86 protein-coding genes and 1 tRNA gene (1 of these 87 running past the window's edge) are annotated in these 115,343 nt (G+C 40.2%); 45 read left to right on the forward strand and 42 right to left on the reverse strand.

What is annotated here, in order from left to right; translation table 11 throughout:
• Positions 1-25: 25 nt before the first annotated feature.
• The 3 genes from B2W36_RS13540 to B2W36_RS13550 form a co-directional block, all read right to left on the reverse strand.
• A tRNA-Ala gene (locus B2W36_RS13540) sits at positions 26-99 on the reverse strand.
• A 270-nt stretch (positions 100-369) separates the two neighbouring features.
• A complete protein-coding gene (gene bla, locus B2W36_RS13545; protein ID WP_293888183.1) occupies positions 370-1,122 on the reverse strand; it encodes a BlaB/IND/MUS family subclass B1 metallo-beta-lactamase in 753 nt (250 codons plus the stop codon).
• Between the two features lie 71 nt (positions 1,123-1,193).
• Entirely contained in the window at positions 1,194-1,532 is a 339-nt protein-coding gene (locus tag B2W36_RS13550) for a cupin domain-containing protein (protein ID WP_293881278.1), read from the reverse strand.
• Between the two features lie 196 nt (positions 1,533-1,728).
• On the opposite strand from B2W36_RS13550, the gene B2W36_RS13555 reads away from it, so the two are divergent.
• A complete protein-coding gene (locus tag B2W36_RS13555) occupies positions 1,729-3,642 on the forward strand; it encodes an AAA domain-containing protein (protein ID WP_293888185.1) in 1,914 nt (637 codons plus the stop codon).
• A gap of 86 nt (positions 3,643-3,728) precedes the next feature.
• On the opposite strand, the gene B2W36_RS13560 is transcribed toward B2W36_RS13555, so the two are convergent.
• The 3 genes from B2W36_RS13560 to B2W36_RS13570 all read right to left on the reverse strand — a co-directional run bounded on the left by B2W36_RS13560 (position 3,729) and on the right by B2W36_RS13570 (position 6,749).
• Positions 3,729-5,249: an acyl-CoA dehydrogenase family protein gene (locus B2W36_RS13560; RefSeq protein ID WP_293888187.1), complete on the reverse strand. Its 1,521-nt coding sequence runs from the start codon at positions 5,247-5,249 to the stop codon at positions 3,729-3,731.
• 178 nt (positions 5,250-5,427) lie between these two features.
• Positions 5,428-6,294: a helix-turn-helix domain-containing protein gene (locus B2W36_RS13565; RefSeq protein ID WP_293881272.1), complete on the reverse strand. Its 867-nt coding sequence runs from the start codon at positions 6,292-6,294 to the stop codon at positions 5,428-5,430.
• Between the two features lie 104 nt (positions 6,295-6,398).
• A complete protein-coding gene (locus B2W36_RS13570) occupies positions 6,399-6,749 on the reverse strand; it encodes a DUF2200 domain-containing protein (protein ID WP_209575922.1) in 351 nt (116 codons plus the stop codon).
• A gap of 194 nt (positions 6,750-6,943) precedes the next feature.
• Here B2W36_RS13570 and B2W36_RS13575 point away from each other — a divergent pair, with 194 nt between their 5' ends.
• Positions 6,944-7,693 carry a ThiF family adenylyltransferase gene (locus B2W36_RS13575; RefSeq protein ID WP_293888189.1) on the forward strand — a complete coding sequence of 250 codons (750 nt, stop codon included), beginning with the start codon at positions 6,944-6,946 and terminating at the stop codon, positions 7,691-7,693.
• Positions 7,694-7,811: 118 nt separating this feature from the next.
• On the forward strand, positions 7,812-8,504 hold the full coding sequence (locus tag B2W36_RS13580; RefSeq protein ID WP_293888191.1) for a hypothetical protein: 693 nt from the start codon (positions 7,812-7,814) through the stop codon (positions 8,502-8,504).
• Between the two features lie 2 nt (positions 8,505-8,506).
• On the opposite strand, the gene B2W36_RS13585 is transcribed toward B2W36_RS13580, so the two are convergent.
• A complete protein-coding gene (locus B2W36_RS13585; protein WP_293881264.1) occupies positions 8,507-9,268 on the reverse strand; it encodes a response regulator transcription factor in 762 nt (253 codons plus the stop codon).
• A 1,102-nt stretch (positions 9,269-10,370) separates the two neighbouring features.
• On the opposite strand from B2W36_RS13585, the gene B2W36_RS13590 reads away from it, so the two are divergent.
• Complete coding sequence (locus tag B2W36_RS13590) at positions 10,371-12,620, forward strand: GH92 family glycosyl hydrolase (RefSeq protein ID WP_293888193.1); 2,250 nt, start codon at positions 10,371-10,373, stop codon at positions 12,618-12,620.
• A gap of 33 nt (positions 12,621-12,653) precedes the next feature.
• On the forward strand, positions 12,654-14,900 hold the full coding sequence (locus B2W36_RS13595) for a GH92 family glycosyl hydrolase (RefSeq protein WP_293888195.1): 2,247 nt from the start codon (positions 12,654-12,656) through the stop codon (positions 14,898-14,900).
• A 78-nt stretch (positions 14,901-14,978) separates the two neighbouring features.
• On the opposite strand, the gene B2W36_RS13600 is transcribed toward B2W36_RS13595, so the two are convergent.
• From B2W36_RS13600 to B2W36_RS13610, 3 genes are read right to left on the reverse strand one after another with little or no spacing between them, the layout of a single operon-like run.
• Complete coding sequence (locus B2W36_RS13600; RefSeq protein WP_293888197.1) at positions 14,979-15,527, reverse strand: GNAT family N-acetyltransferase; 549 nt, start codon at positions 15,525-15,527, stop codon at positions 14,979-14,981.
• Between the two features lie 26 nt (positions 15,528-15,553).
• Positions 15,554-15,784 carry a hypothetical protein gene (locus B2W36_RS13605; RefSeq protein ID WP_293881256.1) on the reverse strand — a complete coding sequence of 77 codons (231 nt, stop codon included), beginning with the start codon at positions 15,782-15,784 and terminating at the stop codon, positions 15,554-15,556.
• A gap of 7 nt (positions 15,785-15,791) precedes the next feature.
• Positions 15,792-16,040, reverse strand: coding sequence for a redox-active disulfide protein 2 (locus B2W36_RS13610; RefSeq protein WP_209575907.1), 249 nt, complete (start codon positions 16,038-16,040; stop codon positions 15,792-15,794).
• A 626-nt stretch (positions 16,041-16,666) separates the two neighbouring features.
• Here B2W36_RS13610 and B2W36_RS13615 point away from each other — a divergent pair.
• Complete coding sequence (locus B2W36_RS13615; protein ID WP_293888198.1) at positions 16,667-17,572, forward strand: hypothetical protein; 906 nt, start codon at positions 16,667-16,669, stop codon at positions 17,570-17,572.
• Between the two features lie 62 nt (positions 17,573-17,634).
• On the opposite strand, the gene B2W36_RS13620 is transcribed toward B2W36_RS13615, so the two are convergent.
• Positions 17,635-18,744: a glutaminyl-peptide cyclotransferase gene (locus tag B2W36_RS13620; RefSeq protein ID WP_293888200.1), complete on the reverse strand. Its 1,110-nt coding sequence runs from the start codon at positions 18,742-18,744 to the stop codon at positions 17,635-17,637.
• Between the two features lie 195 nt (positions 18,745-18,939).
• Here B2W36_RS13620 and B2W36_RS13625 point away from each other — a divergent pair, with 195 nt between their 5' ends.
• Positions 18,940-19,704: a DUF72 domain-containing protein gene (locus tag B2W36_RS13625; protein ID WP_293888202.1), complete on the forward strand. Its 765-nt coding sequence runs from the start codon at positions 18,940-18,942 to the stop codon at positions 19,702-19,704.
• Positions 19,705-19,717: 13 nt separating this feature from the next.
• On the opposite strand, the gene B2W36_RS13630 is transcribed toward B2W36_RS13625, so the two are convergent.
• The 6 genes from B2W36_RS13630 to B2W36_RS13655 form a co-directional block, all read right to left on the reverse strand.
• Positions 19,718-20,050 (reverse strand): hypothetical protein, encoded by a 333-nt coding sequence (locus B2W36_RS13630; RefSeq protein WP_293881176.1) that lies wholly within the window; start codon positions 20,048-20,050, stop codon positions 19,718-19,720.
• 11 nt (positions 20,051-20,061) lie between these two features.
• Positions 20,062-20,382 carry a hypothetical protein gene (locus B2W36_RS13635; RefSeq protein WP_293881174.1) on the reverse strand — a complete coding sequence of 107 codons (321 nt, stop codon included), beginning with the start codon at positions 20,380-20,382 and terminating at the stop codon, positions 20,062-20,064.
• A 30-nt stretch (positions 20,383-20,412) separates the two neighbouring features.
• Complete coding sequence (locus tag B2W36_RS13640; protein ID WP_293881172.1) at positions 20,413-20,727, reverse strand: hypothetical protein; 315 nt, start codon at positions 20,725-20,727, stop codon at positions 20,413-20,415.
• Between the two features lie 365 nt (positions 20,728-21,092).
• On the reverse strand, positions 21,093-22,172 hold the full coding sequence (locus tag B2W36_RS13645) for an SMP-30/gluconolactonase/LRE family protein (protein ID WP_293888203.1): 1,080 nt from the start codon (positions 22,170-22,172) through the stop codon (positions 21,093-21,095).
• Positions 22,173-22,504: 332 nt separating this feature from the next.
• The gene (locus B2W36_RS13650; protein WP_293881168.1) at positions 22,505-23,155 is read right to left on the reverse strand and encodes an alpha/beta hydrolase; all 651 of its coding nucleotides are present in this window, start codon (positions 23,153-23,155) and stop codon (positions 22,505-22,507) included.
• Between the two features lie 178 nt (positions 23,156-23,333).
• Positions 23,334-24,398: an NADH:flavin oxidoreductase gene (locus tag B2W36_RS13655; protein ID WP_293888205.1), complete on the reverse strand. Its 1,065-nt coding sequence runs from the start codon at positions 24,396-24,398 to the stop codon at positions 23,334-23,336.
• 111 nt (positions 24,399-24,509) lie between these two features.
• Here B2W36_RS13655 and B2W36_RS13660 point away from each other — a divergent pair, with 111 nt between their 5' ends.
• A complete protein-coding gene (locus B2W36_RS13660) occupies positions 24,510-24,857 on the forward strand; it encodes a winged helix-turn-helix transcriptional regulator (RefSeq protein WP_293881164.1) in 348 nt (115 codons plus the stop codon).
• A 497-nt stretch (positions 24,858-25,354) separates the two neighbouring features.
• On the opposite strand, the gene B2W36_RS13665 is transcribed toward B2W36_RS13660, so the two are convergent.
• Positions 25,355-25,888 carry an NADPH-dependent FMN reductase gene (locus B2W36_RS13665; protein WP_209575891.1) on the reverse strand — a complete coding sequence of 178 codons (534 nt, stop codon included), beginning with the start codon at positions 25,886-25,888 and terminating at the stop codon, positions 25,355-25,357.
• A gap of 240 nt (positions 25,889-26,128) precedes the next feature.
• Positions 26,129-26,662, reverse strand: coding sequence for a GNAT family N-acetyltransferase (locus B2W36_RS13670; protein WP_209575890.1), 534 nt, complete (start codon positions 26,660-26,662; stop codon positions 26,129-26,131).
• A gap of 327 nt (positions 26,663-26,989) precedes the next feature.
• On the opposite strand from B2W36_RS13670, the gene B2W36_RS13675 reads away from it, so the two are divergent.
• A complete protein-coding gene (locus tag B2W36_RS13675) occupies positions 26,990-27,688 on the forward strand; it encodes an RNA ligase family protein (RefSeq protein WP_293881160.1) in 699 nt (232 codons plus the stop codon).
• A complete protein-coding gene (locus B2W36_RS13680) occupies positions 27,688-28,797 on the forward strand; it encodes an AAA family ATPase (protein ID WP_293888207.1) in 1,110 nt (369 codons plus the stop codon). Before B2W36_RS13675 ends, B2W36_RS13680 begins: the two co-directional genes overlap by 1 nt.
• Before the next feature lie 61 nt (positions 28,798-28,858).
• Here the strand turns inward: B2W36_RS13680 and B2W36_RS13685 are convergent, their stop codons facing one another.
• Entirely contained in the window at positions 28,859-29,353 is a 495-nt protein-coding gene (locus tag B2W36_RS13685) for a hypothetical protein (RefSeq protein ID WP_293881156.1), read from the reverse strand.
• 287 nt (positions 29,354-29,640) lie between these two features.
• Between B2W36_RS13685 and B2W36_RS13690 the strand changes: the two genes are divergently transcribed.
• A complete protein-coding gene (locus B2W36_RS13690; RefSeq protein WP_293888209.1) occupies positions 29,641-30,216 on the forward strand; it encodes a Crp/Fnr family transcriptional regulator in 576 nt (191 codons plus the stop codon).
• Between the two features lie 31 nt (positions 30,217-30,247).
• Here B2W36_RS13690 and B2W36_RS13695 read toward each other — a convergent pair whose 3' ends face one another.
• Positions 30,248-30,733 (reverse strand): hypothetical protein, encoded by a 486-nt coding sequence (locus B2W36_RS13695; RefSeq protein ID WP_293881152.1) that lies wholly within the window; start codon positions 30,731-30,733, stop codon positions 30,248-30,250.
• Between the two features lie 672 nt (positions 30,734-31,405).
• On the opposite strand from B2W36_RS13695, the gene B2W36_RS13700 reads away from it, so the two are divergent.
• The 3 genes from B2W36_RS13700 (at position 31,406) to B2W36_RS13710 (ending at position 35,170) form a co-directional block, all read left to right on the forward strand.
• Positions 31,406-32,797: a 3-keto-disaccharide hydrolase gene (locus B2W36_RS13700; RefSeq protein WP_293881150.1), complete on the forward strand. Its 1,392-nt coding sequence runs from the start codon at positions 31,406-31,408 to the stop codon at positions 32,795-32,797.
• An 11-nt stretch (positions 32,798-32,808) separates the two neighbouring features.
• Positions 32,809-34,224, forward strand: coding sequence for a Gfo/Idh/MocA family protein (locus B2W36_RS13705; protein WP_293881148.1), 1,416 nt, complete (start codon positions 32,809-32,811; stop codon positions 34,222-34,224).
• A gap of 448 nt (positions 34,225-34,672) precedes the next feature.
• Positions 34,673-35,170: a DinB family protein gene (locus B2W36_RS13710; protein ID WP_293881146.1), complete on the forward strand. Its 498-nt coding sequence runs from the start codon at positions 34,673-34,675 to the stop codon at positions 35,168-35,170.
• Between the two features lie 29 nt (positions 35,171-35,199).
• On the opposite strand, the gene B2W36_RS13715 is transcribed toward B2W36_RS13710, so the two are convergent.
• Positions 35,200-35,568 (reverse strand): winged helix-turn-helix transcriptional regulator, encoded by a 369-nt coding sequence (locus tag B2W36_RS13715; RefSeq protein WP_293888210.1) that lies wholly within the window; start codon positions 35,566-35,568, stop codon positions 35,200-35,202.
• A 468-nt stretch (positions 35,569-36,036) separates the two neighbouring features.
• On the opposite strand from B2W36_RS13715, the gene B2W36_RS13720 reads away from it, so the two are divergent.
• The 12 genes from B2W36_RS13720 (at position 36,037) to B2W36_RS13775 (ending at position 54,372) form a co-directional block, all read left to right on the forward strand.
• Positions 36,037-36,717 (forward strand): response regulator transcription factor, encoded by a 681-nt coding sequence (locus tag B2W36_RS13720; protein ID WP_293881142.1) that lies wholly within the window; start codon positions 36,037-36,039, stop codon positions 36,715-36,717.
• A gap of 2 nt (positions 36,718-36,719) precedes the next feature.
• The gene (locus tag B2W36_RS13725; RefSeq protein WP_293888211.1) at positions 36,720-38,066 is read left to right on the forward strand and encodes a sensor histidine kinase; all 1,347 of its coding nucleotides are present in this window, start codon (positions 36,720-36,722) and stop codon (positions 38,064-38,066) included.
• Positions 38,067-38,156: 90 nt separating this feature from the next.
• Positions 38,157-39,428, forward strand: a complete 1,272-nt coding sequence (locus B2W36_RS13730) for a TolC family protein (RefSeq protein WP_293881138.1) — start codon at positions 38,157-38,159, stop codon at positions 39,426-39,428.
• Positions 39,428-40,534: an efflux RND transporter periplasmic adaptor subunit gene (locus tag B2W36_RS13735; protein WP_293888212.1), complete on the forward strand. Its 1,107-nt coding sequence runs from the start codon at positions 39,428-39,430 to the stop codon at positions 40,532-40,534. The genes B2W36_RS13730 and B2W36_RS13735 overlap by 1 nt, the downstream gene beginning before the upstream one ends.
• A gap of 1 nt (position 40,535) precedes the next feature.
• A complete protein-coding gene (locus tag B2W36_RS13740; protein WP_293881134.1) occupies positions 40,536-43,631 on the forward strand; it encodes an efflux RND transporter permease subunit in 3,096 nt (1,031 codons plus the stop codon).
• Between the two features lie 439 nt (positions 43,632-44,070).
• A complete protein-coding gene (locus tag B2W36_RS13745) occupies positions 44,071-44,970 on the forward strand; it encodes a dihydrodipicolinate synthase family protein (protein WP_293881132.1) in 900 nt (299 codons plus the stop codon).
• 168 nt (positions 44,971-45,138) lie between these two features.
• Positions 45,139-46,596: an aldehyde dehydrogenase (NADP(+)) gene (locus B2W36_RS13750; RefSeq protein ID WP_293888214.1), complete on the forward strand. Its 1,458-nt coding sequence runs from the start codon at positions 45,139-45,141 to the stop codon at positions 46,594-46,596.
• A 38-nt stretch (positions 46,597-46,634) separates the two neighbouring features.
• Positions 46,635-47,633, forward strand: a complete 999-nt coding sequence (locus B2W36_RS13755) for a 4-hydroxyproline epimerase (protein WP_209575847.1) — start codon at positions 46,635-46,637, stop codon at positions 47,631-47,633.
• 23 nt (positions 47,634-47,656) lie between these two features.
• The gene (locus B2W36_RS13760) at positions 47,657-48,919 is read left to right on the forward strand and encodes an NAD(P)/FAD-dependent oxidoreductase (protein WP_293888215.1); all 1,263 of its coding nucleotides are present in this window, start codon (positions 47,657-47,659) and stop codon (positions 48,917-48,919) included.
• A 31-nt stretch (positions 48,920-48,950) separates the two neighbouring features.
• Positions 48,951-50,723 carry a DUF885 family protein gene (locus B2W36_RS13765; RefSeq protein ID WP_293888217.1) on the forward strand — a complete coding sequence of 591 codons (1,773 nt, stop codon included), beginning with the start codon at positions 48,951-48,953 and terminating at the stop codon, positions 50,721-50,723.
• Positions 50,724-50,729: 6 nt separating this feature from the next.
• Positions 50,730-52,154 carry an APC family permease gene (locus tag B2W36_RS13770; RefSeq protein ID WP_293881122.1) on the forward strand — a complete coding sequence of 475 codons (1,425 nt, stop codon included), beginning with the start codon at positions 50,730-50,732 and terminating at the stop codon, positions 52,152-52,154.
• A complete protein-coding gene (locus B2W36_RS13775) occupies positions 52,141-54,372 on the forward strand; it encodes a S9 family peptidase (RefSeq protein ID WP_293881120.1) in 2,232 nt (743 codons plus the stop codon). The genes B2W36_RS13770 and B2W36_RS13775 overlap by 14 nt, the downstream gene beginning before the upstream one ends.
• Positions 54,373-54,502: 130 nt before the next feature.
• Here B2W36_RS13775 and B2W36_RS13780 read toward each other — a convergent pair whose 3' ends face one another.
• The 3 genes from B2W36_RS13780 to B2W36_RS13790 form a co-directional block, all read right to left on the reverse strand.
• A complete protein-coding gene (locus B2W36_RS13780) occupies positions 54,503-56,176 on the reverse strand; it encodes a M1 family metallopeptidase (RefSeq protein WP_293888219.1) in 1,674 nt (557 codons plus the stop codon).
• Positions 56,177-56,197: 21 nt separating this feature from the next.
• Positions 56,198-58,372, reverse strand: coding sequence for a S9 family peptidase (locus tag B2W36_RS13785; protein WP_293888221.1), 2,175 nt, complete (start codon positions 58,370-58,372; stop codon positions 56,198-56,200).
• Between the two features lie 80 nt (positions 58,373-58,452).
• On the reverse strand, positions 58,453-59,841 hold the full coding sequence (locus B2W36_RS13790) for an aminopeptidase P family protein (RefSeq protein WP_293888223.1): 1,389 nt from the start codon (positions 59,839-59,841) through the stop codon (positions 58,453-58,455).
• Between the two features lie 505 nt (positions 59,842-60,346).
• Here B2W36_RS13790 and B2W36_RS13795 point away from each other — a divergent pair.
• From B2W36_RS13795 to B2W36_RS13805, 3 genes are all read left to right on the forward strand, one after another.
• The gene (locus B2W36_RS13795; RefSeq protein ID WP_293888225.1) at positions 60,347-61,231 is read left to right on the forward strand and encodes an AraC family transcriptional regulator; all 885 of its coding nucleotides are present in this window, start codon (positions 60,347-60,349) and stop codon (positions 61,229-61,231) included.
• A gap of 590 nt (positions 61,232-61,821) precedes the next feature.
• Positions 61,822-65,061 (forward strand): SusC/RagA family TonB-linked outer membrane protein, encoded by a 3,240-nt coding sequence (locus B2W36_RS13800; protein WP_293888227.1) that lies wholly within the window; start codon positions 61,822-61,824, stop codon positions 65,059-65,061.
• Positions 65,062-65,105: 44 nt separating this feature from the next.
• A complete protein-coding gene (locus B2W36_RS13805) occupies positions 65,106-66,617 on the forward strand; it encodes a SusD/RagB family nutrient-binding outer membrane lipoprotein (RefSeq protein ID WP_293888229.1) in 1,512 nt (503 codons plus the stop codon).
• Positions 66,618-67,452: 835 nt separating this feature from the next.
• Here the strand turns inward: B2W36_RS13805 and fabF are convergent.
• Together fabF and B2W36_RS13815 are read right to left on the reverse strand one after the other, a co-directional pair.
• Positions 67,453-68,691 carry a beta-ketoacyl-ACP synthase II gene (fabF, locus tag B2W36_RS13810; RefSeq protein WP_209575826.1) on the reverse strand — a complete coding sequence of 413 codons (1,239 nt, stop codon included), beginning with the start codon at positions 68,689-68,691 and terminating at the stop codon, positions 67,453-67,455.
• Between the two features lie 61 nt (positions 68,692-68,752).
• Positions 68,753-69,346 carry a TetR/AcrR family transcriptional regulator gene (locus tag B2W36_RS13815; RefSeq protein WP_209575824.1) on the reverse strand — a complete coding sequence of 198 codons (594 nt, stop codon included), beginning with the start codon at positions 69,344-69,346 and terminating at the stop codon, positions 68,753-68,755.
• A gap of 929 nt (positions 69,347-70,275) precedes the next feature.
• Here B2W36_RS13815 and B2W36_RS13820 point away from each other — a divergent pair.
• On the forward strand, positions 70,276-72,210 hold the full coding sequence (locus tag B2W36_RS13820) for a sensor histidine kinase (protein ID WP_293888231.1): 1,935 nt from the start codon (positions 70,276-70,278) through the stop codon (positions 72,208-72,210).
• A gap of 12 nt (positions 72,211-72,222) precedes the next feature.
• On the forward strand, positions 72,223-72,846 hold the full coding sequence (locus B2W36_RS13825) for a response regulator (RefSeq protein WP_293888232.1): 624 nt from the start codon (positions 72,223-72,225) through the stop codon (positions 72,844-72,846).
• A gap of 13 nt (positions 72,847-72,859) precedes the next feature.
• Here the strand turns inward: B2W36_RS13825 and cydB are convergent, their stop codons facing one another.
• Together cydB and B2W36_RS13835 are read right to left on the reverse strand one after the other, a co-directional pair.
• The gene (gene cydB, locus B2W36_RS13830; RefSeq protein ID WP_293888233.1) at positions 72,860-73,936 is read right to left on the reverse strand and encodes a cytochrome d ubiquinol oxidase subunit II; all 1,077 of its coding nucleotides are present in this window, start codon (positions 73,934-73,936) and stop codon (positions 72,860-72,862) included.
• Positions 73,937-73,942: 6 nt separating this feature from the next.
• Positions 73,943-75,280 carry a cytochrome ubiquinol oxidase subunit I gene (locus tag B2W36_RS13835; protein WP_293888234.1) on the reverse strand — a complete coding sequence of 446 codons (1,338 nt, stop codon included), beginning with the start codon at positions 75,278-75,280 and terminating at the stop codon, positions 73,943-73,945.
• A gap of 227 nt (positions 75,281-75,507) precedes the next feature.
• Between B2W36_RS13835 and B2W36_RS13840 the strand changes: the two genes are divergently transcribed.
• The gene (locus B2W36_RS13840) at positions 75,508-76,494 is read left to right on the forward strand and encodes a hypothetical protein (protein ID WP_293888236.1); all 987 of its coding nucleotides are present in this window, start codon (positions 75,508-75,510) and stop codon (positions 76,492-76,494) included.
• A gap of 109 nt (positions 76,495-76,603) precedes the next feature.
• On the opposite strand, the gene bglX is transcribed toward B2W36_RS13840, so the two are convergent.
• The 10 genes from bglX to B2W36_RS13890 form a co-directional block, all read right to left on the reverse strand.
• Positions 76,604-78,880, reverse strand: coding sequence for a beta-glucosidase BglX (gene bglX / locus B2W36_RS13845; RefSeq protein WP_293888238.1), 2,277 nt, complete (start codon positions 78,878-78,880; stop codon positions 76,604-76,606).
• A 167-nt stretch (positions 78,881-79,047) separates the two neighbouring features.
• The gene (locus tag B2W36_RS13850; protein ID WP_293881095.1) at positions 79,048-80,433 is read right to left on the reverse strand and encodes a glucoamylase family protein; all 1,386 of its coding nucleotides are present in this window, start codon (positions 80,431-80,433) and stop codon (positions 79,048-79,050) included.
• Between the two features lie 77 nt (positions 80,434-80,510).
• Positions 80,511-81,941 (reverse strand): RagB/SusD family nutrient uptake outer membrane protein, encoded by a 1,431-nt coding sequence (locus B2W36_RS13855; protein ID WP_293881093.1) that lies wholly within the window; start codon positions 81,939-81,941, stop codon positions 80,511-80,513.
• 19 nt (positions 81,942-81,960) lie between these two features.
• Positions 81,961-85,062: a SusC/RagA family TonB-linked outer membrane protein gene (locus B2W36_RS13860; protein ID WP_293881091.1), complete on the reverse strand. Its 3,102-nt coding sequence runs from the start codon at positions 85,060-85,062 to the stop codon at positions 81,961-81,963.
• Positions 85,063-85,328: 266 nt separating this feature from the next.
• Entirely contained in the window at positions 85,329-88,214 is a 2,886-nt protein-coding gene (locus B2W36_RS13865) for a helix-turn-helix and ligand-binding sensor domain-containing protein (protein WP_293888240.1), read from the reverse strand.
• Positions 88,215-88,633: 419 nt separating this feature from the next.
• Positions 88,634-89,827 carry an MFS transporter gene (locus B2W36_RS13870; RefSeq protein WP_293881087.1) on the reverse strand — a complete coding sequence of 398 codons (1,194 nt, stop codon included), beginning with the start codon at positions 89,825-89,827 and terminating at the stop codon, positions 88,634-88,636.
• 267 nt (positions 89,828-90,094) lie between these two features.
• Positions 90,095-91,156 (reverse strand): dihydrodipicolinate synthase family protein, encoded by a 1,062-nt coding sequence (locus B2W36_RS13875; protein ID WP_293881085.1) that lies wholly within the window; start codon positions 91,154-91,156, stop codon positions 90,095-90,097.
• Positions 91,156-92,178, reverse strand: a complete 1,023-nt coding sequence (locus B2W36_RS13880; protein ID WP_293881083.1) for an NAD-dependent epimerase/dehydratase family protein — start codon at positions 92,176-92,178, stop codon at positions 91,156-91,158. The genes B2W36_RS13875 and B2W36_RS13880 overlap by 1 nt, the downstream gene beginning before the upstream one ends.
• A gap of 6 nt (positions 92,179-92,184) precedes the next feature.
• Positions 92,185-93,420, reverse strand: coding sequence for an Nramp family divalent metal transporter (locus B2W36_RS13885; RefSeq protein ID WP_293881081.1), 1,236 nt, complete (start codon positions 93,418-93,420; stop codon positions 92,185-92,187).
• A 5-nt stretch (positions 93,421-93,425) separates the two neighbouring features.
• Entirely contained in the window at positions 93,426-94,946 is a 1,521-nt protein-coding gene (locus B2W36_RS13890) for a PQQ-dependent sugar dehydrogenase (RefSeq protein ID WP_293881079.1), read from the reverse strand.
• Positions 94,947-95,395: 449 nt separating this feature from the next.
• Here B2W36_RS13890 and B2W36_RS13895 point away from each other — a divergent pair, with 449 nt between their 5' ends.
• From B2W36_RS13895 to B2W36_RS13920, 6 genes are all read left to right on the forward strand, one after another.
• The gene (locus tag B2W36_RS13895) at positions 95,396-98,506 is read left to right on the forward strand and encodes a SusC/RagA family TonB-linked outer membrane protein (protein ID WP_293888242.1); all 3,111 of its coding nucleotides are present in this window, start codon (positions 95,396-95,398) and stop codon (positions 98,504-98,506) included.
• Positions 98,507-98,517: 11 nt separating this feature from the next.
• Complete coding sequence (locus B2W36_RS13900; protein ID WP_293881075.1) at positions 98,518-100,350, forward strand: RagB/SusD family nutrient uptake outer membrane protein; 1,833 nt, start codon at positions 98,518-98,520, stop codon at positions 100,348-100,350.
• Positions 100,351-100,375: 25 nt separating this feature from the next.
• Entirely contained in the window at positions 100,376-100,771 is a 396-nt protein-coding gene (locus tag B2W36_RS13905; RefSeq protein WP_293881073.1) for a hypothetical protein, read from the forward strand.
• 8 nt (positions 100,772-100,779) lie between these two features.
• Positions 100,780-101,772: a DUF4466 family protein gene (locus B2W36_RS13910; RefSeq protein WP_293881071.1), complete on the forward strand. Its 993-nt coding sequence runs from the start codon at positions 100,780-100,782 to the stop codon at positions 101,770-101,772.
• A 4-nt stretch (positions 101,773-101,776) separates the two neighbouring features.
• A complete protein-coding gene (locus B2W36_RS13915) occupies positions 101,777-104,425 on the forward strand; it encodes a hypothetical protein (RefSeq protein ID WP_293881069.1) in 2,649 nt (882 codons plus the stop codon).
• Positions 104,426-104,491: 66 nt separating this feature from the next.
• Entirely contained in the window at positions 104,492-105,130 is a 639-nt protein-coding gene (locus B2W36_RS13920) for a GntR family transcriptional regulator (protein WP_209575775.1), read from the forward strand.
• A gap of 30 nt (positions 105,131-105,160) precedes the next feature.
• Here B2W36_RS13920 and B2W36_RS13925 read toward each other — a convergent pair whose 3' ends face one another.
• Positions 105,161-105,958, reverse strand: coding sequence for an SMP-30/gluconolactonase/LRE family protein (locus tag B2W36_RS13925; protein WP_293881066.1), 798 nt, complete (start codon positions 105,956-105,958; stop codon positions 105,161-105,163).
• A gap of 153 nt (positions 105,959-106,111) precedes the next feature.
• On the opposite strand from B2W36_RS13925, the gene B2W36_RS13930 reads away from it, so the two are divergent.
• The 7 genes from B2W36_RS13930 to B2W36_RS13960 are packed head-to-tail and all read left to right on the forward strand — an operon-like array spanning position 106,112 to position 114,576.
• A complete protein-coding gene (locus B2W36_RS13930) occupies positions 106,112-107,434 on the forward strand; it encodes an aspartate aminotransferase family protein (RefSeq protein WP_293881064.1) in 1,323 nt (440 codons plus the stop codon).
• Positions 107,435-107,443: 9 nt separating this feature from the next.
• On the forward strand, positions 107,444-108,622 hold the full coding sequence (dgoD, locus tag B2W36_RS13935; RefSeq protein ID WP_293881062.1) for a galactonate dehydratase: 1,179 nt from the start codon (positions 107,444-107,446) through the stop codon (positions 108,620-108,622).
• Positions 108,623-108,653: 31 nt separating this feature from the next.
• Positions 108,654-109,421, forward strand: coding sequence for an SDR family NAD(P)-dependent oxidoreductase (locus B2W36_RS13940; RefSeq protein ID WP_293881060.1), 768 nt, complete (start codon positions 108,654-108,656; stop codon positions 109,419-109,421).
• A 3-nt stretch (positions 109,422-109,424) separates the two neighbouring features.
• Entirely contained in the window at positions 109,425-110,816 is a 1,392-nt protein-coding gene (locus B2W36_RS13945) for a hypothetical protein (RefSeq protein WP_293888244.1), read from the forward strand.
• Positions 110,797-112,362, forward strand: a complete 1,566-nt coding sequence (locus B2W36_RS13950; RefSeq protein WP_293881057.1) for an SLC5 family protein — start codon at positions 110,797-110,799, stop codon at positions 112,360-112,362. The genes B2W36_RS13945 and B2W36_RS13950 overlap by 20 nt, the downstream gene beginning before the upstream one ends.
• A gap of 50 nt (positions 112,363-112,412) precedes the next feature.
• On the forward strand, positions 112,413-113,612 hold the full coding sequence (locus B2W36_RS13955; RefSeq protein WP_293881055.1) for a M20 metallopeptidase family protein: 1,200 nt from the start codon (positions 112,413-112,415) through the stop codon (positions 113,610-113,612).
• Positions 113,605-114,576: a Gfo/Idh/MocA family oxidoreductase gene (locus tag B2W36_RS13960; RefSeq protein ID WP_293881053.1), complete on the forward strand. Its 972-nt coding sequence runs from the start codon at positions 113,605-113,607 to the stop codon at positions 114,574-114,576. Before B2W36_RS13955 ends, B2W36_RS13960 begins: the two co-directional genes overlap by 8 nt.
• Positions 114,577-114,611: 35 nt before the next feature.
• Here B2W36_RS13960 and B2W36_RS13965 read toward each other — a convergent pair whose 3' ends face one another.
• Both B2W36_RS13965 and B2W36_RS13970 read right to left on the reverse strand, forming a co-directional pair.
• The gene (locus B2W36_RS13965) at positions 114,612-115,289 is read right to left on the reverse strand and encodes a YiiX family permuted papain-like enzyme (protein ID WP_293881051.1); all 678 of its coding nucleotides are present in this window, start codon (positions 115,287-115,289) and stop codon (positions 114,612-114,614) included.
• A 16-nt stretch (positions 115,290-115,305) separates the two neighbouring features.
• Positions 115,306-115,343, reverse strand: the 3' portion of a protein-coding gene (locus B2W36_RS13970) for a hypothetical protein (protein ID WP_293881049.1). 919 nt of this gene lie beyond the right edge of the window; the window shows 38 of its 957 coding nt (coding positions 920-957); the start codon falls outside the window, past its right edge — the gene reads right to left on this strand; its stop codon occupies positions 115,306-115,308.

A 115,343-nucleotide genomic window follows, 5' to 3' on the forward strand; every position in this document is an offset into this window, starting at 1 on the left:
CCCTTGTCGGACAGCTTCTTTTCTGTGGAGCATATCAGGATCGAACTGATCACCTCTTCACTGCCAGCGAAGCGCTCTAGCCAAATGAGCTAATGCCCCTGCTTCTATATGGTGTCGCTAATATAGCACTTTTTTGGATAAACATAGTCCTTTTTTTACTTTTATGCTGTTTTTTTCTACGCTGTTATCACGTTGTTTTTTTTAAAATCCAATTGTACATTAAGCGAAGATTTTAATTTGCCCCGTCGAATACTTTGCAAAGTCTCTTATTATACTGTAAACAAGTAAGTTTGCTGAAGATATCTTATTACCAATAGCCTGCTCCAATTGTCCGCAGTGAAGATCGATTACCGAAGCTCCAAAAATGTATTACCTTTTTTCTATTAGAAGCATTTCTGTTCGTTTTATTTGGCCTTTATCTCTCCAGGCATCGTGTCCGGGAATAACCATGTTAATTTGTGGGTATTTTGTCATCAGCCTTGCTAAGGATGGTTTCCATGATTTTATGTCCCCGTCTGCCGTGAATCCTAGGTCGCGGGCTTCAGCACTTTTTATAAAACAGCCGCCGTCCAGAATCTTATATTTAGGAAACCAGATAACCACATTGTCCATGGAGTGTCCGGCACCAAAAAAGTTCACTACAAAAGACTGACCACCGATTGTGTAGGTTTTATCGATGTCGACAAGATGGGCTGCTTGTGCTTTGTGATTTGCCTTTAATAGATCATTCGTCATTTTTGTTGCGTAGGTGGGAATTCCAATACGGTTGTAATAGGCAAAACCACCTGCACGATCTTCATGCCAATGTGTTGCGTAAATAGCAATAACGGGTAAATTATGTTTTTGGTTAATACTGTCCAATAAAGGTTGATATTGTGTAGAATCCCATGGAGTGTCGAAAAGGATAACACCCTTTTTTGTGATTAAGTATACAGCATTAGCTGCATATTTGTTGCCTTCAAAGGTATTAAAGGTTGTGTAAAGATATAAATTCGAATTGATTTTCTCTATTAGGAGAGGTTTATCCTGCGCATGTATAGATGGGGAAAGAAATAGAAATCCAATACTCAAACAAAAACTAACAAGGAGTACACGGATATTAGCCGAAAGAATTGAAATCATATTTTTAATGTTGTTTTATTAACGTTGGGACGAAATTATTATTGCTTCTTCAACGTTTGATTAAAATGTTTTTATGTGGATTGAATAAGATCTCCGCGGTAAGGAGTGAATGAATCGATCAGTTCTCCTTCCTCAAGACATTCGCATCCATGAACCAATTGCGAATAAATGATGCAAGAATCACCTGCGTTTAGGATGCGGTCAACCCCATTAATATGGTATCTGAATTTTCCAGCACTGACATAAGAAATTTGTGTCTGTGGATGTTGATGAAGTATACCGATGGCCCCCTTTTTAAATCGGACTTTCATCAGCATAAGCTCCTCATTGAAAACGAGTATCTTTCGCATAATTCCTTCGCCTAAGTCTGTCCATTGCTGATCGTTGTCGTGTAGGAATATTTCGTTCATCTAATTGTTGTTTTTATGAATACTTTAAGCGTAAAATGCTTTGTTTTTCAATTATAGTAAATAAATATGAATTTGTGACCTACATATAAATTGCGCGCAATGGTATTTGATGAAAGATGGAGAGAATTTGTGTTCAAATGATTCAAATAAGGGAAAAAACAGTTATTTTGCGCTGGTGCAATTTGGATATCCAAGTATGAATTATTTCGACGAACTTATCACTTTACTACGTGAAGAACAGCAATTTGACAGATTACAGCACGAGACTTTGTTATTGAAAAGTAGCTTAAATGAACGACGGATGCAAGGTGTTACCTGGTTTCCGGTTCAAATAATCGATATGGAGCTTGGAAGAGGGGATTATTTATCTGTTAGTTTAAACAGAACCAACCATTATGACATCGATCACAAATTTCGTTTCGGTATGCCAGTATCCTTATTTTCGAATCACAACCCCGAGCATGACCGAATAGATGGTATCATATCCTCAATAAATAGAGAGGGGATGCGAATCTCCTTTCGTGTAGATGAATTGCCTGAATGGAGCAGGAAAGGAAAGCTTGGTATTGATTTATTATTTGATGAGTATTCTTATCGTGAAATGTTCAATGCGTTGCAGAAAGGTCGGGAATTGAGCCAAGATACGAAGCAGGGAGGTTTCGTACGAAAGTTAATCGGAGCAGAATTGATTCCAATTAAATCCAATGAAGCGTTCTTTGCCCATCCTAACTTGAATGTGAGTCAAAATAAGGCAGTCCAGCAGATATTGGAAGCAGATACGCTAGCACTTTTGCACGGCCCGCCGGGGACAGGAAAGACAACAACATTGATACAGGCCGTGAAGGCATTATTAAAAAAACACAGCAAACAGCTGTTGGTTGTTGCAGCTAGCAACACGGCGGTTGACTTGTTGACGGAACGTTTGGACGCTGCTGGAGTTACGGTAGTAAGAATAGGCAACCCTGTAAAGGTTTCTGAGCATCTCCAGGAATTGACACTGGATGCAAAGATTGATAGTCATGCCGCAAATAAGGATATTAAAACACTTCAAAAACAAGTCCGTGCCTATACAGAGATGGCTCAAAAGTATAAACGGAATTTTGGAAAGACGGAACGAGAACAAAGAAAAGCATTGTTTAATGAAGCTTACCGGATCAGAAGGGAGGTCGATCAGATTCAAGATTTTATCACCACAGATGTTTTGAACAAAGCAGAAGTCATCACTGCGACTTTGGTCGGTGCGAATCACGAGGTTATCCGAAATCGTATTTATGAAACAGTCATTATAGATGAGGCTGCGCAGGCACTGGAACCCGCTTGCTGGATCCCGATATTAAAAGCACATCGACTTGTTCTGGCAGGTGATCACAATCAATTGCCGCCCACAGTAAAATCTCGTAAACTATCTCGTGATGGCTTGAGCCACACATTATTCGAAAAGCTAGTGGAACGTAATCCACAATTAGTTTCTTTGCTGGATATACAATATCGAATGAACGAGAAAATTATGCAATACCCTTCCATGGCTTTATATAATGGTTTATTGAGGGCCGATAGCGCAGTCGCACATTGGAGCTTAGAAGAAGATTCTGAGCCCGTGGTATTTATTGATACAGCGGGAGCAGGGTTTGAAGAAACGGAAATCGACGGCGCAATCTTCAATGTAGGGGAAGCCCATTTTCTAGCTGCTCATCTGGGCGTTCATATGGGGGCGTGGACAGCTTCCTTGATAAATGACGAGTTTTTGAGTGTTGGGGTAATTGCACCTTACCGCAAACAGGTCTCTTTACTGCATGAAGTATTTAAGGAGGATGAGAGAATGAAACCTTTCGCTGATTTCATTAAAATACAGACAATCGATAGTTTTCAGGGCCAGGAGAAAGATGTTATCTATATTAGTTTGACGCGAAGCAATGCCCAGCAGCAGATTGGTTTTTTGTCTGATGTGCGTCGGATGAATGTTGCAATGACTAGGGCGAAGAAGAAACTGGTGGTAATAGGGGACAGTGCCACAATTGGTTCACATCCTTTCTATCGCGAATTTATCGCCTATACCGAAGCGATTGGACATTACCACAGTGTTTGGGAATGGGATATTTCAGCGATATAACGCATGAAGCCACTTTTTAGAAAGTGGCTTCATGCAATTTACTTGATCTCGCTAAAAACGGTTGATTTAGTTAGCACAGCCCTTGATTAAGAAGTGAACTTCATCCAATCTGTGTTATCGTCATAGTTCAACAGGGGTTCCGCATTATTATTATTTGATAATTGGCCTACAAACATATAAATATCCATGCTAACATGCTGACGTGTTATTTCTGTCATCTTATCATTGAAACCTGCATTGTTAATCTGTAAAACATATTGAAAACAAATGACGCGGGCGATTATCTTTCCAAGGGTCACCAGTTCTCGCTGTTTTGCCTGGAGGGGGAAATCAAAATTTAAAATTGATGAGAAAAATGGTGCCGCGAATTCAGTTCCGCTATATTTTTTTAAGAAAGACAATAAATTACTTTCTTTAGTTTTACGCATAAGTTTACCTATGGCTTCGGCGACTTGTGAATAAAGCATCTCATTTGATCCTTCAAAGATTTGGAAAGGTCTGCTGTCAATGAGGCCACGGCCTGCAACATGGTCCAATCTGTAACCATTTGCGCCTGATAATTGCACACAAATTTGTGCAGCTTCATGCATTAAGTCTGTCACAAACGCTTTCACACTATTGGCATCTACACCATGAGCGGAAAGGTCGTTATTGATGGAACTGATCGATACGCTATATGAACACATTGCCGAACACAATGTAAAGGCCGCCTGTATGCGCGACAACTGAAACTTAACTGAGTCTAATTCATTTAAGCTAATACCCGCGACGCGACGTTCTGAGCAATGCTTCATGGCTTCATCCAACATGCGTTTTATAAAGCCCATACCCATGCCTGGGAATTGCAGTCTGCTGCGGTGAAGCGTATCTAGCATCAATTTAATCCCTGTGCTCTCAGGATTTAGTTTGTGATTCGTAGGAACATTGATGTCGATGTCATTAACACCGTAGGGGATTGCGTATAGGCCAAGGCTATTGTATTTTTTTGTGACCACTATCTTCTGTTCTTCCGAAGCATTCTCCGTTACAAAAAAATCTATATCCCTTACCAGTTCTCCATTTTCATTTTTCTTACGTGCAGTCACGAGCCAAAAATCTGCCGCACCAGTAAGACCCTGCCAGTGTTTTTCACCCTTTATAAAATACTTATCATCCTTTTGTTGATAAGATGTTCGCATATTGAGGGCGTCACTGCCGTAAGCTTGTTCGGTAATCATTAGTCCTCCCATGGCTTGATTTTCCAAAAATTGATGGAATACCTTCTCCTGAAGTAATGTGTCGCCATATTTAGCGAAAGGCTCCAAAAATAAAGCAATGTTAATACCGAAGATCAGAGATAGCGACAATGACTCATAAGAAGCGGCAGCAAGCACACCCAGACATTCTTTTACATGAAGGCCTCGACCACCGTGATGTTCGGGGATAGCAACCGATAAGGGTTGCATTTTCATGATTTCAGCCAAAAACTCAGGCGGTAGCCCGCGCGTTAGACTGATCGAGTTGTAATCATATTCTTTATGGAATAAGCTTGATAGCCTCGTTTTGAAATCCGCAATAAACAAATCGAAATCTTGGGTTATATTGTTGTGTTCTGAAACCTTAAGCATCTTTAAAATATAAAATCAAATGATGGACCAATGTCGATCGAAACAAAAAGAAGAAATAGTATCTACTGAACTAAACTTCTCTTTTGCTGCAATCACTCACACAAAATTAACTGCAATCAATTTGATTCGCTTGTGTACTTGCGTATAAAAGATAGGACAAATCGTGCATATTGAAAATCTAAGTCGCTCTGTTTCGATAAGAAGTAGGAGAAACACCAACAATTTTTTTGAAAAGGCGTGAGAAATAAGAAGGATCAGAAAAATCCAATTCATAACAGATATCCGCAATGCTTTTGGTGGATTCAAATAATAAAAATTGACTGTGCATAATCAGCACTTCAAGAATGAGTTCTTTGGAAGATTTTTTGAAAACCGAAAATACACAGCGATTAAGGTAGTTTGTAGATACTGCGAGTTTGTCCGCATAAAATGCGATACTTTTTTGCTTTTTGAAATTTTTGTGTACAAGTTGTTTGAACATCATTGCAATTTCCTGCCTCCGATTGAGCGCTTGATTAGAGGAAGAAAGTTTGATGATTTTTAGAATTGCCGATTTTAATAAATTTTCAAACAATTCTTTATAAGGTAATTCTGAAAGCAGTTCGTCATACAGCAGTCTAAAAAGTTCCTGTAGATCGATACTATCTTGTACTGTTAAATTAAGTAATGGTGAAATATTAAAGATATTCAAAATCTCCTGTTCCCTGAAAATGGAAGTCATCGCATTGTCGTTAATCAAAACGCAATGTCCTTTCGCAGATTTATCAACAGACTTTATAGTTGAGATATTGCCGTAATTGCTAATAAGAATTGCGGGAGCCTGTACAACATATTCTTTGGCGCCGATCTGATGTTTAAAATATCCTTCGGTAATATGAACAAGGAGGTTGTAACCCAAGAAAATAGGTGGCGTTGGAAATTTAATATAAGGTGCAATTTCACTTAGCTGAAATATCTTGATCGGTGATTGTTGATAGCGGAGATGCTCCAGACTACCAGTCATAAAACGATCTACAAATTCACCTGCATTTATCTGTTTTTCCATGATCAATTTATATAAAATTTAGCGCACCACGGTTTTGAAATATTACTCATTGCTTCATTTAGAAGTGGTGTCTAAATAATATTCCAAAGGTAGTGGGATAAAAATTATTTTCTTAAAATTTTTTCCATGGGTTTACCTTTAGCTAATTCATCAATTAATTTATCGAGATAACGAACTTTTTGAACCAACGGGTCTTCAATCTCTTCAATCCGATAGCCACAGATGACACCCTTAATCTTCGATAAATTCGGGTTTAAACATGGCGCATGTTCAAAGAAGTGTTCAAAGTCAGTTTTATCCGCAATTAGCCGCTTTATCGATACAGGATTATAACCGGTTAACCAAAATATAATTTCGTCGACCTCCTCTTTGGTGCGTCCTTTTCTTTCAGCCTTTTGTATATAAAGCGGATATACGCCGGCAAATGTCATGCGATATATTCTTGTATTATCCATTTTTTATAAGTTGATATTATTAAAGGTATTCATTTAACTTTTCATTTTCAGTGATTTATATTTAAAAATAACGACAAACTCCACGAATTTGGAACGAAGTTTTTATTAAAGAAATTGCTAAGCAATTTCTTTAATAAAATATTATAAATTATAATTCTATCTTTATGTGATACAAAATTATTGAATTATTAGCTATGGATTTGAGGTATATTCGGAATAACATACACATTAAAGAAGAGGATCAACAACGTATCAAAAATTTTCATGTATTAATCGGGGGGTGTGGAATAGGAAGTTATATCGCAGAATGCTTATTACGCATGGGTTTCGAAAATTTAACAATTGCTGATGGAGATGTTGTGGAATTGACAAACTTAAACCGTCAAAATTACACAAATAAGGATATTGGTGTGAAGAAAGTAATAGCCTTACGGGATCGTTTGTATGCAATTAATCCAAAAGCCAATATAACCGTGTTTCCTGAATTTATTAATCAGGACAACTTGCATGAAATCGATCTCAATTTCAAGGTTGCCATTAATGCGCTGGATTTTTCTTCTGATATCCCTTTTGTTTTTGACCAATATATGGCCAAAAGAAATATACCAGTAGTACATCCATATAATTTAGGTTGGGCAGGATTTTTAACTGTTCTTCCGCCTGAAGGCCTTAATCTGCAGTCGTTGGAAAAAGCACATCAGACTTTTGAATTAAATGTCGGTAAATTTATTGTGGATAGCTTAAAAGCAAAAGATATTGAGACGAAATGGTTTGAGGAGTTTTTGGCAGAATATGGTAAAATAGCATTGACTTCTCCTCCGCCACAGCTATCAATAGGTTTATACCTGGTGGCTGGGATGGTCAGTCAAGTAGTGTTTAATTTGGCAACCACAAAACCAATTAAATTCTTCCCGGATTCCTATTATTTATCAATAATGAGGTAAACTTAATATAATTGAAAAAAACATTCGTTCAATAAAACGCGTGTTTAGTAAATTTGCTGCTGTGGGAATTTAAACGAAAAGTATTTATTTTTATAATCGCATATCGAATAACATCTTCATGAACTGGACGCCTGAAAATTATTACTTCACCAAGCTTAATAAGAACGAACTTTCTGAACTTATACATTTTTATCTAGTAACGACCAAGGAGCATTATAAACTAGCTAGTTACTCTGAAGAGGATTATATGTCTGACTTTGAGTCACTAATAGCAGAGGATTACACGTTTTTTGATTGTTCTATTTACTATGTTCTTCGAAGTAAGCTTGATCACAGTATTCAGGCATCTATTAGAATTACATTTTGGGATAAGGAAACAAGTTTGCCAATTCAAAAATTATTTTTTATCACTACGGAAAGTTTGTTAATCCCAAATGTAACTAATTTTTGGCATATCGGACGTTTTGTTATTTCTGGAAAGATAATAGGTAATAGGATCAATATTCTAAAAAAAATGCTTTTTGATGCCTTTTATGCCCCATATAAGCTTGGTAACGGGTTAGTCATAGCCGAATGCGATCGCAAAGTAGTCAATACACTTCGGAAATTGGAAATCGAATCTTATCAGCTTGCAGACCCAATTATTTATTTGTACTCTGAGACGCTACCAATCTATATTAAATCGGAATGGCTGGAAGCTTTTGTAGAAAAGAATAAGTATTCCCAGTTTAGCAAAGAAAATAATATGGATATCCAAAAATTTGTTGAAATGTCTGACCAGATGCTTTTATATCAAAAAAAAAACAAGTAAAATCAAAAAAGCGATAATTCAATAGCTAATGCTGTAGCTTCTGTTATACTTTTCACTTTTAATTTTGAAAATATCTGTTTTTTATGGAATTTCACTGTATCAATTGATACATATAGCCGATTGGCTATTTGATCCATCGTAAGACCTTGGGCCGAAAAGAGAAGAATATCTTTTTCGCGGGGTTTTAATTTAATACGAGCAGTTTCCACCCAAAGGTCTTTATCCAAATCATACTCAAACTGTCGTCCATCTTCATCAGATTTAAATCGAATATTTCCCGAATTTGCGTGGGAAGAAATCGAAACGAGGCAAAGTGCGATCCAAGGATTGGAAAACTTATCCAAAAGTAAAGGCTTTAGTTTATGGTTGACTAAAAGAGGTTTATTACCGGGTTGTTTTAAATGGAAATCGTAAGATATCGAGAATTTAAGGCGGTCTTCGGCATCTAAATTTCCGAAAAAATCGAAACCGATATCATTAATCTTTTTTAATAAATGTAAATCGCTCTCAGGTACATTATTAACATAGTGATAATAGCCTCGCTGCATTACTTCCGTAGGGGTGCTTCCACATAGAAAGATAGGATTATCAGAAACAAATAAAAAGCTTTTCTTTGAATAATCAATTAAATATATACTTTGATAGGTTAATCTGCTTAGGGATTTTGCAAAATTAATAAAGGCTTCGACGATCTCATAATCATCTTTGCTAAAGTCGTCTTTTACTTGTATCGGCTTGAAAAAATCTTCAATCTTAATTTTCATAGTATAAAGTGGAAAGATGATCCGTAATCGCTTTTGAATAGCACGTAATTCGATGTTGTTATGGCGTGTAAATTACAAAAATAACGGCGTAATCTAAATTGAAACGCTGGAAATAGGCCTTTTTATATTCCTATCCTTATTTTTTTAATCATCGTCAAAGTAATATCCAAACCTGTTCAAAACATTAAATCGTTATCCAGCAATGAAACAAGTTTCTACACAAAAGGGTAGAATATCGTTTATTATGATAATACAAAAAAAATACTATTATCTTTAATAGTTTTAAAGCAAATAATTGTATAAATATAACTTATTGGATTCGAATAGCCAATAGTAATTTTCGTTATTCCCGAGTCTTTCACAGATTTTAATAATAAACTTTGTTTTTTTGATTCCTACACCTATCTCGATTTTTAGATTATCTTTTGAAATTTAGCAATACCATAAGCAAATGATTATTAGGCATCTGATAGGTTGAGTTGGTTCATTGTAAAATACATGCCGAAGGAAGAGGAAAATTGATTGATGATATAAGAAGTCCACTTTTAAAATATTTATATAACTGCAAGGAATGAAATAAAAATTCTTTAACGTGTTTTTAAGTTGGAGCTTCTTCATTTTAAAAAGGAGGAGCTTACCTTAGAAAAAGGAGTTATACCCAATTAACAGTTGGCATTATTTCAATAAGCAAATACCTTTCAATGGCGAGTGCAGATTGACTTAATTGTGTGGAGGCTGATAGCGGTATAACCCCCGATTTGTTAAAGTTTAGTTAAACCATGGCAGCCAGATAACAAACAATTATGTATGGCGTTATAATAGTAGTTTCATAATTTAGGTTAATAATTGGTTAGTTAGTAAAAATCTGAAGTTCCCCGCTTCAGGTTTTTTATTGTTATTGACGGGAATGAATAGCTTTGCTTGATGTTTTTATTTTAATCATGCTAAAACCTATTAACAAACGTAAAATCATCGATATAACGGTCATTAAGATTTGTAAATCTTTCTGATTATCTGTAGTATTGTAGGTACACGCTAAAATGCGCGGCCTATGGTGTTTGCTTCAACGAAAGCGATTTGCAAAGCCGCCTATAAAGATTATATGATCAAATTTATTCATTTTTTATTTTTAGGATTATTCCTATGGCAGTATGTTTCTGCCCAAAAACTTCCTGTACACTATGTAAACCCGTTTATAGGTACCAGCAATTATGGAACTACTAATCCGGGAGCTCAGGTGCCCAACGGTTTGATGAATGTTTCCCCTTTTAATGTAATGGGATCATCCCTTAACACATTTGATAAGGATGCAAGATGGTGGTCTACTCCCTATGAACATAGTAATAGTTATTTTACAGGTTTTTCACATGTCAATTTAAGTGGAGTAGGGTGCCCAGATATGGGAAGTTTGTTGTTAATGCCAACCTCAGGAAAACTGGAGGTTGATTATCATCAATATGGGAGTACCTATACGGAGGAGGTTGCCCATCCAGGCTATTACAGCAACGTATTGAAGAAATATGGCATTAAAACGGAAGTTTCAGCAACAACCCGTGTAGGTGTTTCTAAATTTACTTTTCCAAAAGGACAGGCAAATATCCTGCTTAATTTGGGCGAAGGTTTAACAAATGAAACGGGAGCAACGGTTCGTTATGTGAGTGATACTGAAATAGAAGGGTCTAAGTTGTTGGGTTCTTTTTGTTATAGTAATAATCAGGCTGTTTACCCAATTTTCTTTGTCATGCGTGTCAATAAAAAGCCCGCGAAAAGAGGTTACTGGAAATTTCAGCGTGCGGGAGAAAAATGGGAAAATGACTGGAATAAGGATGCTGGAAAATATAAAATTTTCACAGACTATACAGATCAGCTTTCTGGAGATGATCTTGGTGCATTTTTTAGCTTTGATGTGCAAGAGAATGAAAGTTTAGAAGTTCAGCTTGCCGTGTCGTTTGTGAGTGTCGATAATGCCCGTAAAAATCTGGAAGCTGAGCAGGCTGATTTCGAATTTGAGAAAACGCATCAACAGGCTTCTTTGCAATGGAATAATGCCTTGTCGAAGATACAGGTAGAGGGAGGAACGGAAGATCAGAAAACAGTATTCTATACAGCACTATATCATGCCATGATTCATCCTAATGTTTTACAGGATGTGAATGGCGAGTATCCCGCCATGGAAAGCAGGAAGACTCTGGTAGCAGATCATAATCGTTATACGGTGTTTTCACTATGGGATACCTATAGAAATGTACAGCCGCTTATGTCGTTGGTTTATCCGGATAAGCAGGTTGGTATGATACGTTCCATGATCGATATGTATAACGAAAACGGCTGGATGCCCAAATGGGAATTGTATAGCCGAGAAAGCTATACGATGGATGGCGATCCCGCAGTTCCTGTGATCGTTGATGCCTGGATGAAAGGTATTCGGGATTTTGATATTAATACAGCTTACGAGGCATTTTTGAAATCTGCCACTACAACTGACTCAACAAATAAAATTAGGCCTGACAATGCGGATTATGTGAAGTATGGGTATGTTCCGTTGCGCGATTCATTTGATAATTCCGTATCTCATGCGATAGAATATTATGTTGCTGATTGGAATTTAGCGCAGTTGGCCGGATCATTGGGGAAAACCAAAGATGCTCAGCTTTTTGCTAAGCGAGCACAAGGATATAAACATTATTATTCTTCGGAGTATGGGACTTTCAGACCTATTCTTCCTAACGGCGAGTTTTTAAGTCCATTTAGCCCATTGATGGGCGCCAATTTTGAACCTAATCATGGTTTCCATGAAGGTAATGCTTGGAACTATAGTTTTGCAATCCCGTTTGATATTCCTGGTTTGGTGAAATTGATGGGCGGAAAGCAAAAATTTGTAGATCGGCTTAAGGCAACGTTCGATAAGGGATATTTTGACGTGACAAACGAACCGGATATGCTGTATCCACACGTGTTCTCAGAAATTAAAGGCGAAGAATGGCGCACCCAAAAGTTAGTTAAAGAAATACTTGAAAAACATTTTACCAATAGCCCCGGTGGTATACCTGGTAATGATGACACCGGTACGATGTCTACATGGGCACTCATGAACATGATCGGGATTTATCCTTTCTGCCCGGGTAGACCAGATTACACCGTTGTAACCCCTGTGTTTGATAAGGTAACTATTCAGCTCGATAAGAAATTCTATCCACATGCCGATAAAGTAACCATAAGACGCCAAAAACTGGGTAGTGGTGAATATATCAAAAAAATAGTTATCGACGGAAAACCATTCAATGGATTTAAAATCAGTCACCAAACTTTAGTCAATAGCAAGGATATTCTAATAGTTACTGGAAATAGATAGATAAGCCAACTAAATTGAAAACTGATTTACACAATGAAATATATTAATTATGCGGTTTGCGCAAGCCTTTTGTCTTTAATTGGTTGTGCTTCACTAAAAAGTTCTGATAAAAGTTTTTATGCAACGGATGTAAACCCTTTTATCGGAACGGACTTTACCGGAAATACGTATCCAGGTGCACAATTGCCCTTTGGGATGGTACAGCTAAGTCCAGATAACGGGCTGCCTGGCTGGGACCGTATTTCCGGATACTTTTATCCCGACAGTACAATTTCTGGCTTTAGCCATACACATTTAAGCGGTACGGGGGCGGGTGACTTATACGATATATCTTTCATGCCGGTAACATTGCCCTACCACGAAGCGGAAGCTCCTCTTGGTATACATTCTAAGTTTTCCCATAAAGACGAAAAAGCACATGCAGGATATTATCAGGTGAAACTACTTGATTATGATATCAATGTAGAGCTGACGGCAACAGCACGTTGTGGCATTCAGCGCTATACTTTTCCAAAGGCAGAATCTGCCGTATTTTTAGATTTAAAGAAAGCAATGAACTGGGATGCGACTACAGATTCACGCATCGAAGTGGTAGATTCTGTGACTATTCGGGGCTATCGTTTTTCTGAAGGTTGGGCCAGAGGACAACGTGTTTATTTTGAAACTCGTTTTTCCAAGCCTTTTAGAGCTGTTCATATTGACAGTACGGAAATATTATCACGAGCCGATTCAACAGCCAAGAAAGCAATGCGAATTGGTACAGCATATAAAGCCCGATTTGATTTTAAAACTGCCGATGGAGAACAGGTAACGCTCAGCACAGCACTTTCGGGTGTAAGCATGGAAGGTGCGTCCAAAAATTTGAAAGCAGAAGTTCCAAAAGATGATTTTGACTATTATTTGAAAGAGGCAGAGCAAAATTGGAACAAGGAATTGGGCAGGGTAGCCATCGAAACCAAAAACAGAGAAGAGCAGATCAAATTCTATACAGCGTTATATCATTCCATGCTTGCACCGACGATTTTTAGTGATGTTGATGGTGGTTATATGGGGGCTGACCGAAAAATACATCAGGCTGAAGGATGGACCAACTACAGCACGTTTTCTCTTTGGGACACCTATAGAGCTTCCCATCCCTTATTTACTTATATTGATCCTAATCGTGTAAACGATATGATTAAGTCGTTTATCGCTTTTTATGAACAAAATGGCCGACTGCCAGTATGGAATATTTATGGAAGTGAAACTGATATGATGATCGGGAATCATGCAATTCCTGTAATTGTAGATGCATATTTAAAAGGAATCGGTGATTTTGACGTTTCAAAAGCATTAGAAGCCTGCGTTGCGACAGCAAATATCGACAATTATAGAGGCATAGGACTGTATAAAAAATTGGGCTATGTACCTTATGATGTCAAGGATGAGTATAATGCTGAAAACTGGTCACTATCAAGGACACTTGAATATGCATATGATGATCACTGTATCGCCATGATGGCAGATAAGATGGGAAAGAAAGAGATTGCAGGAACATTTTTGGCTAGAGCGCAGAACTACAAAAATGTGTATAATCCGTCGACTTCATTTATGCAACCCCGGGATAGTAGAGGTAAATTTATTACCCCATTTGATCCCGAGGACTATAGTGCACACATCTGTGAGAGTAATGCTTGGCAATATTTCTGGTCTGTCCAACATGATATCCCTGGATTGATTAAACTTGTTGGTGGGACCCAACGTTTCGCCCAGAAGTTGGATAGTATGTTCACATTTCATCCTTCGGATACCAGTAAACTTCCAATTTTTAGCACAGGAATGATTGGTCAATATGCGCATGGTAATGAACCAAGCCACCATGCGCTCTATTTATTTAATGCCGTTGGACAGCCTTGGAAAACACAGCAATATGCTGCAGAGGTTATGAATAAACTTTATTTAAATACACCTGCTGGATTGAGTGGAAATGATGATTGTGGGCAGATGTCAGCTTGGTATGTATTCAGCTCATTGGGTTTTTATCCGGTAGATCCTATCAGTGGAAAATATGAAATCGGCACGCCTCTGTTTGAAAAAGCCGAATTGAAGCTTTCCAATGGAAAGAAATTTACTGTGAAAGCTAATCAGGTGGGCAAATCCAATATTTATATTCAAGCGGTTACCCTTAACGGTAAACCGCTTGAAACAAGTTATATTACACACGAACAGATTATGTCTGGTGCTACATTAGTGTTTGAAATGGGCGAGAGACCGGGACCGGTGTGGTACAAAAATAAGTAGCACTATTCCTATTTACGTAGATCTTTTTAAGAGCAGCCTTCAAATGAATAGTTAATGAATTTGGAGGCTGTTTGTTTGCTAGGCCGGATTATTCAGGCTTTTGTAAAAGTAGGTTGTACTACATGGCAAACCATTGGGAAGAAGTGCGTAATTGGGAATATCACCGACAATAGTCCAGCCATATTTTTGGTACATAAAATATGCAGGGCTATCCGTTACCGTGTCGAGTACCATGAGTGTCTTATTTAGAGCAATGGCTATCTTTTCAATTCGCTGAAGCAATTTCTGTGCAATGCCCATTCTCCGAAAGTCAGAATGAACTAACAATTTTGCAACGTCTGCACGATGTGCTTGATTAGAAGGAAGATCCGTTTGCAATTGAACCGTTCCTGTGATCTGATTTGTCACGTTATTTTTGGCAACAATTAATACAGTTTTATGCTGTTTGACCTTATCCAGCACTTCGGTCCAAAATCTGTTTGCCTGTTCAACCGTCAAGTCATCCATAAAACCGACAGAGGCGCCTCCTTGAACAATGTTAAAAGTTAGGTTGGTAAGTTCGTTGATTAAGATGTCACTAGATTCTTTGATTTCCTCAATGACAAAATCTGTATTGGAAGTAAGCATGGAGCTGCATGTTTGATTGTAAATCTTTATTCACTACGAGTAAATGCAAAATAGATGACATATAACCATCCGAGTATTCCGTGAATTAAAGCTAAAAGTATTGATCTATTACGGTCCCAAGAAGTGACGACGGCAATGACTGATCCAAGGCCTATTCCCGATTGCGTAATAGTCTGTGTCGTTGATTTACTTATCTCCTGACCAAATAATGTACCCGAAGCGAATATAAACAGGATAAATAACGTAAGCTGTTTCATTATTATTTTAGTGAGCTTCTCTTATTTTGAGCTCTTCATTGATTTCTTTTACTCTTTTGAAATTGAGAATTGCAATTGGGGATAAAGCAAAGGGAATGGCCATTAGTGCACTAAATCCTTTTGCGATTGATGTATATATTCCCATACCCAATAAGATAAAGAGCATAATGGTTAGCATCCAAGTGACTACAAGTGTAGTTTTTCTATTGTTATGCAACTCTTCGATAGTCATTCCGTTTAAAGGTCTATTATTCATAATTTCTTCGGTTTATACCTCTAATTTCTGTAATTCTTTTTAAGAAACAAAGTGTTTTATGTTAAATGTCGTGTAAATATTGATAGATTCAACGCTTTTTATGAAAATGTTAAAGAAATTTTGGGAGTTTGGTCATTTTAAAGCGAAACGATGGGGCTGTTTTATTTCAAAGTTGCATAAAATAAGATATCGCCATCTGATTCGTAAGGATTATTTAATCGGCTGCGAATCTTAAAATAGACATGGCGAATATAAAGTGCCAAGGAAGTAAAATTTTAAAAATATGTTATTTGCAGAATAAGATTGATACGCTAAATTGTTATTCAGTAAAGCAGCCGGTCATGGTGGATGGCGATCGTGATGTCAATAAATAGCCAATAATTGAATGCGGCACGCGCTTTGACAATGATATTTTGGGCATAAGAATCGGTGCAGATGAGTTGGTAAGCAGCAAAAGCGGTAAAAAGGTAGCTATGGTTTTTACGAGGTTCAGATCGTCGATGAAATGGTGATTATCGATTAAATACGGGAGGAGAAGTCTGCTCAAAGATCAATTGTCTCTCTTGAATCCATTTGGATAGAGATTTGACAGGAAAATAGTGTAAAATATTTAACTTAATGTTGCGATGATAAAACAAAGAAATATGTGGTATTTGCTCATCATTTTATCAATGATGGCATCATCCTGTAAGAGTAAAATAACGGGACAGCAGTCATTGATAAAACCGTCGCCAACACCACACTCACTTGCGGATACAACGAGATCGGATGAAGTGAATCCCGATTGGTATCGTGAATATTTTCGTCAGGTTGTAATGATAGACAATGGTTTTGTGACCCAAAAAAAGGGGAGTTATTTAATAGATCTTCCTTTGCAGATCCTTCCAGATTCTACCTATATTTTCTTTTTGAACGCTAGAATTCCAGTGGAGTTATTTAAAAGAGCAAATGAATTTTATCCCGATCTTCAACAATTTGTGTTGATTGTACCAGATTGGGCATTTTATGATCAGATCGCTGAACAGGCGTCAAAACAAGGTATGTGTATAGAACCGACGACGACCAATTTTTATTATTTGATAAATAGACAGGACGGTGTGGTTAGGGTTGATAGTATTCGTCGTTCAGGTGACGACAATCCGGGCTTTGATTTCTTTAAACCCGTATCTCCTAAAAATATGCTGACAGTTTATAGGAAGGAAAGTTATGGATCCGTCTGTTGTCCACGTGATCCGAAATGGGATAGTGCTGATGAAGATGAATCTTTCTTACGTGATTTTGAAAAACGGAATTACCTGAACGTTACAAGGGGGAGATATGTACAAATGGAAGGAAAAGAAGGTGAAAAGAGTATCTACTACACGTTGCCTGAATTATCCTCTGTACAGCGATTGGATTTCTTAGCTAATAAATATGCACAATGGACTGGTGCTAAAGATAACCACGAAACACCTATTTTATCTCAGCTATTCGCCCCACAAATTGTTCCAATGGTAACGGAAGGATTTAATAAAATGAAGGAGTTGCCCTAACGCGAGAAGTCATAGGTCAGATGATTCGATAATACCATATTTTTTCCTCATTTGGGATAAAGCTATTCGATCAGCTTAATCTCAAACATTTTATCCCAATTTTTGCCAGTCACAAAGAAGGTGTTCGATTTTCGATTGTAGGCGATACCATTAAGTACATCCAAATCGACATGTTGCGTTACATTTTCACGTAATTTGGAAAGATCCACCAATGCCTCCACAGTACCTGTTATAGGGTCGATCCGTCCAATGACATCTTCCATAAAGAAATTTGCATAGATTTTTCCCTTTACCCATTCCATTTCATTGATTTGATCGATCATAGCTGTGTTCGTCGCGGCACGAATATAGTCCAATTTTGAGAAGTCATGTGGATGGAGTGTATAAATGTAATCCGAACCATTGGACATGTATAGGTTTTTACCGTCAGAAGTCAATCCCCAACCTTCCATTGGCTGAAAGTAAGGTAGTGTACTAATAACGGCTAAGGTGTTTATATCGTATACATAGGCTATATTATTCTTATAGGTCAATTGATACAATTTGCCATTTAGGACAGTGGCGCCTTCGCCAAAAATTGAATCATCCAATTCAATTTTCTTGATGGGTGCACCAGTTTTAGGATTTGTAATGCGAATGCTCGATTTACCTTTATTTCCACTTGGGCCAATACCATTTCCCGTGCTTTCGATCAGGTTATCACCATAAAACTCTAAGCCTTGAGTATAAGCTTTAATATCATGTGGATAAATATTTACAATGCTATACTGGAGCAAGCGAGGAGGAGTAGAAGCGAATAAATCTATACTTACTGTATTTTCTTCTTGTTTTCCATCACTAAACACGACTGCTTTAACAATCTGTTTGCCAAATTTTTCATGTTTTAATGCATATTTGAAAGACTCATTGCCACTTACTTGTCCAATTTGTTTATTATTGATGTAATAGACCACAGTGTCTAATTTCTGCTTCTTCTCATGGTTTATTTTTAAAACCAGATCTTCTCCCAGTGCATAGTGCTGTTTGATACTGTCAAAGGTAAATGTTGGACTTTCCTCGGGCTGTCCAGATTGGGAATTTGAAGTGGTATTGGTGCTATTCTGGTTATTTTCATTACAGCTGCTCAAAACGGCCATAATCATGAAACTAATTAGATAAGATTTTTTCTTCATTGAGATGGTATGCTTGATTTATCATCCTGTAAGCAGGAAAAAGAGATGCCTGAAAAGAGCGGCTGTTAAATATCCCGTTACCCAAACTTAAGTAAATTGTTTTTTATATGCAATTCAATTACTTTTTATGTAAAAACGTGAATCTTTTTTGACGGAAAAATGAACCATTGTATACAGTTCAATTGTTATAACGATATGGAACACTCTTATTTTTCTGGAACAAGTGGTATTCTTTTGCCTTATAAAAATAGAAGTTTTTATCCCGAGCATTTAGAGGGGAAGAGCCGACTTGCCGTATATAGCTTATTATTTAATTCTTTGGAGGTGAACAGTTCTTTCTATAAAATTCCCCGTGAAGAAACTGTCCGAAGATGGTCCGAAGAAACAGCCGACAGCTTTCGATTTACTTTTAAGCTTTGGAAAGGAATTACGCATCAAAAGGAACTCGGGTTTGATCCACAAGATGTAGTAAGATTTCTCTCCGTTATTGATGCCGTCAGTCAAAAGAAAGGATGTCTGCTTATACAACTACCGCCATCATGTAAATTTACTTCCATTGGAAAGCTTACTGAACTATTGGACTGCATCAGTCAGGATAAGAGAAGTGAGGCCTGGCAGGTATGCGTAGAATTTAGAAATGACTCTTGGTATAGGGAAGAAACTCTGATTCTTTTAAAATCATATGGAATGCATTTGGTGATCCATGATAAGGATACTCTTGGAATGCGTCTTCAATATACCGACACAAAGATTATCTATATGCGCTTCCATGGGCCAGATGGTGATTATAGGGGAAGCTATTCGGACAGTGTATTGAAGGAATATAGTACCTATATAAATGGTTGGATTGCAGAGGAAAAAGAGGTATATACTTATTTTAATAATACCATTGGAGCAGCAATTGAAAACCTGAATACATTAGCTAAATATATCACAGTAGGCAAAGCATTTTCGATTTAAAGCTATCGTCACTTTAAAAGATTTGATTACGTATATATTCCGTTCCCATATAACCATCCCAGCCTTCATGCCCACGCATAATTCGCTGGTAAACTGCTGCTAATGCCTGAACTTTCGTCAATAATGGGATACCCCTCCGTATGCAGTCATGATCGAAGAAAGTTCCAGTGTTATCGTACCATTGAAGCCAGCCAAGTAATTCTTGTCTAGTCATCAACTTTAATTTATCAAAGAGCATTTTATCCTTCAATCCTAAAAGCTGATAACGCCAATCATTTCGATTCGATTCCATTGCTATAATTTTTGGCAGCTGGAGATCGATGATGTGTTTGATAAAAGATTCCATTATTCCAAATTTTAGTTGTTGAACATAAGTTGTGCATGCGTGCTTGAAAGGGCACTATATTTTCTTTTCATGTGGATGCGTAAGATTTCTTTGTATATATATTCGATAGCCTTGCTTTTAGAGATTTGCTGTACTCCATTTTCAATGCATTTGCGATCTGTATAGTTTCCTTTAGGATTATTCCACTGTAGCCAATCAAGCAACATTTCTTTTTCAAGTTTTTCAAGCCTTTGCTGTAAGCCGGCTAATTCACTTTCTCTAAGTTGTTCGCGCCAGTCGGACCAAACGGAATTAGATATTGTTACTCTTTTCTCTTTAAATTTGTTTTCCATGTATTTTTTTAATCTGATTTATAAAATCTGTTAGATGACTAACTTGCTGATAATAGCGTTGCCTAGTTTATTTTGCATGAATAGCTTAATCTGTTTTAGTAATTCCGGGCTTACTTCGGGGATTCTTTCTAGGTCCCGTATAAACCACTTCTGAATAACTGGAGAGTGTTTAGAACTTGGGTCATATTTAACAACCTCAGCTCTGGATGATTTCCCTTCAGGATCGTAGTATGACCACAGTACGATGAAAATCGTATTTGGGTCTTCATCGGGGTAGGGGGTATGAAAGCGAACGATGTCACCAACGTGTAAATCCTTATTGTCATATGTTGCAATCTGTTCCATAAAAGGCGCGTCTAAAACTGATAACCAAATATACTAATAATGTTAGTGTTTAAAAATTTTTACTAAAAATTTTATATTTTTGATAGACACGCGTTGGTGCTGATGGAATGAACGTATCCTTTAAGCTGTTTTTAGCTCCATTTTATTCGTATTGTGATCTGCTGGTTGAATTTTGGGGACTTAGATTTTGCCTATTCTCGCGTTTTGATGATCAATAATGTTGGGGCGTGATGCGTTCAACTTCATGGGGGGAAGAGTTCGTATGAATATGGATAGTTGCAACGCATGCACCGTTATATTTAACGGTGCATGGTATATCACTTCTGTAAACAGCAGTATCCTATAATGTGTTGTATTTAATCGTTTTATTTGTTGTTAGACTCACTATTTGAGTTAGGTAGTTTTACTTTAAAGATATAATAAGGCAATTCAACCTTGTCGATTCCCTTGTTCCATTGTGGATCCTTAAAAAGTTGTGGGCAAGAGAAATAAAGATATCCATCTTCGCCGATCCCCATAGAATCAGGCCATAATATGCGTGGGTCTTGAACTAGGGTATGCAGTTTTCCATTAGGACTTAAATATTTTATACTATAATCGATGGATGAAGTTAGGTAAATATTTCCGTTTATATCTGACAGTAATCCATGTGTGATACCTACTTCTCCTTTGTCTTCAACTTTCGCCTCCAAATCTTGTTTCGTTAACGTAGAATCGGCCAAAAATTCTGTCGCGATACAGTATAAATGAGTTTGATTGATCGGCTTGAAGTATAAATATCTAAAGTCGTGACTTAAGGCGATGCCATTCACATTGGAAGAAAAAGGTTTTTCGTTCAGATTACGCATATCATTACCTTCGTATCTTAAAATCACTTCGGGATCAGCGAGCGTAAAATGGCTTCCAGCTAAAGCCTTCCTGCTATTTCCAGTTTTGAGGTCCAAAACAATAATGGCCGCCTGACCGGGGTCGGAGAGGTAAGCTAAATTTTTCTCCCTATCAATGCGCATATCATTTAGACCCGATTTGGTTTTATCAAGGTCGTCGAAACTATAAATACGTTCAATTTGATCTTTCTTTGTGTCGATTTTCAATAATTTGAACTGTCCTTCGGTTGGTTTTTCATCATTACCAAAAATTGATCCAGCAGATGATGGCTTAGAATCTAATACCCAGAGATTGTCATCGGCATCGACAAAGATATCCTGTACATTAACAAAGTGGGAATTCTCAATTCCTTTTTTATTCCATTCAGCATCAGGATAAGGGGTCGGTTTTCCATTGATGATTTCGGTCAGTGCATACTTGAAATGTTTAGTTTGTTTCGGGAAAGAAACAAATAGCCGGTTGCTGGATGTAACGCTTACACCAATGGGACGGTATGGTCCCAAATCCACTGCAATCTCTAGTTGTGGTTGTTTTGAATTATTAAGTTGAGCCTTCATGTTTAGAAAAAAGATGTGAAATAATAGAAAACTAAAAAGAAGCCTTTTTCGCATGTTCTTGTGTTAAGTTAAACAGTTTTATTCCCTCAGCGTTACAAAACGGTATGTTATAAACTTCATAGCCGGCAGATGCATTAATAAAATAACTGTCTTTCTGCAATTATTGTTTTAATAAAAAGAAGCTTTAAACAGTTTTATAGTTGTATGGTCTTAATTTTAATAATTTTTCTTTATAGCTATCCTTATAGCGAATAAATGGTTCCGATTTGGAATCCCTTGGATTTTATATACCAAAAATCTCAGGTAAGGTGATTTTAGTAAATGCCCAGCAATTAGATCAGTATTTCTCTTAAAAGCTTTTCAACTTCGCCAGCGTGTGTGACCGTCATAAAATGACCAGCGCCTTTAATCACAAAACTGGGCTTTAGACTTTTGATCGGGATAATACGGTCTTTGTCTCCATGTATATGGACTAAATTACTTGGAATAAATCTGTTTTTCCATCGGAGAATCTCATGTATTGCCCAGGCCATAAAGAGTGGATCCGTATCGAATAAAATCTGCTTTAATAGCAGAGAATCTTCTTTACTTCGGATACAAAAAAAATAGTCCGACAGAAAATTGTGCCATTTTAGGAAGCTATTGGGTACCAACCGATTGATGTGCAGCCAGCTTGCTAATCTGTAACTCAATGGGAACTCATGACTTCCTTTAGCCGAAGCAAGGAGAATAACTTTTTTGACAGCGATGATTTTGGCAATTTCAATCGCCAACATTCCACCAAAAGAAAGCCCGATAAGAATGGGCTGTTTTACCGTGATTTTTGCAGATAACCTTTTTGCATAAGTGGCCAGAGGCTCTTCGGCTATTGGTGTAATCCAATCCAGATATTCGATGTCAAGCGAACCAAAGTTTATTTTGTTAAATACCCTCTTGTCTACACCTAATCCACTAATGATATATATTTTGGTATCTGTTATCATTTTTTAGTATTGGTTACATGCATTGAATGAAGTTTCTAGATACATTTAAGGAGCCAAGTTGCTGAAACTGTCGCGATAAATGAATAGGGGCAAAGTAATGATTAAAAATCAATTTTTCACCCCTATCATTTATAATGTAATAACGCAATTTTTGTGAAGTGGTTATTAGAGATTCCTGTTAAGACAGGCTAGCTAAACTTTTAGCTTCAAAAGTAGAAAGTTCATTGTATTTTTCGGCTTGAACTTTCTTTACCCAATTTGGATCTTGCAGGAGAGCCCTTCCCACGGCGACAAGGTCAAAGTCGCCACGTTCATACCGACGGACCAATTCGTCCAGCGAAGCAGGAGAAGATTTGAATTCGGAGTTTGTAAATACTTCGCCAAAGTCCTTATCAAGGCCTACAGATCCAACCGTGATCGTGGGTTGTCCTGAGATCTTTTTAAGCCAGCCGGCGAAATTTAAATCACTATCTTCAAACTCCGCTTCCCAATAGCGGCGTTGACTTCCATGAAAAATGTCAACACCAGCATCCGTTAATGGTGAAATCCAATCTTCCATCGCAGCAGGCGTCGGTGCGATTTTGGCAGTATAGTCCTGTTGTTTCCATTGCGATAATCTCAGGATAATCACAAATTCCGACCCTACGGCTTTTCGCATCGCTTTAACGACTTCAACTGCAAATTTAGACCGCTCCTTAATGGTTTTGCCGCCAAATTCGTCAGTTCGATGGTTCGTTCCCTCCCAAAAAAACTGATCAATCAAATAACCATGGGCGGCATGAATTTCAAAAGCATCAAAACCGAGCTCTTTTGCAGACTTGGCGGCGTCCGCGTATGCTTGTATTGTTGATTCAATATCAGCCAATGTCATTGTATCCGGACCCTCAAATGCTGAAGGTGGCGTCCACTGCATTGGGGTATAACCGACATGCCATAGTTGAGGCGCTATTTTGCCACCTTTGTTATGTACAGCTTCGACGATGTTCTTCCAGCCAGTAAGTGCTTGTTCACCATAAAAGTTGGGAATGTCCTTTAAATTCTTTGAAGAAGGTCTTTCGATTACTGTACCTTCCGTTAAGATTAGTCCAACATCACCAGCAGCACGTCGCTCATAATAACCAGCTACGGCACTATCGGGAATTCCGTCCAACGAAAATGCTCTCGTCATTGGTGCCATGACAAAGCGGTTTTTCAATTTTAAATTTTTATATTCAAATGGATTAAAAAGTGTTTGTATGCTCATTTTTCTTGTTTTAAATTATAAATCTTTACAAAGATATTCTAAATAGTGTATATTTGTAACTATTATTAGTATAAACTAGTTACCTTTGTGTAACTATTCTCAAAATATCAAATGAAAAGGACTGAATTTAAAAGTTGTTCCTGTGCAATGCAGCGCTCGATGGCAATTTTAGGCACAAGGTGGAAGCCTGTCATTATTTATACACTGCGGGACCGCAAAGCCCGATTTGGTCAGCTCGATGCACTTATAGAAAATATTTCACGCAAGGTTTTGACCAGCTCATTAAAAGAATTGGAGGAGGATGGTGTTATTCTTAGAGAAGAATATAAGGAACTGCCACCACGTGTCGAGTATTCTTTGACCGAAAAAGGTAAAGCCTTAATCCCCATTATGTGCCAGTTGGCACAATGGAACGAAATCTTTTATAAGGAGGATCAGGTACCAGAATTGATCGCGTAAAAAGTAAATCTCATATTACCGTTTCTGTACCGATTTTGTGTTAATCCTTGCCTGATGGATAGCATAGCATTGCCCCTATGTGACGGTGTATTCTTTCCTGGTGTCTTGATATTTGATCTTTCTTTGGGATTGCTGGCGTATTGGTTCGCTATTACTTTGCTATTCGTCTGCTGTTTCTCTGCTATTTGTCTGCTGTTTCTCTGCTATTTGTTTGCTGTTTCTCTGCTATTTGTCTGCTGTTTCTCTGCTATTTGTTTGCTGTTTCTCTGCTACTTGTTTGCTGTTTCTCTGCTATTTGTTTGCTATTCCTTTGGTAAAAAGACAACAAAATGGTAATAAAATAGTAAGTAGAAAGTCAATAATCAGCAAAGAAAGGCCAAGCCAGTATGCAACTTGGCCTATAGAGCATCTTTATAAAGCTTTACCCAGCAAATTCAATGCATTGAAGGAATGAATTGCAAAGCTTAGAAAAGTAACAGTGGATTACGAAAGTACGATTAGGCAGAAATCTGCTTTTTAAATCCAGCAATTCTTTCCTTTAGCGTATCACTGTGTTCTGGACTGATTACGCCATTATTCTGATCAAAATTTTCGTAAAATTTGGGAAGCGAAAATGTTTCTTTAATGATTGCTCCAAACTGCGGAAAGAACTTTTGGGCTTCCGCCATGACATTCCCACCGCCATATCCCCCTGGCGAGGTAGTCATAAGAAGCATGGGTTTATCTTGGAAAACTTTCACATTGATCCTAGATGCCCAGTCGAACACATTTTTAAATGCAACGCTATAGGAACGGTTATTCTCAGCAAGCGAGCAAATAATAACATCACAAGCAGCTATATTGTCTAGGAAAAGCTGTGCTTCCCGCGGAAACCCATCTTTTTCGAGATCGACGGAAAAAACTGGCATGTCATAGTCATTCAGATCGATCAAATTAATCTCGTGTTCATCAAAACTTTTAAGTACAAATTTGACCAGCTGTTTGTTGATCGAAGTGGAAGAATTACTCCCAGCGAATGCGAATATTTTCATATTTTATTCTTTATAATTCTCAGTTCTTTAAATGTAGCCATTTCCTAAATATAGTATATGTTTAAGTTTAGCATACTGCTTTTGGTAAGTTAATCAGCAAATTTTCCATATTATACCGAATATAGTCATGGAATACCTTGAAATTAATACAGAAAGAATAAGGGTACTGCCACATAAAATATGAGTATAGTAAATGTATAATCAGAGCTAAACTTGATTTTTTATTCACGAATACCTCTTTTATTTTTCCGTATTGAAAATAGAGTATAATGGAATATCATAATATTTTCCATCTTTTTTTAGATGCTGTTTCAATAGTGCTTCTTTTTCCATGCCTATTTTTTCCATGACCTTTCCCGAAGCTGGGTTATGTGGAAAGTAGGTCGCAAAAATCTTGTTAAAATGCAGTTCTCTAAATCCAAAGTCAATGATGGCTTTTGCTGCTTCAGTAACATAACCTTTGTTCCAATAAGGAATAGCAATCCAGTATCCCAGCTCAGCCTTATCCGAGCCTTCATCGTGTAATCCGATCGCCCCAATCAGTTTTTTATCTTTATTTCGAATAGCAAAAGTAAAACCTTTACGATTGATATATGCTTCTTCTGCTAATTTAAGCCAATATTCAGCATCTTCTTTTCGGTATGGGTAAGGAATATTTGATGTAAAGTCCGAATATACTTTATCTTTAAGATAGTCAACAATCTGTGGAATATCAGAAGTAGTAATTGCATTGAGAATAAGTCGTTCTGTTTCTAGTTGTGGGAAATCTTTCATTTCGATAAGTCCTCAATTCGGTTTAAACGATATTTCGAGTTATTTAGTTGTTGGCAAATGTAATGATTTTATTAATTTCAAACTAATAACATTACGCTTTGGTGTCCATATCCGCTTTCATTTTCTAGGATCGATAGCATTGATTATGTTTTTAAAATAAATTTTATAATTTTGCAGCTGTAGATCATTCATGTTATCAATTTTTAAAACGTAAAGCCATGTAATGCATTGTCGATATTTAGGAGGAAAAGTAATCAACGGATTTATCTGATTTGATTACCCTATTCCTACGTCTTCAATTTTTTAGTATGGACTTAAATTTTAAAAATGAATTCAACAAAATATGGTCGTACCTACCATTTCCCTTTTTCTCCGGGGACAAGCAGCGACGATCGTTTTAATCAGCATTATTGGACGGATATACAATCCTTCCATCAACTGTTATATACAGAAAAGTTAGATGGTGAAAACAACTGTCTTTCACAAAGGGGGGTATTTGCACGGTCTCATGCGGCCCCGACTACCTCGCCATGGACGGCCCAGCTAAGGGAACATTGGGCCAGATTAAAAAATGATCTGGATGATTTGGAGTTTTTTGGTGAAAATCTTTATGCTATACATTCAATCGAATATCGGAAACTAGAGCACTATTACTATGTTTTCGCTGCTCGAATTAAAGATCAATGGCTTTCGTGGGAAGAAGTTACTTTTTACGCTAGTTTATTTGATTTGCCCATGGTACCTGTTTTAAAATTCGAAAATGTAAAGGATATGACAGAACAGCAGCTTCAACGTTCAGTCGAAAACTTGTCCACACAGCCCTCGGTGTTTGGATCTGTTGATGCTAAAACTGGACATATATGTACGATGGAAGGGGTGGTGTGTAGGAATGTCGACGCATATAGTGTTGGCGAATTTCAGCACAACGTTTTTAAATATGTAAGAAAGGGACATGTGCAGACTGATGAACATTGGACAAAGTCATGGCGTAGGACAAAAATGATTTGGGAAAGGAGAGATTATTAATGGAATGGAAAATAGCAGTAGATAAGGACTGGGCGACGTTAGAGAATAAATTCTCTTGGGTAATGGATATGGAAAAGGTACAGCAGGATCCTTGGCATCATGCAGAAGGAAATGTAGCAATTCATACACAAATGGTTCTTCAGCAGCTTGAAGAGCTCCCTGAATACCAAAAGCTGGACGGGCAAAAGCAGGAGTTGATCTGGGCTTCTGCCTTGTTGCATGATGTCGAAAAAAGATCCACCACCATTCTCGGGTCAGATGGACGTATCAGTTCGCCAAATCACGCTAAAAAAGGCGCGAAGACCGCGCGCGAGATTTTGTTTCGTGATGTGGAGACTCCTTTCGCCATAAGGGAGCAAATTGTGTCCTTGGTACGCTACCATGGTTTGCCATTATGGCTTATGGAGAAAGCTGATCCCCTGAAGAGCGCCCTGGAGGCTTCGCTCACTGTAAATATGAGTCAGCTCAAGCTGTTGGCTGAAGCAGATGCCAAAGGTAGATATTGTCTCGATCTGGATGCACTGCTCTATGCGTTGGATATGTTTGAACTGTATAGCAAGGAGATTGGCTGCTGGAATGAGGCTCGTCCCTTTTTAACAGACAATGCTCGATTTACCTATTTTAATGGAAAAGACAGCTACGTCGATTATGTTCCTTTCGATACATTTAAATCTACGGTTATCGTGCTTTCAGGGCTGCCCGGAATGGGTAAAGATTATCATATTCAAAAAATGAATGCAGATATACCCGTTATTAGCCTGGATGATATCAGACGCAAATATCGCATTGATCCCACTGATAAAAGGAGAAATGGATGGGTCATACAAGAAGCGAAAGAACAGGCAAAAAAATATTTGCGCTGTGGACAGGATTTTATCTGGAATGCCACGAATATAACTTCCCAGATGCGTCAGCAGCTGATCGATCTTTTTGTTGGCTACCAAGCCTATGTTAAATTACTGTATGTCGAAAAGCCCTATCAGGTATGGCGCACACAGAATAGAGATCGAGAATATCCATTACCTGACGCAGTGTTAGATAAAATGCTCCGTAGTTTGGACGTTCCTCAGTTGACAGAAGCTCATGAAGTTCAGTATATCACAACATAAATAGCATCTTAACAAAGGGTATTTTGAAATTATCCTTTGTTAAGATATGAACGATTCCTATTTACTGTGTCAATTTTTGATTTAATAGTGGAATAAGCTCCTCTTCCCTGATATTGATCACATCCATGTCGATCCATAGACGAGCTGGCTTTGTGGAAAGGTTACGGTCGATAAAGCTTAAGAGATGTATGAGACGGTTTGTTTTTTGTTTTCGTAGCAATGAAGAGTCTTTTAATTTTATAAATATAGAAGACGTTCGGTATAAACCGGTAACAAAGCAATCGATGTCCGTCCACGGAATTGGCTGGGGCTTTAATGCGCTGTTGTTTACGAGCATGTCCTGATCTATCGTGAGTGCTGCTATCCCTTTTTGATAGCGACTCATTTGCTGTATTCTGAGGTAAAATACGCTTGCTGCTGCTAGCGCCCACACCGTCGACGCCAGTTTTACAATAAGATCTTTATGTAACCAAGCATAAAGCGCAACGACTGTCGCGAAAAAACAAAGCACCATGCTTATGATAATTTTACCTTTGTTAAAATGAATTTTGATCATTAATTTTTCTTTTTATAAACATATAAACTCTGTTAAAAATAGGCGAAGATTATCTGCTGCAAAACGGCTCTTTCTGTTTATTGCTCATTTTAGACTTGCTTTTCATAAAGATAAGCAGTAAAAACGGTCTAATCTATTCGCATTTATTATTCGCAGCTGTTGAATGATTATCCGTAATATATCAATTTATTTTGTGAGTCCTTTTAAATTGAATGTTATTGAAATAGATTTGAACATTTTTTTTAGTAAAATGAATAGTAGTTTTGATTGTACAATAAATTGTCAAAATGTTAGAAAATCTCAAAGGACATTTAAAGAAATTTATCGATGTAGATCCGATCCAATTAGAGGAAATACTGGGATATTTGAGAACAAAAACGGTCGCAAGAAAAGAAAATATACTGGAAGAGGGACAGGTTTGTAAATATCATTTTTTTGTATTGAACGGTATGCTTCGAAAATTCTTTGTTAATGAAAAAAGTGTCGAACAAACGACGGAATTTGCGATACAAAACTGGTGGATCACAGACAATATGGCTTTTGAACAGCGGGCAGTCACTACATTTTACATTCAAGCAGTAGAAAAATCAGAATTGGCATATATCAGTCAGGAAGATCAGGAAAAATTGGTGGCGGCATTTCCTACAATGGAGCGTTATTTCCGCTTTGTTTACCAAAGGGCGTATGCCGCGGCGCAGATGCGGATTAAATATCTATTCTCTTTATCCAAAGAGCAGTTCTATTTGGATATGCTTCAAAAGTACCCTCATTTTGTACAACGTGTTCCGCAATATCTGATTGCATCATTTCTTGGGTTTACGCCTGAATATTTAAGTGAAATCCGAAAGAGAATAATCCGCTGAATGCGCCGTTAAAATTAGCTACAACTAAAGACTAGTAACATTGGTCAGAATCAGCAACACGGAAGGGATTAATTCGAAATTGAAGGTTGTGCTCTTTTGCATAGTCATAGACTAATTTTTCGAATTTTTCCATAGCACTTTCTTCCGAAGCAGCAAAACAGTGCAGGTTTAGTTCAAGCGGTTTTTCTGAGGTTGCTGGATCTATGCGTAGTTGTTCAACTTCAGAGAGAACAACCGCAAAAGAAGTTTTACAAATCTCTACCTCTAGCTGCGAAGCTACTAATTGAGATGAAATGCTATAATACGAATTTTTATTTTGGATTTCTTCTTGAAAAGGATCTAAATATGTCGTAATAATAGATCGATAACCATATTTAGCATTACCAAAAAACTGATCAATATATTCCTGCGCTTTTTCATATGTTGAGAAGACACCTTCGAGATTGGTGAACAAATCTGGATCTTCCCTTACTTCTTTTGAAACTACTGTATATACCTTAATGAGGTTGGTTGTCATATTTCGTATGCTACTTTTTGTACATTAAGTAAGTTTTTCTGCAAAAAAACTAATTTAGAATTTTATCCATGATCGATTATAAGATAAAATCATCGTTTTAAAATAAAAAATTTCCTCTACTAATTTGTAGCCTGTTTTAGATCAGGTGCTTGTGCTTTAAAGTTGTATATAATTTTCGTATTATCCAAATATTTTGCCAATTGTTTTCGTTTACACATCTTAAAGATCATCATATCACCAAATACGCCTTTCAGCATACGAAATCGATATCGGATGCAGCTTGCTGATTAGCTTCACTTTTGCATGTTGACACAAGAGGAACACGCCAATGTTTAGGTAAACTTGTCATCGGCTCTTCAAAAGGGCAGTCTAAAAGCACTATTTAAGAAGCTTTTTTACACTCGATCTTTTAACCTAAAAATATAGCCTAAACAATTTTACTTTTGAATGGAACATGCTTTCTTTGGTGCAGATTCAAACGTTTTCGTAAATAAATCATACCATTTGATTCATTTCACTTATATTAATTAATATATTGTTTTGCCAATTCAATTCAATTGAAATGAATAGCCCATACCTAAATTAGGATGTATGTGGCTTAAACTTGTTATGATTTACAAACCAATGATGAATAAATAAACCGGGTCTATAGACTCTAGATTAAATTATAAAATGAGAAGAAATACACTATTTAAATCTGTTTTAGTGGCAGCTATGGTCAGCAATGTTGTATTGACCCATGCCCAGACAGATAAGAGTAATGAAAAAGGTTGGACAAACCTTTTTGATGGAAAGACGCTAAATGGATGGAAGACTGTTGGAGGAAAAGCCCCCTATTCTATTGAGGGAGATGCTATTGTCGGCCGAATGACAAAAGGCACCCCCAATTCTTTTTTAATTACTGAAAAGGAATACGGTGATTTCATATTGGAGCTGGATATTAAACTCGAAGGAAATGAAACTAATTCAGGTATCCAAACTAGGAGCCATCTCGATCCAAAAGCCAATGATGGACGAGGGCGTGTATATGGAAGACAAGTAGAGATTGATCCATCCGAGCGCGCGTGGACGGGTGGAATATATGATGAAGCACGTCGTGGATGGATTTATCCTTTGGATTTAAATGAAAATGCCAAAAGAGCATATAAAGCAGAAGAATTTAATCATATCCGAATTGAGGCCATCGGCGATGAGTTGCGTACTTGGGTCAATGATATTCCAGTGTCTTACGTTGTTGATACTATTGATAGAATAGGGTTTATCGGACTACAGGTGCATAGTATTCCGGCGCAATTGGATGGAAAGAAAGTTTATTTTAAGAATGTAAAAATAAAGACAACTGATCTTAAACCGAAAGGTTTTCCTAAAGATGTATATATCGTCAATCTCAAGCCCAATGAAGTGGCCGATGCTGAAAAGAAAAAGGGTGTTAAACTCTTATTTGACGGTAAAACCAATAAAGGCTGGCGAAGCATACATAGCGATAAATTTCCAGAACGGGGGTGGGAAGTCAAGGACGGACAAATGACTGTACTAAAATCTGACGGCGGAGAATCAACTAATGGTGGAGATATTGTCACAAAAGATAAATATGCTGTGTTTGATCTTTCATTTGAATTTAAGCTTAGTCCAGGTGCAAATAGTGGTGTTAAATATTTTGTCACCTTGAAAGAAAAATCAAAAGGATCGGCTATTGGTTTAGAATACCAAGTGCTTGATGATGCTTTGCACCCTGATGCAAAGTTGGGTAGGGACGGAAACCGTACGTTGGCATCCCTATATGACCTCATCACATCCAACCGTGATGAGCGTGCACGCAGACCGATCGGTGAATGGAATAGGGGTAGAGTTGTTGTTACAGCAGATAATAAAGTTGAACATTATTTGAATGGCATTAAAATGCTGTCTTATGAACGGGGCTCCAAAGCGTTTAAAGATTTGGTTCAAATCAGCAAGTATAAAGACTGGGAGAACTTTGGCGAAGCTAAGGAAGGCTTTATTCTTTTGCAGGACCATGGTGATCGGGTCTCCTTTCGCAGTATAAAAATCAATACACCCAATTAAGACTACTCTTTATGAATCATTATTTATCGCGCAGAAGCTTTGTTAAACAGTCCGTTATTGCTGCAGGAGCTGTTATGTTGTCCAACAGTGTCTTAGGAAAGGTCAATCTGGCCAAACCCAATGAACGTGTTAATCTAGCCTGCGTAGGATTAGGCAATAGGGCAGCGGAAATCATTAAAGAACTCTATAAGACTGGACTCTGTAATATCGTAGCCTTATGTGATGTGGATCTTGGCGCTAAACATACACAGGAGATATTGGGTATGTTTCCCGACGCACCTCAATTTAAGGATTTTAGGGTGATGTTTGACAAAATGGGAAATCAGATCGATGCTGTGAGCATAGGAACCCCTGATTTCTCTCATTTTGCAATAACGATGCTTGCATTGGATTTGGGCAAACATGTTTATGTGGAAAAACCAATGGCAAGAACATTTCTTGAGGTTGAACTTATGACAGAAAAAGCTCGGAAAAATCCGAAACTTGCTACCCAAATGGGAAACCAAGGGCATTCTGAAGCAAATTATTTTCAGTTTAAAGCTTGGAAAGATGCGGGTATTATTAAAGATGTTACACGCATAGATGCGCACATGAATATGCCGCGCAGATGGCATGGCTGGGACGTGAATATGAAGGGCTTTCCTGCCGCGGAGATGATACCCGAAACGCTAGACTGGGATCTTTGGCAGATGCAGACTATTGGTCACAATTATAATAAAGATTTTGTCAATGGACAATGGCGTTGTTGGTACGATTTCGGAATGGGCGCTTTGGGCGATTGGGGGGCTCATATATTGGATACAGCACATGAATTTTTAGATTTGGGACTCCCAACCGAAGTCTCAGCGGTAAAGCTAGAGGGGTATAATTCGTATTTTTTTCCGATGTCTTCCACCTTAAAATTTCATTTTCCAAAAAGAAAAAAAATGCCTGCAGTAGATATTAATTGGTATGACGGCTTGGATAATTTGCCACCTATACCCGAAGGCTATGGGGTATCCGGACTGGATCCTAATATTCCTCCACCAAGTACAGGAAAATTAGAGCCCGCTAAATTAAATCCCGGAAAAATTATCTATAGCAAGGATTTGATATTTAAAGGTGGCTCCCACGCCAGTACGCTGCAGATTATTCCAGAAGCGAAGGGGAAAGAAATGGCGGCTCGTTTACCGGAAGTGCCAATATCACCATCCAACCACTTTGCTAATTTCTTAAAGGGGTGTAAAGGTGAAGAGAAGACGCGGTCGGCTTTTGAAATTGCAGGTCCTTTGAGCCAAGTGTTTTGTTTAGGTGTCATTGCCCAGCGATTAAACAGTAAATTGGTACTGAATACTCAGACAAAAGAAATTGTCAATGATAAATTTGCCAATGCTCTTCTAGCCGGACCTCCACCGGCTAGAGGCTGGGAACAGTATTATAAGATGTAAAGAATCGAAGACTAAACATAGAAATGAAGGGCAATGTAAAACGTTGCCCTTTTACGTTAATAAAAGCGCTGTTCTTATCCTTATGATTCGCCTGCCATCAATACATATTAATGAGTGGAAGATAGTAATAAATACGAAATCTAGATGTAGAGAGAAAAATTAGGTCTATTTTGATGAACCGATACTTTACTTCAGCCCCAAAAAAAAGGTTTTCAAACGGGGAGAATGAAAACCTTAAATAACCAATTATAAACCTAAATTATGATGGTACAAATGTAAGTGTATTTTCTACACTATGCAAATTTATTTTAAAATAATTTGATGTTCTTTATACAAATTAAAAGAAGTCATTATTTTTACGTTATCAAAGCTTGTTTTTACTTACAAATTTTCACGAGGTGGACATGGCAGTACATTAATAGTTGAAAATAACATATTAGATATTTATATGGAAAATTTAGAAGTGTGGATGCGCGGACCCATTGCTGGAATTCCCGATCTGCTGCAGCCTGTTGCACATACACTTTCGCAAGTCGCAGAGGATGTATCCACCTATACTGATCAGCTGTCTGCACAACAGCTCTGGACAAAGCCCTGTGGGAATGCCAGCATAGGTTTTCACCTACAGCATATCAGTGGGGTAATCGACCGAATGTTTACTTACGCTGAAAGCAAGCCCCTTTCGGATGAGCAATTGAATTATCTCCACAGAGAAGGTATAGAAGATGTCGATGCAAGTCTTGCATCTCTTATCGAAAACTTACATCAACAGATCAACAGATCTTTGCAAAAGTTAGCTTTAATCGATCCGAATATATTGACCGAGCAACGTTTTTTGGGAAGAAAACGCATCCCCACCACATTGATTGGCCTGTTGTTTCATGCTGCAGAACATGCGCAGCGTCACGTGGGCCAATTGCTGGTAACGGCACGTTGCCTCCAATAAAAATGAAACTACGTGAAGTTAGATAAAGCCTATTTATTAAATTCTGGAGCTTGTTTTAATTTTTCCCCCCATTTCCCCAGTTCCTCGATGATCGGTCTGAGCGGATAACCAAGCTTGGTCAGTTCATACATAACGCGTGCAGGTACCTCCGCATATACGTGACGCTTTACAACTCTATGCTCTTCCAGTTTCCGCAGCTGTAGGGTCAGCATGCGTTCGGTAATACTGGGTAAACATTTTCTGATCTCCGTATAGCGCAAACTTCCATTGATGAGATAGCAACATATTGCTAAAGCCCACTGACCGCCAATCACATTGGCCGCAAATACTTCAGGACAGTCATTTTCAAGTCTCTTTTTATTCGAAAAATTAGTAGAACACGCTTTAATTCTAGTCATACGCACATTTTTTATAGTACCTAACATTGGGTTGCCTATAAACCAAAATAGTAATTATGTTGCTATTTTTAAATCACAATCATGTCGTTTATTAAAACTGCTGTATGGGAGCAATATTAATTTATAAGTAATCTGGCAGGCTATTCAACAGCCATCGGTGACAAGAAACTCAACCTGAGGCGCAATCTTTTCTATATCCGGTAGTCCGCCCAATGCTGCTCTGTGCTAGGCAATTGATGCGGCGTTAATTATTTGGTTAAGGATAATCAATTTAGGTGATGCGAAGTATTTTATATCAGAATCGATTAATGTTGATTGGATGTATCCCTAAAAATCAGTGGACAGGATTGAAGAAGTGGGGGCGCCTATGGATTATCGGACGATTAAATTGTAAATTTGTATACTTGTAAGATTCTAAGAGGAATTCATGATTTTTATAATCCCACATAAAAATAAACAGCGTATACTATGCAGATACTTTTAGTAGAAGACGATCGCCGCATTAGCAGCTTCGTCGTTAAAGGCTTAGAAGAAATGGGAAACCAGGTGATCCTCGTTGAATCTGCGGAAGCGGCACGCGAATGGATCAATGTAGATTCATTGGATATTATTGTACTTGATATTATGTTGCCTGGTATAGATGGCATACAGTTTACAAAGACAATCAGGTATCGAAAAAATCATATTCCGATATTGATTTTAAGTGCTTTAGGAGAGATTGAAGATAAAGTCGAGGCCTTAGAAAGTGGGGCTGACGATTATCTTGTCAAGCCCTTTTCTTTTAAGGAATTGGTAAGCCGTATTAAAGCGCTAGTACGCAGGGACAACTATAAAAATGTACAAAATGATAGTAGTATAGAGATTCGCGATTTAAAGGTCGATCTTGAACGCTACGAAGTCTTCAAGAATGGTAAAAATGTCGATCTATCTCCTAAAGAATTCAAGCTATTGAAGTATCTGATCGAAAATCGCAATAAAACTCTTTCGCGAACAGCAATATTACAAGCTGTTTGGGGCATTGATTTTGATAATAATACCAATGTAGTCGATGTGTATGTTTCTTATCTAAGAGGTAAGGTCGACACTGGTCATGTGGCTTCCATTATCAAAACAGTGAAAGGTGTGGGGTACATGCTTACAACGGACTGATTATGAATTTAAAGATTCGGCTTACACTCTTTTCAACGTTGGTATTCACCATTATTTTCGCACTTGCAACAGTAGTCATTTACTGGATGTTTTACAATTCGTCTGAACGACATCTAATAAGCTCGCTGGAAAAAAATGCAAAGATTGCCGGTATTTATTACCTTGAAGCGGATGAACAGAGTCCATTAAAGCATTTGGAATCTAAAAATCAATATGAAAGTTTGGTCAAACGTGCTATGGTAGCAGTCTACAATGCCGCAGGAAAAGTAAGTTACGGCGGTATGCGTTTCGATAGTCTAATTAATAAGGATTTATTACGCCAGCTGAAAACAGACAAAACAATCTATTTAAAAACAGAAGATAGCTTTTATTTTGGTTTGTATTATCCCGATAATCAAGGCGATTTCTTTGTGTTTGTAAAAGAATCAAGTGCTGACTTTGATCATCAATTGAATCGTTTGCTCATGACACTTGTCCTTGTATTTCTTGTCGCATTGATCAGTATTGCCTTGTTGTCAGTTTGGCTAAGTAAGTATGCCTATCTGCCCATTCGTAAAGTAATCCAGGAAATTCAGCACAAGGATTTAAGTACCATCCAAGAGCCCTTGACAAGTATAAATACCAAGGATGAACTGCAAGATCTTATTGAAAGTTATAATGCTCTTCTGCGGCGGATTAGCGAAAACATGATTATTAGAAAGAACTTTGTTAGTTATGTTTCACACGAATTTCGAACGCCTCTGGCAGGTATACTCGGGTCAATGGAGGTTTTCGGCACAAAAGTGAGAAGCGAAGAAGAATATCGTGAATTAGCTGAAACTATTACCGACCATGTGAAATTTCTGAATCAGCTAATTGGTAATTTTCTTTTACTCACAGATGATCAGGCCGTGAAACGTTCCCAAGAACTTTTTAGGATCGATGAGGTGGTTTGGGATCTTGTACCTAAGCTTTCGCGATCGTTTACTGCTCCTCTGAAGATTGATATACAGGTCGATGAACCGCAACATTTTAATTTTTGGGGAAATAAGATGCTTGTCACACTTTCTATCTCTAATTTAATAGAAAATGCACTTAAATATGCAAATAGGCAAGAAGTACTTGTCCGAATGACAAATTCAAATGGTAGATTGTCTTTGCAGATTATAGACCACGGCATTGGCATTCCAGCAGCCGAACTGGAGTCTGTGAAGCAGACTTTTTATCGTGGCTCGAATGTAGGCAACGTCAAGGGCAGTGGTATAGGTCTTTCTTTTGCCCAAATTGTATTTAAGGATCAAGGGGTTGACTTTGAAATCCATTCAACCGATTTGGGTACAACGGTATCGCTACTATTCCCTAAATTCTAACCGTTTTCTAATCTCTTCTAATCAAACTTTAATTTACCCTAAAGTTACCTGTAATCCTCGCCAGTTAGTTTTGTAGAAATTCAAAATTAGGTGAGAAAACTACAGATTACATTATTGCTACTACTTGGCCTGAATAGTAAGCTATTTTCACAGGAAGCCGGCGAAAACCGTTTACAAAAATCAGAGATAGAACAAATTTTCCTGGCCCATAACCTGAACTTAATGGCTCAACGTTTTCATATGCAACAAGCCGAGGCAGCTGTGCTTCAGCAAAAGTTGTGGCCCAATCCAACGATCTCAATCTCTGAGGTCAATCTTTGGAAAAACTCCTCCAGCGAATCGCTTCCAGCGCTGATCGGTAATTACGGTAAATACCAGCAGGTGTCGGTCGAATTGGAACAGACTATCGAAATGGCTGGTAAACGAAAGAAAAGGGTTCATCTGCAACTGCTGGAAAAAGAGAATGCGCAGCTTCAATTCCAAGAATTGCTGCGGAACCTGAAATATGATCTTCGGAGTCAGTGTCTCGAATTACAGATCTTGCAGGAAAAAGAAAAGTTATACGGTAATCAGGTCAATATCTTTCAGACATTGGCTCAATCCTATCAAAATCAATGGAGAGAAGGCAATGTAAGTGAGATGGACTACCTTAGGATTCAAAGCGAATCTATCGCGTTTGGGAACAAATTAAATGAAATCCAACAGGAGAAAATTGAAAAAATGAATGCGGTTGCGCGCTATCTCGGGAACGAAGGAGCCGCACTCACGATATCAGATACGATCGACATGCCACATTTCCTGCAGGGAAGAAAACAGGAGTGGAAAATGATGGCCCTCAACAATCGCAGCGACTATAAAATCGTCCGAAACGAATTGAAAAAAAGTGATGCTCAGCTGAAAATAGAAAAGGCAGAACGTATACCGGACTTGAAGGTATCAATCAATTATGACCGCGGTGGAAATATTATGCGTGATTTCGTAGGGCTGGGGGTGACCATGGATCTTCCTTTATTTAATCGAAATCAGGGCAATATCAAAATCGCTAAACTGGAACTTGAGAAAAATAAAGTGGAGATCGAGCAATTTCGTATCGACATCGAACGCGAAATTGATTTCCTTTCGGCGCGCTTGACCAATCTCGAAGTGAGTTTGAAAACGATGAATACAGGCTTTGATCATAATCTTGATGTAGCGCTGGAGCGCTATGTCCGAAATTTTCAAGAGCGGAGATTGACCATTGTTGAATTTATAGACTTTATCAATAATTATATGGAAAATAAGGAATCGATATTGGAACGTAGGGTCAAATACCTACAGTATAGAGAAGAATTGATGTATTTAATCGGAAAGGATATTGTCTAATGAAAAGAAACTTATTAATGCCATTGACCTTGATGTCCATCTGTGTAATTTGGGGATGTCAATCGACGAAAAACGAAGAGCAGGCTAACCTGTCAACCAAAGGTTTCTGCCTTAGTGCTGATTTCAAAAACCAAATCAAAATTGATGCTATAAAGAAGAGGGCGGTATCTGAACAGATTGCTTTGAATGGTGTGATCCAATATGATCAGGATGAACTTGCAGCGCTGAAGAGTCCGATACCCGGTATCGTGCAGTCTGTCTCGTTCAAAATGGGTGACTACGTGGAGAAAGGACAGATTCTTGTGTCGCTTAAAGGCACATCAGTCAATGATTTGGGAAAGGAGCTACGTGAGCTCGAAAATAGTAAGCGCTTGACGGAGCGTAAATTGGAAAGTCTGCACAGCTTGCTGAAAGATGGTATGGCTTCTCAACGCGAGCTGGAAGAGATGGACAGTGAACTGAAAGCCATACAGATCGGAATTCGCAATGTAAAGGCCAATATGAATCTGCTCAATGGATCATTAGAAAACGGTATGTTTTATATCCGTGCACCTAAAGCTGGTTATATTGTGGATAAAAAGGTGAGCCCCGGTATGACAGTTGGCGATGATACGGAGTTACTGTCGGTTAGTAAACTGAATGAAGTATGGGTTTCGGTCAATATTTATGCAAATAACCTGCCTTTTGTAAAAAATGGTGCTCCCGTCAAGATCACAACATTAGCTTATAAAGGAGAATCTTTTGAAGGTTATATTGATCAAGTAGCGAATTTTTTTGATCCCGATGAACGTGTTGTTAAAGCGCGTATAAAATTGTTAAACAAAGACTTGAGATTAAAGCCCGGCATGAGTGTAGATGTGTTGGTAGAAAAAGCCGTGTCTGGACAGGAAGAGCACATGTTGGCAATACCCAAAGATGCAATTATTCTTCACAACAATCAGAATTTTGTAGTTCTCTATAAGAATGATTGTGATTTAGCTGTAAAGCCAGTAGACATTGTTGCTGAGAATGAAACCTATGCTTTCGTCAAAACAGGAATGGCTGAGGGGGATCAGGTGATGACTGAAAATGAGCTGATTGTATTTGATGAATTGATAAATAAATAGGATGAAGAAAGTTGTACAAAATATTGTTTCATTCTCATTGAAACACTCCTTGGTCGTCCTTTTTTTTACGATGGCATTGTTATTCGGCGGTATATATGCCTATTTGCATACACCGATTGAAGCCTTTCCCGATGTTACCAATACAAGGGTTAGGATTATCACGCAATGGCCGGGACGCAGTGCTGAGGAAATAGAAAAGTTCGTCACACTGCCAGTCACCAAAGAAATGAATACGATTCCAAAGAAAACGGATGTTCGCTCGATATCATTATTTGGTTTATCTGTTGTAACGATTCAATTTGAAGATGGTGTAGCAGACTTTTACGCACAGCAATATGCAGGTAATAAAATGCGCTCTATTGAATTACCAGAAGGTGCTGAAAGTTCCATTGAACCACCCTCTGGCGCAACAGGAGAAATTTTTCGCTATGTGGTGAAGAGTAATCTTCCGATTAAAGAGGTTTCTGCCATTCAGGATTGGGTGATTGAACGGGAACTCGTTGGTGTGCCTGGGGTGGCAGACGTCGTTAGTTTTGGGGGCGAGGAAAAGATTTACGAAATAAAAATCAATCCAACAGAATTGGCCAATTATAACCTTTCGCCGTTGGATGTATATGAGGCCGTTTCGCGGTCGAATATCAACGTGGGCGGAGATGTTATCCAAAAGGGTAATCAGGCCTATGTGGTACGAGGTGTAGGGTTGTTGGATAAAATCGATGATATAGGCAATATATTGATCAAAGTGGTGGGCAATACACCGATACTCGTCAAGCATGTCGCCGAAGTAGAATTAGGGGCCAAGCCTCGGCTCGGGCAGGTAGGTCTCAATCAAGAAGATGATCTTGTCCAGGGAATTGTCATTATGCTTAGGGGAGAAAATCCATCTGCAGTCGTGACAAAGTTAAAAGAAAAAATAGCTGAACTGAATGAACGTATTTTACCCGAAAATGTCAAGATTGAACCCGTCATAGATCGTACGAAATTGGTGAACAATACAGTGCATACAGTCTCTAAAAATCTGATAGAGGGAGTTCTGCTCGTTTCGATTATCGTCTTTATCTTTTTAAACAACTGGAAGACAACCTTTATTGTCGCATCTGTTATTCCATTAGCTTTCCTATTCGCAATCATCTTATTGAAGATTCAAGGATTGCCGGCCAATTTGATCTCTATGGGAGCCCTAGACTTTGGACTGTTACTCGAAGGTACGCTGGTCATTGTAGAAACTGTTTTTGTCTCTTTGGAAAAGGAGGCACATCGGCTTGGGACAGCCCGTTTTAATAAGATATCCAAGTTAGGAATTATCAAAAAAAGTGCAGGTTCAGTAGCCGGATATATCTTTTTTGCCCTGTTGATTTTAATCGTCGCGTTGACTCCGATCTTCTCTTTTCAAAAGGTGGAAGGAAAGATGTTCTCACCATTGGCTTTTACACTCGGTTATGCTTTGCTGGGTTCATTGATCCTGAGTTTGACCTATGTGCCCGCCATGTGTAAATACTTGCTGAAAAAAAATATCAAAGAGGATGAAAATAAGATCACTAAAGTTAGTCGGAATGCCATTTTTAAAGGTTTTAAGAAGGCTTTTGATCATCCAAAATGGACGTTATCTATTTTTGTCTGTGTGTTGTTAGTTTGTATTGTTCGATTTAGTCACTATGGTTCAGAGTTTCTTCCTAAACTGAATGAGGGGGCAATTTATGTTCGTGCAACTCTACCCAACAGTGTCAATCTGGAAGAATCGGTTAAGTTGACCAAAACGATGAAGACAAAATTGATGAAGCAGTTTGATGAGATCGATTTTATTATGACGCAGACAGGTCGTCCCAATGATGGAACAGACCCAACAGGTTTTTTTAATATAGAATTCAATATTGAATTGAAACCTCAGGGTGAATGGAAACGTAAACTGTCAAAAGAGAAATTGATCGGTCAGATGCGGGACAGCCTACAGACATTTCCTGGAATCAACTTTGGTTTTAGCCAGCCCATCCAAGATAATGTAGAGGAGTATGTAGCAGGAGTAAAAAGTCCACTAGTGATCAAAATTTTTGGTGAAAACTTACAAGATTTAGAAAATAAAGCTAATAGATTTGCAGAGTCACTTAAAAAGGTGGATGGCATCACAGATGTCAATGTTTTTAAAAATATAGGCCTTCCTGAATTGCGTATCCAATTGCATGATTCAAAGATGGCTAAATATGGTGTTTCAACCAAAGATGTACAGTCCGTTATCGAAATGACTATTGGTGGGCAATCTGTTACGCATTTCTACGAAAATGAGCGGATTTTTGATGTTCGCCTGCGCTTCCAAAAATCATATCGTGATAATCCAGAAAAGATCGGAAATATCATCATACCGACGATGAATGATCAGAAAGTGCCACTACGCGAGATCGCAACAATAGATTATCATACCGGTCCGGCTTTTATTTATAGAGAAGGTAATTCCCGGTATATTGGCGTTGGTTTTAACATTGAAGGACGGGATTTGGGAAGCACTATTGCCGACGCAAAAAAACAGATAGATCAGGATATTCAGTTGCCTAAATCCTATAAAGTGGTATGGGCTGGCGAATTTGAAAGCAAAGAACGGGCAACCAAACAGTTGATGAACGTCGTTCCTATTTCTTTGATTTTAATATTATTACTACTTTATGCCAATTTCGGCAATGTAAAAGATACACTGATTTCTTCGCTGACCCTCGCCTTTGCATTTATTGGCGGATTTATCTCCTTGTGGGTCACCGGAACAACTTTTGGAATTTCGGCAGGTATTGGATTTATTATTCTTTTTGGTGTAGCCACGATTGACGGTATTGTTTTAATTGGGGTTATGAAAGAAAATCTGGTACATAAGATGAGTTTGAAACCTGCTATCTATGAAGCTGTAAAGAGCCGCATAAGGCCCATTTTAATGATCGCTTTAATGGGTGCAATGGGATTATTACCAGCCGCGCTTTCCAATGGAATGGGATCCGAAATTCAAAAGCCGCTAGCTATCATGATTGTGGGTGGATTGATTATGTGTATGATACTGTCCTTTTCAATATTACCCATAGTTTTTTATTATGCATATAGAAAGGAAAGCAACATTTAGTTAACCATTTTTAAGTATTTATAATACGATGCAAAGGTTGCCTGTTTGACAGTGCAGCCTTTGTTGGTTGTAGTCCCTATCGGTGTAATTTCTATTTAAGGAATACTCAAAACGTCAGATAATGACATTTTAAAAGCCGACGCGCCCCCTATGTATTGGAACGTATTTTTTTATAGCCCATTTTTTGTAAATATTATTATAAATGTTGAACTTACATTTACGTTGTTAAAACCGAACTTCATCTTAAAAAATAAATAATACATCGCGTACTGAAAAAAGTTCCAAGTCTGCATTTAAAGTTAAAAAGCCATTCTTCAGGTTTGTCATGAATGATTTTGCTGGAAAAGGTCAATATTAGGTCAGTGTTGATTAATTCATAAGAAGACTGTGTATCTTATTTCAGATAGATTTGTGATAAAGAAATAATAAAATATACGCTATGGCACAATTTAAATGGGAAGGAATTTACCCTGCAATGTTATCTCCATTTGATGAAAATGGAAATTTGGATTTTGATATGTTTGGTAAAAACATTGAAGCACAATTGGATGGAGGTGTTCACGGTCTAATTATCGCTGGATCGTTGGGAGAGGCAAGTGTTTTAAGTACGGAAGAAAAATATGATTTATTGACATATGCGTTGAAACTTGTCGATGGGCGCGTCCCGGTGTTGCTTAATATTGCAGAAAATACGACGGCTGCTGCAATTAAAGTTGCTCAGACCAGTGAAGAATTGGGGGCAGATGGTTTGATGTTATTGCCACCGATGCGCTATAGAGCTGATGACCGAGAAGCTGTGACATATTTTCGTACTGTAGCACAAAGTACCAAACTGCCAATCTTAATCTATAATAATCCCGTTGACTATAGTACCTACGTATCTCTCGACATGTTTGAGGAACTATTATTAGAACCAAATATTCAGGCAGTGAAGGAATCGACACGCGATTTAACCAATATTACGCGTTTAAAAAATCGTTTCGGTGATCGCTTGAAGATTATGGCTGGCGTTGATACGTTGGGACTTGAGTCTTTGATGTTGGGAGCTGATGGCTTAGTGGCTGGATTGGTAGACGCGTTTCCTAAAGAAACGGTTGCTATGTACGATTTAGTGAAGGCGGGTGAGTACAACAAAGCCGTAGAAATATACCGTTGGTTTATGCCTTTATTAGAATTGGATATTCACCCTAAATTGGTCCAATATATTAAATTAGCTGCAACAGCCGAAGGAATTTCAACACCCTATACACGCGCCCCTCGATTACCATTGATTGGTGAGGAAGAACAACGGGTGAAAAAAATTATTGCAGATTCAATAGCAACCAGACCACAACTATAGGGACGTTTCTGAACTTTCTGAAAGAAGGTTCAGAAAATTTCCTTTTTAGGGTCTGTTAATAATAGGCGGAAAGAACCTTCTTATTTATATTCAAGCCACAAGGGATGAAAATATAGGGAAGGTTTTTATTGATTTTTGAAGATACTACTTACAATAAAAACAAAAGGAATGGATAGAACGCAAAATGACATTGATTACGTCGTAAAACAGGCAGATGCTGGATTTCAGTTTCTTCAGAAAACTGATGTCACTGAAAGAGCGGAATTAATGTATGCTATTGCCGCTGAAATTGAGGGACTGGGCGAAATATTGATTGAAACAGCTCATCTGGAAACGGCACTTCCTTTGGGAAGACTGCAAGGGGAAAAGGCGAGAACCGTCAATCAGTGGCGTCGGTATGCCGATGCCGTCCGCACAGGTTTATACAGTGAAGCGCGGATAGATCGGGATCCAAATGGCCAATTTGATTTAAGGAAATATAACAAAGGACTCGGTCCAGTTGTCGTCTTTGGCGCTAGTAATTTCCCTTTCGCCTTTTCGACTGCTGGCGGAGATACAGCAAGTGCCATTGGTGCAGGCTGTTCGGTTATCGTAAAGGCTCACCCTGCTCATCGCAAAACCTCTCAACTAATGGCCGACGCTATCGATCGGGCGATTTCAATGTATGGTGCTCCAAAAGGTGTTTTTAGTCATGTGGTGTCGGATTCTTTCGACGCCGGACAGCAATTGGTGCGCCATAGCTGTGTGAAGGCGGTCGCATTTACAGGCTCATTTCATGGCGGGAAAGCCTTGTTTGATCTCGGACAGTCAAGGCCCGATCCTATTCCGGTATTTGCTGAAATGGGAAGCGTAAATCCGGTCTTTCTTTTACCTGATTACCTTACTAACAATCTTGAAGCTTTTGCAAAGCAGTATATTTCCTCACTACTTTTAGGTGTTGGTCAATTTTGTACCAATCCAGGTGTTTTGGTCAGTGTCGGAAGCGAACAGCTGGATCGACTTAAAGCGGAGCTGAAGAAAGAACTTCAAGCTGCCAATACTGGCAAAATGCTGCACGCAGGCATATTGGATACCTACAACCGTTTAAAAGAGGAAATGGTTCAATACGATGGTGTTCGTATATTAGAAGAAGGACAGGATAATGCAGCGCAAGATTTTGCTCAGGCACTACTTGTGGAAACCGAGGCAAGCCAAGTTTTAGCTAATCCTAAGTTATTGGAAGAGGTTTTTGGACCTTTTGGACTAATTATATCTTGTGCGGATCTCAACGAAATGAAACAGGTAATGGAGCAGCTCGAAGGGCAGATAACCATCACTTTCGCAGCTTCGGCGCATGATATTCGCGACTGTCAGAATCTTTTTGCCTTGGCACAGGATAGATGCGGAAGGCTTTTGTTTCAGGGTATGCCAACAGGCGTAGAAGTTCAATATGCCATGCAGCATGGTGGCCCTTTTCCGGCAACCACAGATGCGCGTTTTACTTCTGTGGGACCCGATGCGGTAAAGCGTTTTCTGCGACCTTTGAGCTTTCAAAATTGGCCAAACGAATTTTTACCCAAAGAATTGCAGGATGGAAATCCATTACAAATTGATCGTTTGGTCAATCAACAATGGACTAAAGCATAATTTAAACAAATGACCATATCAACAACAAAGAATCAGAAATGAAGAAAACTTTTTTTTGTATTGATTCGCATACCTGTGGTTGTCCCGTGCGATTGGTCGCCGGGGGAGCCCCGTTATTAGCGGGAAATTCCATGATGGAGCGCAGATTACATTTTATACGTGACTACGATTGGATCCGTATGGGATTGATGTTTGAACCACGCGGACACGACATGATGAGCGGAAGTATGCTCTATCCACCATTCGATCCTCAAAACGACATTGGTGTTCTTTACATTGAGACGAGTGGCTGCCTTCCCATGTGTGGACATGGAACGATAGGTACCGTTACGATTGCCATTGAGGAAGGACTCGTTCAACCTAAGGTTCCCGGAAAATTGAGGTTGGAAACTCCGGCTGGACTTGTACATATTGACTATGTGCAGGAAGGACCCAAAGTAAAAAGTGTCAAGCTTACAAATGTAAAATCATTTTTATATGCTGAAGGCCTAACGGTCGATTGCCCGGATCTGGGTGCAATTAGCGTTGATGTGGCCTACGGTGGGAATTTCTACGGTATTATCGATCCGCAGGCTAATTTTGATGATATTAGCTCCTATTCGGCGAGCCAATTGATCCATTATGGTAAGATAATCCGCCAGTTGCTAAACGAAAAATATTCCTTCGTACATCCCGAAGATGCCAATATCCATGGGTTGACACACATCCAATGGACCGGCAATCCAAAGCTTTCCAATTCATCCGGACGTAATGCCGTATTGGTTGGAGATAATGCCCTGGATCGCTCTCCATGTGGAACAGGTACTTCTGCGCGTATGGCACAATGGTATGCAAAGGGAAAACTCAAAAAAGGAACCGAATTTATACATGAAAGCTATATAGGTTCGCAATTCACCGGTAAAATCGAAGCTGAGACAACCGTGGATGGTCGGCCGGCTATTGTACCCTCCATAGAAGGCTGGGCGCGGATAACAGGGTATAATACCATTTTTTTAGATGATGAAGATCCTTATTTTGGAGGTTTTCAGGTGATTTAGTAATTTAATAAGACAATAGCAACGTGAAAGAAAACAATAGAGGTACAGTTGTCGTAATTGGCGCTGGAATTGCCGGACTTGCTTCGGCCTATTACCTTGTGAGAGACGGGTGGGAAGTGAAAATACTGGAAAAAAACACTTTGGATAATAACTGTTCTTACGGTAATGCTGGTATGATCGTTCCGAGTCACTTTACTCCCTTGGCAGCCCCAGGTATAGTAGCACAAGGGATAAAGTGGATGTTCAATAGCAAAAGCCCTTTCTATGTACGGCCTTCGCTAAACCCTCGGTTGGTCAATTGGGGACTAAAGTTTCTAAAACATGCCAATCGCGCCCATGTAGACCAACATGCATCTGCTATTCGCGATCTGAACTTATATAGCAGCAGGCTGTACAATGAATTGGCTGTGGAAGATGGCTTTGATTTTGAACTGAAGCAGAACGGTATACTGATGATGTATAAATCAAAGGAAATGCAGCATGAAGAGATTGAGCTGGCCCATCGTGCGCAGGATCTCGGACTGGATGTCGATATTCTGGAAGGGAATGCTGTTCAAGAACTGGAACCCAATCTGAAACTGGATGTATTAGGCGCCATACTTTATCGATGTGATGGAAAACTATATCCTTCCAAGTTAATGCAGCAATTGATTCACTACCTGAAAGCCGCTGGCGTAGCTTTTTTTGAAAAAACTGAAGTCCATAAGTTTGTTACGTCCGGAAATAAGATTAAAGAGGCAATCAGTGATAAGGGAAGTTTTCAAGCAGATGCTTTTGTATTGACCGGTGGTGCTTATTTGCCGCAGCTGACCTCAAAGTTGCACATAAATACACCGCTTATGCCTGGAAAAGGATACTCATTTATGTATCAGCCCGAGAAAGAGAACACATTGAATCATGCGGCATTATTACTGGAGGCTCGTGTTGCTGTAACGCCTATGAATGGCCAGATCAGATTCAGTGGTACGATGGAGTTGGGGCCTGCAAATGATCGGATTTATGAAAACCGTGTCCGCGGAATTGTAGAATCTATTCCTAAATATTATCCCGAATTGAAGGTAGATTACCCAAGCGAAAAAATATGGTATGGTTACAGACCATGCTCGCCTGATGGATTGCCCTATCTGGGCAGATTGAAAAAATTTGATAATGTCCTAATTGCGGGCGGGGGTGGAATGATGGGGTTGAGCTTGGGACCTGCCTATGGGAAAGTTGTTGCAGATTTATTGGCAGGAAAGAAAATCGAGCCTGAAATCGCTGGTTTTAGGCCTGATCGTTTTGACTGATAAAATTAGGATATAAACCAACACCCAAATTATGAATCGTTCTTTTTCTTTTAAAGCTCCCAAAACATTGTTTTATGGGCTGCTCTTTCTATTCCCCATCTCCATGCATGCACAGAAGATGAAATTATACGACCATACAACCCCTATAGAACCTTTTATTGTGCAATACAAGCATGATGTCGAGGCGATAAATTATTTTTATGGCCCTATGCCCAAAGGCTGGGGCAATCAACAGGCTGCCGCTTCGCCCGAACAGTTGGCACGTCTCCAACGTTTGGATAACGAATATTTGAACAAACTGGACAAGTTTCCCTATGAAGAACTCGAGACATCGGGACAGGTAGATTTTATCTTACTCAAGCGCAAACTAAAAAGTGATCTCCTTTCATTGGAAGAAGATGAGTCGAATTACAAGCGGTTAGCCATGTATTTACCTTTTGCACAGCGAATATTTACACTTGAAAAGGAACGTCGTAGGGGGAAGCGTCTCGCGGGAGAAGATGTCGCGAAAGAACTGACGCTCGTTGTGGGAGAAATAGATCAATCAATCGCTGCATTGCAGGGAAAAACCAAAATTCCTGATGCCGATGTGAACTTTCTAACCGCCTTATTAAATTCGTTGGATTTAAGGATCACGAGCACCTTCGATTTTTACAATGGTTACGACCCCGAATTTACGTGGTGGGTACCCGCCATCTTTCAACAGGTGAAAAACAAGTTGTCAGACTACAAGGAAAAATTAGGTGCAAAAAGCGACCGGAAAGTGTTTGATGATGGTAGCCAGATTGCGGGTGTGCCAATTGGCGAAAAGGATATAAACCGAAGGCTCAAAGCTGAAATGATCAGTTATACCGCTACTGACCTTTTAAAATTGGCTGATCAAGAGTTTAAATGGTGTGAAGCGGAGTTATTGAAAGCAAGCCGTGAAATGGGCTTTGGGGATGACTGGCGGGCAGCGCAGGAAAAGGTTAAAAACTCCTATGTACCCATTGGGGAACAGCCCGAGCTCATTATGAAATTGTATAATGATGCACAGCAATTTATCGAACAAAATAAACTCATGGATATTCCCGAGCTGGCAGACGAGACCTGGGGTATGATCATGATGACACCTGAACGGCAGCGGGTCAACCCCTTTTTTACAGGCGGGCGGGAAATTAGCATATCCTATCCGACAAATACCATGGATCAGCAGGCAAAATTGATGAGCATGCGCGGCAATAATCCTTATTTTTCCCGCGGTACAGTTCAGCATGAGTTAATTCCCGGTCATCATCTGCAATATTTTATGAATCGACGGTACAAACCTTATCGCGAAGAGGCATTTAACACGCCGTTCTGGACGGAGGGATGGACATTGTACTGGGAGTTGCTGCTGTATAGCAAGGGGTTTGCAAAAACGCCAGAGGAGCGAATCGGAATGTTATTTTGGCGCATGCACCGTTGCGCACGAATAACCTTTAGTATCAAATTTCATTTAGGGGAGTGGACGCCGCAACAATGCATCGATTATCTGGTAAACCGCGTGGGATTTGAGTCGGCTAATGCGCACGGTGAAGTGAAGAGATCCTTTGAAGGCTCTTATGATCCGCTGTATCAGTTGGCCTATCTCGTAGGTGGCTTGCAGTTGATGCGCATCAAAGAGGAGGTAGTAGATCAAGGGAAAATGTCATATGCTGCATTCCATGACCGCGTGATCAAAGAAAATTATCTGCCGATGGAAATGTTGAGAGCGATTATCAAGGGGGAGAAGTTAAAGCCCGATCACGAGACAAACTGGAAGTTTTACCATTTTAATAACTAGGTTTTTATGAGTGAGTCTAAACAAACTTTTCAAAAGTCGCTCGGGTTACTGGATGCCACTATGCTGGTCGTTGGGAGTATGATCGGTTCGGGGATTTTTATTGTATCAGCCGATATTGCACGTAACACAGGTTCCGCGGGCTGGATGATGGTGGTATGGTTGATATGCGGTTTTATGACATTGACTGCAGCCTTGAGTTATGGCGAATTAAGTGCGATGTTTCCAAAGGCAGGAGGGCAGTACATCTATCTTCGGGAGGCCTATGGACCCGTATTGAGCTTTGTATTTGGATGGACCTTTTTTGCAGTTATACAAACCGCGACTATAGCCGCTGTGGGGGTTGCTTTTGCAAAATTTACAGCCTATCTCTTCCCTTTTATGGATGAAGATGTTTATTTGCTTGAATGGTCTGATTATCGGGTATCAGCAGCGCAGCTATTGGCGATTGCCATCATCGTTGTGCTGACCTATATTAATTCAAGGGGCGTGAATAGCGGAAAGCGTGTACAAACCTCCATCACATTAATCAAGATCGGGAGTCTGTTGCTCTTACTGCTCTTTGGCTTCCTCGCATTGAAACATGAAGTTTGGTCTTGGAACTGGGACAATATATCACTTTGGTCGATGCGCCGCTTAAATACGGATGGAACGTACACATCTTATGATGGATTTTCAGCAATGGGGGCTTTTTCTGCGGCTATGGTCGGTGCCCTTTTCAGTAGCGATTCGTGGCACTCTTCTTCCGCAGTAGCTGGTGAAATTAAGAATCCACAGCGTAATATTGGTTTGAGTTTAGCATTAGGTACTTTACTCGTTACCGTAATTTATCTCCTGACTAATCTGATGTACACCGGCATATTGCCCTTAGAAGAAATGGTCAATGCGCCAAAAGATCGTGTAGCCATGAGTGTAGCCCAAGAGGTTTTTGGTCCTTTTGGGATTACTATTATAGCCATAATGATCATGATTAGCACCTTTGGCTGTAATAATGGAATTATTCTGGCAGGAGCGAGGGTGTATTATTCGATGGCGAAAGATGGTTTGTTTTTTAAAAGGGCGGGTAAGCTCAATGCGCATGCGGTACCTGCATGGGCCCTCTGGATACAATGTCTTGCTGCATCAATATGGTGTTTAAGTGGTAAATATGGTGATCTATTGGATATGATTACCTGTGTGGTCGTTATATTTTATGTGCTTGCGATTGCGGGCATTATTCGTCTCCGCATTACACGGCCAGATTTGAACAGGCCTTATAAAGCATTTGGCTATCCTTTTCTTCCCATACTTTATATTCTGATGGGACTCGCTTTTATCGGCCTAATGGTGATTTTCAAGCCAAATTATACCTGGCCGGGTATTATAATCGCATTATTGGGTATTCCTATCTATTATTTAATCAATCCTAAACGAAGAAAGCATGAAATTTCTTAGTACAGCGGTTTTGTTGTTGTCTGCACAGTTTCTGTTTGGTCAAGGAACTTTGGCAGACTATACACGTGCACAAAACTTAAAAAAACAATTGACCAACAAAATTGACAATCTGCCGGGCCAGTTTTATTGGAGTGAAAAGGGTGACCTGTTTTGGTATGATCGAAATACGGTGCAGGGGAAAGAGTATATGCTGGTCAATCCCCAGGCAAAAACAAAAGAACAGCTGTTTGATCTGACGAAGGTATTTTCGTTAGTGGAAGAAAAACTAGGACGAAAAGTCGAAAGCCGTTTTATTTCCAATGAACAGATAAAACTGATGGATCAGGATCAAGTGTCGCTCGATATTGCGGGCTATTTATGGATCTGGAACCGTCGTTCTTCGCAATTGAGCCAAGGGGCGGCAAGTGGAAGTAGAGATCGAAATACGCGGTATTGGGGTCAGCGTGAACAGGGAAATGCCTACAGGGAAGTCGAATCTCCAGACAAAGTGCATGTCGCATTTATTCGCAATAACAATGTATTCCTGGCAAAAAAGGGAAGTGTAAACGAGGCGCGACAAATTACGTTTGATGGCAATCCGGCAAATTATTATAGCAATGATATTCAATGGGCGCCAGATAGCCGTAAGCTCGCTACAGTAAAAACTCAAAAAATAGAGATCAGACAACTGACGCTAATCGAATCATCCCCTAAAGATCAGCTGCAGCCCAAAATTCAGACACGCGATTACGTTAAGCCCGGAGATGAGCTGGCACAGAAACTACCCATCTTATATGATCTTGAAAAAGACCGGCTGTCCGTGTTTGATGCCGCGCTCATACCGAATCAATTTTCCCTTTCGGATCTAGCTTGGCGCGATGATAGCAGAGCATTTACCTTTGAGTATAACAAACGGGGGCATCAAGTTTATGGCCTTATGCAGATGGATGCGAACAGCGGTACATCCAGTTATTTGATCCGTGAACAGAATAAGACATTTATTGATTATAGCGGCAAGAAATTTAGAGAAGATATATCCGACGGCAAGGAAATCGTATGGGCCTCTGAGCGGGACGGATGGAACCACTTGTATCTGTATGATGGAATTACCGGAAAAGTAAAGAACCAGATAACCAAAGGAAATTGGGTTGTTCGGAAAGTTGTGCATGTTGACGCTGATAAACGAACAGTTATTTTTGAAGGCAGCGGTATGAATGCCGGAGAGGATCCTTATTTGATCCACTACTATACCATCGGTTTGGATGGCAAGGGCTTAAAACTGCTGACCGAAGAAAATGCGAATCATCAAGCTTTTTTCAATAAAGACTATTCGCAATTTATCGATACATATTCCCGGGTTGATCAGCCGCCAATTTCAGTATTGCGCGACAAAGATGGTCATCTTATCATGGAACTGGAGAAAACAAACAGTAGTTTGCTAGAAACTGTTGGATGGCGTGCACCGGAGGTTTTTAAAGCCAAGGGGCGTGATGGCGCAACAGATATCTGGGGGATTATTATTCGACCGACGAATTTTGATCCCGCTAAAAGCTATCCTGTCATCGAATACATTTATGCGGGACCGCATAGTTCTTTTGTGCCCAAATCATTCTACAGCAACCCGAGTGGGATGTACGAACTCGCTGAATTGGGCTTTATTGTGGTACAGATCGACGGGATGGGTACGTCAAACCGTTCAAAAGCATTCCATGATGTCTGTTGGAAAAATCTGAAAGATGCGGGCTTTGCGGATCGAATTGCCTGGATGCAGGCTGCTTCAAAGCAATATAAATACATGGATATCGGTCGAGTAGGAATCTATGGGACATCTGCGGGTGGACAAAGTTCAACCGGTGCGTTGTTATTCCATCCCGAATTTTATAAAGTTGGCGTTTCTTCCTGCGGTTGTCATGATAACCGAATGGATAAAATATGGTGGAACGAGCAATGGATGGGTTGGCCAGTAGGTCCTGAATATGCGGCGAGCTCCAATATTGAAAATGCAGCTAAGCTGGAAGGAAATCTTTTATTGATTGTTGGGGAGCTGGACGATAATGTGGATCCCTCTTCCACCTTCCAATTAGTTGATGCCTTAATCAAAGCGCGTAAGAATCATGATTTTATCATGGTGCCTGGAATGGGGCATTCTTCTGGAGGAGATTATGGTGAACGAAAAAGAAGAGACTATTTTGTAAAGCACCTTCTTGGCGTAGATCCGCCCGCCTGGAATCAGTATTGATTCTTTCGATGTGACACAGCGCAGTCAATTTGTCTTTAACAAATTAATACGTTGAATGAGACAGCCCCCAGGAAGCACTAAACTTCTGGGGGCTGTTTAATTTGCGATGTTTTTAACGTTGTCGCCGTCTCTATTCCACCAATAGTCCGACATAATAATTGAACGTATCAACATCGATATTCTCTTTGGTCAATCCCTTTATTGTAATTGGTCTAAAATGCTGGTCCAATTGGATAAGTTCCCTTTTTTGACCTTTTAGTCCAATATGTATCGGCATATGAAAGCCTTTGACTTCACTGATCCAGCGGCCCAAGACTCTCCCTGAAGGATCTTGTTTGATTTCCAGTGTAGGAATGGCGGTATGCTGTACATACTGTTCAAATACTTTTAACAGGTCTAATCCAGACTGCTGGCTTACATAGTTGACAATATCATGATAATCGACTTGCTGATGATAAAACTTACTGTTTAATCCCCGTAGGATATTCCGCCACTTTTCATCATTGTCAATCATCGTACGGATCATGTTGAGCATGACGCCACCTTTGGGATACATATCCCCAGAACCTTCTTTATTGACATGGTAGGGACCCTGGATAGGGTTATCATTTTGGATTCCACTTCGGATACCATGGGCATAAGCCTGACTGGCTTCTTTGCCATAGAAATAGTCGATAAATAAGCCTTCGGAATAATTGGTGAAGCTTTCATGGATCCACATATCGGCCAAGTCGGCTGACGTAATATTGTTTCCGAACCATTCGTGCCCAGATTCGTGGACGACAATAAAATCCCATTTATGTCCCCATCCGGTTTCCGAAGCATCCCTGCCACGATAGCCATTTTGATAATGGTTTCCGTAGGCGATGGCACTTTGGTGTTCCATTCCTGTGTGATAGGTTTCAACAAGTTTATAACCATCTTCATAGAATGGATATGGGCCAAACCAATGTTCAAAAGCTTCTAAAGTCTGGTTGGCATTTTTTTGAAGATGGGCTTTTTTTTCTGCGGTATCGTTTTCGCGCAAAATATAGTAGTCTATATCCAATGGCCCTTTTTCCCCTTTATATTTTTCCTTAAAATGCACGTAGTCGCCGATGTTGATGGCGACATTGTAGTTGTTGATTGGATTGGCAACTTTCCAGTGGTATTTGGTGTAACCATCCTTCATCTTTTCAACCTTAACCAAACGTCCATTGGATACATTCATCACCTCTTTTGGGACAGCGATGGAAATCAGCATACTATCCACTTCATCGGATTGATGGTCTTTATTTGGCCACCAAACGCTCGCACCCATACCCTGGCAGGCTGTGGCCACCCAGGGTTTGCCGTTACTATCTTTCTTCCAGTCAAAGCCGCCGTCCCAGGGAGCTTTAACCGCTTCTGTAGGATTGCCTTCGTAATAAACCGTAAATTCTTCCTGCGCTCCTTTCTTGATAGCCGTTGGAAATTCGACAAAGACAGCATTATGTTCTCGAGTAAAGGAAAGTTTCTTTCCTTTGTAAACGACTTTGTCTACTTTAAGATTTGCAAAAAGATCAAATTGCAGGCGATTAAAATCAGTCTTGGCCTTGAAACGGAAAAGATTTGAACCCGAAATAAATTTATTGTCTATGTCTACCTTCACATCCAAATGATAATATTGGATATCGTAGCAGGTTCGCAGCGGTGACAGATATCCGCGCAGTGAATCAGCCCTGGTAAATTCATTTTTTTCTTTCATCAGCTGCGCTGCTGATTGTTGTATACCTGCGGTCAGTAGACTGCAGGTTCCCAATGCATATAATAGTATTTTTTTCATTGTAAATAATGGCTATTCGATCTATCTTCCTCCCGGAGGACAATGTAACCTGAGATAGTTTGTAAATAATGTTCTTAAATGCTCATGTGTACCCTGTCCCTCACTAATCGAATGGCTACGGTTGGGGTAGGACATCAACTGGAACTGCACGTTATTTTTAACCAATTCATTGATGAGGACTTCAGCATTTTGATAATGCACATTGTCATCCCCGGTTCCATGGATATAGAGTAAATTACCTTTGATATTTTTTGCATATTTCAGTGGAGAACCGTTTTCAAAGTCGGCAAGATTTTCTTGGGGAAGACCCATGTAGCGTTCTTGGTATACATTGTCGTAAAGTAACTGATTCGCTACTGCTGCAATGGCGATACCTGTTTTATAGATTTGAGGATATTGTCCCAGTAGGTTAAGTGTGCTTGATCCGCCACCGCTCCATCCCCAAACTGCAGTACGAGAGCTGTCTACAAAAGACCATTTCAGTATTTCTTGAGCTGCTAGGGCCTGGTCGCGGATGTTGAGCTGACCGATGTTCCGATAGATGCTTTTCCGCCACAAGCTGCCTTTAGGAGCAGGAGTTCCACGATTATCCAAAGAAATGTAAATGTAGCCGTCCTGTGCCATATTCCCTTTATATAGACTGTTGTAACCCGCACTAAAGTTGTCTATTACCGTCTGTGATGCAGGTTCGCCATAGACCATAAATACGACTGGATATTTTTTGTTGGGGTCGAAATCCAAGGGTTTTACCATCCATCCGTCCAATTCGACACCGTCGGTTGTTTTTACCTTAAAAAACTCAGCAATACCATCATTGGCCTTCTTCTCGCGTTTAAATTCAAAATCTACAAGCGTTTTATGTGTAGGTAATTCGATAACGGCATTGTGTTTTAATGTTGCCCGGTTACTAAAGCTGAAGATTGCTAGCTTACCGTCTTTTGAAATATCATAATCGCAGGTTCCTTCGTATGACGCCGGTGTTAGTCTCTTAGGAACGCCGCCTTTCGTAGATACACTATACAGATATTTTTGCGTTGCATTATTTGGAGAAGCGGTAAAATAAATAGTTTCATTTTTCGTGTCGAAAAAGTCGATATTGATCAGATCATAATCTGCTTTCATAACCAGTTTCTCATTGCCTGCGAGATCAATCTGGTAAATTTTGCGCCAGCCGTCCTTTTCAGACACCCAGATGAAGGCCTTTCCGCCTTGAACCCAGTCCCATCCAGAAGGATCGTTGTTGTTCCATCGTGATTTGATATCAATCCACGAGTCACTTTGCTCCTGATGTATGTTTTGCGCTTTATTGTCGGAGAGGGCGACAGTATAGATCTTGCTCTCATTTTGTTTTCTATTGAGCTGCTCTACGATGACCTGTTTGCTATCAAGACACCATTCCATGCGGGGAATATAGTGTTGGATGGGATCTCCCGGAATATTCAGCATCGTACTTTTTCCCGTGGCGATTTCATAGGTCCATATCGAACAGGCACTCGGTGGCTGTCCAACTTTAGGATACTCCACAGGGATGGTATAGGAATAGAGGCTATCCGTATTGTTGATCATCAAAAAATTACGGATGTTGCGGGCATCAAGCTTCCAATAAGCAATAGAAGTACCGTCCGGAGACCAGCGGAAACCATCTTTGCAGCCAAATTCTTCCTCGTATACCCAGTCGAAAGTACCGTTGATTAGACGGTCTGTTCCATCTTTCGTAACGGCAACGATGCGGCCATTCGCAAGATCTTCCACGTAAACATTATGATCGGCTTTATTGACGTAAGCTACTTTATCTGCTTGCGGGTTAAACTTCGCAAACATCAGTTGCGAAGCCGGGAATTGTTTGCCTAGCTGCTGTAACTGACTGGACTTTTTATTATAGACCCAATAATCACCTCTTGTATTCTCGCGCCAGACTCTCTTGCTATTGGTATACAGTAAAATAAGCTCCTTGTTTTTGGAAATCGAAAAATTCTCAACCTTTAGTGCTGTTGTTGTCCCTTTTGGAATAAGCGATTGCTGTGAAAGAAAGATGGATCTCATCCCATTTTTAGGGTTGACCATTTCTATTCCCTTATCAGAAAATTCATAATACTGATCACCTTGATCTGTCCATAGTCGTTGCGCAAAAATGGAGGCTGGAACCTGAAAAATCAGTATTACAATAATAAAGATCGACTGTTTAATGCTGTTCATTTGTTTATCTATTTGAGCGTTGGCCCTAAAGTGATCAAAGTTCACTTTTCGGGTTTATTGCTATGTTCGTTATCTGTTTTTTAATTAATTGGGTTGTCTTTAAGCTGATATATTTCGTGTATTTCACGTTCAAGATATTTCCCTAAACGGCGATATCCATCTTTTTCAATAAGATAATTGTCTTCGATACGAACCCCTCCGAAATTGAGGTGCTTTTTTAAGAAATCATAATTAATAAAGTCCTTGTGTAAATTTTGCTGTTCCCAAAGCTGCGTTAATTCAGGGATAATATAGATTCCAGGCTCAACAGTTAGTACATTGCCAGCTTCTAGTTCCTTCCCTAGTCGGAGTGATTTGATACCGAAAGTCTTGGTATCTTTTGGCTCAGCTTCGGTATAGCCTACATATTGTTCACCAAGATCTTCCATATCATGGACATCAAGACCGAGCATGTGCCCGAGTCCACATTGAAAGAAAAGTGCATGCGCGTGATTCATGACCGCATCTTGCGCGTTACCTTTCATAAATCCTGTTTGTATTAGTCCGTCTACAAGCGCTTCACAGGCTTTTAAATGTATTTCTTTAAAACGTATTCCGGATGTCAGCAGCTGTTCAGCAGATTTAAAAGCATGTAGAACAATCTGATAAATTTCTTCTTGCAACGCTGTAAATCGTTTTCCTACGGGAAATGTTCTGGTTAGATCAGAAGCATATCCCATAGCGGTTTCCACGCCCGAATCATTAAGGAGAATATCACCTTCACAAAGTTGGTGAAATTGCATATGGTTATGCAGGATTTCACCCCGTTTTGTAACTATCGGAGGATAGGAGAATGGGGTTCCCTGATCTTGCGCAAAATGTTGCATAGCATTGCTGATCTGATATTCATAACAACCAGGTTTTGTCATTCGCATAGCTATGCGATGCATATCAACAGCGATATCTACCGCCTTTTCTAGTTCCGCGATCTCCTCTTCCGATTTGACGCTTCGTTGAGCAACCACGGCTTTAATTAAAGCGACCGAGGGTTCTAACTGACTTACAGAACGGCCAGTTATTTGTTGAAGTAATAATTTGTTGTGCGATTGATAAGGCGGAAGGTAGTGAATTTCTGCTTGCGTTTTCTTGTTAAGATAGTCGAAGAGTTGATTGAAAGGAAGTACCGCACTTATACCCGAAAGTTCTGCCTTTTCCGCTAAAGTTTGCTGCTGACCCATCCACACAATATCGTCGATCGTCATTTCGTCACCAAATAGTATAGTCTCATTTTTTTCAATATCCAATACAGCAGCCAAACCTGGACTTTTTATTCCTATGTAATATAAAAAGCTGCTGTCTTGACGAAATGGATAGGTGTTGTGCTCAAAATTAATCGGGTTTTCAATGTTGCCTAACAAAAGAATTTTGCCAGAACTGAGCGATGATAAAAGCTTATTTCGGCGATGAAGATATATTTCTTTTTTGAACATAAATTTTGGAAATTTTAGAATGTAATGCTTTTTATTTTGTTAAAGCCATAGATTTTTTGTTATATTTTGTTTTGCAATTGGCTTGCCCCTTAGATGTACATTGTCTAACACGAATATCGTAAAATTTAAGCGCTTCAAAACGATTTATTTAAGAGGTTTATCTTTGATAGTGCAATTTTTGCTGTTGTTACAAACGAATAAGATTCATTTTTATACACTATGAAGAATCGAAAACGAAATTTAATAAAGTTCTATCTTTCTGTTGAATTATAATTATCACAATTTATCAAAGTCTAATTGTATTTTAACCCATTTTTTTAATATTAAAGCGTTTTTAATACCAATTATACCTTTCCTTAGAAGAATTGTTAAAGGATTATTAAATATTGTCGGATTCTAAACATATTTTAGTATTGTAATTTTATGAACAAACTAAATAGATTGTTGTTGCTTTGGAGTTGTTATATTTATGTTAACTAAACAGTAACATAAACTAAACATACCTATGAAAACGCTCCAATTTAATGTTCCTACCATGCGAGGCCAGAGCCTTACTATTCAAGAAGATGTTTTGGAAAATTTCTACCCCCATTTTCATCGACATCAAGAAGCTCAATTAATGTGGATAAAAAAAGGCAAAGGAGTTTTGATTGTTGAAGATACCTTACACCCCTTTAAGGAAAATGATATTTTCTTTTTGGGGGCAAACCAACCGCATGTGTTTAAATCGGCCTCTCAGGACGGTTTTTCAAATGAATCTCGCTCTGTTTCCATTTTTTTCGATCCAAACGGAAAGCTTAAATCTCTGTTTTCCCTGGACGAATTTGAATCGCTGAATCAATTTATCTATAGTAACTCCAGAGGATTTAAAGTTCCCGAGACTTATTTTGACCAGATATCACAAAGGGTTTGTCAGTTGAAATCTGCGGATCAGATGGACAAGTTGATGCATTTTTTTTATCTATTGAGAACGCTAGCAAATATTTCTAGGGGCGCCGATGCGCTTTGTAACGAGCGCGTGGAAGTAGGCTTGGAAACAATACATGGATCAAATCGTATTAATTTTATCTGCAACTATATCAGGGAACACTATAGAGACGAACTGACGTTGGAAGAAGTTGCTGATCACGCCAATCTTACGCCACAAGCTTTTTGTCGCTATTTTAAAAAGCATTGCGGGGTTACTTTTGTGACTTATCTTAATCGCATAAGAGTCAAAGAAGTATGTAATCAGTTAAACGAAGACCACTTGGACAGTGTTTCTTTTATTGCCTACAACTGTGGCTTCAATAGCATTACCAACTTTAATCGCGTATTTAAACAAATCGTCGGCTGCAATCCAAAAGAGTATGTGCAGCAGTACAAACAAACGCTCTATTCTGTGATCTAATGCTAATCGGGAATACAGTATGAAGGATACTTTAAGCCATTAAATATTCTTTTATTGGCTCGCTGTGATTATATAGCTATTAAAATTCAGCGGTAATAAAATCTCGTTAAATTGTAATGTTAAAATTCTTTTTAATGAGATTTTTGCTTTTATATTTATCTGTCTTTTTCCCTAAAGAAACGGATATAGCTTACCAAATCCGATAGTAGAACCTATTCTTCATCCCTATTTTTTTTGAGGAAAAAAAATCATCTTTTTTTTTCATTATCAAAAAAAACACATCAATCATTTTTTTTATTGGTTTTTTTGAAAAATAAGGTGTTAAATAGATGTTATGTCGATGCGTTGATTGATTTTTTGCTTTTTTGGTAGTTTTTTTTAATCAAAAAAGGGTATTTAGTGTGTTTTGACGTATTTTTCTTGAGGAATATAGGTGGTGTGAAGTTTTTCTGCTGCTATTATGTTGTTTATTTAACACTTTAGGTTAAAAATCGGGTATTAATGATCAAAATTCGGTTATCAATGCAAGCTAAGTACCCCTAACTTAGTTGTTATAAAAACACTAAAAACTAACATCTGAAACTAAACTTATGAACAGAAAAAGCATTGCTATGCTAGCCGCTACCGTTTTGGTAAGCTCGGCGGTATATGCGCAAACAGTTTTAAAAGGGAAGGTGGTCGACCAAGACGGAAAGCCTATACCCGGAGTTACACTGACACTGAGGGATGGAACAGCGACACAAACAGGGCAAAACGGCGAGTTTACGATCAACTACAAGCAGGCAGGGACTTTAAGCGTTTCGGCTATCGGTTATGGTCGTAAGGAAGTGAACTTAACCAATCAGAGTACAATTCAGATTACATTACGATCTGATGAACGGAGCTTGGATGAGGTGATCGTGACAGCGATGGGAATTAGCAGAGATAAAAAATCGCTAGGATACGCAATTCAAGAAGTAAAAGCCAAAGACTTGACCGACGCTGGGCAATTGAGTGTAACGAGTTCTTTATCGGGAAAAGTTGCGGGGGTGCAAGTCAATCAATTTGGGGGAGCAGTAGGGGCATCTGCGCGGATTTCGTTGAGAGGAAACTCTTCTCTGCAGGCAGATCAACAGCCGTTGATTGTTGTGGATGGAGTTCCTATTAGCAATAATACACAACGTTCGGGAGACAATACCTATGGAGGAGTTGATTATGGATCTGGTTTAAATGATATCAACCCGGAGGATATTGAAGATATTCGCATTTTAAAAGGTGGTTCAGCTGCATTATATGGTATGCGTGCAGGAAGAGGAGTTATTGAAATCACGACAAAATCTGGTAAAAAGGCAAAAAACGGAGTGAGTTTGGCCTACGACGGAAACTTTACCGTGGATCAAGTTGCGACCTTGCCAAAATTCCAAAACTTATATGGCCAGGGATCACGAGGAGACGAGTATCATTATAATCTGAATGGAAAAGGATTGACTTATCAGCAGTATGCGGAACAAAAATCTTTTAATTATGTCGATGGTACGGGTGAATCAGATGAAGGTGTAAATGATGGTTTTGATGAATCGTGGGGACCTCGTTTGGATATAGGCTTGAATCTGCGGCAATTTGATAGCCCTGTGGTAAATGGGGTTAGACAAGCGACTCCTTGGATTTCACATAAAGACAATGTGCGAGATTTTTTTCAATTGGGACATTCGCAAAATCATAATCTCTCATTAATATCAAAAGGGGATAAGTCTTCTACTAGAGCGGCATTATCCTATAGAAATCAAACTGGAACTGTACCTAACACGGATCAGACTAAGTACTCCATGCAACTCAATAATTTTTATCAATTATCAGATAAAATATCCTATGATGTGATGGCTAACTATTCGAGGACACAAAGTGATAATTTGATTATGCAAGGGTATGACGGCGCCAATCCGATCAATGGTTTTATTTGGTTTGGTCGACAGGTAAATATGCAAAGTTTAAAAGACAATTGGGATCAGAAGGATGCCGCTGGTAATTATGACTTTTACAACTGGAATTCATCTTATCACGTGAATCCGTATTTCACAATGAACAAGACAACAAATTCATTGAATAAAAATCGCGTTTTTGGAAAGTCGTCCTTATATTACCAACCCTATACGTTCTTAAAATTTGAGGGACGCGTAGGGTTGGATTATTACAATTCGAAGATGTTTCAATCAAATTATTTCAATTATGATAATCCAAACGGAAGTTTTCGAGATCTTAAAACAAATAATACAGAGTTGAATTTAGATTTTATTGCTACGTTTAATAAACAACTCGGTGATTTCAATTTACTTGCAAGCGCGGGTGCAAATTATAGAGATGCACAGAATGAAAACAGTACTGTGGGTGCAGACGCCTTAACTGTGCCAGGGATTTATACGATTTCTAATCGGGTAGGAGATGCGGTCAACTTAATGGACCATAGTCATATTCGATCGAATTCTATTTATGGTTTGGCTTCAATAGGCTGGAAAGATCAGATATACGTAGATGTGACGGCAAGAAATGATTGGTCGTCTACGATAACTAAGTCTTTTTTCTATCCATCTTTCAACCTAAGTTGGCTTCCTACAACGACTTTTGAAGGTCTGAAAGGAGATATACTTTCCTTTTGGAAGTTGCGCTTCAACTTAGCTGAAATTGGCAATGCAACCTCAGCGTACAGAAATAAACGATATTATTACGCGCAAAACAGCTCATTTAATGGGGTTGCTCAAATCTATAAGGGTATGACTTATCCAAATCCTGATTTAGAGCCAGAAAGTATACGTACTTGGGAAGTCGGTACCGAAATTGGCTTATTTAAGGACCGTTTACACGCTGACTTTACTTATTATCACAAAAATGCAAAAAAACAAATCCTACCGGTGACAACCTCTAATGTTGTCGGATTTAGTAGTATGGTTTTGAATGCAGGGAATATTGAAAGTAAGGGGGTGGAAATCCAGTTACGTGGTGATATCTTAAAAAGTGAGACAGGAGTAAATTGGACGGCATCGTTCAATTTTGCAAAAGATAAAAATAAGATATTAGAATTGTACCCTCAATTAAATTTGGATACCTACCAAATTGGTTGGACATGGGGAATTGCCAATATGGCTAAGGTGGGTGAATCGTGGGGAGCATTAGTTGGCCCTGGGTATAATCGTGTCGAGGATGGTCCAATGAAAGGTGCTATTAAAGTTACCGAAGAAGGATTTGTAGATAACACAAAATCTACTCAGGTTATTGGACATGTTACGCCCAACTATTTGATGAGTTTAAGAAATGAATTTAAATATAAGGATTTTACAGTTGGTTTCATGTTAGACTTTAGAAAGGGTGGGGATATTTGGTCACAAACGATGAATCATGCTTATGCTTCGGGAATTGCAGCTATCACTGCTGAGAATGGCGTTCGTGAGCGTACTATTATTGCAGGGAAAGATGTTATGAAAAACGAACGATTCGTTATGCCCGACGGGAAAGGAGGTTGGGTAGAAAATACTATTGCTGTAAATACACAAGATTGGTATGAATCAGGAGGAATAGCGGAAATGTATGTATTTGACGGGTCTTTCTTGAAATTGCGTGAAGGATATATTACTTATACAATCCCGCAGCATGTTTATGGTAAGATTAAGGGGATCAAACGTGCGAATGTGTCATTGATAGGATCCAATCTAGCATTATTATGGGTGGATAAATCAAATACAATGCGGATTGATCCAGAAACTAGCGGTGTATCAAGTGATAGTAGAGGTGTTGGTTTTGAGCAAGCATCAGTGCCAAGTTCGCGCAGTATAGGATTAAAACTAGGTATTACTTTTTAATTAGACTTCAAGAGTTTTTTATATTCTCAACAAATACAATGAGTATGAATAAGATTATTAGGAAAACAGGATTAGCTGCTTCGGCGTTATCTCTCCTGTTAATTTCGGGATGTACGAAGAATTTCGAAGAAATAAATACAAACCCGGACGCACTGCCATACAGCCCGCCCACAAATACTTTGGTTAATGTACTCCGCAATACCGGAGAACAGTTTGGTGGGGATGTTGATGGTTATGGTACCTTCGCAGGCTATATTGTTAAGATTCAATATATGGACTTTATGTCAGGATTGGTGCCTACAAATAACACTTATGGCAATCGTTGGTATGCGTGTTATTATAATAATACGCAGCTAAAAGATATGCTTGAGTATACCGAAACGACTGCCGCAGGCTATAAAAATGTTCGCCTTATTGCACGAATCTGGCAAAATTATATGTGGTCCTATTTAACAGATGGATGGAGAAATGTACCATTCACAGAGGCTTTTCAAGGTACTGAAGCTCAAGGCGGTGTTTTAAGAGCAAAATATGATAAGCAGGAGGATATTTATCCAGCAATATTAAAAAGTTTAAAAGAGATTGCTGATGAAATGGCGGAAGGCTATGGAGACGATGCACTGGGAAAAGCTGATGCAATCTATTATATGGGCGACGATCAAGAATCTTTGTCAGCAGAGATGCTGAAGTGGCGGAAGTTTTGTAATTCCTTGAGACTCCGTTTAGCGTTACGCATTTCTGGGGTTGCATCGGATTTAGCAAAATCAACTATAGAAGAAATTGCAGGGAATAAAGGGAAATATCCAGTCTTGGAGGACAATAGTGAAAATTGTGCTTTGACTTATCCTGGAGCTCCACCATATTATGAACCATGGTATAATTCCGGGATGATAGGGAATAGAAGAAATAATTGGGCGCTTTCTGATATTTTTATAGATCATTTAATCGATACTAAGGATCCTCGTATTGCTACGGTTGCTTTAAAAGCAAATGACGGAGAATATCGCGGCTATCCTAATGGAGCAAAGCAAGGTCCTTCGAGCCTAACATCGGTTTCTTGGATAGGTGATCGCTATATAACCAATGCAGCTGGTGCAACACCATTTTTTAAATCTTGTGAAACTTACTATATTTTGGCTGAGGCAGCAATGCTAGGGTATAATGTGGGGATATCTGCACAGACAGCCTATGAAAAAGCAGTAAATCTATCCATGGAAGATAATGGTATTTCTACGGAAGCTACAAATGCATATTTAGAGGGGGCGGGGCGATGGAATAATACAAAAGAACGTATTTGGTGGGATATGTGGGTAGCGCTGTTTAAGGAAAATTTTGAAGCATGGAGTTTATACCGCAGAACTGGAGTTCCTACAACAAATTATCCTTCGTTGAATTCTATTTTTGGGAAGAAGCACAATGATCAACCATGGCGATTACCGTACCCCAATAACGAATATTTATACAACAAAGCGAATACTGATGCCGCGGCGGCCCAAGTAATTGACAATGTCTGGGGTGAACAGATGTGGTGGGATAAACGGACAGGAAAATTTTAATTTCATATGTTTATTATTACCTAGCGAGGCAACTTCGGTTGTCTCGCTATTTTTTTTCATAAATTTTTATCCTGTCTTAAAGAATTAATCATTGCTTCTATAGATTTTTTTAAGTCGAATGCATCTACAAATCCAAGTGATTGTAATTTTAGACTAACTGTATTTCTACCATCCGGTTGTCTGGGAATATGTTGGAGAATCCCCTTTGTAGATTCTAGTCCGATAAGGTCGTGCAATTTCATATTTCCATTTGCATTTTCTGTCTTGTATAAACAGTTTTATTTGAACGCTTCAATTAAATTTCCCTTTGATTTGGAGCGGCAACACATTGGGACCAAAAGGTGACCAAATTGTACCTTTTGACACTACTTGTTCAGTGCTCGTTCAGTGCTTGCTCAGTGATTCGTCAGTCAGGACTGAATAATCAGTGACCGATAACTGTCTAAATATTGATTGAAAATTGTGATTAGCTATAATTTGGTAATGCTTTTGTATTTATTTTTGCAGCTAGCTTAAATTATGATCAGCAAGTGATTGCGTCAACGATTAAAAAGGCAGTATTCATTATCAAACCAAGTATGCGATCCCGCCTGCTGTTCTCATAGCCTGTGAGAAAGCGATAACAAGCTCATCTAAATAATGGTGGGATTGATTGAGGGGAGTATAGTGTCCGCAAAAAGTAGATCTACAAATAGCATTGGACAAAAAAATAGGCATAAAAAAAGGTTTTCAAACGGGGAGAATGAAAACCTTAAATAACCAATTATAAACCTAAATTATGATAGTACAAAGATAGTGTGTTTAATACACTTTGTCAAGAATTATTTCAAAAAAATTAAATCTTTTTGAAAACTATACTCGAATTGTGTCCTCCAAACCCAAATGCATTGCTCATTGCTGCAGTCACGGTTTTTTCCAGTGGCTGATTGATCACAATATTTACCCCTTCCGGAATCTCCGGATCTATATTTTCGATGTTTATCGTTGCGGGGATAACATTGTTGTTGATAGATTTTACGGCAATGATTGCTTCGATAGCCCCCGCCGCACCAAGTAAATGTCCTGTCATTGACTTGGTAGAACTGACCCATAAATTGTTGGAGTTGCCAAAAGCGCGTTGCATCGCTTTTAGTTCAGCGATATCTCCAACCGGAGTTGAAGTAGCGTGGAGATTTAAATAGTCGAGCTCGCTGATGTTAATTTTGGCTTCCTCCAACGCTAGAGACATGGCTTTTGCAGCAGCTATTCCTTCGGGGTGGGGAGAAGTCATATGGTAAGCGTCCGCAGTCATTGAAGCTCCTACAAGTTCTGCATAAATTTTTGCGCCTCTTTGCTTTGCATGTTCGTACTCTTCGAGGATAAGCGCACCGGCACCTTCTCCCATGACAAAGCCGTCGCGATCGCGGTCAAATGGTCTGCTTGCAGTCTGTGGGCTATCATGCCGGCTCGACATGGCCTTCATGGCAGAAAAGCCTCCAACGGAAGCGGGTGTGATGGGAGCCTCGGAGCCGCCACTGATAAAAACTTTTGCTTTCCCTAATCGAATGTAATTGAAGGCATCCATAAAAGCAGTATTGGATGTTGCGCACGCCGATACTGTTGTGTAGTTGATTCCTTTTAAACCATATTTCATCGATATCATTCCAGAAGCCATATTCACGATGAGGCGCGGAACGAAAAATGGACTGAATCGCGGTTTGTAATCTCCCGTTACGTAACCTTCTACCTCTTTTTCGAAAGTTTCCATTCCACCCTGACCAACACCCCAAATGACACCGATGTCAAAGGGATCCATGCTTTCAGGTACTAGTCCCGAATCTTCTAGTGCTTGAGCTGCACTGTATAACGCATATTGCGTGAAAAGATCACTCCTTTTGATTTCATTTCTATCTAAGTATTTTTCGGGCTGAAATTGCTTAATTTCACTTGCAATCTGTGTTCGAAATAGGGATGCATCAAAACGGCTAATCGCTGCTGTGCGGTTTTCACCGCGCAAAATGTTATTCCAGAATGTATCAATGTTTTCTCCCAGCGGATTTATGGTTCCCATGCCGGTAACTACAACTCTTTTCATCTCTTTTTATTTTAATATTTTTGTAATAATATACCGATTGGTATTTGAATTTTTAAAAAAACTAACTTTTGATTTCCCGGTTGACCATTTCTCTCATTTTTTCTAAGACAATCGCTAAATCTTTTCCTCTTCCGGTAATTTTTGAAAGCAAAATTCCGCCCTCGATCATCGCCATAAACGTAATGGCGTAATCCTCAGCAGAAACATCTTGCTTAAATTCTCCATTTTTTATTCCTTCCTCCAGAATCAAGATTAAACGCTGGCGCCAAAGGTCAAATGAACGCTTCACTTTTGGCGTTAAAAAAGGCAGTGAATCATCTGCTTCAACAGCAGCGTTCATCATTGGACATCCGCCAGAGGCTGCGATAGCTTTAAAATTCTCTTTGTAGAAATCAAAAAAAGACAAAAGCTTCTTTAACGCTGTTTTTTGCTGAATAATCTGCTGATGAACCGCATCGGAAATGTTTTTGCTCTGATAAGTATAAACATGTATGGCCAGATCGTCTTTGTCCTTAAAATTACCATAAATACTTCCTTTTGTTAAGCCTGTCGCTGTTGTGATATCTGATAGGGAAGTCGCAAAGTAACCTTTTTTATTAAAGATGGGCGCAGTTTTCTCAATAATAAATTGCCGTGTGTGTTCTGCTTTCGACATGATGAATTCTATTCTTTGCGTGCAAATATAGAAAATACTTATCGGTATATTACTAGTTTCTTAGCATTAATTCGATAGGGTAGCCTTATTTCTTTTCCATAATGCGATACGTACAACGTGGAGCGTTGTCTATTATATATTCCGTTCTGCTGATGACATAGGCCGGACCGACCAGTTGTTGAAAATTCTTCAGCCTGTTAGCTGCTATAACCTTGAGTTTTTTTCAATTGAGTCGATATCCCTTACTGCCTCGGCATATTTTTGATATATCTTAGACTCCTGGTCACTAAAAAGTAGATTTAACGCATTCCCGCCAAGCACATGTTAAATCGATTGTAACAATTGTACCGCAATTTCAGCGTGACTATCTCGAAATCTTAGCATACCTTGTGAAGACAGGATGTAGTTTTAAAACGTAAAGTATGATGAAATCGGCGCTTTTTGAGTCCGATAATCCAAATGTGCTGTCTTCGGCGTACCAACCAGTGTAAGCTAGATTGGCTGATCGATATTGCGACAAAAAAGAGCAGCTAATATCTTTTAAAAACGCCTCTCGGGCTATCTGGAGGCGTTTTTTTTAGTTGAAATATTTTGGCCTGTTTTTAAATAGACTAGCCTATTCTTGTGTTGGCAATTAATTTCAAAAAAGTAGAAGAATGTCTTTAACAATTCATTGTGGAGATATATCTTTGTTTTTTTGCGATCCGCCATTTGATTATGCGGTTTTCCGGCATGTATTTTCTGCTGTCGACATTGATGAAGTCTAATAGCATGCTAATAGAAGTAGATTGAAGTCTTGAACCACCATAAGATATTCAGTATTACATATTATATAACCATTGGCTGAAAAGGCCCGATTTAGTTTAGTTGTTTAAATGATATAATATATTGGATTAATGATGTTTCAGTTGAAAGAGTTAATGAAGATAATGGCCTTTTTTATAGTATACTTTACTATACATGCTGCAGCTGGACAGAGTTTCCTACCATTGGATGAGAATAAATATCGAGTTGACGCGGAGAAGTTATTGCTATCGAGGTCCAATGATAGTGTGAAGGCAATGCAACATTTTTATTTGGCAGATTACTATCGATTTAGAGATACGGCGAAATTTTGGAATCATATGCGTGCGGGTGAGCGGTTGGCTAGGCCATTCAGGACCTTACAGGCCATGGGCGCATTATATAAAAGCTATTATTATGGGCAATTCCTGGATAGTAAAAACGCGAGCATTGAAGTCCAGAAATGTATCGACCTGCTTGGCAATACGCAAAAGCCTTTCCAACAAGGGCTATTGGCTAGAGCATGGTACAATCTGGGCTTGATTCGATTTCCTAAAAAGGGATTTGCTGACTTTTTGGATATTCTTAATGGGAAGTGCTTACCGTACGCTAAAGCGCACGATCCTATTATGGAAGGTAGTATAAATACGATGATCGGTATGACTTTTATGTCGTCCAATCAGCTTGCAAAAGCGGATGAATACCATCAGTTGGCGATTAAGCAGCTTGAGCAGCAACCTCCGAGTGCCGCACTTTTAGTAACTTACCTCAACGCAGTAAGCAATTATTGCTATCAGGTAAAATCCAAAGAAGCAAAAATCTTATTGGACAAAGCCAAGCAGCTATTGGACGAGTATCCAAATTCTTCTCAGCTGCCCAATTACTATTACAACGAGGCTCTTTACTTTACGACAAAGCAGCAAACGGATGAGGCGTTAAGGTTATTGGATATCGGTTTGGATTGGTCGGTCAAGATGAACAATTGGAAATTATTCCAGATGATGCGGTTCAGAAAGTTTAATGTGTATCTCCTGCAGAAAAAGTATGCCGATGCCAAACTGCAGCTGGAGGAAATTGTAAAAAATGGCCTATTGACCCGAGATCTTTATAATAGCAAAATAGTATATAGTCAACTGGCAGCCGTAAATGAGCTGATGGGTAATTATCAGGATGCACTGAAGATGTCCAATACCGCAAATAAGCTATCCGATAGCATTCTGCAGGTCCAACTGCTGGAAAAAATGAATGAGATGGAGACCAAGTATAAGACCGTTGAAAAGGAAAAGGAGATTCTGAATCTGCGTGCAGAAAAGGACCGGAACCAATTTCGAGTTTTTCTAGTTTTGGGTATTGCTATTTTGCTTTTCTTCATTGTGCTATTTACTGCTTTTTTTTACAGAAAGCAGCGGAAGCTCAATACACAGATACGGCTCAACCACGACATAGTATTGGAAAAATTGGAAAAGGAAAAGCAGTTGCAAATTTCGGAATCTATGCTCAAGGGGGAGCAGCAGGAGCGGCAGCGCATTGCTCAGGATCTGCACGACAGCATAGGCGGTATGTTGACAGGGTTAAAATTTAAGATTGCGGGCGACGTAGCGAAGAGTACAATCTTGACGGACGAAATACCGCAGAAGCTGAATGATATTTTGGGCGAAGTAAGGCGGATCTCACATAATCTAATGCCTGCATCTTTACGTCAGTTTGGGTTGATAGCAGCATTGGAGCAATTATGTCTGGCAATGAAAAATAGTCATGTTTCCATTCAGTTTGAGAATTACGAACCTGAATTGAATGTCGATTTTCAAAAAGGATTGGCCCTCTATCAAATTGTTCAAGAAGCGATTTCAAATGCACTAAAGTATGCAAATGCAGATACGATTATTGTTCAGGTAAGTAAATCGGAAGAAATATTACATATACTTGTGGAGGATAATGGTAAAGGCTTTGATTCCTCCGTATTAAATTATGGATTGGGATTAAATAATATGGTCAATAGGATTAAATGGATCAACGGATCAATTGACATTCACAGCAAGCTTGGATCCGGAACCCAAATCGAAATTGCTATAACTGTTTAAATTGGCTGAGTCATGAAGATAATTGCGGTGTTAGATGATCATCCCTTACTGTTGGAAGGAGTTGTTTCTTTTCTCAATAATCAGGACGGGTATCGGGTATATCCATTTTTGGAAGAGGTGGCCATGATTGAATTTTTGGATACAACGAGAGTTGACTTGGTTCTGATGGATATGCAGCTTTCCAACATTAGCGGCGTAGATGTATGTAGGCAGGTCAGGAAGCAATTCCCTTTGGTTCCTATAGTCGCCTTGAGCAATTTAGCCGATGGCAATCTTATTTTTCAGTTTATGCGTGCCGGCGGAAATGGCTATATTTTAAAGGATGTGTCCAACGAGGAATTTTTAGGTTGCGTACAACTGGGGATAGATGGCAAAGAATCAATTTGTGATCGTGCAAAAGAGCTATACACGGGCGCAGTTGCCACAATGAAAAGCCTTCCTAGGCTGACACAACGTGAAAAGGAGATTTTGATTTTGATTTCAAATGGACTGACAACGAATCAGATCGCAGAAAAGTTATTTTTAAGCCCAGTTACTGTAGAAACGCATCGGCGTAATCTACTGACTAAATTCAAAGTCAAAAATATGATTAAACTTGTACAGTTTGCAATGAAGCATAAGTTATTGGACCTTTAATCGAGGGCGCATCTTAGTGTTCGCCGTAACCTACATTATCTAGCTTACCTTTGAATACTCTAAATTGGATGATGAAATAGGCTATTACTAAAATGGCAGCAACTATAAACCAGCCTAAACCTACAGAAAGACCATATTCGTGTGCAGCAGTATTTTGAATCGTCAAGGACGGATTTACGTCATTCGTTGATGGTAATAATATGGGAAACATGGAAGCCACGGTTGTGGCAAAGCTCCCGAGTATAAAGAGGGATGAAAACAAGAAGCCCATACCGTCTTTCTTAAAGCTCCTGATCCAGAATAGTCCGAGCAATCCAGCTGCTGCAATTAGGGGAAATAACCATAGCCAATAATGATTTTGAAAATTGCTTAAAGAGATGGGTTTTACGTAATGCCATACATAGGCTGATAGCATAACGAGAATAAGCAAGACAATGTTGAGTTTAAAAACAATACGTTTTAATCTATCGTTTAAGGTGCTGGAGGTTTTGAGGATAATCCAGCCTGCTCCATGAATCGTCAATGTAACGACAGCGACTAAACCCAATATAACGGTAAACCAGTCAATAATGCCTTGATGCTGGGCTAAGGGGTCAAAGGTCGGGTTCCAAAGTGCAAGGAAAAAATAATGTGCCTCCTGTGTTGATACACCATTTTCGACCATACCAAGATTGACTCCACGAACGACGTTTCCCAGGGCCGCGCCAAAGAAAAGCGCAAGCAATAAACTTGCTAGTCCAAAGGCTTTGTCCCACAAAGCTTCCCAAAGGCGATGGTGTATCTGACCTCTCAACTCGAGGCTTATTGCCCTAAAAATAAGTAGCCATAACACAAGCATTAGCGGTAGGTAAAATCCACTGAAAGAGGAAGCGTAAAGCGTAGGGAAAGCAAAAAACAAGACACCTCCGGAAGCAATAAGCCACACTTCATTGGCATCCCAAAATGGTCCAATGGAATTCGTTACAGCTTTTTTCTCCTGTTCCGTCTTAGCGAAAAATAGATGGACAATTCCTGCTCCAAAATCGTACCCATCGAGTACAATATAGATTCCCAACATAAAAGTTAATACGATAAACCAAAATATTTCCATAGCTAATTAGGTTAATGCAGGGTAAGTTTCGGGACCTTTTTTAATGATTTTGAGGACTAACATCAGAAATAGTAAACCCAAAAGAATGTACAGACCAACGAATCCCAGAAAGGTGAATAAGGTGTTTCCAGAAGAGACTGTAGGGGATACACCGTCTACCATTCGCATGAGATTATACACAAGCCAAGGTTGTCTTCCAAGCTCGGCCGTGTACCAGCCTGCCGTATTGGCGATATAGGGAAAAGGGATCATAAACATGATAATCCATAATAACCATTTTGTTTGGTATAATCTGTTTCTCCAAAGCAGTAGCACTGCGAGCACCATGACTCCAATGAATATGGTACCAAGACCTACCATGATGTGATAACTATAATAAAGTCCAGGCACGTTCGTTGGGTGTAACGATTGGTCGAATTCATTTAATCCCTTAATTTCTGCATCCCAGCGTTGATAGGTAAGAAAACTGAGGACATTCGGTACGGCTATTTTATTATCCAATTTTTTATTTTCCATGTCCGGTTGACCGATCAGAACAATCTCTGATCCGCCTTTTTCTGTTTTGAAAATTCCTTCCATCCCAGCAAAGGCAGCGGGTTGGTATTTTACCACATTTTTTGCAGCCAAATCTCCGGTAGGAAAGGCAAGCATCACCGAAGAGATCGCACCAAAGATGACCCCGCTTTTAACGAATATCTTACCAAATTTGCTATGCCTGTCACTGAGCAGATAAAATGCGCCAATAGAAGCAACAAAAAAGGAACTTGTAACCAAAGATGCGGCTTGATTGTGAAGATAGGAGGGCCAGAGCCATGGATTACTGAATAATGCGCTAAAATTATTCAGTATAAATTTGCCGTTTTCAAGAATCTCATAGCCCACCGGATGTTGCATCCAAGAATGTGTGGCTATAATCAGGAAGCCACTGGCCCAGGATCCAATAAAGACCATTAGTCCTGATAGAAAATGGAGCTTATGGCCGAGCAACTTTTCTCCAAAAAGGAACATTCCTAGAAACGAAGATTCTAGGAAAAAGGAGAACATGCCCTCCATAGCTAGGGTCTGCCCAATAATCCCACCGGTAAGTTCCGAAAACTTCGCCCAGTTTGTGCCAAACTGAAACTCCATGGGGATGCCCGTGACAACGCCCATGGTAAAATTAAGGGCGAAGATTTTCATCCAAAATTTTGAAGCGTGGTTGTAATCTTCGTTTTGAGTCTGCAGAAATTTCCATTTAAAGTACACGATCATCAGCGATAAACCCATGGTCAATTGGGGGAAAAGATAATGAAATGTAATAGTAAATGCGAACTGAAGCCGATTGTAGAGAATCATATCTTCCATGGATCCGAAGTTTTGGTTAAAAGACAGCTAAATATAGCCATTTTATTTCCCGATTTAGCTTGGAGCCAATTTATTTTTTGCTAAAAATTGTTCATTTTTATCATTTTCTGAGTTAATTGTAAAATAGTAGAACGATAATCCCTCATGACTCACCATAATCCCTTATTTATCTTATCTTCGTCCGATTTAATGATGGACTAGAAAGGGAGAGAAGAACATAAAGGGAAATGAAGAAAATAATCATTTTGATGGGTGTTTTATTAATACCTGTACTTTTAATTGTCGTAAATAATATCGGTCGCGGAAGAACTGCTAAAGATAATATTGTATTTAGGAGCAAATTATCGGATTACAATCTGTTCAAAGGTAAATTGGCTGATCTTGTGCCAAACGACCAAGGGATTTCCTATGAATTAGCATCTGCCTTATTCACAGACTATGCTGATAAAAAGCGTGCAATCTTTCTTCCCAAAGGGGAAAAAATGAGTGCATCGGACGATGGACTACCCGAATTCCCCAATGGTACTATCATAGCTAAAACTTTTTTCTATTCGGCAGCAAATGTGGTAAAAGGGGCTAAATTACAGCTGCTTGAGACTAGGCTTATTATCAATAAAGATGGGCAATGGAATGCGGCTACCTATCAATGGAATGCAGCTCAAGATGAAGCTTTTCTACTCATGGACAGCGCTTCCGTTCATGTTTCGTTTCTAGACAGCAAAGGTGTCGAAAGACAGACGAATTATATCATTCCTTCGCGGGAGGATTGTATCGCATGCCACCGTCAAGGAAATCATATGCTTCCAATAGGTCCCAAAATAAGAAATATGAACCGTATTGTCCATGTCAATAAAGAACCTCTCCAGCAATTGTTATATTTGAGGGATAGGGGTATGCTTGATTTAAAATCGTTGAGTGATTTTAGCGCCCTGCCAAGTTATGATGATGTGACCCGGTCGACACCTGTGCGAGCACGTGCTTATTTGGATCTTAATTGCGCCCATTGTCATAATCCTAAAGGTACCGCTTATATGACTATGCTGGATCTCCGTTACGAAAGCCCCTTGAATGAAACTGGAATTTTGTTGAAACAGGCCAAGATGATTGGAAGAATGTCAACATTAGGAGAGATGCATATGCCCCAAAAGGGAACCACAATCTTGCATGATGACGGAATATCGTTGATCAAAACCTATTTGAAATCTTTAAAATAAAAGGTCTTTTAAAGATGAAGTTGTTAGCATCGACTGACGATCGCCACAGAAAAACAAAGCGGCACTTATTGATTTAAGTGCCGCTTTGTTTTTTTATAGAAAAATAGTTTTAAAGCAATTCAAATTCTTTTTCTTTGACATCGCGACTGTTGGGGCCAATGTACACTTTGAAATTTCCTGGCTCTGCGATATAATTCAGGCTGTTGTCAAAAAATTTCAAATCATCCACGTTAATTTTAAAGTTTACCGTTTTTTGTTCTCCTTTTTTAAGGAATATTTTCTGAAACCCTTTTAGTTCTTTTACGGGACGCGTAACTGATGCGACTACGTCTTGTATATAGAGCTGTATAGTTTCCTCAGCATCATAGTTTCCAGTATTACTGATGTCTATACTCGCTTGTAGCGTACCTTTTTCGTCGATTTTGGTACGGTCGAGACGAATGTCACTATAGGTAAAGGTCGTATAACTTAAACCATATCCAAAAGGGTAAAGTGGCGAATTACTTACATCGAGGTAATTGGATTTAAATTTTTCAAAATCACCTGAGTTTCCGTAAGGTCTACCGGTATTCTTGTGCGCGTAATAAATCGGAATCTGACCAACATTACGTGGGAAAGTTGCCGTAATTTTTCCCGATGGTACAACATCTCCAAATAAGACATCAGCCACTGCTTTTCCAGTTTCTGTCCCACCAAACCAAACATTTAATATCGCGGGCACGTGAGCATCTTCCCATGTGAGCGTCAGTGGTCGACCCGTAAATAGCACAAGAACAACTGGCTTTCCGGTAGCCAACAATGCTTTTAAAAGATTCTGTTGATTTTTTGGAATATCCAGTTCAGATCGACTGGAGCTTTCTCCAGACATTTCCGACGATTCGCCGAGCGCAGCGACGACGACATCGGACTGCTGGGCAACTTTCACGGCTTCTGCAATGATCTCTTCTTCTTTTCGGGGATCACGTGCGATTGTACGTCCAAACATAGTTGCATGTTTTTGGTAATTCGGATCCTCCAACAGATTACTGCCTAGGTGTGTCAGGATATTTACTTTGTTACCCAATACAGCTTTCATGCCCTCAACCAACGAGGCCGTTTTGTCTAGTTCAGCACTGACACTCCAGGTTCCTGGCATATTTGCTCCTGAATTGGCTAAAGGGCCAATAACAGCGACTGTGCCCGTTTTTTTCAATGGAAGCGCTTGGTTTTCATTTTTCAATAAAACAAAAGATTTTGCTGCAATTTCTCTTGCTTTCGCATGATTGGCTTCAGATCCAATCACTGTTTTCGCCCGTTTTTCATCACAATAGCGATATGGATCATCAAATAAGCCTAATTTGTACTTGGCTTCCAAAACAAAACGGCAAGCCCTGTCAATATCTGCGATTTTGACTTTTCCAGCGTCCAAAGATTTCTTTAGCGTCGTAAGAAACCCTTCACCGACCATATCCATATCAACACCCGCATTGAGACTTAAAGCAGACACCTGCTGGAGGTCACCTAGACCGTGTGCCGTTAATTCATTTACCGCTGTATAATCGGTTACGACCAATCCTTTAAAGCCCCATTGTTTGCGTAAAACATCAGTCATTAACCATTTGTTTGCTGAAGCAGGGACACCATTAATATCGTTAAAAGACGTCATAATACTTCCAGCTCCGGCGTCTATTGCTGCTTTGTAAGGAGGTAAATATTCATTGTACATCCGGTGAAGGCTCATATCCGTGCTATTATAATCACGACCGCCTTCGGCTGAACCGTATAGGGCAAAATGTTTGACGCAGGCCATCATGGTGTTGTATGCCGCGAGATTATCACCTTGGAAACCATGGACGATAGCCTCAGCAACCCTTGAGCTAAGATAGGTATCTTCACCTGCACCTTCAGAAATACGACCCCATCGTGGATCGCGAGAAATATCGACCATTGGCGAAAATGCCCAATTGATTCCATCCGCAGTAGCTTCCTCTGCCGCAATACGTGCAGATTGCTGAATTAAATTCATATCCCAAGTAGCGGCAAGTCCCAAAGGAATAGGGAATACGGTACGGTACCCATGAATGACATCCATACCAAAGATAATGGGTATTTTTAAACGGGACTGTTTAATGGCTATCTCCTGTGTTTTGCGGATCTTAGCGGGGGTACTCATGCTGAAAATACCACCGATTTGACCATTTCTAATTTTTGATTCCACATCAGTGGAGACAGTCGTTCCTGTAGTCGCCTCACCACCTGTTACTAGATTAAGTTGTCCAATCTTTTCTTCGACAGTCATCTTAGCCATCAGCTGATCAATGAACTTGTCCATTTTCTGATTGCTTTGAGCCGAACTTGTATGCCAAGCTAGAAATGCAAGAAGGAAAGCACCTACTACTTTTTTCATCTTATTATCTTTTGTTTATGTGCGCATGAATCTTCTACTCTGCGCTACTTAATATTTAGGGTAGATGTTCAATTTTAATTGTTGAACTTTTTGATACTATGCAATGTTATTTTCGTGGTAGGAACCATTTTCAACGTGTGATGGATCGAAAATGATTCCACAGACCACTATTTTAAATAGGGACTTGTAAAACCAAGTTTTTTTAGTCCCTGTTGAATTTCCGGGGCTTGCATAAAAAGATCCCAGATTTTACCAGTTCTATAGTTTTCGATCATCACTATAATAGGTCCCTGATCAATCGCCAGATACCGTTGTGGATACCAATTTGCTGTTTCGCTATACGCGTCGTAATAGCCATATTTACCCCAAATTTTGTCGCCAAGTTGTTTGTCGAGGTATTGTGCAAATTGAATGCTTTCGTGCGGTGTATAGGGAATGGATGATAATGCCGCTGTTGGCGCGATCACGCCAGGATCGTTGTCTGGGTGATGGGCATCATAACCGTTGATGGAATAACTGGCTGTCCAGCCCCATCCTTTAGAGGAACCATAACCCGTGTAGCCTTTTGGGTTTAGATCAGCATAGGCCAAATTTATTTTGGCATGGTTGCTTGTTGCTTCCCAGTAATCTGCATATTGATCTTTTAATCCCTTGGGGCTTAATCCTAAATAAGAATAATGCTCCCAGAAAAGTGGCCCCACTTCGCCTTCTTTGGCATTATGCTTAAGGACGAGTGGAATGTCATATTTTTTAGCTGCTGTTTTAATCGCACCTGATCTTGCCCAGCCCTCATGGTATACCGATGGAGCAATAGGATAAGTAGGCGAGGAGGCTGCTAAGATATAGGTGATCAGACATTCATCATACCCTCTTACCGGGTGATTTTGTTGAAAGTTAAATTTGGGGCTCCAATGCCAATACATGACATTTTGCCCATTTGTATAATGATTCCAATTGATTTCTTTCCATAGCTTGTCAGCCTTTTGGGCAACCTTTTGAGCAGAATCATCTTTATCCTTTAGGTACTCCCGAATGGCAATCAGACCCTGTGCTAAGAATGCGGTTTCAACAATATCGCCGCCATTATCTTTTTCACTGAATGGTTTAGCTGTGCCTAGTTCGCCATCATACCAGTGAGCCCATGCACCTTTGAACCGTTCGATTTTTCCTAAGTAATCCATGATGTGATCCAATTTTTGGACACCTTGTTCTTTGCTGATAAACCCGCGTTCCATGGCGACAATCATCCCCATAAGACCGAACCCACTACCACCTATGGTGACGACGTTACGGTCATTTTGAGGGTAGACACCATCCATATGGATGCGTTCCCTGGCGAGGCCAGAAGTAGGCTCCGCACCTTCCCAAAAATATTGAAATGTGTGTTGCTGAATATTGGTCAATAGCGAATCTTCATTGACGCGGCCTGCATTTGTTGAATCAATTTTTGAGGGATTGTCTGGACTGCTATTGATAGCATTTTGGCACGAACTGCTGAGAATAAGCGCCAAAGCTATACCGGTGAATACGGGATATGCTATTCGTTTTCTCATGGATATGTTGTTTAATTCTTGAAAAAATGTTCAAACGGCCAAAGGCCGTTTGAACGGAGTTACTTTTACTTATATGATTACCAACCGGTATTCTGCGACATTTCTGGAGTTTGGATACGTTGATCTTCCGGAATAGGGAAAAGCATCATTTTCTCCTGGAACGCTTTTCCATTGGCTGCCATGGCTGCTTTAGCCTGTTTTGTACGAATGAGATCAAACCAGCGGTCGTGCTCAAATGCCAATTCAAGGCGTCTTTCTTTCCAGATCAATTGACGGAGCTGTGCCTGGTCTGTTGTTGTTACATTAGGCAGTTTCACACGAGTACGAACAGTGTTTAACGCTGTGAGTGCCTCACTGTTATTTCCTAGTTCATTCGCAGCCTCAGCAAGGATAAGGTAAATTTCGCCCAGACGAAGGTAACGTACATTTTTATCACCATCAGCTGCACCTCCGTTTGCAGAAGAATACGCTTTTTCATTGTACATCGGATTCTCTACACCATTGTCAATCAGACGACCGTCGTAAAGAGTTTCACCCCTGAAAATAATCGTTGCATCGCGACGGATATTATCTTTTTCGGCATTGAAGGCATCCAATAGGTTTTGGCTTGGAATATTAAAACCCCAGCCTAAATTGACGGCTCCACCACGAGGCGCCTGTACCTGACTATATTGTTGGATGCCGTGAGCAATGGAAGTACCACGGGCTTGCCATTCAAAGAGTGATTCCGGACCATTTTCTCCCGCTAATCGCCAAATCGTTGCATAATCCGGCTCAAGGCTGTATCCACCTGATGTAATGACAGTCTTAGCCATATCAGCCGCTTGTTGCCATTTGCTTTGGTACAAATATACCTTCGATAGCAATCCTTGTGCAGCCCCTTTGGTCGCTCTGCCTAAATCTTTTGCTGCATAAGCAGATTTGATAGGTAGGTTGTCAATAGCAAATTGTAGATCTGCTTCAATATAGGCATACACTTCAGCTGCAGGTTCTCTCTTTATATAATCTCGTTCTTGGATAGGCACATCACCCCAACCCCGTACAAGATAAAAGTAATTCAAAGCACGAAGAAAACGGGCTTCAGCAATTAATCTATTTTTATAGGTTTCATCAGTTAAACCGTAATTTTCAGTATATTCTATGGCTCTTGTCGCGCGACCAATAGATTTATACCAACGCGCCCACATGGAAAGAAAGGATCCAGTTGTTGAGGTATAGGTTAGATTGTCTAAACTTAGTTTATCGCCGCCAGCATCGGTTTCAGAGCTGCCTTTATCTGCATTATCAGAAATCATTTCTGTAATGCCTATATACGAAAATGAGTAATCCCAGTCGGTAAACATGCCGTAGATTCCATTGACATATTGCTCTGGTGTATAAATTTCTTCACTATCCTCAGCTTCAACCAGTTCCTTTGAGGGTACATCCAGGAAATTATTGTCTTTGCAGCTCTGTAATGCAATTCCTGCAGTGAACATGAGCGCTATATAGAGTTTGTTAATTTTCATTGTTTTCAAAACTAATTGATTAAAATTGCATGTTAAGTCCAAATAAGAAATTACGGGTAGTTGGATAAGCTGAAAGCTCGATACCAGACGTAAGGTTTGGACTGCCATCGCCTGCCAGTTCAGGAGAGAAACCACTGTAATTTGTAAATATAAATGGATTTTGTGCCGTCACATAGAGTCTCAGCTTAGATTTTGAACTATAAAGTTTGTTGAAGGTGTAGCCAAGAGTGATATTATTGATTCGGAAGTAAGCTCCTGATTCAAGAAAATAGTTAGAGGCCCAGTATGCTCTTTCAGCACCAGGATGTTCATTGGTTGAACCTGCGCCAGTCCAGCGATTTTCAAAAGTCGACAGGGCAATATTCTCCCCAGCATTGGAGCGTACACTATTTAAACCGTTGTAAACCTTATTGCCGGCAACACCATAACCCGAAACATTGAAATCGATCATTTTATAATTCACACCTATATTAATGCCGTATGTGGAGGTTGGTAGGAATGAGCCAAAGAATTTTTTATCACGAGAGTCAATTACACCATCACCATTTTGGTCTTTGTATTTCAGGTAGCCCGGCTTCGCAACTCCAAAAGATGGTGTGCTAGCGACATCTGCGGCGTCTTGATACACACCATTTGTCTCAAACATCCACCACGCATAGATGGGTTGTCCAACACGTAGCCGTTTGGTGATTTCGCCATTATTTAAGCTACCTCCTGTAGCACCGTCAAAAGTATAGACTACCTCAGTAACCTTGTTTTTATTATAAGCATAATTCACGCCTACAGTATAGCTAAAATCGGGACTTATATTTTTGTTCCAATTCAATGCCACTTCCAGACCTTGATTCAGCACTTTGGCACCATGCGCATAATAATTTTTCTCATCTGGAGCAGAGTAAAGTGGCGTTACATCAAGAATGGTGTTGGTATTAAACTTATGGTAATAGTCAACCGATCCTGAAAGCTGATTGTTTAAGAATGCAAAATCTAATCCAGCACCAGTTTCCCTGGTTACTTCCCAGGTCAGATCTACGGCAGGAGTACCTTTTGCACTTCCGTACACCATATTTTGTTCAGGGCCGAGTACATAATTGTAGTTTGCGCTTTCCGGACTTGATAAGATCGTGGAAACATTTAATGGAATATCTTGATTTCCTAATTTACCCCAATTTCCGCGCACTTTTAGTAAATTGATCCAAGTAGCGTCTTTCATGAAGCTTTCATTGGTGACGGTCCAGCCCAATCCAACAGAAGGGAAAGTACCCCAGTATTTTCCTGTATTACGAAATACACTTGATCCGTCACGGCGCAAAGTAGCTGTTAAGTAGTATTTACTATCGTAATTGTATTGTAGTCGACCAAAATAGGATGCTAATGCCCTTGGTGTGTAATTGGTTTGTAAGGAGACTATACCGTAATCATTAGTACCTTTGGCTAAGTTAATATTCCAATATTGCTCTTGTTCCGGTACATTGTAGCCTGTTTGGCTGCTCATACTGTTGATATCGTATTTTTCACGCGACATACCAACGACGGCTTCGATATTGTGCTTGTCAAAACTTTTGTTGAATGTCAGGAAGTTTTCGAATGACCAGCGAAATTGCTCAAGATTCTCGTATTTTAAGCTGTTGTCGACATACTCAACGGCCTTGGGATTATCGGCTTTTAATTGGTTGAATCTAGCTTCATCCAACAATGTGTTGGCATTTAACCATTGATCTTTTACGTTATTAAAAATCCGTTGTTTTGAGTAGAATTTATTCCCGCCGATACGCGAGTTGATTTTTAAATAATCGGTTATTTTGAATTCGCCTTCCATACTTCCTTGTAGACGGAATGTATTTGTTCTTTCATTTTGGCGGAGAACTTCATAAACTGGATTACCAATAGAGTTTAAATTTCCAATAGGTTCCCCGTTGGCTGCGTCAATGCCAGCCACTCCCGTTTTTGTATTTACGCGACCAAGACCATAGCGGCCATTGTCAAACATGACTGGAGCAAGCGGCGATTGACGATAAGCGGTAGTAAAAGCACTATATGGTTTTGGTGTTGCGTTAGTTAAAGTAAGATTTAAATTTTGACTGAATTTTAGACGATTGTTTAAAAATTTATAAACATTGTTGTTGCGTACTGTATTTCTCACAAATTTAGAACCATCAAGAATACCATTTTCGGTATAATTGTTTGCAGACACAAAATAGTCCACTTTTTCTGTTCCTCCAGAAAGATTGACAGCATTATTAAAGACAGAACCTGTGCGTAACAACTCATCATACCAATCTGTATTATATTTTTGTTTCTCGGCTAAGAGGTAAGATGCATTAGTCGAGGTAAGGTATTCATTGGCAAATATTCTAAACTGATCAGCATTGGCCATTTTTACGCGATTGAGAACGTTCTTAATGCCTGCAAAGCTTTCGTAATTAATACTTGTCGTTCCAGTTTTACCTTTCTTTGTTGTTACAATGATGACACCATTTGCAGCCCGAAGACCGTAAATTGAAGCCGAAGACGCATCTTTCAAAACATCCATGGATTCGATATCGGATGGATTGATATTATTGATGTCCGTCTGTGCGATACCGTCAACAATATAGAGTGGATTTCTGCCTCCAAGCGCTGTACCCAGACCTCTGATGATGACGTTCGGTGACGATCCCGGAGCTTCGTTGGCAATGATATTGATACCGGCAGCTTTGCCCTGTATAGATTGCATGGCTGACATGGCCGGTTGCTTGGTGATATCGGACGATTTCAATGAACTGATCGATCCGGTTAGATCGGCTTTCTTTTGCGTACCGTAACCGATAACCACAACCTCTTCCAATGCTTGATTCTCATTTTCTAAAAATACATTCAGCTGTGTTTGGTTGCCGATGTATACAGTTTGTTTGCGATAACCGAGAAAATTAAAGACTAGAGAATCGGTAGGAGCGGCGTTAATCTGAAATTTCCCCGTTGCGTCGGTTTTCGTAGATACAGCTTTCCCTTTAATACTAATGGTTACGCCAGGCATGGATATCATGCTTGAGCCATCTTTGACCACTCCTTGTATAGAAGTTTGTCCATAGGCAACAGAGACGACCATGGAAGTCAAAAATAATGCGGATAGATTCCTCATATCGTAAATTTTTGGTGTTTGTTTAAAATACAGTTGGTTATTTCCCTGAGGCAAATATGTTGATGTAGTACAACATTCCCAAAATTTAACATTTTCACATCACTACTACACGAAAATTTCCCCTGCTCAATCGTGTTTTATGTGTATGTTATTATTTTGATAATCAATTTTTTAAATTGTTTTTTTTGATGAAATAACACACTCTTTAGTGTGTTTTATACACTAAAGAGTGTGTGTGGTAATGATGTAGTGTTTGAAAGGGGAATTTAACGTTCTAACAGAAATTCAGATAGGTTCTTGTCTGTTGGAAGTCCTAGTTTTTTGCGTAATCTATAGCGTCTGATCTCGACGCCGCGCGTACTAATGTTGAGCAACGAAGCGATTTCCTTACTCGACATATTGAGCCGTAAATAGGCGCATAGCTTAAGGTCATTGGGGACTAGATCAGGAAACTCCTGCTTCAATTTTTTAAAGAAGTTTTCATGCGATTCATTAAAACTTCTTTCAAATATATGCCAGTCACGGTCGTCATTATGCGCATCGTCTATGAGCTTATTGATTTTTTTCAGCTCATCCGAACTCAGTTTGTTCCCATCCGCATCTTTAAGCTGTTTAAGTTCGTCGTGCAAGTTGTTCAACATCTCATTTTTGTAGACGATATTGAGTGCTGCATTCGCCAATTCTTTGTTTTTTAATTGAAGCTGGTCTTCCAATTGTTGGTTTTTCAGTTTGATCCAGTCTTTTTCCTTTTTTTCAGCTTCGCGTTCCAAAGCAATCTTTTTTTCTTCGAGCCATTTTCGCCGTATTTGGAACTGACGCCTACGCTCACGTTGAACATTAAAGATATAAGCAAAATATAGAAGTATTAAAACAGCAAGTGTGTACAAAGCCTTTGCCCACCAGGATAGATACCAGGGATGCTGAATTGTGAAGGAGTATGATTGGATTTCAGAAACCATCCCCATATTATTTTTTGCCCTTATTTTAATTTGGAATTTTCCATAGGGCAGATTTGTGAAATCCTGGTAGGCAGTCTCACTCCATTCGGACCAATTGTCTGAGTATCCCTCCAGATAATATTGATATTGAAGCGGTGAAGATGAGTAATAGGGGCTCGAAAAGCTAATTCTAAGGTTATTGTCTGAAGACGATAATTTAAATGTTGAATCTGGAAAGATAGCTTGTCCGGTGGTCAAGTTGATGAGCTGTGCTATTTGCGGAAGTGGCAACCTATGTTTTTGTGATTTGTCTGTATGTCGATAGATCGCAAACCCATCATCTAGCCCGATGAGGTAGTATTGATTTTCAATAGGAAGGATGTTTTCATAGTTATTCATCATACGGTCCTGTAGTGGACTTAATAGGTTGGAGTCAATGTGTAATTTACCCTTGCTATCAAAATCTACTTTGGCAATTTTAGTCTTCTGAATAAACCAATAACTGTTTGTGTTGATCGGTATGATCTTATTCGAGTTTTTATAGGTACCTAGTGCGGCGTTCAATTCATTCGCATAACTGAATCTCTTTACAATATTGTCGAATTGAAGGAATCCGCTGTCAGTGGCGAATACAAGATTATTTTCTAACGTATACACCCCTTTAAATTGTCTCTTCGAGGCAATACTGTCCTGTTTGGAGGAGAATAATATATTTGCCTGTTGAAAACTCGGGTCAAATCCGATAAGTTGTAGTTGTCCCCAGTCTCCAATCCAAAAGGAATGAGTATCCTTTTGGGCTAAAAATCGAACGGGCTCCTTAATACCCTCAAATTGCTGCACAAATTGTAATTGCATACCATCGAAGGTAAATTTTGAAAGACCGGTATAATTTCCTTGCAGGATATTTCTCGTGCCAAATATAGGTTTGAAAATCCACCCCCCGGTGATCTGTGAAATCTTTTCTAGACGGCCGTTAAGTAGCTTAAATGTTCCATCGTTGTGGCCACAGATGAGTTCATCACCGAATAGTGCTAACGTCCAAACCTGGCCATTTGAATTTGGGACCTGAGTGAAGTTTAATGCATTGTAATTGTTCAATCCCTTCCATTCACTGGAAAATAATCCTTTATTGGTACCCAGGTAGATTTTTCCCTGATAGATAATAGATGTATAGACCGTGCCAATTTTTCCAATAAAATCTGTATAAAATGAAATAGGGGAGTTGATTTCAATACGATCGATACCATTATCCAGTCCTACCCAGATATTCTTTTGGTTGTCTTTGACGATACTGAGCACCGTATTGTTTTGCAGCCCATTGTTTTTATTGATGTGTTGAATGACTTGGCCATCCTTGTTGATAATGATAACGCCGTTCTGGATGGTGCCAAAGGCGTATTGTCCATCATAGAGGTATATGCCATTATTTACCTGTGATTGGCTCAATAGCTGATTTGCAGGAACCGACCAAGGTTCGATAGTTCCGTCGGCTTTCATCAGATAAAGGCCGTTTCGTGCGGTGGCGATGAGCGAAGTATTTGTGTCGAAAGGCAATAGGGCAAGGACGTTTTTATCTTTTAAGACGTCTTTGCCTTTGATTGGAATCAATTTACCCTGTCTAAATTCATGCAGACCACTTGGTAGTTGTTCGAAAAACAACTTTTCATTAAGCTGATGTGGGAATAAAAAAGGCTCTCCTTTTGCCGTTAACTGCCTTATCGTATTGTTTTCCCAAATATAGGATTTGGAAAAGGTATGGAAAAATACGCGCTGGTCTTCCACAATGATTTTCCAGATTTCTTCGTTTGGAAAATAGGTCTTGTCGCGTACCAGCCTCGAAAGACTATGATAAGTCAAGTTTCCAAAAGGCTTAGCAGTCCAATAACCAAATTCTCCTCTGCCACCGGTATAAATTTTACCATCTTTACCTATCGAAACACTTCGGACGGTGGAATGGTTTGGTAGCGGAAAGATACGCCAGTACTGTCCGTCAAATTGTAATAGACCTTCAGTATTTGCACTATAGATACGGCCATCTTTGTCTACTGCCAACGACCAGTTTTGATTTCCAGCCTTGTATTGGTCTTTTTTGAATTGTTTAACAAAAGGTGTACCTGTAGGTATGATGGTCTGGCAATAGCTGCAGTTTGGAAAAATAAATAAAATGGTGCAAAACCAAAAGATATAGACGTTCCTATATTTTTTTATTGTCATCGACTCCCTCACTTAAAATTGATTTGGGGTACAATATATCGATTTTATTGGAGAATTGGTAATCTCCGAGCTCATATAGCACTTGAAAATCTCCTTAAGACATCCCTCTTGTGCTGGGGAAAAAAATCATTTGGTTGATCCTACGTATTTCTTTTGATATTTCGATTTTTAATAGCTGGGGTACGGCACAAAAGACCAGAATAAGTGCTACCGGGGATATTAAAAAATTAGGAGAAAAAAAAGGTTTTCAAACGGGGAGAATGAAAACCTTCAATAACCAATTATAAACCTAAATTATGATGATACAAATATAGTTGTTTTTGATACTAAGTTAAAAACAATTCATCTTGTATGTGTATTTTTGTGGTCAAACGACTACAGGGGGTCTGTGTTTTCTGTGTGTAAGACTCATTCAACAACTAGCTGCTCTTGACGAGCTTATTTATCACATATAAGGTGATCAAACCCAATATGGAAAATACGCCATATCCTAATCCAATCTGAAACTGAGTAGCAGGGTTTACTAGACTCACGGTGAGATAGCTGAGTGAAGATGTGAGCAGGTAGGTTATTCCGCCTACTAGTCCTCCGGCAATACCAGCCGACAATGGAAATCTTCCCAAACAGTAGCTGAAATAATTGTTAAAAACGAATCCGGCAGTACAATGTACTGCAAATGCAAAGAACGTAAGCGTGTATAAATTCGCTTTATAAAGTGAAACGATCAGCATGCCTATGATGAGCAATATTTGAATAAAGTTGGCAATTCTCAGTTTGGGTATCAATGCCTTTTTGATCAATGCTTTTCCAATAAATCCACCACACATCCAGGCTAAACCCATAATAAGGGAGATGTAGCCAGTGGTAATCGCGCTATATCCCAGTTGATGCTCAATAAAGAAGGGGCCACTGAGATTGTAGAACATGACCAGGCCATAGGATATGCCGCACATGAATATGCCGAAGGTAAAATCGATGCTTTTTAGCATCATTTTAAACTCGCTAATCAAATAATCGATGTGAAGGGGCTTTTTCTGTCTGATTGTTTCCCTGGAAAAGATCAGTTCAAGTACAAAGAGCACAGCACTATATGCAGCCAGAACAATAAAGTTGGAACGCCAGCCAAATTGTGTTTGGAGGTGACCACCGATAAAGGGAGCCACAATCGGTCCGATCGACCAGACGATGGTCATGATACTCAGGTAGTGCTTACGCTGTTCACCGTCGTAGACATCTACAAAATAGGCTCTTTTGGAGATGACAACAAATGCCGATAAAATTCCCTGTAAAATCCGCATTAGGTAGATAACCCAGATATCCTGCGTGTGTGCCGTGACCCAAAAACTGATAATAAAAAGAAAAAGTGAAATGAGGTTAATGCGATACCTTCCCCAGGCATCCACCAATGCTCCTGTGAAGAACTGAGCGATACCATAACTAATTAGAAAAAGCGAAAGCGTCAATTGAATTTTGCTTTCATTTAAGCCAAGTTCCTGCGCCATTTGTGGCATTGAAGGAAGATAAATATCTGTGGCAAGCCCGGTAATCGGAACAAGTGCAAATGCAAGTATTGTCGGTATAAATGACTGTTGTGAGGTAGTGTTTTTTTCCATCCTTTAAAAATTTTTATTTGTTTTCCGTCGCTACGGACGTTCACGCTGCCTTAAATAGCGGGCATGTCACGGAAGGGTGGAGATTAATGCTATTTTCAAAAATTTCATGACGCAAAGTTATAAAAAGCAAACCTTTCGTTCTGTCCACTATTTTCCTTGCTTGGTCATTGATTCGTCAAATAAGAATAGGGGGTAAAAGAAAAGTCCCATTGCTCTGGCAGTCGTGACGGGCCAGGGACAATGAGACCTTTTGAAAAGATTGACCTATTAGAATCTCGATTTCAGAAATTCTTTGACAAATTCATCATCGTTTAAGTCTGGGTAATCGCTATATACGCGATCAATTTCTTCCTGCTGTCCGATGGATAGATTTTCTTCCGGATTTAGGCACCAGATACCTTTCATCAGCCCTTGTCTGCAGAGTACCGCATGTAATCCCGGTATACATCCATGGAAAGCATTCGCTGGATCGAAGAAGGCAGCATTGCTATCTGTTACAGCAATGCCTTTGCTCAGTAGCTGACTTGCGGTGCAGTTATTGGGCTGTTGCTTATATGCTTTTATTTCTTGTAGGAGTTCCACGGCTTTTGCTGTCCAAACGGCCCAGTGGCCTAATAGCCCTCCTTTAAATCCTATGGAAATGTTTTCTCCAGCTACGGGAAAGGTATAGGTTGTCATAAGGTCGTTCACGATATTATCATCATTGCCGGTATACATGGCGATCTGCTCTCTTCGGCTTGAGTTGGCTACAGCCCGCATGACGTCCAAGGTCTGGTAACGGTTGAATGAGGCACACTTGATTGCGACCACGTTTTCGATTTCGGCAAACTGCCGCCAAAAGGAATAAGAGAAAATGCGGCCCCCAACAGCAGGTTGAAGGTAAAAGCCAAAGACAGGGATAACAGCTGCAACTGCTCTGACACGATCTAATATCGCCTGTTCTGTCCAGGTCTGTAAACCACCCATACTCAAAAGTCCAATATCATAGCCGTATTTGACGGCAATGGTGGCTTCCTGAATGGCTTGTTGTGTGGTACCACAGATGCCCGCGATTTTGATAAATGGCCTATTAAGTTGTGCTTTTTCGACTTCTTCGCTAGCCCATTTTAATACCGTTTCAAAGAGATTGACCTCAGGATCGCGGATTTCAAACTGGGTCGAATGGACAGCGACAGCGATTCCGCCTGCTCCGCTGGCGATGTAATATTGGGTCAGGAGACGTTGATGTACCTCGTCGATAGTGCGATCCTCATTTAGGGCTAGGGGATGTGCAGGAATGACTGTTCCTTCCCAAAGTAGCTGTTGTAATGTGTGGTCTAAAGTATTCATTAGAATTTTCCTTTTCGTTCTTGAAAATGCGTGTCCTTGTTCCAAAGTTCACCGCCATGGCTTAGCCATTGAGCAGTAATGTCTATTGCTTCCCGAATCGTTGTCTTAGGATAGCCAAATAGACGGTGACATTCTGAAGCGTTGTTTAGTAATGCTGTGCCAGCAGGCGCATTAATAAATATCGGCCTTGTATTAAAATGTTCTGCAAAACGCTCGGCTATCCATCGGATAGAGAGGATTTCTGGCCCTGTGACATTCAATATTTTGGCTGGCGACTGGCAGTGCAGCAACGATCGCAAAGCAATTTCATTGGCATCTCCCTGCCAGATAACATTGACATTTTCTGTCGTCAAATCTATGGGAAGCTGGCCTTTGACTGATTTAGCGATTTCTACCAATACACCATAGCGAAAATCTACCGCATAATTTAATCGATAAATTAGGGTAGGTGTACTATTTTTCTTTGAAAAGTACTCAAATATGCGCTCGCGGCCTAAGCAGGATTGTGCATACTCGCCAATCGGCTGGGGGGATGTTTCCTCGGAAACACCCGCATTGCTTATCGGTACAAATGGCAGTACGTTTCCCGAAGAAAAGGCGACGATATTGGATCCTTTAAAATGAGAAGCCACCATTCCGGGAAGGTACGTATTCATTGCCCAGGTAAAATCTTCATTTCCGGTGGTGCCGAATTTATGTCCAGCAAGGTAGATGACATTTGGAACTTGTGGTATTTTTTTGAGTTCCTCTTCATTAAGTAGGTCGCAGGCAATGGTCTCTATGCCTAGATCCTCCAGCTCCTGTTGAAGTTGTTTGGTGGAAAAACGCGAAACCCCGATGACCTTCTTGTCAATCCCGGCTGCCTGGATAGCCCGTATAGCCAATTTGGCCATGCTCGGACCCATTTTTCCGCCAATTCCTAAAAAAAGAATGTCACCTTCTATCTTTTTGATGTCTTCAATGAGGTCTACTGATGGCGCAAGTATTTGCTGCTCCAATTCTGCTAAACTGTTATGATCCATGGCTGATTATTTAATTAAATTATAGAAATTACTAAAGGCAAGAAAAACAAGTAGGATAAGTCCAAGGATAGCCCATAATTTTGTTAAAGGTGTATTTGTCAGGGCACCCATGATTTCTTTGTCATTGGCGACTAGAAATAGGATCAATCCAATAAAAGGGACTAGGAAAATCGTAATGCTTTGGGCAAAAACAATGAGCTCAAGCGGTAGGTTCCCAAAAATAAGTGCAATTGCAGATCCAAAAATCATGACCAGCGAAATAAAGAATTTCACTTTGGGGTGATTAAGATCGTTTCCATAGCCGAAAGTATCTCCCAATAAGGAGCCGCCCAGCACCGCATTGCCGATCAATGAGGAGAATGAAGCGCCGAAAAGACCGATAAAAAAGAGGTGTGAAGCGTAGGTTCCCAAAAGAGGTTCCAATGCACGGCCCATTTCAGCAGCTGAGCTTAATTTAATTCCCTGGGGATGAAGAGTATTGGCTGCGCACACCATTACGGCTGCACTCATGATTCCAAGGATAATAATCCCGATTCTACTTCCTATAATTTGCCGCTTCAAAGTCTCGTGGGTCGGCGATAACTTTCTTCTTGATTGCACCAGATAGCTTTGATAAAATGCACCGACGATGGAAAAACAGGACGCTGTAAAAGCAATAATTAATCCTACAGAAGCGGGCGGGATACTCGGTAAAAATCCGAAGAAAAAGTCATGCGATGGCGTTTTGATCATAATAGCTGTGGAAAGAAAAGCAAATAACATGAGTATGATAAGCGCTAGCATGAGCTTTTCCAATAGCGCATAGAAGGACTTAAAGAATAATAATAGAATGCCGATCACGTTAAAAACGATGATCCATATCTTAGGATTACTACCCGTGGCTTCTGAAACAGCGATGGAGACACCTGTAGCATTCCCGGATTGAAAGCATGTCGACACGACGAAGATTCCCAGACCGATGATAATGGAAGTTGTTTTTCCAAATTTGTTGCGAATGATGGCGAGTAACGACTCGTCGCGAGCAATGCCGATACGTGCAGCCATATTGGTAAATACCATCATAAAGAAAATAGCGACAACGACAACCCATAATAGGGAAAAACCGTAATCTGCGCCCATTTTGGATGTGATGGTCATTTTACTGGGGCCGAAAACCAGGGCAGCGGTAATAACGCCTGGCCCTAGAATTGAAAGCCAATTTTTAAGTATAGAAGAAGGCTTGGGCTCGTGTTGGTGTTCCATAGAATTTATCGTAATGAGGTTAAATGCTGTTGGTTGATTGTACTGGCAGAATTTCCAAAATGTGTGCGGATATAATTGGTGATTTCAACGATGTCTTCATCTTTCAGAAAGGAAAAAGAGGGCATCGTACTCTCGTATTTTGCTCCACCGATATGCTTGTCTTTCAGTCCATGTAAGATAACTTGCAATAAATCCTTTGGATTGCCGTTGACAAGAGGCGAATTGGCCAATGGTGGAAATGTATTGTTGAGTCCTTTTCCGTCTGCTTTGTGACAGGAAGCACAATACGCTTCATATAGTGTTTGTCCAGTTTTGGCCGGATTGTTCATTGCTTTGGGGGTAGTGGGTTTAATAATTGGAGCCGAGGCCTTATCCGTGATGCGGAGGCGATAGATCACATCATCATCGGGTTTTGGAAATCCCTTTTGGGGATTCCAGTCGCGGTTGCTGGAACAGAAGTAAATATCTCCATTGGGTAAAGTCAATACCGAGCGGAGACGACCAAGCTGATCTTTGAATAAAACCTTCTCATCGACGATCTGCTGGCCATTGGCGGATAATTTTAGGATGCGTAAAGATTGATTTTTTAAGGTCGCAAGCAATAAACTATGCTTCCATTCGGGGATAACACCGGATCCATAATAGGCCAGTCCTGATGGTGCAACGACGGGAGTCCAGGATTTAATGGGTTCCTGCCTTGGCGAGCGTTTTGCAATCGCCTTTTCCTTATCGGTATCAATCATGCCTTCGATCTGTGGCCAGCCATAGTTTTTAAGCGGTCGTATCAGGTTGATTTCATCCTCAATAGCATCGCCATGCTCAGATGTGTAGATCAGGCCTTTGGCGTCGTGCGTAAGCCCCTGCATGTTCCGAAACCCCCATGCATATACATAACTATTTGCAATCGGGTTATCTTTTGGGATGCTTCCATCAAGATTGAGGCGCAAGATTTTGCCGTTCAAAGTGCTGCTGTCCTGGGCGAAGGTATCACTTGCGGCATCTCCTGTGGCCCAATAGACTTTTTTGTCGGTTGAGACAATCACTCTAGAACCGTTGTGTCCGGTATTCCCCGGTATTTGCAACAGCAATTTTGGATGTGCGAGCTTGCCTTCTGGGCTGTATTCGTATCGATATAAATTGGAAAAAATGGAGCTATCTTTCTTGCTGGTATAAGAAAGGTAAAGGTAGGCTTGCTGACCTTCCGGTTGATACAGTGCCATTCCTAATAGTCCCAAAGTGCGCTGATGATACACGTCAGCTAGGCTGTCTATTAAAGTAACTGCTTTCGTCTTTATATCCAGCTTTCGTATACTTCCACTGATTTCGGAAAACAAGATGGCATCGTTGACTTTGTCGTATTGCAAGTCCCAAGGGACATGGAGCTTTGTAGCTTCTTTCGATAGCGACAGTACACTATGTTCAAGCTGGATGCTGTTTATTGCCGCGCTTTCTGTCTCCGTTTTTGCAACACAGGAAGAAAGCAGGGGCATTAGCAATGCAAGCCAGATATATGTTTGTTTTTTCATATAGGATTTGCGGTTACTCCTTTGATTTATTTGGTTAGTCAAATGTAGTTTAATAAAAATAAATATACAAAAAATAAGTTAAATTGTATACAAAATTATTTTATCAAATAGATTTTTGTGCCACTAAGGATTGAATTCTCTATTGAAAGCTATAGTTCGATAGGCTAAACATGCTGCTACATTCATTACGATTTGTAAAAAAATAAAAAAAATATTGAATTGTATACAAAAAATATATATTATTGTATTCACTATGATAAAGTAAGAAAAGCGATATAAATCGTATTCGAATTAAAAATTGCTTTTTCTTAAAAAACACCAATAAACTAAAGAGCTTATAAATCATTTATTTAACCACTTTAACCTGAGTATTCATGATACTAAAGCAGATTAAAATCCGGGATGTAATAAACAGGAGTTGCCTATTAATAGGGCTGCCTTTTATTTCAATGGCGACCTTTGCAAATACGCCTTCTTCCCTTAATAATGGAAAGATTCCGATCTTGAATGTTTTGAACCCGTCGACGGGTTTAGCTAAATTTCAGCAACAGCTCGTTGGGCAGGTGCTGGATGCCAAAGGGCAAGCCTTGTCTGGCGTAGAGGTGCGTAACCTTAGAAATTCGACCGTCAGCGTTACGGATCAGGAGGGGCGTTTTAAGTTAACTGGTGCCATTTCGGATCAGATTCAATTTCGGTTAATTGGTTTTAGTACAAAAGTGGTATCAGGAAAAGAAGTACAGGCTGTAGTGCTTGAAGCAAGTGAAAGCGCGCTGGATGAAGTGGTTGTGGTCGGTTATGGCAAGCAGAAAAAAGGCAACTTGACCGGAGCAGTAGCTAGTGTCAATTTTGATCAGTCGACTTCAAGTCGGGGGCTTTCAAATGCTTCTCAAGCATTGCAAGGTGTTATTCCTGGCTTAGCAGTGAGTCAAAATTCTGGAATGGCCGGAAATAACGCGGCAGATCTTTTGATCAGGGGCTTAGGGACTGTCAATAGTGCTGGACCTCTGATCGTGGTGGATGGTATGCCTGACGTGAATATGAACCGTGTGAACGTCAATGATATTGAAAGTGTCACCGTTTTGAAAGATGCTTCTTCGGCAGCGGTGTATGGTTCCAGGGCAGCTAATGGAGTTGTCTTGATTACGACAAAATCTGGTAAAAGAAACAGTAAAACGGCTATCTCTTTTAGTGCTAACAGGTCGCTTGTCAAACCCACTCGCTCTTTTGATTTTGTGAATAATTACGCAAAAGCGATGACGGCTACGCAAAGAGCCCAAGCTTATAATACAGCTGCATCTGCATTCAATTTTAAAAATGGGACGATCGACGAGTGGTTGGCTTTAAGTATGATCGATCCAAGATTGTATCCGAGTACCGATTGGTGGGATGTCATTCTCCGCAATGGTCAAAGTGGTAATTATAACGTTTCTATCAACGGGGGTACTGAAAATAATAATTACTATTTATCAGTCGGTATGCTTGACGAGAAAGGGATACAGATTAATAATGATTTTAAACGTTACAATGCTGCATTTAACTTTGAAACCAAGGTGACGAATACGATTGGCGCTGGAGTCAGGTTTTCGGGCAACTGGTCTGACTACCGGTATAATTACGAGGACGGTATGACTGCAAACTCGACCAGTGGAATGGATTTGTTTACTTCCCCTGCAGGCATATTGCCTTACGATCCTGTTACAGGGTACTATGGAGGTGCGATGTCTTACAACGAAAGTCCACAGGCCAACAATATTTATGCGGATTACATGACACGCAACCAAAACCATATGAATCAAAAACAGGCTTTGGTGAATGGATATTTAAACTGGAAACCATTTAAAGGGTTTGAGGCCAAAATAGATTATGCCCTAAATTATGATACCCGTTTTCAATGGAAGGCAGATATGCCGACAAAATTATATAATATCCGGACGGGATTGTCTATCCGGGATCTTGTTCCAACAAATGATGGTATTTATAATACCGACAGAAACAACTACAAAACACAGCTGAACTTCAAGCTGAGTTACGACCATAAGTTTGGTGCCAATCATGATTTTTCTGCTCTGGCCGTGTATTCGGAAGAATATTGGAATAATCGTGTGCTGGCGGGGAGCCGGTTGGATCGCTTACACCCGAGTTTGCATGAAATCGATGGTGCTTCCGAAGATGTGCAAAATGTTTCTGGATCATCCTCCGCAGAAGGTCTCCGTTCTTATATTGGCCGATTGAATTATACGGCTTTTGGAAAATACATGTTTGAAGGGAACTTTAGGGTAGACGGTTCTTCCCGGTTCTTGCCGGGCGATCAATATGGGTTCTTTCCTTCTGCCGCAGTGGGTTGGCGAATTTCGGATGAGGTATTCATGAGGTCACTCAAAGATAAAATCAAAATGAGTTCGGCCAAATTCAGAGCTTCTTATGGTTCTTTGGGTAATAATAGTGGTGTAGGCTTGTATGAGCAAAAGCAATCTTTGGTCTCCAGTCCTTATTATTTGATCGACAACAGTACAGGTACCGGTTCCGTGGTAAAAGGTCTGATCAATAAGAAACTGATCAACTATGACCTGACCTGGGAAAAGACGCGTGTGTTTAACTTGGGTCTGGATCTTGGCTTCTTTAACAATAAGCTAACCGCTGAGTTGGATTACTACGAAAGAAAAACGATTGGTATGAATCGCCCTTCGGACGTATCGATGCATCTGACAGGTTTATTTACCGCTCCCCGAAGGAATATTGGCGATATGATGAATAAAGGGCTCGAGGCAAATGTGACCTGGAATGACCGAAAAGGGGATGTTGGGTATATGCTGAACTTTAATGTGGGCTATAATAAAAACAAGTTGCTTTCCTGGAACGAACAATTGCAAAGAGGTTCGGTATTTATTGATATGCCTTATAACTTTATTTATGCCTTTGAGTCGCTGGGTATCGCACAATCTTGGCAAGATATTTATAATGCTGTTCCTCAGGGCGCTTCTCCCGGGGATATCTTGTTGAAAGATGTAAATGGTGATGGTAAATTGGATGCGAATGATCGTGTGGCGTATCCAGCGTATCAGTTGGGTAGACCCAAGGTTAATTACGGGTTTAGAGGTTCGGTAGATTACAAAGGCTTTGATTTCTCCTTTCTGCTTCAAGCTGCTACTGGAAGAAAAGAATTTTGGATGAATAAAGCGAATTCGAACTTTTTAGGCACGGCAAATCAGGCCATTACTGAAGACCAGTGGAATAATATGTGGAGCTTAGATAACCGCGATGCCGACTATCCTAAGTTGCTTCCAAGTACGCTGGGGTCAACAAGCCCTAATGGATATTTGAGTACATTTTGGTTGCAAAACATGTCTTATTTAAGGGTGAAAAATCTGCAGCTTGGTTATACTTTTAAGAAAGAATTACTGACGAAGCTTGGTATTCAAAAGTTGCGTGTGTTTGGTTCGGTAGATAATTTAGCGGTATTGACCAGTTTCAAAGGGCTGGATCCGGAAAAAAGTACCTATACCAATGATGCCTATCCAATGACGAAGAGTTTTGTGGTTGGACTGAATGTAGACTTATAATATTTAAACTTATGAAATCGATATATAACATACTGTTTATTTCTTCTTTGCTGCTGCTTGGTTTATCCGCCTGTCGCAAAGATTTGTTAAATCAGAATCCGACAACAACACCAAGTTCCGAAACTTTCTGGGTGAATGAGAATGATGCACTTGCTGCATTAATGGCAAATTATTCCATCTTCAGACCTTGTTTTGATCGCGATTACCATTTTGATGGACATGGAGATTTTCTGAAGATGTACAATACGGGTGCGGCGCCAATCTCAATGACCGTCAATAGTCCCATGAACTATGGTTCTGGAGCTTCTGCAATGTATAGGGCATTATATGGCTCTGTATTCAGTTCTAATTTTGTCATCGAAAATACCAATGCGCGTTTGTTGCCGTTTGCAAAAACAGATGCGGTAAAGCAAACATTGGAAACTATCGTAGCGGAAGCTAGATTGCTGCGCGCCATCGCATATTTTAGGCTGGTTTCCCTTTGGGGTGATGTGCCTTATTTTTATAAGTCGGCACCCGCTCCTGCCGAGGCTGATACGGTACGGAGAATGCCTATTGCACAATTGAAAGATTCCATTATGGCTGATTTGAACTATGCGGTGGACAAATTACCCAATAAAGGGGCTGCTATTGGTAGGGCGGGAAAACCTGCAGCCTTGGCGTTTCGTGGTAAGTTTCAATTGTACTGGGGCTCGTGGAAGAAAAATGGATGGCCCGAATTGGATGGATTTGTCCAGTCTGCTGCGGATGCCAAGGCGGCATATGCTGCCGCTGCTGCGGATTTTAAGCGCGTGATCAATGACTTTGGGATCAAAATGTTTAGAAATGGTGATCCGGGTCAATGGGGTGAATTGGGTAAAGCAGATGTGCTGCCGAATTATTATTATATGTTTATTCCGTCAACAGGTAACTTGAGTCAGGATGAAGAGATGGTCATGGTGCTGACGCATGGTGGTGTCGGAACAAAACAGAGTGAGGAGTATCAGCGGGTATGGACTGGACCGCTGGTGTCTTTGGGGCAGAATCAGGCTATTCCGCGTTATGAACTGGCCGACCGGTATCAATCGACCGTTACCGGAGATTTCTTACCTAAAATGGTGCAGATGGATCCAGTGAAAAATCCAGCCGCACGTACGACGGTAAATTCTGCTGTAAACCCCGAATCGTACCGTAATCGCGATTATCGCATGAAAGCAACTTTGTTGTGGGATTACGAATTGATTATGAGCATGAGCCCTACAGAATTGACCGGCTATATTCCATTTATCTACAAGACTTGGGGGGCAGCAGTGACCGTAAACGGTGTTTCTTATAAATCTTCGTTCACCGATAATACCACCAATCTTTCGGGACTGCAATCGCGTAAATTTGTGCGCAATTATGGCGGTGTGGCGCGTAGCGATGGAAATTACAATTGGCCTTTAATGCGTATCGCTGATGTATACCTGATGTATGCAGAAGCAACCAATGAGGTGGGTGGTCCACAGTCAGATGCAATCGAGCTAGTCAATAAGGTGAGGCGTCGTGGTAATCTGCCGGCACTGGCTGGCGCTAAAACTGCTTCTCGGGACGCCTTCTTTGATGCTATTGAGCAGGAAAGAATTGTTGAGTTGTTTGGTGAAGGTCAACGTCCTTTTGATCTGAGGAGATGGCGTAAACTGGAAACGGCATTTGGTAAACCTTATGGGGATGGGAAATGGTTTCAGGATAGCTTTGGTAATAATTGGGAGCGCTTTTTCTTCAATGAGTCTGAATTGACGTATCAAAGATGTTATATCTATCAAATTCCAGAAACAGAACGTTCAAGAAATCCGAATTTAACACAAAATATGCCTTGGAAATAATATGGTAACACTTGACTGTAATAAAATGAAATATACGTTATTTTTAATCGGAATGCTATTTGTTAGCTTGTCCGGTTGTAAGGAAGATTATCCAATCGATGAGGATGGTTTATTGATCACAAATAGGTCGGAATGTTATGTCAGTAGTTTTGAGCTTTTGGGGGCTGATTTTCAGACAGTACGTACGAAGGCTGCTGTAGTTGATACCCTCGCGCAGACCATCAACGTAGAGGTGCTATTTGGCACAGATTTGAAAAATTTATACCCACAGTTTTCATTGGTCACTGATGCGGTACTTGATCCTAAGATTTTAGGAAAGGAAGATTTTTCCAATTTGGGTACGCCGCGCGAATGGACTGTCGTGTCGGGAAACAGAAAGGTGCGCAAGACTTATAAGGTTTATTTGACAGTACAAAAATAAGGAAGCAGATGAAAACAAATTATTTAAAAATAGGGCTGTTATCTCTCGGATTTGGATTCTTGTTGTTCGTTTCTTGTAAAGAAGAAGCTTATGAAGTTCCAAAAGCAAAAGATGGCTTACAAAACGATATCATTAAACGTTCTCTAGGACCCAATGTGGCTGGTTCTACACTAGATTTTGCTTATGCTGCGGCGATATTGCCGGATCAGGGAAACCTGACCTCTATTTCGGTCGAGGCCAGTATTGTGGGGGATGAAGGTACAATGCTTGAAAATAAATCATATGCTACAAGTAGTACAGGGGCTGATGTCGGTGTTGTCGTTGGTGATCCGGCAACCGTAAATGGAAATAGCATGGAGGTAAAGTTTACAAAAGATACCTCAGCTTCAACCTTGCGCTATAGTTATAAAATACCGGCAGCGGCAAAGGGCAAAGCCGTTACCTTTACCTTCAGGGCAAAGGCCAGTAATGGACAGGAGATCACATTGAAAACGGAAGCTTATGCGATCCGTAATATGGATATGGCTTTGGACTTGACGGGGAAGGATGGTGCGGCTTGCTTTTTTTCTGTTGCCGACTTGAAATGGTATACTGCGGCAGAAGCGGCAGCAAACCCGGATAAAATTGATTTTGTTTATTTGTACCGGGCATTGCCGACAGTGACCTATGCACATTCCTTGGTCGCGCCCACGGCGGATACCGGCTATTTTCCGAGTTTCACTTTGCCGGCAGGATTAACCAATAAAACGAAGATTGTGAAGGCTTGGACCGTGCGCGACCAGCAGCTGGCAAGATTGCAATATAGTGTATTTGTTGATGATATGGATCTGGAAGATAAATCTTTTGCAGATGCCCCGGATTTTGCCATTAATCTCAAAGCTGAAGCAGGAATATGGGTGCAGACAGCCGATGGTAAATACAACGCTTATGTATTTGTGAATAGCGTAAATAATACCACCAAAGAAATGAAGATAAGTGTAAAAAGATTGCAAGTAAAATAAGGATATGGGTGTGAGGATATGGCTAAAAGTCAAGTTAGGCATGTTGGGGGTCGCTTTTATGGCGATCCTCGGTAGCGCCTACGGGCAACAGGCAAAGGTCACTTCGGTAAAAGGTAAGGCGCAGGATCTGCAGGTACAGGTAGATATCCCGGCTGCAGGTGTCTATAGCTTAACTTCGGAAGGTGAAGTGACTGATTTGAATAAAATAAAAGCCGCCGATAAAACGGGTATGGTGACACTGTATGCTACGATTGAGGTTCGTGCTTCGCGACCGACCAAGCGTATCGTATTTGATAGTTTTAGGGGTGCGAAGCAGGATCTCGGTAAATTCTATTTTGAGAAAGGTAAGCAAACGGTCAATATGCTGTTGCCTGCCGATTTTAAGGTTAAAGCTGTTTCGATCCATGCATTTGTACCACCAGTTGTGCCTCTTGCGGCAGAAAATTATAAACCCCGTATTGTTCCGCCTGCAGGACATCCCCGATTATGGGTGAATAATGAATCTTTGCTGCTCGTTAAAGGTAGGCTTAAAGAGGCTGATCATCTGGAGGCGTGGGAAAAAGTGAAAGCGCTTGCGCTGCAGCCTGTTCAGTTTACTTTCGATCCGGATAAAGAAACGTTTTACGACGAAAAGCTCGAGCGCGCTATCGAAGCTAAAGCATTTTATTACCTGATGTCTGACGACCAAAAAATAGGGAAGGAGGCGGTGGTACTGGCAGATCAGTACTTAGAAATGTTGGAGTTTGGGAACGTATCCTATGGAGATATAACGCGTGAGTTAGGGCGTGCTATTTATACCGGAGCGTTGGTTTATGACTGGTGTTACGCTTTGTTGGATATGCGCACCAAAACAGGCTTACATAAAAATATGATGCGTCTGGCGCAGGATATGGAAATTGGCTGGCCACCGTTTTATGGTATCGAAAGTATTATTAATGGACATGGGAACGAGGCGCAGATATCGCGCGATTTGCTTGCAATGAGTATTGCTTTGTATGACGAAGATCCCGTACCTTATAAATATACTTCCTATTCCATTTTGGAAGAATTGGTTCCGATGCGCAAGTTTGAGTATCAGTCGCCGCGTCATAATCAAGGGGTTGATTACGGCGGATATCGTTTTGGCTGGGAAATGCATGGTGCCTGGTTGTTTGACCGCATGCTGGGCTATCCAGTTTTCGATGATAATATCAAAAATATGCCGTACTATTGGCTCTACATGCGGACGCCGGATGGTAAAATGTTGCGTGACGGAGATATGTTCAACGTAAAGTACAACAGCAGTGATGACTTCTATTGGAAAAATCCCCAAACCATGCTTCTTTGTTATGCTTATTCAGGTGATCCGGTAATCAAGGCTGAGTTTATCAAGCAGGGCAGTTTGCCAGATAATCCAATCTTGTTTCTCTTGTTGGACGATCCTAAATTGAAACCAGATTTTGGACGTGATAAAATGCCGTTGACCAAAGATTTTGGACCTATTTTAGGGTCTATGGTTGCCCGCACAGGATGGAGTGAAGATAAAGAAAGTTCTAATGTTGTTGCAGAGATTAAGGGGGGTGGTTATCATTTCGGCAATCATCAGCATGCAGATGCTGGGGCTTTACAGATTTACCACCATGGAATTCAGGTCGGCGATCTGGGTTTGTATCTTTCGTATGGCTCTCCCTATGATTTTAACTTTAATAAACGGTCGGTCTCGCACAGTATGATGCTGGTGCGTGATCCTGCCGAGCCCCTTTTGTTCCGAACAAAAACCAATGATGGTGGAACGCGCTTCAGTCAGCGTTTTCCGAGGACGGTTGATGAAGTTATCCATGATTCGTGGTATCATACCGGTGAAATTAGGGCTTCAGCTTTCGGTCCGGATCCCATTCAGCCGAACTACAGCTATTTTAATGTAGATCTAACCGCAGCATACACGGCTAAAGTAAAAGCTTATGCTAAAAGTTTCTTATTTCTGAATTTAAAGAGAAAGGATGTGCCGGCTATCATTGTGCTATTGGACGAGCTGGAAACGAACGATCGAAAATTTGAGCCCTATTGGCAGATTAATACCCTGGAAAAGCCAGTGAAGACGGAACAAGGATTTGTGCTGAGCAGTACGTTTAAAAATGTAGCTGGTTCAACTTATGTGGATCTGCTGAAACCGAAGCTAGCGGACAGTGAGGTTAATATGTATTCAGGCGATTCGACAGCTTTTGTTTTTGGTGATCTTTATCACGTGAAATCTCCTTGGCCAGAGGCACGGGGAACGCGGATTATGGTTTCTCCTAAACAGCAAAATAATCAGTTTAGTTATGCTTCGGTTTTTCAGATGACGGAAAGCGGCTCTTCAAAATTACCATTGCACTACGACGAAAAATCGAATTATTACATCATCAAAGTAGCTGATCGTTTGCTTGTTATTGCAAAACCAAACCGATATCTTGATGAGCCTATTGAGCTTGTGGTGCCGGGAGATCAGTCTTATGAAGTTGTTGTGGTTGGGTTGAAAGATGGTTTCTGGAATATGAAAAGTTCATTAAAAAATAGTAGCTTTAATATAAATGTTCTTAAGGGAAATCATACAACCAGTTGGAAATCTAAAGCCGAAACTATTTATTTATCTCCGGGTAGGCGGTATGATGCCCAAGAAGGAAGGATTAATTAAAGAATATATTGTTTAAATTTTTTTAATGATTTTGTATTCTTATTTTTGTGCCAAATTGTATACAATATGAAAGAGGATTCGCTTGCCTATAAGGTTTATTTAGAAGTGCGTAAGAAAATTTTGTCTAGTCAACTGGTTGGGGGGGCAAGATTGGTGGAGAGCGCTTGGGCAGATAAGCTTAATGTAAGCAGAGTTGCTGTTCGCGAGGCATTTATGCGTTTAGCTGGAGAAAGTCTGGTTGAATTTGGTGAAAAAGGTGGTTGTTTTGTGAAGAAAATGACGGTCGAAGATGTAAAGGATATTCGTGAACTTCGAGAACTTCTCGAAATAGGGGCCTTGAAGATTTTGTTTTCAAAGAAAAATAAACAACTTATCGAAGATTTGGAATTGATATGCAATGATTTTTCTGAAATGGTTAGCAAAGGGTATTATGGTGGTGCGTGTGAAGCGGATGTACGCTTTCATGAGCGGATTATTGAGGGGACCTGTAATTCAAGATTAATTTCCATTTACAAGAACAGTAATATCCCTTTATTTCATATGAAACTTGGAGCTATTATGGGCCAAATGGAGGATTATTTGGATACGGAAAAAGAGCATCGTGCGATTGTGGATGCGCTGAAAGCTGATGATTGGAATAAGGCTTACACTACGCTGGTGCATCATTTGGATCGAGGTGAGCAGGAAGCTTTGGAATTAGTTTAGTATTTTTGGTTTTTATAGCGGGTCTATTGGTTACAATAGACCCTTTTTTGTACAGTCCCACTGTAATAATTGCCCATTTTGGGCTTCGGTAACAATTAGTCCTTGAATGCCTTGTCGATCCAAGGCACAATTCGTTGGATTCATTCCAGGAGTAAAAATTTCCTTTGTAGTCTTGCTGTTGATATCCATCGAGAGGATGTGCTGTGATCCATAGATTGCCGCAAAAAGATGGTTATCATGACTTAAAGCTATCCCGTCTGGGCCGATGCTCCCGCCTGTTTCTAGGAATTTTTCACTATGTTCTACCTGACATGATATAGGATTCCAGCGCATTCGCCATATCCATTTGGTACCTGTTTCGGCCACGAAGAGCGAACAGTGATCTGCTGCGAAGGCCAATCCGTTTGGATAGAATAAATCGGTTTGGATTTTAGCAAGCAAGCCATGTGTATTCAGGCAACAGAGGTATCCTGTGCCATCCGCTAAGTCATCTCCTGGGCAGGTAAACAATAGGTTGCCAAGTCGGTCAAAACATAAATCGTTGGGCATCTTTAAGGGTTTTCCTTTAATTTCTGTAGTGATGGTCGTGCATTTTTTGTGAATGGGATCATAGTAGCGTATGCTATTTTGTTGTGAATCGCAAAACCAGATATTTCCTTTTTTGTCTATCGCAATCCCATTGGGATGGCCGCCAACGGCTATTCTGCTATGCCGATTGTTTTTATAGTAAACCAAGTTTCCTGCTTCTTTCTCGACAAGCCATATGTTGCCCTTATGATCGAAAGCCGGGCCCTCCGGAAATTGAAGTCCGTCTAAAAGAATATTCATTTTTAAAAATTTTAAAATTTATTTTAAATGTATACAAAAATATCGTAATTTGGTATACATAAAGTAATGCGAATTTAAATACAAATTGCTGCGTCATACGCAGCCGTAATGATCCAATTATAACAATAATAAATAGCAAAATTTTTAATAAGCATGCAAGAAAATGAAAAATCATCCGCTATACTGCGGGAGAATGCAAGATGGATACCTGGTGGAGTGGTGTCCTTAAACAGGAAGTCAGATCCTAATATCTGCTTCGTAAAAGGAGAGGGCAGCCAAGTCGAAGATATTGACGGCAATAGGTACATTGATTATCAGGCCGGATTTGCAGCATCTTTTTTGGGGCATAATGATCCCGATGTCAATGCTGCAGTGTTGCAGACATTGCAGGAGCAGCAAGTGTTGATGGGAGCAGGGCCAACCTTATTAGAAGGTGAATTTGCAGAGCTTTTTTGTCAGTCTGTTCCTTCCGTGGAGAGTGTTCAGATCACGACGACAGGATCGGAAGCAACTTACCATGCCATCCGTATTGCCCGGGCTGTAACAGGGCGTGATCACGTGATTGTGATGCAGGGCGGGTATAATGGTTGGCATAATGATGTGTCGTGTAATGTGATCAGCCAACGTGCAGATGTGGGGTCGTACCAAAGCCCTGGGGAATATCCTTTCGATTCATTAAGTGCCGGTGTTCCCAAAAACCACAGCGATTTAGTCCATATTGTGAACTATAATGATTTAGAAAGCGTGCTGTATGTGGTTCAAAAATATGATGTTGCTTGTATTTTATTGGAACCGATTTTACAGAATATTGGAATTGTAAAGCCACAGGAAGGTTATTTGGAGGGTTTGCGTAAAATGGCCGACGAGCAGGGATTTCTATTGATCTTTGATGAAGTGAAAACCGGATTTCGACACGCACTGGGCGGATACCAGTCGATCTGCGGTATTCAACCAGATCTTTCAACATTCGGAAAGGCGGTTGCAAACGGCTATCCATTGGGTGTTATTGCAGGAAAGAAAAAATATATGGATTACTTTGTGGATCCCGACAAATCCAAAAGAGTTATGATTGCCGGTACTTTTAATGCTTTTCCATTAACTACTGCGGCGGCAATTGCGACATTGAAAAAATTGGGTAGCTCCAAACATGGCGTTTATGCCCATGTCGAAGCATTAGGTGCGCGTTTGGAGCAAGGATATAAGGAAATATTTCCTAAATTAGGCATACCATTTTATGTCGCACGACAAGGATCTGCCTTCTGTACATATTTTATGGATCATGCGCCTGTGAATTTTCATGATATTTTGGATAACCACAACTTTGAATTGGATACCCAATATCGTAAGAAGCTCATTAAAGAGGGAATTTTCAATTTTCCAGCGCCAATTAAACAAGGAAGTATCTCCTTTGCACATACTGAGGAGGATATTGACAGGACTTTGGAAGCAACTGAACGCGTGATAAAAAGTTTGTAAACCCTAACTATGAAAATAACCGCTATTGAAACCTTTGTGTGCCATGCGCGCATGCGAAATTGGATTTTTGTCAAAATCATCACCGACCAGCCTGGTCTTTGGGGCTGGGGCGAAGCCACATTAGAATGGCACACGCAGAGTGTGGTCGGTGCAATCAAAGATATTTCTCAATTGTTGATCGGGGAGGATCCTCGTCGTATCGAGTATCTATGGCAGATGATGTATAGACAACACTTCTGGCATGGAAACGGGATCGTTCGAGGTACGGCCATCAGTGGTATTGATATCGCCTTATGGGATATTCTGGGCAAAATACACAATGTTCCTTGTCATGAGCTGTGGGGCGGCCGAGTACGTGATTATATTCGTTTGTATTGTCATTTAGGAGGTGGTCGCATGGAGGATTTTTATGAGACGGCTCCAGATGATGCGAAGAGATTTGGTGATCTTGCGCTGAAAGCCGTTGATGAAGGTTTTACAGCTTTTAAATCGATGGCTGTTCCTGAAACCATGTCTTTAGAAGGTCTTCGCCCAATTAAATATGCAGAGGCTTGTGTAAAGGCCATGCGTGATGCGGTGGGCGACGATATTGACATCATGGTAGATTGTCACGCGCGGCCTAGTCCACGTATGGGGATGCAGTTTGCTAAAGCGCTGGAGCCTTATGGGCTGTATTTTTTTGAAGAACCCTGCTGGCCAGAGACCATGGAAGATATTGCCTTAATCCAGCGTGCTGTTACCACACCTATTGCTTCGGGCGAACGATTGATTGGTGTACATGCATTCCGGGATATGCTCGAGAGGCGCGCGGTGAGTGTGATTCAACCCGATATCACTCATTGCGGCGGTCTTTCTGAAGCGCGTAAGATCGGGGCTTTGGCTGATGCCTATCGTGTGTCAATGGCACCACATAATCCACAGGGCCCTGTGAGTACAGCAGCCTCTATCGAGCTGGGTTTTGCAACACCTTCCTATATTATTTGTGAGAGCGTGCATAAGGACGTCGAATGGCGGCAGGATGTAGTTACCGAAGGGTTTAAGGTTCAGGAGAAAGGGCGTATTGTGCTTCCGAATACACGACCTGGATTGGGTATTGAAATCAATGAAGAAGAAGTGAAGAGACATCCTTTTCAGCAGGAGATATTGCAGCGAACATTTTACAAGGATGGTAGCGTAGGGGATTGGTAGTCTTAATATTGGTACTCTTAAAATAGCGTAGATGGAGGAATTTAAGAATAAAGTTGTGTTGATCAGCGGGGGGCTCGGTGATATCGGAAGAGCAATGGCTGAGGCATTTTTAGCGCAGCAGGCCATCGTCTGTATCTCAGATCGGTTTGAACCCCATATCGCTAACGAGCGATGGCCGCTATTAGGAAGATCCCAAACTGGCATCTTTTACGATCAGGTTGATGTGGCTGATGCAGCACAGGTGGACGCCTGGGTTGCACGCATACATCGCGAGTTTGGGGCGATATCCGTTGGGATTGCCAATGCTGCCTGTGTTACGATCAAAGATTTTAGGACATTGACAAGCCACGAATGGCGGAATGAAATGGCCGTTAATCTTGATGGTGCATTTTTTATGGCCAATGCCTGTGCAAAATCATTTATAGCGGGTGGTACTGCGGGTTCAATTGTATTTCTCGGTAGCTGGGCAGCACATGCAGTCCATCAGAATTTACCGGCTTACAGTGTTTCGAAGGCAGGGATAAGGATGCTCTGTCAGGCCTTGGCACTTGAGTATGCCAAAGATGGGATTCGCATCAATGAAATTGCGCCAGGCTATGTCAATGCAGGATTGAGTAAAATTGTATGGTCGACAAATAGTGAACTTCAGGAAAAAGCAAAAGCGATCGTGCCCCTCGGTGAGATCATCGAAGCTGATGAGATCGCTAAACAGGTCCTTTGGATTTGTTCAGACAACTGTAAGCATATGACTGGTACTTCTATTGTGATGGATGGCGGTCTTTCCTTGATTAGACCTTAGGCTATGAAACAAAAAGATAGCTTTAAAGATACAACAGGAAGGTTGGCCGCAAGGTTCGGACTTAGTCAGGCTGATATTACGCCGCCGATCGGTATTTATTCCCGTAATTGGGGTGCTGCTGCCTTTGATCAGGCGACAGCTATCCACCAGCCGCTGATGATGCATTGTTTGTATATCGCATCCTTTGATCAACCGCCTGCAATTATAGTAACTGCAGACCTGGGCTGGTGGAAAAATGCAGCCGATGAGAAAGCTTTGCGCTTTGCGCTACTTGAGCATTTTGATCTCGATGAATCGCAGCTGATTTTTGCACTATCACATACACATGCAGGCCCAAGTATCTGTTCGAGCGATGCCGGGCAGCCTGGCGGACAACTGATTGTGCCTTACCTGAAATTTCTTACACAACAGGCGATATCTTGTATTGAAACGGCACGCAGTACGCTGTTTAAAGGAAGTTTGATCTGGAATTATGGCGTTTGTGATTTGGCAAGCGACCGTGATTTGAAGGTGGATGCACAGTATCTGATTGGTTACAATCCATTGAAAACAGCCGATACAACGCTGTTGGTCGGGCGATTACATGACAGTGCCGAAAATTTAAAGGCGGTTATTTGCAATTATGCATGCCATCCCACAAGTTTTGCTCATGAGAATGACTTGATCTCACCCGATTTCGTAGGCGAAATGCGAAATACGGTGGAAAGCGTGCTTGCTGTACCTTGTCTTTTTTTGCAGGGCGCATCGGGAGATCTGGCTCCACGGAGACAGTATGTAAAGGATCCGACAATAGTAGAAGCCAATGGAAAACAGTTGGGATATGCCGTGCTTGCGACACTGGCCCAAGAACAGCATAGTCATAAAAACTGGGGGTTTAGAGAGGCATTGATTTCAGGAGCTCCATTAGCCTGCTGGGAATTTCAGGAACAGCCTGTTTCAACCGATTTTAGACAAACGGTAGTATCGGTCAAAGTACCTTACAAAAATCTGCCTAGTCCCGAAGCCATTTTAAAGGAATATGAAAGCTGTACCGATCGTGTGCTCAAAGACCGCCTTTGGCGAAAATATAATACATGTAAATCTATTGGGAACAAAAAGGAAGCAATTATTCCCGTATGGATATGGAAAATGGGAGATGCGGTATTAGTAGCCCAGGCCAATGAAGCCTATTCCTGTTACCAAATGGAGGTTAGGGCTCAGTTTCCAGATCACACAATTGTTTTTATCAACATTGCCAATGGATATGTAGGGTATCTCGCACCAAGGGAGCTTTATGATAAGGATATCTATGCCGTGTGGCAAAGCCCTTATGCCAGTGGAAGTCTTGAAATACTTATTGAACAAACGAACTTAGGAATTCAAACATTATTGACCGATGAAACTCGATTGGATTGACATCATTATTTTTGCCGTATACATTATCGGTATAGTGGTACTGGGATTATATGCTTCTCGAAAAAACTCCGTTTCAAAACGTGATTATTTTCTCGCGGGCGATAAGCTGCCCTGGTGGATGATTGGCGGAAGTATCATTGCTGCAAATATCAGCAGCCATCATCTGGTAGGAGCCATGGGCGCTGCTTATAGTCGTGGTTTCGTAGCGATTACCTTGGAGTGGGGAGCCATTCTAATCGGTTTTAATGCATTGCTTTGGATATTTCTGCCATTTTATATCCGAAATGGCTTTTATACGATTCCCGAATACCTCGAAAAAAGATATGGCAATGCTACCCGCGTGCTTTATGCTATTCTGATCTTGTTTACCTATGTATTCGTGGAGATTGGTGCTGTTCTTTATTTGGGTGGCCTTTCGTTACATGCTTTGTTCGGTATTCCTATCCTATACAGTATTTTTGGCATGGCAATTCTAACGGGCTTGTATACGGTGTTAGGGGGGCTGAAGGCGGTAATATGGACAGAAATGGTGCAGCTTGTCATTCTGGTGCTGGGGGGGATAGTTTTGACTTTTGCAACCATCGATGCAGCGGGAGGATTTCAGTCTGTTATCGATTCAACCAAAGATTGGAAAATGTTCTATCCCGCAACTGATCCTGATTTTCCCTGGACCATGTATCTTGGCGGGTTGTTATGTATTAGTGTGTTTTATTGTGCCACAAATCAATTTATTGTGCAGCGCGTATTGGCTGCAAAGAATGAATGGCATGGACGCATGGGGGTAATCTTTGGCGATTACCTTAAATTTTTGGTTCCGCTGATTATTACCATTCCAGCATTGGTTGCTCCTAAATTCTTACCGCATCTCGATCAGCCCGATTTGCTGTTCGCGACCTTGGTAGAAACATTATTGCCCAAAGGTCTGGTAGGGTTGGTTATGGCCGGATTAATCTCGGCAATTATGTCTCATATTTCGGGTGCGATCAATTCCTGTACGACGATTCTGACAGTTGATATCTATGGCCAGTACATTAATAAAAATGCAACGGACTATGAAGCCATCCGTTTTGGGAAGCGCGCCGGAGTAGCGATTATCGTTCTCGGAATCATGAGTGCAGTTGTTCTAATCAGTTATTCGGATAAACCAGTTTTTCTTTATCTAATGAACCTATATGGTCTCTTCACACCAGGTATTGCAACTATGTTTTTGATGGGTGTATTTTGGAAAAGAACAACATCGCAAGGAGCATTGACGGCTGGTTTATTGACCATTCCGCTGTCTTTACTTTTGGAATATGCATTGCCTGAAATGCCATTTTTCAATCGAACTGGTATTGTATTCTGGACATGTATGATCGCTTGTGCAGTAGTCAGTCTAATGACACCTGCGGTTGCAGAAACGAGGTTGACAAATCTTGTGCTCACAGGCGAAACTTTTCAGGTTCCCGATCAGGATAAAGCCGCTTATCGAGGATTTCGAAATCCAACGCTGTGGTGGATAATCATTACGGTGCTTGTACTCTATTTTTATGTACGTTATTTTTAACTTAACTTGTTGCAAGATTTACTTATTAAACGCTTCAAATAAAGGAAAACATGCTGAAAGAACTGCACGAAAAAATTAAAAATATTTTTCCAAAAGTTGTTGCTATACGCCGCCACATCCATCTAAATCCCGAATTGTCCTTCCAGGAGTTCGAGACAAGTGCTTATATTCAGCAAAAACTAGTAGAGTTGAATATGCCATTTAAGGTTGTAGCCAATACCGGTGTAGTTGCTGTGCTGACGGGTGAAAAAGCAATGAGCAATGATATTATTGTGCTGCGGGCTGATATCGATGCATTACCAATCCATGAACAAAACAAGGTGAGTTATAAGTCCCGAAATGAAGGTGTGATGCACGCTTGTGGCCATGACTTTCATACGGCCAATCTTTTGGGCGCAGCGTCAATATTGAATGCGTATAAAGCCGAATTTTCCGGAAAGATCGTTTTCCTGTTTCAGCCTGCGGAGGAAAAGATACCCGGTGGGGCTATCCAAGTTTTGGAATCTGGAATTTTGGAATCTTTTGGTGGTACCATCAAAGCTGTACTAGGGTTACATGTAAGTCCTCGTGTTGCATTGGGGAAGGTCGGTTTGCGTTCCGGCCGGTTTATGGCTTCAAGTGACGAGTTTTATTTTACCATAAAGGGGCGCGGTGGTCATGCTGCAGAGCCGCATAGGGCTATTGATCCGATTATGATCGGTGCACAGTTGCTCACGACCTTGCAGCAGATTGTTAGCCGAAAAGCCAATCCCGATGTACCTTCTGTATTAACCTTCGGACGTTTTATTGGTGATGGGGCAGCTAATGTTATTCCAGAAGAAGTGAAATTAGCTGGAACATTCCGTACAATGGATGAGGTATGGCGCAGGGAGGCACTAGCAACGGTGGCTGAAATAGCAGCCACGCTTCCCATGTCGCTTGGGGCAGAGGTCGATGTTGAAGTACGGCATGGTTACCCTGCTCTTTATAATGATCCTACCTTAACGCAAAAAGTCAAAGCGATTATTGCGGATACAATGGGGGCAGACGTGCCACAGGAACTCGACATCTGGATGGCAGCGGAGGATTTTGCCTATTATTCTTATCGTTATCCTTCGCTGTTTATGTTGATCGGAACTAATAACGATGAACCTTCAACCCAATATGGTCTTCACAATCCACAATTCAACCTTGATGAAAAAGCGTTCGAAACAGCGATGGCTGTTATGGTCAATGCTGCGATCTCCCTTTTGAATGAATCAGATGAATAGAAAAGAATTTTTGATGTCCTCTTTTGCATTTGGACTATCCTATGCCGTTAATGCGAATAACAAGGTGTTTTCAAGGCAAGAGAACGTAAAAAAAATAGGAATCATCGGACTGGACATTACCCATGCTGTGGCATTTACAAGGGCGATCAATACGGCAGATAGCAATCATCCCTATGGAAAATTCAGGGTTGTTGCGGCTTATCCCTATGGAAGTAAAACAATCCCTTTAAGTATCGAGCGTATTCCGAAAATTACAGCGGAAGTGCAACAGCTCGGGGTTTCGATTGTATCAAGTATTGCCGAGCTATTGAAAAAAGTAGATTATGTGCTTTTGGAGACAAATGATGGAAATCTACATTTGGAACAGGCACTTCAAGTAATCAAAGCTAAAAAACCTTTATTTATCGATAAACCAATAGCGAATTCCTATGTGGACGCTTTCAAAATTTTTGAAACGGCAAAAAACTACGATTGTTCTGTATTTTCCTCAAGCTCATTGCGTTACATTAATGGGCTTCAGGAATTGGATCGAGCCAATATTATTGGGGCTGATGTCTATTGTCCGGCGGTAACGGAACCTTCACATAAGGATCTCTATTGGTATGGTATCCATGGGGTTGAAATGTTATTTGCGTTGATGGGACCGGGATGTCGTTCGGTGAGGACTGTTCAGGAAGAGGGTACTTCGTTTTATGTTGGGGACTGGTCGGATGGAAGAATTGCCTCACTTCGGGGCATTCGCGAGGGGAAGGATGATTTTGGTGGTACGGTTTTTTTGAAAGATCAGATTGTACATTTGGGACAATTTATGGGCTATGGCCCCTTGTTGGATAAGATCCTTACGTTTTTCGAAACGGGCGTAAGTCCGGTGGACGAAAAGGAAACCTTGGCAATATGCGCATTTATTGACGCCGCCGAAGAAAGTAAATTAAACGGTGGCAAGGCAGTTTTGCTTCAAAAATAGAGGCGGCGGTTTCAAAAATAAAGGATAGAGCCTGCTTAATAATTACTCGCCACCGTAATCAACAATGGACTATTAAAGATTGAAGCGGGGGATATGACGGTTTCGTTCAGGGGAACAGTATTGCCATAACGCTCTTTCAATTTAGCTTTTACTTCGGGACTGCTTAAATCAAAATCTTTCAGCTTTTCCAGCTTCCCAATTTCGATGTCTGCTCCACGTTGGTATATTTTCCAGATCAATTCCGAGCAATAGATCTTATCGTCTGACCATTCGAATGTCGCGTCGTAATTTTTGCCGATAAAATTTTTGCCGATTGCTTTGATTTTGGCTATTGTCGAGCTGTTTAGTATATTGTTGGCATTTTTGAGGCGTTTGACGGCGTAATGTTGCTTTTCGCCACGCGCAATCCAGTGTTCCAGCTTCGTTACAGTTACAGGCTGTACGGCTTCCAACACGTAAGGTTTGCCTTGTTCGTAAAAAATAATGCCACAATGGGAATAGGGAGAACGTGTTGCTAATTGGATGGCCTTGCATTGTGGTGAAATAGAAGACTGAAAGATCATATCGCCATCGTTGAACTGGGGCAATTTTGAATTAGCTTTCGATTGCTTGGAAATCATTGGCTTTTTTTGCGCATGGACTGGTAGCGTCAGCGCTGTAGTGATCATAAGATAACTAACAAGAGATATCAGGTAAATAAGTGTCTTTTTCATTGTTTTATCGATGAAGTTACTGAAATAGTTTCATGATTTTCTTTGACTTGGTCC

It is taken from the genome of Sphingobacterium sp. UBA3549 (genome assembly GCF_002376635.1).
Classification (GTDB): Bacteria; Bacteroidota; Bacteroidia; order Sphingobacteriales; family Sphingobacteriaceae; genus Sphingobacterium.

Bases quoted from the DNA above. Each gene is read 5' to 3' on its own strand.
- bla (WP_293888183.1), bottom strand. From the start codon at position 1,122: ATGATTTCAATTCTTTCGGCTAATATCCGTGTACTCCTTGTTAGTTTT.
- B2W36_RS13550 (WP_293881278.1), bottom strand. From the start codon at position 1,532: ATGAACGAAATATTCCTACACGACAACGATCAGCAATGGACAGACTTA.
- B2W36_RS13555 (WP_293888185.1), top strand. From the start codon at position 1,729: ATGAATTATTTCGACGAACTTATCACTTTACTACGTGAAGAACAGCAA.
- B2W36_RS13560 (WP_293888187.1), bottom strand. From the start codon at position 5,249: ATGCTTAAGGTTTCAGAACACAACAATATAACCCAAGATTTCGATTTG.
- B2W36_RS13565 (WP_293881272.1), bottom strand. From the start codon at position 6,294: ATGGAAAAACAGATAAATGCAGGTGAATTTGTAGATCGTTTTATGACT.
- B2W36_RS13570 (WP_209575922.1), bottom strand. From the start codon at position 6,749: ATGGATAATACAAGAATATATCGCATGACATTTGCCGGCGTATATCCG.
- B2W36_RS13575 (WP_293888189.1), top strand. From the start codon at position 6,944: ATGGATTTGAGGTATATTCGGAATAACATACACATTAAAGAAGAGGAT.
- B2W36_RS13580 (WP_293888191.1), top strand. From the start codon at position 7,812: ATGAACTGGACGCCTGAAAATTATTACTTCACCAAGCTTAATAAGAAC.
- B2W36_RS13585 (WP_293881264.1), bottom strand. From the start codon at position 9,268: ATGAAAATTAAGATTGAAGATTTTTTCAAGCCGATACAAGTAAAAGAC.
- B2W36_RS13590 (WP_293888193.1), top strand. From the start codon at position 10,371: ATGATCAAATTTATTCATTTTTTATTTTTAGGATTATTCCTATGGCAG.
- B2W36_RS13595 (WP_293888195.1), top strand. From the start codon at position 12,654: ATGAAATATATTAATTATGCGGTTTGCGCAAGCCTTTTGTCTTTAATT.
- B2W36_RS13600 (WP_293888197.1), bottom strand. From the start codon at position 15,527: ATGCTTACTTCCAATACAGATTTTGTCATTGAGGAAATCAAAGAATCT.
- B2W36_RS13605 (WP_293881256.1), bottom strand. From the start codon at position 15,784: ATGAAACAGCTTACGTTATTTATCCTGTTTATATTCGCTTCGGGTACA.
- B2W36_RS13610 (WP_209575907.1), bottom strand. From the start codon at position 16,040: ATGAATAATAGACCTTTAAACGGAATGACTATCGAAGAGTTGCATAAC.
- B2W36_RS13615 (WP_293888198.1), top strand. From the start codon at position 16,667: ATGATAAAACAAAGAAATATGTGGTATTTGCTCATCATTTTATCAATG.
- B2W36_RS13620 (WP_293888200.1), bottom strand. From the start codon at position 18,744: ATGAAGAAAAAATCTTATCTAATTAGTTTCATGATTATGGCCGTTTTG.
- B2W36_RS13625 (WP_293888202.1), top strand. From the start codon at position 18,940: ATGGAACACTCTTATTTTTCTGGAACAAGTGGTATTCTTTTGCCTTAT.
- B2W36_RS13630 (WP_293881176.1), bottom strand. From the start codon at position 20,050: ATGGAATCTTTTATCAAACACATCATCGATCTCCAGCTGCCAAAAATT.
- B2W36_RS13635 (WP_293881174.1), bottom strand. From the start codon at position 20,382: ATGGAAAACAAATTTAAAGAGAAAAGAGTAACAATATCTAATTCCGTT.
- B2W36_RS13640 (WP_293881172.1), bottom strand. From the start codon at position 20,727: ATGGAACAGATTGCAACATATGACAATAAGGATTTACACGTTGGTGAC.
- B2W36_RS13645 (WP_293888203.1), bottom strand. From the start codon at position 22,172: ATGAAGGCTCAACTTAATAATTCAAAACAACCACAACTAGAGATTGCA.
- B2W36_RS13650 (WP_293881168.1), bottom strand. From the start codon at position 23,155: ATGATAACAGATACCAAAATATATATCATTAGTGGATTAGGTGTAGAC.
- B2W36_RS13655 (WP_293888205.1), bottom strand. From the start codon at position 24,398: ATGAGCATACAAACACTTTTTAATCCATTTGAATATAAAAATTTAAAA.
- B2W36_RS13660 (WP_293881164.1), top strand. From the start codon at position 24,510: ATGAAAAGGACTGAATTTAAAAGTTGTTCCTGTGCAATGCAGCGCTCG.
- B2W36_RS13665 (WP_209575891.1), bottom strand. From the start codon at position 25,888: ATGAAAATATTCGCATTCGCTGGGAGTAATTCTTCCACTTCGATCAAC.
- B2W36_RS13670 (WP_209575890.1), bottom strand. From the start codon at position 26,662: ATGAAAGATTTCCCACAACTAGAAACAGAACGACTTATTCTCAATGCA.
- B2W36_RS13675 (WP_293881160.1), top strand. From the start codon at position 26,990: ATGAATTCAACAAAATATGGTCGTACCTACCATTTCCCTTTTTCTCCG.
- B2W36_RS13680 (WP_293888207.1), top strand. From the start codon at position 27,688: ATGGAATGGAAAATAGCAGTAGATAAGGACTGGGCGACGTTAGAGAAT.
- B2W36_RS13685 (WP_293881156.1), bottom strand. From the start codon at position 29,353: ATGATCAAAATTCATTTTAACAAAGGTAAAATTATCATAAGCATGGTG.
- B2W36_RS13690 (WP_293888209.1), top strand. From the start codon at position 29,641: ATGTTAGAAAATCTCAAAGGACATTTAAAGAAATTTATCGATGTAGAT.
- B2W36_RS13695 (WP_293881152.1), bottom strand. From the start codon at position 30,733: ATGACAACCAACCTCATTAAGGTATATACAGTAGTTTCAAAAGAAGTA.
- B2W36_RS13700 (WP_293881150.1), top strand. From the start codon at position 31,406: ATGAGAAGAAATACACTATTTAAATCTGTTTTAGTGGCAGCTATGGTC.
- B2W36_RS13705 (WP_293881148.1), top strand. From the start codon at position 32,809: ATGAATCATTATTTATCGCGCAGAAGCTTTGTTAAACAGTCCGTTATT.
- B2W36_RS13710 (WP_293881146.1), top strand. From the start codon at position 34,673: ATGGAAAATTTAGAAGTGTGGATGCGCGGACCCATTGCTGGAATTCCC.
- B2W36_RS13715 (WP_293888210.1), bottom strand. From the start codon at position 35,568: ATGACTAGAATTAAAGCGTGTTCTACTAATTTTTCGAATAAAAAGAGA.
- B2W36_RS13720 (WP_293881142.1), top strand. From the start codon at position 36,037: ATGCAGATACTTTTAGTAGAAGACGATCGCCGCATTAGCAGCTTCGTC.
- B2W36_RS13725 (WP_293888211.1), top strand. From the start codon at position 36,720: ATGAATTTAAAGATTCGGCTTACACTCTTTTCAACGTTGGTATTCACC.
- B2W36_RS13735 (WP_293888212.1), top strand. From the start codon at position 39,428: ATGAAAAGAAACTTATTAATGCCATTGACCTTGATGTCCATCTGTGTA.
- B2W36_RS13740 (WP_293881134.1), top strand. From the start codon at position 40,536: ATGAAGAAAGTTGTACAAAATATTGTTTCATTCTCATTGAAACACTCC.
- B2W36_RS13745 (WP_293881132.1), top strand. From the start codon at position 44,071: ATGGCACAATTTAAATGGGAAGGAATTTACCCTGCAATGTTATCTCCA.
- B2W36_RS13750 (WP_293888214.1), top strand. From the start codon at position 45,139: ATGGATAGAACGCAAAATGACATTGATTACGTCGTAAAACAGGCAGAT.
- B2W36_RS13755 (WP_209575847.1), top strand. From the start codon at position 46,635: ATGAAGAAAACTTTTTTTTGTATTGATTCGCATACCTGTGGTTGTCCC.
- B2W36_RS13765 (WP_293888217.1), top strand. From the start codon at position 48,951: ATGAATCGTTCTTTTTCTTTTAAAGCTCCCAAAACATTGTTTTATGGG.
- B2W36_RS13770 (WP_293881122.1), top strand. From the start codon at position 50,730: ATGAGTGAGTCTAAACAAACTTTTCAAAAGTCGCTCGGGTTACTGGAT.
- B2W36_RS13775 (WP_293881120.1), top strand. From the start codon at position 52,141: ATGAAATTTCTTAGTACAGCGGTTTTGTTGTTGTCTGCACAGTTTCTG.
- B2W36_RS13780 (WP_293888219.1), bottom strand. From the start codon at position 56,176: ATGAAAAAAATACTATTATATGCATTGGGAACCTGCAGTCTACTGACC.
- B2W36_RS13785 (WP_293888221.1), bottom strand. From the start codon at position 58,372: ATGAACAGCATTAAACAGTCGATCTTTATTATTGTAATACTGATTTTT.
- B2W36_RS13790 (WP_293888223.1), bottom strand. From the start codon at position 59,841: ATGTTCAAAAAAGAAATATATCTTCATCGCCGAAATAAGCTTTTATCA.
- B2W36_RS13795 (WP_293888225.1), top strand. From the start codon at position 60,347: ATGAAAACGCTCCAATTTAATGTTCCTACCATGCGAGGCCAGAGCCTT.
- B2W36_RS13800 (WP_293888227.1), top strand. From the start codon at position 61,822: ATGAACAGAAAAAGCATTGCTATGCTAGCCGCTACCGTTTTGGTAAGC.
- B2W36_RS13805 (WP_293888229.1), top strand. From the start codon at position 65,106: ATGAATAAGATTATTAGGAAAACAGGATTAGCTGCTTCGGCGTTATCT.
- fabF (WP_209575826.1), bottom strand. From the start codon at position 68,691: ATGAAAAGAGTTGTAGTTACCGGCATGGGAACCATAAATCCGCTGGGA.
- B2W36_RS13815 (WP_209575824.1), bottom strand. From the start codon at position 69,346: ATGTCGAAAGCAGAACACACACGGCAATTTATTATTGAGAAAACTGCG.
- B2W36_RS13820 (WP_293888231.1), top strand. From the start codon at position 70,276: ATGGCCTTTTTTATAGTATACTTTACTATACATGCTGCAGCTGGACAG.
- B2W36_RS13825 (WP_293888232.1), top strand. From the start codon at position 72,223: ATGAAGATAATTGCGGTGTTAGATGATCATCCCTTACTGTTGGAAGGA.
- cydB (WP_293888233.1), bottom strand. From the start codon at position 73,936: ATGGAAATATTTTGGTTTATCGTATTAACTTTTATGTTGGGAATCTAT.
- B2W36_RS13835 (WP_293888234.1), bottom strand. From the start codon at position 75,280: ATGGAAGATATGATTCTCTACAATCGGCTTCAGTTCGCATTTACTATT.
- B2W36_RS13840 (WP_293888236.1), top strand. From the start codon at position 75,508: ATGAAGAAAATAATCATTTTGATGGGTGTTTTATTAATACCTGTACTT.
- bglX (WP_293888238.1), bottom strand. From the start codon at position 78,880: ATGAAAAAAGTAGTAGGTGCTTTCCTTCTTGCATTTCTAGCTTGGCAT.
- B2W36_RS13850 (WP_293881095.1), bottom strand. From the start codon at position 80,433: ATGAGAAAACGAATAGCATATCCCGTATTCACCGGTATAGCTTTGGCG.
- B2W36_RS13855 (WP_293881093.1), bottom strand. From the start codon at position 81,941: ATGAAAATTAACAAACTCTATATAGCGCTCATGTTCACTGCAGGAATT.
- B2W36_RS13860 (WP_293881091.1), bottom strand. From the start codon at position 85,062: ATGAGGAATCTATCCGCATTATTTTTGACTTCCATGGTCGTCTCTGTT.
- B2W36_RS13865 (WP_293888240.1), bottom strand. From the start codon at position 88,214: ATGACAATAAAAAAATATAGGAACGTCTATATCTTTTGGTTTTGCACC.
- B2W36_RS13870 (WP_293881087.1), bottom strand. From the start codon at position 89,827: ATGGAAAAAAACACTACCTCACAACAGTCATTTATACCGACAATACTT.
- B2W36_RS13875 (WP_293881085.1), bottom strand. From the start codon at position 91,156: ATGAATACTTTAGACCACACATTACAACAGCTACTTTGGGAAGGAACA.
- B2W36_RS13880 (WP_293881083.1), bottom strand. From the start codon at position 92,178: ATGGATCATAACAGTTTAGCAGAATTGGAGCAGCAAATACTTGCGCCA.
- B2W36_RS13885 (WP_293881081.1), bottom strand. From the start codon at position 93,420: ATGGAACACCAACACGAGCCCAAGCCTTCTTCTATACTTAAAAATTGG.
- B2W36_RS13890 (WP_293881079.1), bottom strand. From the start codon at position 94,946: ATGAAAAAACAAACATATATCTGGCTTGCATTGCTAATGCCCCTGCTT.
- B2W36_RS13895 (WP_293888242.1), top strand. From the start codon at position 95,396: ATGGCGACCTTTGCAAATACGCCTTCTTCCCTTAATAATGGAAAGATT.
- B2W36_RS13900 (WP_293881075.1), top strand. From the start codon at position 98,518: ATGAAATCGATATATAACATACTGTTTATTTCTTCTTTGCTGCTGCTT.
- B2W36_RS13905 (WP_293881073.1), top strand. From the start codon at position 100,376: ATGAAATATACGTTATTTTTAATCGGAATGCTATTTGTTAGCTTGTCC.
- B2W36_RS13910 (WP_293881071.1), top strand. From the start codon at position 100,780: ATGAAAACAAATTATTTAAAAATAGGGCTGTTATCTCTCGGATTTGGA.
- B2W36_RS13915 (WP_293881069.1), top strand. From the start codon at position 101,777: ATGGGTGTGAGGATATGGCTAAAAGTCAAGTTAGGCATGTTGGGGGTC.
- B2W36_RS13920 (WP_209575775.1), top strand. From the start codon at position 104,492: ATGAAAGAGGATTCGCTTGCCTATAAGGTTTATTTAGAAGTGCGTAAG.
- B2W36_RS13925 (WP_293881066.1), bottom strand. From the start codon at position 105,958: ATGAATATTCTTTTAGACGGACTTCAATTTCCGGAGGGCCCGGCTTTC.
- B2W36_RS13930 (WP_293881064.1), top strand. From the start codon at position 106,112: ATGCAAGAAAATGAAAAATCATCCGCTATACTGCGGGAGAATGCAAGA.
- dgoD (WP_293881062.1), top strand. From the start codon at position 107,444: ATGAAAATAACCGCTATTGAAACCTTTGTGTGCCATGCGCGCATGCGA.
- B2W36_RS13940 (WP_293881060.1), top strand. From the start codon at position 108,654: ATGGAGGAATTTAAGAATAAAGTTGTGTTGATCAGCGGGGGGCTCGGT.
- B2W36_RS13945 (WP_293888244.1), top strand. From the start codon at position 109,425: ATGAAACAAAAAGATAGCTTTAAAGATACAACAGGAAGGTTGGCCGCA.
- B2W36_RS13950 (WP_293881057.1), top strand. From the start codon at position 110,797: ATGAAACTCGATTGGATTGACATCATTATTTTTGCCGTATACATTATC.
- B2W36_RS13955 (WP_293881055.1), top strand. From the start codon at position 112,413: ATGCTGAAAGAACTGCACGAAAAAATTAAAAATATTTTTCCAAAAGTT.
- B2W36_RS13960 (WP_293881053.1), top strand. From the start codon at position 113,605: ATGAATAGAAAAGAATTTTTGATGTCCTCTTTTGCATTTGGACTATCC.
- B2W36_RS13965 (WP_293881051.1), bottom strand. From the start codon at position 115,289: ATGAAAAAGACACTTATTTACCTGATATCTCTTGTTAGTTATCTTATG.